Raw genomic sequence first — 115,343 nt, 5'->3', positions numbered from 1 at the left:
CACACTTTCCCGCGACTGCCCGGCGCGGCAGAACTCCGTGAAACGTTCGCCGACAAGCGATGCCACCGGCATTTCGAGGAGCTGGGACGCCGCCTCGCTCGCATAGGTGATCCGGCTGTCGTCGTCGAGCACGAGAATTCCCTCGGCCATGTTCCGCAGGAAGGCCGACAGCCGGGCCTCGGTCCGGGTGAGATCGGCCTCGGTGCGGGTGAGGTCGCGGCGCATCGACGCTTCCTGCTCGATGTCGCGGAACTGCACCATGACCACGGTCCGGTCGTTCAATTCGACCCGCACCGCGATCGCTTCGGTCAGGACTTCTCTCCCACTCTTCGCGCGATACGCCCATTCCGTGACGGCGACTCCCCGGTCGACCGCCTCCTGGAGCCATCGCCGTCCCACCGATCGCCGGTAACGTTTCGCGCGCGAACTCATGTCCGGCGCCTTGAGCGGTTTGAGCTCCTCGACCGTGAACTCGAGCAGTTCCGACGCGGCCCGGTTGGCCCAGAGGATGTCCTTGGTCGCCGCATCGTGGACCAGGACGCAGTAGCGGAGAGACTCGACGAGTCGCTCGTAGTCGGACGGCGCGAGATCGGACACTGCAGCCTCCTTCGGCTCGATCCGAGTCTACTGAGCGATCCGACGCCGGACGCGATAGGGAATTCCTTCAGTCCGGGGCGACATCTCTGCACGGGTGCGGGGGGAAGCACCGATTGAGCGACACGGACGCGCTCAATAGCGTGGAACTCAGACGAAACACGCCTCACCCCTTCTACTTCGCGTCGATCGGAGTATTCGATGACCAACGCACCGACCCTGGACACGGCGGACACCACTGCGGGCACACCGTTGTCGTTCGAGGACGTCCTCGAGCACATCGCTGTGCGGCGCGAGGAGTTCGCCACACAGAAATTCGTGCCCCGCGACATGATCGACGAATTCAAGGCGGTCGGCATCTATCGCGCGGCGACACCCCGCCAGTTCGGTGGCGACGCACTGCCGCCGAGCGAGTTTCTGCGGATGATCGAACGGATCTCCGCGGTGGATGCGTCCTCCGGGTGGGTCGCGAGCTTCGGCTCCGCTCTCGTCTATCTGGCCGCGCTGCCGCTCGCGACGCAGGCGGAGCTGTACAAGGACAGCCCCGACCTCGTCTTCGCCGGCGGATTGTTTCCGGTCCAGCCCGCCGAGCAGGTGCCGGGTGGTCTGAAGATCACCGGTCAGTGGAAATTCGCCAGCGGCTGCAAGGGCGCCGACATCCTCGGCGTCGGAATCCGCGGCGGCGACTCCACCGCGGGAAAACCGCGCACCGCACTGCTGTGGCCGGAGGACGTCGAGATCGTCGAGAACTGGGACGTCGTCGGACTGTCCGGAACCGGAAGCCATGAACTGAAGGTCGACGGGGTCGTCGTCCCCGAGGAATGGACCTTCATCCGGGGAGGAATCCCGACCGTGGACGAACCCCTGTACCGCTATCCGTCCATCGCCTACGCCGCGCAGGTGCTGGCCGTCGTCAATCTCGGAGTGGGCCGTGCCGCCCTGGACCACGCGCTCGAGGTCGGTGCGGGACGGACCGGAATCACCGGAGCGCCCAAGCTCGCCGACCGCGCCTACTACCGCATCGACCTGGCCAAGGCGGAGGCGACGCTGCGATCCGCACGCGCCTTCTTCTACGAGGTCACCGACGAGGCGTATGCCACGGTGGTCGCCGGTGATCCGGTCCCGGACCGGCTTGCAGCGCTGCTCCGGCTGTCCTCGACGCACGTGGCCAAGGCGGGAGCGTCCGCCGTGCACACCGCGTTCCAACTGTCGGGCACCGGCGCGATCTACGACGGCAACGCGATGCAGCGCTACATGCGCGAGGCCCTCGTTCCGCCGCAGCACGCATTCCTCGGGGACGGCATCTACGACAGCGCCGGCGCCGTGCTGATGAACATTCCGCCCTTCCCCGGCTTCATCTGACCACCCCATTTCGACTCGAGGAGACGATCATGAGCGACACCAAGACCGCACCGTTGCGGGTCCTGTTCTGCATCGGCATCAACCAGAACTTCTTCGACCTGCCGACCGGCCAGGGCGGGCTGGTGTGGAAGGCGTTCTCCGGGATGATGGACGCGGTGGCCGACACACCCGGCGTCCGGGTGATCGGGGACATCGACGACGACAGTCACATGGTCGGGCCGTCGGACGGCTGGCCGTGGACGTGCTACATCCTCGCCGACGTCGACACCCAGGAGACTGTCAAGGCCGTCTGCAACCTCTTCCGCACCACCACGGTGGGCGAGTACACGCTGTGGCGGTACGCGAAGATCGAGGCCCGCATCGGCCGTGCACTCACCGTCCGTGACGACGTCGATCTGAACGTGTGAGCGGACTGGACTCCGCGGAAGCGATCGAGCGCATCGAGAAGCGCGCGGCCGTGCACCGCGTGATGTGCCGGTACATGGAGCTGTGCGACGTTCCGTCCGTGAACTTTTCCCTCGGGGAGCTCGCCTCCCTCTTCACTCACGACACGGTCTGGGAGGGACTCGGCGCCGCCTACTCCGGCAAGTTCGGCAAGCGGGAAGGCCGCGACGCGGTGGTCGAGATGCTCGCCGAATATCTCCCCCCGAGCACGCATTTCCGCAACAACGTGCATCTTCTCGGAAGCGAGCAGATCGACGTCGACGACACCACGGCCCGGGGGCGGTGGATCATGCAGCAGCTGTCGCGATATGCCGACGGATCGGCCGAACTACTCGTTGCCCGTGTCACCGCCGACTGTGAAGTCCGGGTCGGCACCGCCCGAATCAAGCACTTCACGACCGAGAAGCTGTTCGTGACACGCCTCGACGAGGCGACGCGACTGCTCGAATCGAATTGAAAGAGAACGTGATGACCACTTCACTCGACCCCACCGCGACCGACACCCGGTTCGCGGATCTCGCCGACGACGACCGGGTCGCCGGATCGCTGTACACCGACCCGGAGATCTTCGAGGCCGAGCTCGAGAAGATTTTCTACCGCACCTGGGTGTGGGTGGCGCACGAAAGCGAGATCCCGGAGGCCGGCAGCTTCAAGCAGGCCACGATCGGCAGGCAGCCGGTGATCGTCAACCGCGACCGCAAGGGGAACTTCAACGTCCTGCTCAACCGGTGCCGGCACCGCGGAGCCAGCGTGTGCGAGGTCCCCAAGGGCAAGGCGAACGGGTTCACCTGCCCGTATCACAGCTGGTCGTACGCCCTCGACGGTCGGCTACGCGGGATCCCCTACCCCGACGGCTACGACGAGGACCTCGACAAGAAGGACCTGCCCCTGCAGAGCCTGCGGGTGGAGTCGTACGCCGGGATGATCTTCGCCAGCTTCAACCCCGACGTCGAACCCCTCGACGAGTTCCTCGGCGACGCGAAGGTGTGGATCGACCTGTTCATGAAGCAGGGCGCCGGCTACCCCATCAAGACCCAGGGCGAACACTGCTTCCGGTTCCGCGGGAACTGGAAGATCCAGCTGGAGAACACCACCGACGGCTACCACTTTCCCATCGTGCACCGGTCGTGGATGTCGTCCGTGGACGCCGAGACGGCGGACATGCTGTCCTTCATGACCGACGACAACGCCGTAACGCATGCGCTCGGCAACGGCCACAGCGTCGCGATCATGGTCCCCGAACACGTCGACCTGGACCACGACGACGGCAGCGAGAAGATTCAGGCGCGGTTCGACCACATCGTCGACGAGCTGTCGAAGACGATGCCCGCCGACCAGGTCCGCCGCATCGTCCGCTCGATGCACGGAGCCGGGTTCAATCTCAACATCTTCCCCAACGTCGCGATGTCGATGTCGTTCTTCCGCGTCCTGCGGCCCATCTCCGTCGACGAGACCGAGATCCGGCACATCGCCCTCGGCATGGACGGCGGACCGGAGATCGTCAACCGGGAACGCCTCCGAATCCACGAACACTTCCAGGGCCCGTTCGGGTTCGGCAGCCCCGACGACTCCGAGGCGTGGGACCGGGTCCAACGCGGATCCCGCGGTGCCCCCGGAATGCCGATCATGGTGAACCGCGGCCTGAACCGCGAAGGGCTCGACAGTAACGGACACCGCACGTCGCACGTCACCGACGAGACCGGAATGCGCGAGGCATACGCAATGTGGAAGAAGATGATGAACGATGAGCACTGACCTCATGACCGCCCAGTTGTCCGACACGCGGGTGCTCCAGGCGATCGAACTCGTCTGGCAGGAAGCGGCACTCCTCGATGCCAAGGACTACCAGAGCTGGGACGCCCTCTGGACCGACAGCGGCCGGTACATCATTCCCATCGATCCGGAGACCGACGACTTCGACGGTTCCCTCAACATGGTCAACGACGACACCCGGATGCGCCGCATGCGCATCGAACGGTTGACGTCCGGCTACTCCATGTCGGCGCTGGCCGCGGCCCGGACCGTCCGCACGCTGTCGCGCTTCACGGTCGAGGAGCGAACCGATGACTCGGTCACGCTGCGGTCCGCGCAGATCCTCGTCGGATTCAAGCGCGACGAACAGCAGACCCTCGCCGCCGACGTCACCCACCGCATTCGCTACACCGAGTCCGGACCACGACTCGACCTGAAGGTGATCCGGCTCGTCAACTCGCAGGGTGCGGTCAACGCGTCCGGCTACCTCCTCTGACCTTCCCACCCAGAATTGGAGTTCGACATGGATCATGTCGCAGTAGTCACGGGCGCTGGGCGCGGGCTCGGCGCCGCCATCGCCCGACAGTTGCACGACCGCGGATATCGAGTGGTGGTCGCGGACCTCGACGAGGCCGCGGCGAAAGAGACTGCCGCAGAGCTCGATGCCTCCGGTACCACTGCCGTCGCCGCACCGCTCGACGTCCGGAAGAAGGCCAACTTCGAATCCGTGCGCGACCTGGTCGTCGACCTCTGGGGTGGGGCGGACGTTCTCGTCAACAACGCGGGCCGGTCGCAGACCGGGTCGCTGATGGCCATCGCGCCCGAGGAATTCTCGGACATCGTCGAGATCAACCTCAACGGGGCGTTCCTCGGCTGTCAGGTGTTCGGCAGCCATTTCGCCGAACGCGGATACGGCCGAATCGTCAACGTCGCGTCGCTCGCCGGCCAGAACGGCGGCACCGCGACCGGCGCCCACTACGCCGCGGCGAAGGGCGGCGTCGGCACGCTGACCAAGGTGTTCGCACGCGAACTCGCGCCGTCCGGTGTGACGGTCAACGCCGTCTCCCCCGGGCCGCTGGACCTCCCGGTGGTGCGGGAGACGGTGCCCTCGGACAAGCTCGCCGCGATTGTCACCACGATTCCGGTGGGCACCCTGGGCTCACCCGACTTCATCGCCGAGACGGTTGCCCTGCTCGCGTCTCCGACGGCCGCCTCGGTCACGGGAGCCTGCTGGGACGTCAACGGCGGCCTGTATATGCGGTAACCCGTCCGCGCGACGAGAAGGATCACCATGAGCATGTTCACTGTCACCGTCGCGGACATCGTCGACGAAGCACCGGATATCAAGTCCTTCCGACTGGTTCGCACGGACGGTTCCCCGTTCGACCCCTATCCGGCGGGCGCCCACATCGACATCCTCGGACCGACGGACGTCCTCACTCAATACTCACTGTGCAGCCCGCCGCACGAACCCGAATCCTATGTTGTCGCAGTCAAACGCGAGACCGGCCCGCGCGGCGGCTCGGCCGCGTTGCACGACCAGGTGTCGCTCGGCAGCGAGTTGCGGATCAGCCGGCCGCGCACGCTGCTCGCCGTCGCCGAGCACGCGGATCGGCACATCCTGGTCGCCGCAGGCATCGGCCTCACACCGATGCTGAGCCTGGCTTTCGCACTGCACCGGGACGGACGCCGGTTCGAACTGCACTACTTCGCCCGGGCGAGGGAGCAGGCGGCCTTCGTCGAACTGCTGGAGGCCTCGGACTTCCGCCGTGACGTGCACCTGCATTTCGGTCTGACGCGCGACGACCAGTTCTCGGCCCTGGAGAAGATCCTGGTGGACGCATCCGCCGCGACGCACGTCTACACGTGCGGCCCCGAAGGTTTCATGGCTCGGGTCCGCCAGTTGGCGGAAGCGGCGGTCGGCGAGGACTCGGTGCACTTCGAGCATTTCGAGGCCGCGGCACCCGTGTCGACCGGGGAAGACACGGCGTTCGAATTGGAACTCGACACGGGCGAGGTGTTCGACGTGCCGGCCGGAAAGTCGATCGCCGAGGTGCTCGAGGAGAACGACATCGAGATCGACACGTCCTGCCGGGAGGGTATCTGCGGCACCTGTGTCCTCGATGTGCTGGAAGGCGAGCCAGACCATCGGGACAACTGCCTCACCAAGAGCGAGCGGAAGGCCGGCGACAGAATCGCGGCGTGTGTGTCGCGCGCTCGATCCGGGCGTCTCGTCGTCGAACTTCCGTGAGGGTCTTCCCCATCGTTCGACGGCGAGAAGCTATCGCGGAACGGCAATTCCGGCCTGCAGGATGTCGCGCACCAGGACGGCGATGCTGTCGGCCCCGGTCTTCTCCTTGATCCGGGTGCGATGCACGTCGACAGTTTTCACGCTGATGCCCAGCTCCTTGGCGATGTTCTTGCTCGGCAATCCGTCGAGTACGAGCGCGAGAATTTCGCGTTCCCGAGCCGTGAGCGCGTCGATCCGGGCCTGCAATTCGGTTCTCGTGCGGGTTTCGCCGAATCGTTGGCGCGCGACCCGGAGCGCGTCCTGGATGACGTCGAGCATGTGCTGCGGATCGTAGGGCTTCTCGATGAACGTGAGCGCGCCCCGTTGGAGCGCCCGCACCGACATCTTGATGTCGCCGTGCGCAGACACGAAGATGATCGGTATCGGCGATTCGTCCGCGAGGAGCACCTCCTGGAGTTGGAATCCCCCGACCTCCGGCATCCGGACGTCCAGGACGAGGCAGGCCGGGACGTCGCGCCGGTAGCCCTCCAGAAACGAGTGCACCGAGAAGTAGGACTCCGCCTTGATGTCGACCGAATCGAGAAGCCACGCAAGCGATGCGCACAACTCCTGATCGTCGTCGACGATGTAGACCCGCGTTTCCTGCTGCTCCATTGCATCCTGCCTCGAGACGACTGCCTGCTTCTTCCGTCCAGTGAACACCGGCGGTGTCGGAAGCGATAGGCAACTGAAGAAATCCCCTACGCGGATAGGCGACTTACTGCGAGAAAGTAGCGTCGCCGCCACTGTTCCAGCGCATGACGTGCGTCATATTCTTCTCGGGGGAAGACGGACGCACTGTTAAGACACACTTCCTGTTCCGACTGATGGAGGCTGAAAATGCCCGAACTCTCTGCCATGCAATTGGCCTTCCGCGCGGCGATGGCGAATCTGCCGGCCGCTGTCAACATCGTGACCACCGACGGTGTGGCCGGTCGCTGTGGGATGACGGTGACCGCCGTCTGCTCGGTGTCCGACTCCCCGCCCACGGCGCTCGTCTGCGTCAATCGGAACAGCGCGATGCACAACGTGTTCCGGGAGAACGGCAGGGTGTGCATCAACGTGCTCTCGGGCGACGACGAGGAACTGGCCATGCACTTCGCGGGGGCGACGAAAGTCGCGATGGCGGACCGCTTCGCCTGGGACATCTGGGAGGACGACACCGGCGGCGGAGTGCCGATTCTGCGGGCTGCCCACGTCGTGCTCGCCGGCCGGATCGCAGACAGCAAGATCGTCGGGTCACATTCGGTGATGTTCGTCGAACTGGATCGCGTGCAGACCCGCGACCAGGGCGACAGTCTCGTCTACTTCCAGCGCAAATTCCATCGGCTGTCGGTCCCCGTCGAGTCACCCGACTGGCTGTTCTACGACGAATGGTCCGACCCGATCACCGTCACGCCCGCCCTCGTTCCCGTTCCAGCCGGAGGAAAATAGACATGGTCACCTCGTCACCGCCCGACCCCCACGTGCCCGTCTCCGAGTTACGAATGCTCGCCGATACCCGTGCCGCCCTCGCCTTCCGACTCAGCGCCCTGGTTCTCGTGCTCTTCCTGCCGCTGCCGGTCCTCGGCGGTTTCACTTCGGTTCTCGACGGTGTCGTGTTCAGCGGAGTGACGGTGGCGTGGCTCTATGCGGTCGCGCAGTTCGTCGTCGCCATCGTCGTGGCCCGGTACTACATGACGCGGGCCGCCGACCTCGACTCGCGCATCGCTGTCCAGGCGGAGGGATAACACATGAACCTCGTCTCAGCGTCCCTCTTCGCCGCACTCGTCGCGGTCACCCTGATGATCACCGCGTGGGCATCGCGGCGAAACAAGTCCGCCGCCGATCACTACGTCGCGGGCGGAAGTCTCACCGGCCGGCAGAACGGCGTCGCGATCGCCGGCGACTTCATCTCCGCCGCCTCGTTTCTCGGTGTCACCGGCGCGATCGCGCTCACCGGTTTCAACGGCTTCTACCTCGCGGTCTTCGTGCCCGTCGCGTTCGTGCTCGCGATGCTGCTGATCGCGGAACCCCTGCGCAACCTCGGCCGGTTCACGCTGGCGGATGTCCTGGCCACCCGGTTCCCCGGCAAGGACGTGCGGTCGATGATGGCCGTCAGCACGGTCGTGATCAGCGTGGTCTATCTCGTGTCGCAACTGGTCGGTGCCGCACTCCTCGTGTCGCTGCTGTTCGACCTCGACTACGCCGTGGCCGTCCTGATCATCGGAACACTCACCACCGCGTACACGCTCGTGGGTGGGATGCTGGCCACCAGCTGGATCCAGATCATCAAGACCGGTCTCCTCATGGTCTGTGCCGTGGTGCTGTTCGTTCTCGTGCTGGTGCGATTCGACTTCAACCCGTTCGGGCCGTTCAGCACCGCCCTGGCGGAGTTCGGCCAGTCCTTCGTCGCACCGCAGCGCACCTCGGGTGCAGCATCTTTCGACCAGCTGTCGCAGACCGTCGGACTCGTCCTCGGCGTGCTCGGTCTTCCGCACGTGATGATCCGGTTCCTCACCGTTCCGGACGCGAAGCAGGCGCGGACGTCGGCGTACACGGCCATCTGGATCTTCTTCGCCTTCTACCTCCTGGTTCCCGTGCTCGGGTACGGTGCCGCGAAGCTCGTCGGCATCGACGTGATCAAATCCGAGAATCGGGGCGGCAATCTCGCGGTCGCGCAGCTCGCCGAAACCGTCGGCGGCGGTGTGCTCCTGGCGTTCGTCGCGGCCGTCGCGTTCGTGACGATCCTGGCCGCACTGTCCGGGCTGGTGATCGCAACGTCGGGTGCGATCGCACACGACCTGTACGGGCAGGTGATCCGGAACGGGTCGGTGTCGGCGAAGGCGCAGCACCGCGCGGCCCGCGTCGCGACCGTGGCGACCTGCGTCATCGGTGTCGCCATCGCGTTCGCGGCGCAGAAGCAGAACGTCGCGTTCCTCGCGTCGCTGGGGATGTCCATCGCGGCGTGCGCGAACCTGCCTGCCCTGCTGCTGACCATGTATTGGAAGCGGATGACGGCGCGTGCGGTCATCTCCGGCATCGTGGTCGGTCTGGTGCTGTCGGTCACCGTCATCCTGCTCAGCCCGGTGGTGCAGGGACCGGACTCCGTTCTCGGGTTCTCGAACCCGGCGCTCGCGGTGGCACCCCTGTCGCTGGCGGTGTCCGTCGTCGTCGCACTGTTGTCGGCGCCGTCCGGGGAGACGAAGGCACGAGCCGATCGACTGTTCACCGTGATGCGCACCCGAGCGCTCACCGGACAGATCGAGACGACCAGCGACGACACGGTGGCGGTGACGCGATGAAGACGGATCTGCGGTCACCGCTTCGGGACCTGGCCGAGCAGCTGTCGGCGGGTTCGACGACGCCGATCGACGTGGCGGAGGCGGCACTCGCGCGGATCGCGGACCTGGATCCGACGATCCAGGCCTGGGCTCACCTCGACGCCGACGCGGTACGGTCTGCGGCCGCCCGGATCCAGGACGGCGGCCCGGGCGGCGCGCTGTGGGGCGTTCCCGTCGGCGTCAAGGACCTCATCGACGTCGCCGGTATGCCGACGCGCTGCGGCAGCGGGCTGCGCAGTGCGGTGCCGGCCACGACGGACGCGGACTGTGTCGCGCGGTCGCGCGCGGTCGGCGCAATCCCGTTCGGCAAGACCGTGACCACCGAATTCGGGTATTTCCGACCCGGCCCGACCCGCAATCCCCGCGCGGTCGAGCACACGCCCGGTGGGTCTTCGAGCGGCTCGGCGGCCGCGGTCGCCGCGGGCATGGTTCCGCTGGCGTTCGGAACCCAGACCGCGGGGTCGCTGACACGACCGGCATCGTTCTGCGGGGTCGCAGGATTCGTGACCGCGCACGGCGAATTCTCGACCCGCGGCATCACCGGGCTGAGCCCCAGTCTCGACTCGCTGGGCCTGCTGGCGCGCACCGTGTCCGACCTCCACTTCGCGTGGACGGCGCTGCGCGACGGCACACGTGCAACCGCTCTCGCAGCCTCCGCACCGCACCGGCTTCGCCTGTGGAGCGGCGTCGAACTCGGCGAGGTGTCCCCGGAGATGACCGCGGCACTCAGGGAGACCGCCGCCTCTGCCGCGGAGGCAGGTGTGCAGTGCCGGGAACTCGACGCCGCCCCGACCATCGTCTCGCTGACGGAACACCATCACACGGTGATGGCGTACGAAGCCGCCCGGGAACGCGAGGCCGAGGCGGCGCGGCCAGAGAAGATCAGTACACCCCTCGCCGAGCTGTTCGCGACGGGGGCACAGACCGCCGGCGCGGATTACGCTGCAGCCGTTGCCGGAATACGCGAGTCCCGGCAATCGCTGCTGTCGGCGCTGGACGAAGACGAAGCAGTCCTCGGACCCGCCGCGCTCGGCGCCGCGCCGCACGGCCACGACGCAACGGGTACGCCCGTGCTGAGCCGCCCGTGGCAGGCCATGGGTCTGCCGGTGGTCACCATCCCCGGAAAGCGCGACAGCGCAGGGCTTCCCCTCGGGTTGCAGCTGATCGGCCGTCCCGGCGCCGAGCAGCGCCTGTTCGAGATCGCGGTGTGGCTGGAATCCGCGCTCTGACACCGACGGAAGGGCGTCAGTCGACAAAGATCGACGGTTGACGATCCTTCCACGGCACCGCCTGCTCCACCTGCGCGGCCACCTGCAGCAGCAGATCTTCTCTGCCGGTGGCCGCGACCAGTTGGACGCCGATGGGGAGGCCTTCGCGGCTCAGCGCCAGCGGCAGGCTGATCGCGGGATGCCCGGACAGATTGAACGGTGACAGTCCGATGGAACGGGTCACCCGATGCTGCGCGTCGAGCGCTGCGGCGACATCGAGCGCGGTGAATGCCTGGGTTTCCTGGAGCACCGTTCGCGAGACCGCTTCGAGCAGAGCGGGATCCTGCCTGCGCGGCGCACGAAGGATCGCGGCGCCGGTGGACACCGCCGTGAGCATCGACGCCTCGACGACATCCTCCCCGTCGAACTGCGGACGATCCTCGGTCACCGTGTGGCCGATCCACTCGAGGATCGCACCGGCCGCGACCGTCGCCGCCGATACCTGCGGATCGACCGACGTCTCGCCCCAGGGCGCGGTCGTCAGGGCCACCCGCAGGCCGCCGGGGTCGACGCGGACCGCGTCGGCGTAAGAGCCGGACTGCGCCGGTGCCGAGTACTTTTCACCGACCGGTGGGGCGGCGACGGCATCCAGTAGATTCGCCGTGTCGCGGACCGTTCTGGTGAGGGCGAACTCGTAGATGTGCCCGAAGCCGGCCTCGCCGACCAGTGGGCCGCACGGGATTCGGCCGCGGCTCGGTTTCAGGCCGACGAGGCCGCAGCACGAGGCCGGCACCCGGAGCGACCCGGCACCGTCGTTGCCGTGCGCCAGCGGAACCGCCCCGGCGGCCACGAGCGCCGCGGAACCCCCGCTCGAACCGCCGACGCCGCGGTCCGGCGCCCGCGGATTACGGGTCGGACCGTAGCGCACCGGTTCCGTCGCGAAGTTCAGGCCGAATTCCGGTGCGGTGGTCTGGCCGAACGCCACCAGGCCCGCGGACCGGAATCGGGACATCAGTTCGTGATCCACCCCGGCCAGCGGACCGTCGGGTGCATGACCGAGTGCGGGATCGAACAGCGGCAGCGTCAGGGCGCCGAGGTCGGCGTCGGCCTGTGCGATCGCGGCGCGAGCGAATTTCCGCCGACCTCACACGTTGATCGAGAGCGGTTCCTGTTCGCGGAAAGCTCGCGGCGAGACCCCGTACGTGTCCTTGAAGAGCCGGGAGAAGTGTGACGAGTTGACGAGACCGTAACGGGCACAGATGGTTCCGATGCTGTCGTCCCGGAATCGGTCGTCTCTCAGATCCCGCCGGCACAGCTCGAGCCTGCGGTGCCGGATCCATCCGGCGACCGTGTGTCCGTCGGCCTCGAACATCTTCTGCAGGTGCCGCGTCGACACATGGTGGTGGGACGCAACGGTGGTGGTGTCGAGCGCTGGGTCGTTCAGGTGTGCGTCGATGAACGACTTCACGCGCAACAGCATCGTCGCGCCGGGCGCCGCGGCGTCGGCGGGCGCCTCCGATTGCACCGCCGCGCTGAGCAGGTCGACCACCGCGTCCTCGACGAGGGGGGTCGTCGGCATCGTGCCGGTCACCACGGCGTGGTGGAGATTTTTCAGGAACGGTGAGACGAGCGCGCCCATGCCGGTGCTGCCGGGGATGCGGCGCGCCGACACGGTGCCGAGTTCGCGTGAGGCGATGCGCAGCAGTTCGCGGGGAAACATCAGCACGAACATGCTGAAGTCGTCGGCGAAGTGCAGATCGTACGGTTTGCTCGTGTCGTATACGGCGAAGTCGCCGGGGCCGAGGACGGCCTCGCGATCGTCCTGGACGATGACGCCGCGACCCGACAATTGCAGGCCCACCTTCACGAGACCGGGGTCGGAGCGCTTGATCGACGTGCGGGTGCGCCGCACGTCCACCGCCCGTCCTCCGACCTCGCTGAGCTGCAACCCGCCGAGCGCGGTGGTGCGGAGGGTCCCGGTGAATCTCGCCGCCCCGTCCTCGGCCGTGGACACCACGGCGAGCGGGACGAAGGCGGTGGAGACGGCCTGCCGCCAGTGTTCGAACTGCCCGTCGCCCGGACGGGCGTGTTCACCACCGAGACGCACCTTCGATCACCTCACAGAGCGGAGCGGTTGTCGATCAGTCGCCGTGCCTTGCCGATCGAACGCTCCAGTGCGCCGGGCGCCACCACATCCACCTTCACGCTCACTCCGATGCGGTTCTTGACCAGCTTCTGGAGTTCGGCGGCGGAACGCGGATGGTCGGTGGCGGACGCGTCGGGACGGGCTTCGACTCGTACGGTCAGTTCGTCCATCCTACCGGGGCGGTCGAGGACGCACTGGAACTGCGGGGCCAGTGCCGACACGGTGAGGATCAGTTCCTCGATCTGGGTGGGGAACAGATTCACCCCGCGCAGGATGATCATGTCGTCGGTGCGCCCGGTGACCTTCTGCATCCGACGCACCGACCGCGCCGTCCCCGGCAGCAACCGGGTCAGGTCCCGGGTGCGGTACCGGATGATCGGCATCGCTTCCTTGGTGAGCGACGTGAAGACGAGTTCACCCTCCGCGCCGTCGGGCAGCACCTCCCCGGTGACCGGGTCGACGATCTCCGGGTAGAAGTGGTCTTCCCAGATGTGCAGGCCGTCCTTCGTCTCGACGCATTCCATCGCCACGCCCGGACCCATCACCTCGGACAGTCCGTAGATGTCGACGGCGTCCATGTTCAACTGCTTCTCGAGTTCGGTGCGCATCTCCTCGGTCCACGGCTCCGCCCCGAACACCCCGGTCCGCAACGACGTCTTCGACGGATCGATGCCCTTCTTGACCATCGCGTCGACGATCGTCAGCATGTACGACGGCGTCACCATGATCGCGTCCGGTTCGAAGTCCTCGATCAGCTGGATCTGGCGGTCGGTCATGCCCCCGGACATCGGGATCACCGTGCAGCCCAGCCGTTCCGCGCCGTAGTGCGCGCCGAGGCCGCCGGTGAACAGGCCGTACCCGTACGCGACGTGCACCTTGTCCGTCGGCTTCACCCCACCCGCCCGCAGACTCCGCGCGATCAGGTCGGCCCAGTTGCTGATGTCGTTCGCCGTGTACCCGACCACCGTCGGGCGGCCCGTGGTGCCGGAGGATGCGTGGATGCGGGAGACCTGCTCCTGCGGCACCGCGAACATCCCGAACGGGTAGTTGGCCCGCAGGTCCGCCTTCGCGGTGAACGGGAACTTCGCCAGATCCGACAGGTCCTTCAGATCGCTCGGGTGCACACCGGCGTCGTCGAACGCCTTCCGGTAATGCGGAACGTTGCTGTACGCGTGGAGAAGTGACCACTGCAGGCGTTCGAGCTGCAGCGTCGAGATCCGGTCGCGCGTGGCGAACTCGATGTCCTGCGAGGGGGTGGCGATACTGGTCATTCTAGTCTCCGGGGTGGGCGGGCTGGGTATGGTCAGGCGTCGAAATCGACGGTCACGGTGTCGCTGACCGGGAAGGTCTGGCACGTCAGCACGAAGCCGGAGTCGACCTCGTAGTCCTCGAGCGCGTAGTTGCGGCGCATGTCCACGTCACCGCAGGTGATTTTGGCGCGGCAGGTGCCGCAGACGCCGCCCTTGCAGGCGAATGGGAGGTCGGAGCGGTACTTCTCGGCGGCGTCGAGGATCGACTCGTCCTGCGGCAGCGTCGCGGTGGTCGAGCGGCCGTCCAGGACCAGGGTGACCTCGCTGCTCGGCCCGGTGACGCCGGGTTCGCGGTGGGTTTCCATCGGCGGGGGGACGTCGTCGACGAAGAACAGTTCGTGATGGACGCGCTTCTTGTCGATCTGCAGTTCACCGAGAACGGTTTCGGCGTCGGTGACCATGCCGAACGGTCCGCACAGCCAGAAATGGTCGATATCAACGAACGGCACGATGGACGTGAAGATGGCCCGCAACCGGTCGGCGTCGAGGCGGCCGGTGAACAGTTCGACCTCACGCGGCTCGCGGGAGAGGACGTGGATGACGTCGAACCGCGACCCGTACATGTCCTTGAGGTCGGCGATCTCCTCGGCGAACATCACCGACCGGATTCGCCGGTTGCCGTACAGCAGAACGACTTCGGCCTCGGGGTTGGCGAGGACCGACGCGGCGATCGACAGCATCGGGGTGATGCCCGACCCGGCGGCGATCAGCACGTGGCGGCCTCCCGCGGCGGGATCGGCGACGAACGTTCCGCTCGGGCCCTGCACGTCGATCCGGTCGCCGGGGCGCACCTGGTTCACGAGCCAGGTGGAGAACAGCCCGTCGGACACCATCCGCACCCCCACCCGCGGCGCGGAACCGGCCGGCGCGCAGATGGAGTAGGAGCGGCGGTGTTCGACACCGTCGACGGTGCGCCGCAAGGTGAGCGACTGTCCGGGGCCGAACGCGAACTCGTCGGCGAGCTCGGCCGGGACGTCGAACGTGACCGCGACCGCGTCGTCACACAGGGATTCGACATCGGCGACGGTGAGAGTGTGGAACGCCCTGTTGCGGTACGCCGCACCGGGTTTCGAGGAGACCGCTGTGGTCATGATCAGATTTCCTTCACGTGATCGAAGGGTTCGAGGCAGTCGAGGCACCGGTACAGCGCCTTGCAGAGAGTGGGCCCGAATTCCGAGTCGAGACGGGTGTTCGCCGAATGGCACACCGGGCACGTGACCGCCCGAGGCCGGACGGTCAGCGTCAACGGAACGGGACCGGACGTGCGCAGCGGGGCGGGCCCGGGGGTCGAGTAGCCGCTCTCCCGGAGTTTGCGCAGACCGTTCTCGCTGATCCAGTCGGTGCTCCACGGCGGCGACAGGACGGTCTTGACCTCGACAGCCATGTATCCGGCGTCCTGCAGGGTGTGCTCGATGTCGTCGCGCATGGTGGCCATCGCGGGGCACCCGGAGTAGGTGGGGGTGATCGTCACGACCACCGACCCGTCGGCGTTCTCCTCGACGTCGCGCAGGACGCCCAGGTCGGCGAGCGTGAGCATCGGCATCTCGGGGTCCAGCACGGCCTCGGCGAGGCGGCGGGCGTCGCTGCGCACTGCGGTGGTCATGTCACCACACTCCTTCCGGATGGGCCCGCGCCACGCTCTGCATCTCGGCGAGCAAGAGTCCGAGGGCCTCGGTGTGCAGCCCCTGGCGTCCGGCCCGGCCGCCGACGGTGCCGACGGTCCGGCCGGTCGGGGCTGTCAGTTCGGCGGCGTGCACCACCTGCTCGAGCACGCTGTCGAACTCGGCGCGCACGTCCCGCGGGTCGACACCCACACCGACCGCGGCGAGCGCGAGTTCCTCGGTGGTCGGGGTGAACAGTTCCTCGACGTACGGCCACACGTGGGCCAGCGCAGCCTCCATCCGGGACTTCGACTCCGCCGTACCGCACCCGAGGGTCACCGCCCACCGGGCGGCGTAGTCGCGGTGGTACGTCAGTTCCTTGACACCCTTCACCGCGACGGCCGCGAGCACCGGGTCACGGGAGGTGCGCAACCGGTCGAACAGGGCGAGCCGCCACGTGGAGAACACCAGCATCCGGGTGATCGACTGCGCGAAGTCTCCGTTGCCGAGTTCGGCCAGCCGGGTGTTGCGGAACTGATTCTCGTCCCGGAAGAACGCGAGTGCGTCCTCGGCGGGAATCGGACTCGTGTCCGAAATGAACGGCACCACGGACTCGTCGGCGGCCGCGGCGCGGGCGAGCAGCAGTCGCGCCTGCCCGAGCAGGTCGAGTCCGACGTTCGCGAGCGCCACCTCCTCCTCGAGTTCCGGTGCGCGGGTGCTCCATTCGGCGAGACGCTGCGAGCTGATCAGCGCGTCGTCGCCGAGCATCAGGCAGTAACCGGCCAGGGCGGCGAGGTCGACGTCACCCGGAACCGTGGTGTCGACGCCGGCCAGGGGGTCGTCGAAGCTGGTGCCGAACGCCCACTGGCCGTGGCTGTCTTCGTCGACGAGGCCTTCGTAGGCATTGTCGTGGTCGGTCATCGGTACATCCTCGGAAGTCTCGTCGGCCTGCGAAAAGGTTGGGGCCGGATCACATGTGGGGAACGTTGTCGGGGATCTCGTAGAACGTGGGGTGCCGGTACACCTTGTCGCCGCTGGGCGCGAAGAAGGGGTCCTTCTCCGACGGGCTCGACGCCACGATCGCGGACGACCGCACCACCCAGATGCTCACACCCTCGTTGCGGCGGGTGTAGACGTCGCGGGCGTGCCGGACGGCCATCTCGTCGTCGGCGGCGTGCAGGGATCCGACGTGAACGTGGTTGAGTCCGCGCTTGCCCCGCAGGAACACCTCGTACAGGGGCCAGTCCGCGCGCACCGCGGTGTCGTCCGTGCTCATCGTGCGTTCTCCTTGTTGCTCTCGCGGCGGGCGAAGGCCGTCGCGGCCTCGCGCACCCACGCCCCGTTCTCGTGTGCCGCGCGCCGGTTGGCGACGCGCTCGACGCTCGACGCGCCATTGCCCTTGATCACCTGCATGAATTCGCTCCAGTCGGGTTCACCGAAATCGTGAGCGCCGCGCTCGGCGTTCCACTTCAGGTCGGGATCCGGGAACGTCACGCCGAGGACCTCGGCCTGCGGAATGGACATGTCGACGAACCGCTGACGGAGTTCGTCGTTGGTGTGCCGCTTGATGCCCCACTTCATCGACTGCTCGGAATTCGGCGACTGGTCGTCCGGCGGTCCGAACATCATCAGCGCCGGCCACCACCAGCGGTTCACCGACTCCTGCACCATCTCGCGCTGGGCGTCGGTGCCGCGCATCATCGTCATCAGCAGCTCGAAACCCTGACGCTGGTGGAACGACTCCTCCTTGCACACCCGGATCATCGCCCGCGCGTAGGGCCCGAAGGAGCTGCGGCACAACGGCACCTGGTTGCAGATCGCGGCACCGTCGACGAGCCAGCCGATGACTCCGACGTCGGCGTAGGTGAGCGTCGGGTAGTTGAAGATCGAGGAGTACTTCTGCCGGCCTTCGATCAGCTTCTCGGTGAGGTCGGCGCGGTCGGCGCCGAGCGTCTCGGCGGCCGAGTACAGGTACAGGCCGTGTCCGGCCTCGTCCTGCACCTTCGCCATGAGGATCGCCTTGCGGCGCAGCGACGGCGCACGGGTGAGCCAGTTTCCTTCCGGCTGCATGCCGATGATCTCCGAGTGCGCGTGCTGCGCGATCTGCCGGATCAGCGTCTTGCGGTAACCGTCGGGCATCCAGTCCCGGGGCTCGACCCTCTGTTCGGCGGCAATGGTGTCATCGAACAATGTTTGGAGGTCATCCGAAGCGTGTGACGTGGTCATATGTCCTACCTCTATTACCGAATGATCGGTTGGTCCAAGTATGCATGGTTGTGGCACGCGGCACAAGTGCGGAAGGTGGATCAGCGCCCTTCGAAGGTGGGCGTGCGCTTGGCCAGGAACGCGTCGACGGCGGCCCGGTGGTCGCGCGACTGCCCCAGCTCCTCCGCCGCCACCCGCTCACGCTCGAGGGCGTCGGACAGCCCGGTGGACGCGGCCGAGACCAGCGCCTTGACCTGCGTGTAGGCGGCGGTGGGCCCGTCCGCGAGCGTCCGCGCCAGGGCGGCGGCCGCCTCCCCGAGTTCGGCGTCGGGCACCACCCGGTGCACCAGACCCCAGTCGAGCGCCTGCGCGGCCGTGAACCGGTCGCCGAGCATCATCAGTCCCGCCGCGCGGCTCGGACCCAGCGCCTCGACGAGCGTGTGGCTCAGCCCGGAATCGCCGGCCAGGGCGATGCCGGTGAACGCGGTCGCGAACTTCGCACCCTCGCCGGCGATCCGGATGTCCCCGGCCAGGGCGATGCCGAGGCCCGCCCCGACGCACGCCCCGTTGATCGCGACGATCACCGGCACGCGGATCCCGGCCAGGGCGCGCAGCAGCGGGTTGTAGTGCTCGGCGACGGTGTCCATGGCGTGCGCGGGGTCGGCCTCGAGCCCGGCCACGTGCTCGGCGAGGTCCTGGCCGACGCAGAAGTTCTTCCCGTCCGCCCGCAGCAGCAGGGCACGCACGGCGTCGTCGGCGGCCACCTTCTCCAGCGCGGCCAGCAGTTGTTCCTTCACCGCCCGGTCCAGGGCGTTGGACGCGCCCGCACGGCTCAGGGTGAGGGTGGCCAGTCCCGCGTCCACGGAAAGTCCGACCACGTCGTCAGTGCTCATGAGAATGTGCCTCCTGCTGGTTGTGGTGTGCGTGGCCGCTCAGGACCAGGTGTAGAAGCCTTGGCCGCTCTTGCGGCCGAGTTCGCCGTTCGCGACCTTCTCCCGCAGCAGCGCGGGCGGCGCGAACCGGTCGCCGAGCGTCTTCGCGAGGTGCTCGGCGATCGCGAGCCGGACGTCGAGTCCCACCAGGTCGGTGGATCGCAGCGGACCCATCGGGTGCCGGTAGCCCAGTTCCATTGCCCGGTCGATCGATTCGGCGTCCGCGACGCCCTCCTCGAGCATCCGGATGGCCTCGAGCCCGAGACACACCCCGAGCCGGCTGGTCGCGAAACCCGGGGAATCGTTGACCAGCACCTCGGTCTTGCCGAGCTGCGTCACCCACTCGCGCACCTTCTCGACCACCGCGGCGTCGGTGGCGGGAGCGCGCACGATCTCCACGAGCGTCGACGCCGGGACCGGGTTGAAGAAATGCATCCCGATCAGCCGGGCCGGGTCGCTGAGCGCGGCACCGAGTTCGGCGATGGAGATCGAGCTCGTGTTGGTAGCGATCACGGTGGCCGGCGACACGGTCTTCTCCACCACCGACAGCACAGCCAGCTTCAGGTCGACCATCTCCGGGACGGCCTCGACGACGAGGTCGAGGCCGGTCGGCAGCGCATCGGGTGCGGCCACCGTCGACACCCGGCCCAGAACGGTCGCGGGGTCGGCGCCGCCGAGCTTGCCGCGCTCGTGCGCACGGTCGAGCCCGTCGGACACCCGCTGCAGGGCCGCCTCCCGGTCGCCGCTCTCCGCGATGGTGACAACGGACCCGAGGGCGGCGAAGACCTGCGCGATGCCCGCGCCCATCCGGCCGCCACCGACCACGCCGACGTTCTTCGGTGCTGTGCTCGTCATTTCTTCTTCGTCTCCAGAAAGGCAGTCATGCGGTCGTGTTTGTCACTGCTCTCGAACAGCACCGCCTGGGCGATGTCGTCGGCGAACGGGTGCGAGCCCGGGGCGTCGACGATGATCTTGGTCAGCTTCAGTGCCAGTGGCGCGGACCGGGTGATGCGGTCGATCACCTTGTGGGCCGCGGCGACGTGCTCGCCGGGGGCGACGACGTCCATCACGAGCCCGCAGCGCAGTGCCGTGGCGGCGTCGAGGTTCCGCCCGCCGAGCAGTACCTGCTTGGCGACGGACGTGCCGATCAGTTCGGGCAGCCGGTAGCTCGCGCCCGCCGCCGCCATGATGCCCAGACCGGGCTCGGGGTTCCCGAACACCGCGGTCTCGGTGGCGATGCGCAGGTCGCAGGCGTAGGACAGTTCGGCGCCGCCGCCGAGCGCGTACCCGCTCACCGCGGCGACCGTGGGCAGCGACAGCTTCGCGATGCGGTCGAACAAGGTGCGGTTGATCCCGGCGAACGCCTCGTCGCGGCCGCGCTCGCGCAGTTCGCCGATGTCGGCGCCGCCCGCGAAATGCTCACCCTCACCGGTCAGCAGCAGCGGCTTGGGCGTGGCCTCGAGCGCAGCACACACCTCGTGCAGTTCGGCGATCATCTCCGCGTTGATCGCGTTGCGCTGCGCGGGCCGGTGCAGCATGACGACCATCCGGTCGTCGCGGTCCTCGATCTTCAGCGTGTTCACGGCGCCTCGATCAGCATCGCGACGCCCTGGCCGACGCCCACGCACAGCGTGGCCAGCCCGCGGCGAGCGCCCTCGCGCTCCATCCGGCCGAGCAACGTCAGCAGGATCCGCGCACCCGAGCAGCCCAGCGGATGGCCGAGGGCGATGGCGCCGCCGTCCGCGTTGACGATCGACTCGTCGAGTTTCAGCTGCCGGATCACCCCGAGCGACTGCGCCGCGAAGGCCTCGTTGAGTTCGGCGGCGCCGAGGTCGGAGACGGACCAGTTGGCCCGGGCCAGCGCCTTCCGGGTGGCCGGGACCGGACCCAGGCCCATCACGTTCGGGGCGATGCCCGCGCTCGCGCTGGTGACGATGCGGCCACGCACGGTGAGTCCGTACTTCTCCACCGCCGCCTCGCTCGCGACGACCAGGGCCGCGGCGCCGTCCGACAGCGACGACGACGATCCGGCGGTCACGATGCCACCGGTGCGGAACACCGGCTTCAGCTTGCCCAGCTTCTCCAGAGTGGTTCCTCGACGCGGAGTTTCGTCGGCGGTCAGCTCGCCGTCCTTCAGCGGCACGGCGACGATCTCACGCTCGAAGCGGCCCGCGTCGACCGCCGCGATCGCCCGCTCCTGGCTGCGCAGCGCGAACGCGTCGCTCTCGGCACGGGTGATGCCCTCGAGCGCCGCGACCTCCTCGGCCGTCTCGCCCATCGACAGCGTCACCTTGCGCACGTCCGGTCCGGCACCGGCCGGAACGTCGCGGTCGGCGGCGGTGAACCGCGGGTTCGTGAAGCGCCAACCCAGCGAGGTGTCGGCCACCTCCCCCGGGCGCGCCCACGGGGTGCCCGGCTTGGCCATCACCCACGGCGCGCGGGTCATCGACTCGACGCCGCCCGCGATCACGATGTCGGCCTCCCCGCCGCGGATGGTGTGCGCGGCGGACGCGACCGCGGTCAGACCGCTCGCGCACAGCCGGTTCACCGTGTAGCCGGGGACGCTGTCGGGCAGACCCGCGAGCAGCACGGCCATGCGGGCGACGTCGCGGTTGTCCTCACCGGCCTGGTTGGCGGCGCCGAGGATCACCTCGTCGACGGCCTCGCCCGGGATACCGGCCCGGCGGGCGGCCTCGGCCACGACGAGACCCGCGAGGTCGTCGGGGCGTACTCCTGCGAGCGCTCCGCCGTACCGACCCTGCGGGGTACGGGCTCCGTCCACCAGAAACACTTCGGCCACAGTCTTCTCCTTCACGGGGGTACCGTCTATTAATAACCGAATCTTCGGTCGGTACGCAAGGGGAGGTAGTGGTCGGGTTTCTACGATCCGACCTTGACAACCAGCGACTACTAAGACGATCCTGTTAACCGACCGAACGTACGGTGAAATGGAGTTGTCGTGAGCAAGTTACTGGAAAGCTACGCTGCCGGACGCTGGTACACCGCGCCCGACGAGGGAACGCCGCTGCTGAGCGCTGTCGACGGCTCCGAGGTGGCGCGGATCTCCGCGACCGGCCTCGACCTCGGCGAGATGGTGACCTACGCCCGCGAGGTGGGCGGACCGGCGCTGGCGAAGCTGACCTTCCACGAGCGCGCCGCCGCACTCAAGGCGCTCGCTCTGACGCTCATGGCCGGAAAGGACGAGTTCTACGCCCTCTCCACGTCGACCGGCGCCACCAAACGCGACTCCGGCGTCGACATCGACGGCGGCTTCGGCACCCTCCTCAGCTACGCGAGCAAGGCCCGGCGCGAACTGCCCAACGACACCGTCTACCTCGACGGTGCGCTCGAGCAGCTGGGCAAGAAGGGCACCTTCCTCGGCCAGCACGTCTACACGTCCCGCCGCGGCGTGGCCGTCCAGATCAACGCGTTCAACTTCCCCGTGTGGGGCTTCCTGGAGAAGCTCGCGCCCGCGTTCATCGCCGGCGTCCCGTCGATCGTCAAGCCCGCGAGCCAGTCGGCGTACCTCACCGAACTCGTGTTCCGTCGCATCATCGAATCCGGGCTGCTGCCCGAGGGGTCGGTCCAGCTGCTGTCCGGGAGTGCCCGCGGGCTGCTCGACCACCTCGGCGGGCAGGACTCCGTGGCGTTCACCGGATCCGCCGACACCGCCGCGACCCTACGGGCGCATCCGAACGTCGTCGGCGAGGGTGTGCACTTCAACGCCGAGGCCGACTCGCTCAACGCGTCCATCCTCGGCTCCGACGTCGAACCCGGCAGCGACGAATTCGATCTCTACGTCAAGCAACTCGTCACCGAGATGACGGTGAAAGCCGGTCAGAAGTGCACCGCCATCCGCCGCGCCTTCGTGCCCACCGCGATGATGGACGACGTCATCGCCGCCGTCGAAACCCGGCTCTCGCGCGTCGTGGTCGGCGCCCCCGACGCGGAGGGTGTCACGATGGGTGCGCTCGCCAGCCTCGAACAGCGCGACGAGGTGCTGAAGTCGCTTCGCGGGCTCACCAAGTCGGCGCAGATCGTCGTCGGCGACCCCGACAACTTCGCGGTCGTCGGCGCCGACAAGGCCACCGGTGCGTTCCTGCCGCCGATCCTGCTGCGCTCCGACGACAAGGACGCCACCGAACCCCACGACATCGAGGCCTTCGGCCCCGTCAGCACCGTCATCGGATACGACGACACCGACGAGGTGATCGAACTCGCCGCCCGCGGCAAGGGCAGCCTCGTCGCCTCCCTCGTCACCCGCGATCCCGCACTCGCCCGCGCCGTCGTCCTCGGACTCGCCCCGTTCCACGGCCGCGTCCTCGTCCTCAACCGCGACGACGCGAAGGAATCCACCGGCCACGGCTCACCGCTGCCCGTCCTCGTGCACGGCGGCCCCGGACGCGCAGGCGGCGGCGAAGAACTCGGCGGCATCCGCGGCATCCTGCACCACATGCAGCGCACCGCGGTCCAGGCCACCCCCGACATCCTGACCGCGGTCGGGAACAAGTGGGTGACCGGGGCACAGCGTCACGACGACGGTGTGCACCCGTTCCGGAAGAACCTCGCCGAGCTGCGGATCGGCGACACCATCGTCGGCGGTCCACGTCAGGTCACCCGGGCGGACATCGACCACTTCGCCGAGTTCACCGGCGACACGTTCTACGCCCACACCGACCCCGAGGCGGCCGCCGCCAACCCGCTGTTCGGTGGCATCGTCGCGCACGGGTACCTGGTGGTCTCGCTCGCGGCCGGCCTGTTCGTCGACCCCGCACCCGGTCCGGTGCTCGCCAACTTCGGCGTCGACAACCTGCGGTTCCTCACCCCGGTGAAGGCCGACGACAGCCTCACCGTCACCCTCACCGCCAAGCTCATCACCCCGCGCAGCAGCGCGGACTACGGTGAGGTGCGCTGGGATGCAGTCGTCGTCAACCAGGACGGCGATCCCGTCGCCACGTACGACGTCCTCACCCTCGTCACCAAAGGAGACAACGCATGAGTTTCAAGGTCGCCGTCTGTTACGGCCAGCCCGATGACACCGAGGCGTTCGACGCCTACTACCGCGACACCCACATGCCGCTGGCACGGAAGATCCCCGGCCTGTCCGACTTCACCTGGGGCAAGTGCAGCGCACTCGACGGCGGAACGCCGCCGTACTACGCCGTCGCGAGCCTGTACTTCCCCGACGCCGACACCATGAAGTCCGGGCTGCAGTCCGAAGAGATGAAGCAGGCGGGAAAGGACGTCCACAACTTCGCCACCGGCGGCGTCACCATGTACGTCCAAGAAGAAGAATCCGTCTACAACCAGTAGGAGAACCATGACTGTCGACGCGTCCGCAGAGTGCCGTATCGCACGGGAGATGTTCGAGGCCGACACCGCATCACAGGCGCTGGGCATCCAGATCCTCGAACTCCGCCCCGGCCACGCGGTCGCGTCGATGGTCGTCGGTGAGACGATGGTCAACGGGCACGGCATCACCCACGGCGGTTTCGTCTTCACCCTCGCCGACACGGCATTCGCCATGGCGTGCAACGGATACGACCTGCCCGCCGTCGCCGCCCGCGCCGACATCCGGTTCCTCGCGTCCACCCGTCTCGGCGACACGCTCGTCGCCGAGGCCGTGGAACGCGCCCGCTACGGGCGCAACGGCCTCTACGACGTCACCGTCCGCCGCGGCGACGACGTCGTCGCCGAATTCCGTGGCGACAGTCGATGCCTTCGGCCCGTGAGTACTCATTGACCGCGGGACGTTGACAAGTACTCACGGGTGCGCAGCACCAATGGGGGCGGCGTGCTTCCCGTGTTCGGGTGTGGCCGCGTCGCGTGCCGCCCGTTCGGCGGCGGCGGCCTCGATGGCCATGGCGTGGTCGACCGCGTGCGGCGCGATTCCCAGGTTGTCCAACGTGTCCCACAGACTCGACAGCGCGGCCTTCGGGTCGAGGTAGTACTCCGATTCGCGGACCCGCCAGAACGTCCAGCCGCAGCGCTTGAGTTCCTGCTCGCGTTCGAGGTCCGCGATCCGCTGCTCCGGGGTGGTCGAGAAGGCGTCGCCGTCGCATTCGACCGCCAGTCGCATGGTGCCGCCGGTGACGACGAGATCGATGCGCCGATTGTTCACCTCGACCTGCGAATTGACGTGATAGCCGCGTTCGGCGATGTCGTTGAACACCCGCTGCTCGAGCAGGTTGTCGAACGGCGGGATCCGCACGTCGCGGTCGACGTCCCGCGGCATCGGGTCGGCCGGGGCCGGCGATGTCGACATCATGTAACCGAGCAGGGAGTTGCGTAGATCGGCCCGCTTCAGTTCGTCGACGGTCACGGAGTGGAACAGCCACAGCTGATCCTGCGCCCGCGACGCCGCGACGTTGAATCGCCGCTTGTACTGGTTCGCCGTCAGCGGTGCGAAGTTCTGCTCGGGCGCCACGACCATCGACAGGAAGACGACGCTCCGTTCGTCGCCCTGGAAGTCCGGTGGCGTCCCGACCCGCAGTCGCCGCTGCTCCCACTGCTCGATGCCGATCCGCTTGACGAGTTCGGTGCGGATGGCGTCGACCTGGGACTGCCCCTGCAGCACGACGATTCCGAACGTCTTGCCGTCGTACCGGGGGTCGACGAGGCATTCGATGAGCTGGTCGACGAGGGCGGCGGCCTCGACGTGGTTGGTGAGAGTCGCGTCCTTACCCGACACGGTGGCGCCGGATACGTACGTATGTTTCAGCGGCGGAAGCCGGTCCGCACCGAACTGCCGGACCGGAACCAGCGGCAGTTCGCCGTAGAACTGGGTGCTCGACCAGTTGATGATCTCGGGCATCGAACGGAAGTGTTCCCGGAGCCGGACCACCTGGCCGAAGCTGGTGCGCAGGATCGAGAACAGGCTCGACCGCGGCGTGAGCGTGGCCTGGACGTATTCGGGCAGGTCCGGCAGGTAGGCGTCCAGCCGGGTGAACACGTCGTCGAGGGTGCCGTTGGTGGGGATGTCGGCGGGTGCGCACTGTTTGTCGTCACCGACGACGATCACGCGCGGCGCCAGCCACAGCAGGAACAGGTTGGTGATGTCGGCCTGGCTGGCCTCGTCGACGATGACGACGTCGAAGCTGCCCGGCACCGGCGGGATGGACGCGAGCACCTGCTGCAGCGGCATCACCCATGCGGGAACGGCGCCCTGCGCCTCTCCCATCGCGGAACGCGCTGCGCTGCGGTACTTCTCGGCGTACTTCCCGGCGCCCGCGCCGATACTCGAGATGTGCTCACGGTACGTCTGCAGCGCCCGGACCTGATCTGCCGTCAACTGCTCGAGGCAGTCGCGCCAGGCGGTGGCCGCGGCGAGCCGTGCCGTCAGATGCGCGAGATCCGCGTCGACGGCGTTGAGTTCGGCTTCGAGTTCCTGCTCGCGGCCGGCGCGGTGCTGCTCGGTGACCCATTGGCGGGCGCGGCGCCACGCCCAGGCCTCCGACATCTGCCAGCTCATCTCGTCCCACTCGGTGAGCGCGGCCGTCCTGCGCACCAACTCGTACAGGGCGGGGGCGACCGGTGAGAGTCGTTCGGACAGTTCGTCGAAGAGCCGCTGATCCTGTTGCTCGACGCGGGCGATCGAGTACCGGGCGAGAGCGTCCGAGAGGGCCGCGTTGTCGGCCTGGTCGAGTGCCGCCACCAGCGCGGTGCCTTCCGGCGACGGTCCCGCGTCGACCTCGGTGGACACGGCGGACACGATGGCGTCGAGTGCGGCCCGCGCATCGTCCACGTCGGCGCGGGTGGTGATGGCCTCCGCCGCCCCGGCCACCGCGGTCGCGTCGGCGAGGGTGCGGATCCGCGGCGCGTTCGGCGACAGCGCGAACAGTTCACGGGCGAGGGCGTCGCGGGCGACGAGGAGGGCGCGCACGCGGGCCACCCGGCCGACGATCATGTTGAGGCTGTCGACCTGCACGGCGCGAGAACCGCTCATGTCCACCGGAATCCGGAGATCGGACAGCAGCGTGGCGGCGGTCTGCGCTGCGTCGTGGGCGCGCAGGTGCTCGGTCACGAGCCGCACCGTCGCGGCGGTCGTCGCGGGTACGCCGTCGACGACGGCGTCGAGGCCGAGTTCCTCGACGGCCTTCTGCTCCTCGCTGCGACGGAACCGCGTCTTCCACTCGACTGCACCGGATTCCATGGCGACGGCGAGGGCACCCACCGCCTGCAGGGCGGGCCGGGTCATGACGGAGCACTGGACGTCGTGCGCGCCGATATAGCGGTCCGCGGCCGCGGCCGCCTCGACGATCGCGGGCAGGGCGTCGAGCCGGCCCCACAGGTGGGTCGCCCGGCCGGAGAGGACCGTGTCGGCGAGGGTCTGGAACTGGCCGTCCAGGTCGAGGACGTCGTGCGCGCGGGCCTGCAGTTCCTTGCAGTGCCGGCGCACGGTGTACGCGGTCTCCGGGTCGACGCCGCCGAGGACCTCCAGCAGATGCGCCGACTGCGGGGTGTCGATGGGGACATTGGTCGACGCCCGCGAGCAGAGCCGCTCGAGTTCGGCGCGGTTGGGCAGCAGGGCGTCGAGCGCGGGAAGCGTCTGGTGCGACCGCTGCGCACGCTCGGGCGACGCCGTCACGCACAGCCGGCGCAGCGTCTCGACCTCCGTGCCGACGAGGGGCGGCTGCTCGCACAGCAGCGGCCCGGGGAGCCATTCGTAGGCGTCCTGCAAACCCATGACCTTGCGGACGATGGTGGCGGCGGTGCCCTCGTAGCCGTCCGCGACCGTGTCGTGGTGATACGTCTCGGACTCGCGCAGCGCCTTCACCTGCTCGAGCACGACGAACCGCTTCTGCACGGCCTCGTCGCGCTGGGCCCGCAGGTCGGCGATCTTCTGGCCCTCGCTGTGCGGATTGAACGACGACTTCCGCTCGGCGATCGTCGCGACACTGCGGGTGAGCTCGTCGGAACCGCCGCGGGACAGGTCGGTGATCGACACGCACAGTTCCTGCATCTCCGGCGGGAGCTTGTCCCTCAGCACCCGGAGCGCCTGCGCCTTCTCGCTCGTCACGAGCACCCGCTGGCCCCGCGCGAGCAGCGCCGACACCAGGTTGACGATCGTGTGGGTCTTCCCCGTCCCGGGCGGGCCTTCGACCACCACTCCGCTGTCGCCGCCGAGCCGCTCGATGATCTGCGACTGCTCGGCGTTGGCCGGGAGCGGGAAGAGCGGATCCTCGGCGAGCGACGACGAGGTGGCGGCGCCGGTGCGCTCGAGCCAGGCCAGCCGGTCGGCCGGTTCGATCGCCTCCACCAGCTGCGCGAGCCCGAGCGGAACGGTAGCGCCGTCGCGTTCGAGGTGGGAGATCATCTGCTCGTAATACTCGACCAGGGCGAACGCACTGCGCTTGCGCAGAACCAGCGCGGGCGACAGCGTGACGGTGCCGTCGACGTCGGCGTCGGGAGGCCGGATGTCGTCCCGAATCGTGACAGGCGTCATCAGCGACTTCGGCGCCCACTCCGCGAGCAGTGCGCGAACGCCGTCGCCGAGCGGCGACGCGACGGTGTCCTGCAATTGCTTCTGCAGCGGCATCGCGTGCGCGCTGTCGTAGACGCCGAGTCCGGTGAACAACTGGGAGTCCTCGAGCCGGGGCCGGGAGCCGGCGATCAGCCGCACCAGCAGGTCACCGGTCCGCGGATCGCGGTGGATACTCGCGGACTGCGTCACCAGATGGGTGTGCACACCGTCGTCGCCGGCATCCGACAGGGTCAGCAGACCGGACGCGAGGACGAGTTCGATCGTCTCGGGGCGCGCGTTCAGCTCCTGCAACATCAACTGCAACGACTGGTACAAATCGGCGTGCGGGCGGCGCTCGCGGTCGGACTTCGCCCACGCCTGCCACCGCTGCACGTAGACGTCGAACGCCTGACGGACGTCGTAGGCGCGGCGCACGTCGTATTCCTCGTCGGAGTCCTCGGCGTAGGCATCGAACGCGTTCAGCTCGAGGTCGGTGCGGGAGCTGTCGGCGCGGGCCGACGCGTCCACCCAGCCGGCGAGAACGGTGGGTAGGTCCGGCGGATCGTCGACGCCGATGAGGGGCACCCGCAGGACGATGTCGCCCTGCTCGGCGTCGGGATCGAGTTGGATCGTACGGCCGTCCTGGTGCAGCCACTCGACCTGTTCGTGCTGGTCGACGCGGAGAACCGGCTTCGTACGAGCCCTGACGATCTCGCGCAGGAACTGCAGCAGGCGCTGGACGCGGCCAGCGAGCTCGGCGTCCGTTTCGGGACTCGACAATGTAAACCTCTGCGAATTCTCGGTGGTGAAGTGCGCTTGCCCCCGCCGTGCACACTATCGGGTCGAGGGGGTGAAGTTCGAGGCGTCGTCCCCTGGCAGGGGGACTGGACGGTCGCCCGAGGGTCCGAATGAGCCGCCGTTCGTACCGGGCGGTCTCTATCATCGATCCATGAGGCAATCGCGCATCACGACGCTGGCAGCGGTGATCGCGACTGTCGCCGTCACCGTGTTGGGGGGTGCCACCGTGTCGACTGCCGCGCCGGCGCCGGGCGCCCGGGTCACCGCTTCGTCCGACGGGTTCGCGCTCGACGGGCAGCCGTGGTGGCCGACCGGGTTCAACGCGTATCAACTGGCCACCAACTGGTCGGTGAACTGGGGATGCGGCGCGATGGTCGACCTCGACTCGTACTTCTCCGCGTTGCCACCGCACTCGCTGACCCGGTTCAACCTCTTTCAGGCGCTGGCGATCAACCGGTTCACCGGGCAATTGGACTTCGGACCGATGGACGCCGTGTTCGCGGCCGCCGAGGCGCACGACCAGATGCTCGTCCCGGTCCTGGCACCGCAGGACGGAGCGTGCGAGGACGGGGTGTTCAAGGGCCGGCAGTGGTACGTGGACGGCTGGACGACGATGACGCCGGGGGCTCCCCGCACGCTGATGAGCTTTCAGGAGTGGATGCGCACCGCCGTCGACCGGTTCCAGGGTTCGCCGTCGCTCGCGGCGTGGGAGCTCGTCGGGGAGCCGGAGACGAGCACGTGCACCGACGCCGAGTGCTCGTGGTGGACACGCACGTGTGAGCCGGACGCGGCGCAGGTGCTGCGCGACTTCTTCGACACGGCGGGCGCCGACGTGCGGGCGCGTGACCCGCGGACGCTGATCACGGCGGGATTCACCGGTGGTGGCCAGTGCGGAACGCAAGGCGACGAGTACCAATTCGTCTCGGCGTCACCGTATGTCGACGTCGTGCAGTATCACGACTACGGCGCCGACGGCGTTCCCTTGCCCGGCGATCAGTGGAACGGTCTCGCACGACGCCTCGAACAGGCTGCGGCGCTTGGCAAGCCGCTCCTGATGGGCGAGATCGGCGAACTCGCCGGATCATGCGCCTCCATCACGGACCGGGCAACGCACATCGACACCAAGATCCAGGGACAGAAGGACGCGGGTGCGGCCGGGGCGCTCCTGTGGGCGTTCGTCCCGGACCCCCGGCCCACCGACTGCACCTACGACATCGGGCCCGACGACCCGCTGTGGGACGTGGTGGAGCAGTTCGGAAGCGGGGGTCCAGGTACCACGCCCGGTGACACGTAGAGCCCGATCGTGACAGCGAGCGCACGGCGAGGATGAAGTACCCGGCCTGCAGGGCGGCGTCGATCTCCTTGTTCCCCTCGCTCATGTGCTCGACGAGGCGGGCCCGCCGGTCTCGGTCGCCTACGAGCTCACGCCCGCCGGCCGGGCACTCCTGCCGTCACTCACCGCCCTGACGGAATGGGCGCGAGAAAACCTTCCGGCGCAGCGGGTTTCAGGGTAATACGTGGACTGTCAGCGTCCGCCGCGTCGCAGCGTCACGCGATAGGTGTAGTGCTCGGGCAGGAAGTAGCTGACCGCCAACTCGACGGTCCGCCCCTCCGCGTCCGAGTAGAGACGATCCACCCGCAGCATCGAATGCCCCTCGGCACACCCGAGTTCGCGGGCCACGTCCGCGGGTGCCGCCGCGACCGTGATCGATTGCGCCGCCTCCACGATGGGGCTCCGCAGGTGCGGCTCCAGCAAACCGATGATCGTATACGAACTGACGGCGCCGGCCGACATCTCGGGCGCGTCGGCGACGAGACGGGCGATCTCGTCGGGAAGGTACACGGTGGTCAACACGAACGGGGTGTCGTCGTGGCGCCGCCGGAACGCGACCGTGTGGACGAGGTCGGTGTCGAGCCGGAGTCTGCTTGCGGCCTCGATGTCGACCCGGCGGCGCAGCGGCGAGACCACCTCCATGGTGGTGTCCGTGGACAGGTTCATCAGATCCTCGATCGACCCCAGCTGACGCAGGTATCGGCCGTCGGACTCGGCGGCGAACGTCCCGCGCCCCGGAACCCGGTAGACGATGCCCTCGGCGACCAGGTCCTGGAACGCGCGGCGGACGGTCTGCCTGCTGACGCCGTGCTGCTCCGCGAGCTCGAATTCGGTGGGCAGCTTGATACCGCCGCGGTACTTGCCCGCCGCAATGTGCTCGCGGAGCTGCCGCGACACCAGCTGGTACGCCGGCTCCGTCTCTCGTTCTCGTTCCCTACCGTTCATCGCGCACCGATCCTACGTGCAGGTCGCTGGACTACAGCCCGCCTCGCGACACCAGCTGCGAGACGATGACGTTCCGCTGGATCTCGTTGGTGCCCTCACCGACGATCATCAGCGGCGCGTCCCGGAAGTACCGCTCCACGTCGTACTCGGTGGAATAGCCGTAACCACCGTGAATCCGGACGGCGTTGAGGGCGATGTCCATCGCCACCTCGGATGCGTACAGCTTCGCCATCCCCGCCTCCATGTCGCACCGGTCGCCGCTGTCGTACTGCTCGGCCGCGTGCCAGGTCAGCTGCCGGGCCGCGGTCAGCTTCGTCGCCATGTCCGCCAGATAGTTCCCGATCGACTGGTGCTTCCAGATCGGCTGACCGAAGCTCTCCCGCTGCTGCGCGTAGGCGAGCGAATCCTCGAGCGCCGCCGTGGCCACACCCAGCGCCCGGCAGGCCACCTGAATCCGGCCGGTCTCCAACCCCTTCATCATCTGACCGAAACCCTTACCCGGCGTCCCGCCGAGGATCGCCGTCGCCGGAATGCGGTACCCGTCGAAGGACAACTCACACGTCTCCACACCCTTGTAGCCCAGCTTGGGCAGATCCCGCGACACCGTCAGCCCGGGACCGTGCTCGACCAGCACGATCGAGATCCCCCCATGCTTCGGGGTCGCCTGCGGGTCGGTCTTGCACAGCAACGCGATCAACCCGGACCGACGCGCATTGGAAATCCACGTCTTCGCCCCGGAAATCACCAGATCGTCGCCGTCCGCCTTCGCGGTGGTCGACATGGCCTGCAGATCCGAACCGCCACCGGGCTCGGTCAACGCCATCGTCGCCCGGATCTCACCCGTCGCCATCTTCGGCAGGTACTGCCGCTTCTGCTCCTCCGTGCCGTACAGCGACAGCAGCTTCGCGACGACGGTGTGCCCGCCCATCGCCCCCGCGAGGCTCATCCACCCACGAGCCAATTCCTGCGTCACCTGCGCGTAGCACGGCATCGACACCGGCGATCCGCCGTACTCCTCCGGGACCGCCAGACCGTAGATCCCGATCTGCTTCATCTGCTCGATCCACTTCTCGGGGTACTCGTTGGCGTGCTCCACCGCCTGCACCGTCGGCTTGACGTCGCGGTCGACGAACGCACGCACCGTCTCGACCAGATACGACTCTTCTTCGTTCAGCCTGCCCATGAAACTCCACCTCACACTTTGCACAGCATTTGTACGGCCAGAATCTGACAATGTGTGCCCAATGTCAAGGATCAGTCTTGACATGACCCCTGATCCGCTGCCAGCATCAGCAGCGCAGCCGCATCCGGCTGGCCGTACATATCCAGCCCGACCCGGGCTCCCGGACCCTAGGAATGAAGCATCGTGCAGAACCTCACCCGCAGGCGCGCCGTTCTGGTGGCCCCCGGATCCGACGAGCGCAAGGCCCTCAAGGCGCTCCGGTCGACCGCCGACGAGGTGGTTCTCGACCTCGAGGACGCGGTCGCGCCCGCGAAGAAGGCCGATGCCCGCGACCTCGTGCGCCGTCTCGTGCTCGAGTCGGACGGCTCCCGCCCCGTCTCGGTTCGCATCAACGCGCTGACCACCCCGTGGGCCGAGGACGACCTCGCGCTGTGCGCCTCGCTCGGTGGCGCGCTCACGTCCGTCGTGCTTCCCAAGACGGAGACGGCACACGATCTCGCTCATGCCGATCAGGTTCTCGCCGGCACCGACATCGGGGTCCAGGCTCTCGTCGAGACCCCGGTCGGGGTGCAGAACATCGGCGACATCACCCGGGCCATCACCCGGCTCGAGTCCGTCGTCATCGGCTACGCGGATCTCGGCGCGGCGCTCGGCCGGTCCCGCACCGCCCTGCCCGAGCACTGGCTCGCGATCCAGGACGCCGTCCTCGTCGCCGCCCGCGCGGCCGGCATCCAGGCAGTCGACGGCCCGTTCCTCGGCATCGCCGACGACGACGCCTTCCGGCACTCGGCGGCCTGGACCAGCGCGCTCGGCTTCGACGGGAAATGGGTCATCCACCCCGCCCAGGTCGAGTCGGCCGCCGCGGCGTTCACTCCCACCGACACGGCCGTCGAGGAAGCGCGACGCGTGATCGACGCACTCGCCGCGGCGGACGCCGCCGGAAACGGCGCCGCTCAACTCGACGGACAGATGCTCGACGAGGCCGTGGCAGTGGCGGCCCGGCGAATCCTGGCTCAGGTAGGTGGCAAGTGACGATCACCCAGACATATGTCGGCGGACCGTACTTCGACGAACTCGAGGTCGGCGACGTCTTCGACACCGCACCCGCCGTCACCCTGACCAGCGGTCTCGCCGCGACCCATCAAGCCATCCTCGGTGACCGCCTGCGCCTGCCCCTCGACGCGCATCTGTCCCGGGCCGTGACCGGATCCGGGGACGCCGTCGCGAATCCGGGTCTCGTCTGCGACGTCGCCATCGGGCAGTCCACGCTGGCCACCCACCATGTGAAGGCCAACCTCTTCTACCGCGGTCTCCGCTTCCATCACTTCCCCCACCTCGGCGACACGCTGTACACGCGCACCGAAGTGGTGGGCCTGCGGGAGAATTCGGCCAAACCCGGACGCAAACCCACCGGCCTGGCGGCACTGCGGATGACGTCCACCGACCAGGACGGCCGCACCGTCCTCGACTTCTACCGCTGCGCCATGCTCCCGTTGAGCGAGAACCCCGACGAGGACCGTGTCCGCAAGTCCGACGACCTGTCCGCCATCGGTCCGCAGACGCAGCAGTCCTTCGCCGCGCCGGAAGGCTGGGACCTCGCCCGCTACCGCGACAAGGTTCCCGGACAACACTTCTCGGCCGACCTCGCCGGCACCGTCCTGCGGAGCAGCGGCGACGTGGTCTCGAACGCCCCCGAACTGGCGCGCCTCACCCTCAACATCGCCGCCACCCACCACGACGAACGCGTCGGCGCGGACGGACGGCTCGTCTACGGCGGGCACACCATCGGCATCGCGCTCGGTCAGGCCACGCGCGCCCTGCCCAACCTCGTGACCGTTCTGGGCTGGAAGTCGTGCGACCACACCGGGCCCGTCCACGAAGGCGACACCCTCACCAGCGAACTCGAGGTCGAGAGCGCCGAGGCGTTGCCGGGCGGCGGCGGAGTACTGCACCTGCGTTCACTCGTGTTCGCGTACAACGCCTCCGCGTCCGACGTTCCCGTCCTCGACTGGCGTTTCACCGCCCTCATGGCCTGACCGCCACAACCAAGGAGCATCTCTCGTGACCGCCCACACCCCCCTTGCCGGACTCCGCATCGTCGAGGTCTCCAGTTTCGTCGCCTCCCCCCTGTGCGGGCTGACGCTCTCCCAGCTGGGGGCCGAGGTGATCCGGGTCGACCCCATCGGCGGGTCCGCCTGCTACAAACGCTGGCCGGTCACGAGTGACGGTGAGAGCATCTACTGGACCGGTCTCAACCGCGGCAAGCGGTCCGTGGCCGTCGACATGCGCAGCCCCGAGGGGCAGCGACTGGTCCAGCAACTGGTCGCGGCCCCCGGTGCGGGCGGCGGAATTCTCGTCACCAACTCCGGTGGTCGGAACTGGCTCGCCCACGACGCGCTCAGGGCCCTGCGCTCGGACGTCATCACCCTCGAAGTCCTCGGTGGCACCGACGGTTCCCCCGCCGTCGACTACACCGTCAACGCGGGGCTCGGTTTCCCGTCCATCACCGGTCCCACCGATCATGCCGGCGTCGTCAACCACGTCCTCCCCGCGTGGGACGTGGTGTGTGGGCTGTATGCCGCACTGGCCGTCGCCGCCGCCGTCCGGCACCGCGACGGCACCGGCGAGGGTACCCACATCCGCCTGCCGCTCGAAGACGTCGCGCTCGCCACCGCCGGTACACTCGGCTACCTCACCGAAGTCCAGATCAACGGCAGCGGACGGCCGGCGACCGGAAACTCCGTCTACGGCACGTACGGAACGGATTTCACCACCAGCGACGGCGAACGATTCATGATCGTGGCCCTCACGCCCCGCCATTTCCGCGACCTGGTCGCCGTCACCGGAACCACCGCCCCCGTCGAGGCACTGGCCGCCGCACTCGACGCCGACTTCGCCCGCGAGACCGATCGCTTCACCCACCGCGACGTCCTCACCGCCCTGTTCGCCCGCTGGTTCCGCGAACACACCGCAACCGAAGTGGCCGAGGCACTCTCGAAGACGTCCGTGCTCGCCGAGCGCTACCGCACCTTCGAGGAAGTCGTGAAGTCCGGCGAACTCGAGAAGAACCCGATGTTCGCCCCCCTCGATCAGCCACGCATCGGCACCTACCTTGCCTCCGGACATCCCGCATCGTTCGACGGCCACCACCCCACAGTCACCCCCGCCGCCGCAGTCGGCGACGACACCCGCAGCGTGCTCCGAGACCTCCTCGGCAGCTCCGACTCCGACATTGCCAAACTCCTGGACACCGGCATCGTCGGGGGGAAGTGACGCGGAGTCGACTCCCGAGACTGTCACTTTCTCAATGTGATTCGGCGGATCGAGGTCTGACCAGTAGAGCAATGGTCGCAGCCAAGACGCCGCCGCAGAGAACACCGGCAAGCGCGGTAGCCCACCGTTGTCCAACCGAAGCGTCCGTGGAGGTCAGTGCGCATACCATCATCGCCGCCGACCCTGCCAATGGCAGGATGACGGACCAGCTGAGAAACCGGCTGGTGCCGTTGCGGAATCGCAGGAGCGACGGGGGAATCAGTATGTTCGAGACAATGAGAAGCACAATGCCGACGTAGAGCAGAGCGTTCATTGCTTTCCTATCACAGGGCAGTGGACGGTCAGGGCGAACACCTAGCTTGCGGGGCGGGTAGGGTATTCCCGCCGGCTTCACTGAGTGTTCCATCGATGCCCGGCTGCAAAGATGGTGAACCCCTACCAAAATCTCCAGCTGGTTGAGCAAGTATCGCCGGTGCCCTAGAGACCCTCCATCTCCACTACCCGCAATGCAAGCGCCACATCCAGGCGAAGAATCGGATCTGTCGTGAACGGGCCGACGATGCTCTCCAACTTACCGATCCGGTAGCGCAGCGTGTTGTAGTGGAAATGCAGAACGCGTGCAGTTTCGGCGACGTTGCAGTTGGTGTTCAGGAGTTCCTGCAGCGTCTGGCGGAGATCGATCATCTCGTCGGTGTCGCCGGCCAGTGAACCGAGGATCTCGGTGGCGAACGCTTGGAGTTCAGCGCTGTCGTCGACCAGCGAGAGCAGTCTGTGGACGCCCAAGCTGTCGAAGTGTGCGACAGAACCGTTCCCGCGCATGCGCCGTACAACCGTCACTGCGATTCGTGCTTGATCGTACGCTTGCGGAATGTCGGCCACGGAGCCGATGACGCGACTTATTCCGGTGCAGAACGAATGCCTGCCGCCTCCACGGTCACCGGTCACGGCCGCGATCAGATCGTCGATGACGATTCGTGCATCGTTGTCGCCCACCGGCATCAACGCCACCACTTCATGACTGAAGCCAACTACTGGGGCACGCCGGTCCCTGCGACGCACCACCTGCTGCCAGGCAGCTGTGAGCCGCTGTTGCGGCAATCTTCCGGCGGCCGGCGGACGTGTCGCACGGTCGGCGGGAGCGGCGTCCGGGTCGAGCTCCGCGACGACGACCACCATGCTGCGGTTCAGGTCCCATTCGAGCTGCGCGCAATGCTCCATGATCTGGGCAGTCGTCCCCGCGGTCCCGTTGAGAACATCGCGCAGGAAGTCGCCATGAAACTTCGATTCGACCGCCGACACCGCGAGCTGCTTGGTAACCGCCAACGCAACAACGGTTGCGGCACGCTCCAGTGCTTGCATCGTGACGGGGCCCAATCCGCCGTCTCCCACGAAGGCGACGATGGCGCCGTGGTCGGTCCCGCCGGCGCAAACGGGTGCGACGGCGATCTGGCCTGCCTCGGTGCCCGGCGCCGACTGCAGGCCGTGGTGCAGTCGCTCGGTACGAAGTCGGCCGGTCGGGTCGAACAGCGGCAACCCCTCCAGCGCCTGCAGTGCGGCCGTCGCACCAGCGGTCGCGTTCACTCGCCCGTCGGGCGTGCAGATGAGCACCGCGGCGTCGAACAGCACGGCGACCTCGTCCGCTATCTGCGGCAGATCGCCGCCTTCGAGGACGATCTTGGTCAAGGCACGGTGCATGCGGTCCGCAACGTCGAGGGCGAATGCCTGACGATCGACGAGGTGTGCGAACACCTCCGACATCACCTCGTCGAATCCGATGTCGTGTGGGATGAGAAACAGCGGAACGTCGAGACGGTCAGATGCCTCGAGCATCGCGGCGGGAAGATCGCCGAGGTACCGGCCCTCCTTCACACCGAGCGCTGCCGCGCCGCGCTGGGCGAGGCCTTCGATGAGTTCGACCAGAGCCCCGGGATCGAACGGCTCACCCGAGTCGGCATGTCGCAGAGGGAACCCGGTGGTGAGCAACAGCTCGTTCGGCTTTACCCACGGCAGTATGTCCGGCACCTCGATGACGTTGACTCGGAGAACGATCTGCTCCAGGCCGCGGGCCCCCGCGATCAGCTGCGAGCCGGCCAGGCTGGGCAGGGTCAGCAGCTCCCGAATCGTCAGCGCGTAGCCAGCGGGTGCCGGCAAGTCACGTTTATGCGAGTGCTCCTTGTTGGCATCATGTTTCAGGAGCAAACCGTACTCCGACGACGATCCGGCAGCTGCGTCCACAGTCCGGCTCAGCTCGAGAGGAGCGCGGGCGGAAGCACACGCTCCACCCACTTCGTTGCCTGCTCGTACGCGTAGGAAAGTTGGAGAACAGCTCGGTCTGCGCCGTGTCGTCCGATGATCTGGATTCCCATGGGGAGCCGGCGGTCATCGAAACCGACCGGCATCGCAGCAACCGGGAGGCTCGTCATCGTCCACGGTGCGACGGTTTCCATCCATCGGTGATATGTATCCATGGGCCGGCCGGCGATCGTTGCAGGCCAGTGTGTGGCCTTGTCGAACGGAAACACCTGGGCACTGGGCGCGAGGATGTAGTCATAGGTTTCGAACATCTTGGTGACGGCCGTCTGCCAGTCGTTCCGGGCCGCAGCAGCTTTGGTGATGTCGAGCGCGGAGAGTGCGCGTCCGTGCTCCATCTCCCACACGAATTCGGGCTTCATCTGCTCGCGTGTCTGCGGGTCGTCGTAGAGGTCGGACAAGCCGAGTTGCGCCCACCAGCGCCATCGCAGAAAAAGCTGCCAGATGTCTTCGGGCTTGTAGTCGGGGAGCGCCGCCTCGACGCCGCAACCGATGTTCCGGAACGCATCGAATGAGGACTCGCACAGCTCGAGGACCCCGGGTTCGGTCGCCAGGTACCCGCCCCAGTCACCCACCCACGCGATCCGAGTCCCGCGGAAGTCCCGCTCGAGGCTCCGGGTGAATACCTCGGGGTCCTCGTCGATGCCGAGCGGGGCGTTGGCGTCGGGGCCTGCCATCGTGGACAGAAGGTGCGCCACATCTGCCACCGACCGTCCCATCGGACCGACAACCGCGCCCTGAGCGATGAAGCCGGACTCTGGAATGCGACCCCACGAAGGGCGAAATCCCACAACATTATTGAAGGCTGGCGGATTTCGCAGTGAGCCCATGTAATCACTGCCATCGGCGACCGGGACCATCCGCAACGCCAGGGCCGCAGCAGCACCGCCGCTACTTCCACCGGCGGTCCGTGAGGTGTCGTACGGTGTCGCCGTCGTGCCCCATACGGGGTTGTACGTCTGGGACCCGAGCCCGAACTCGGGGGTATTGGTCTTGCCGATAATGATGGCACCGGCCGCCTTGATCCGGGTGACGAACAGGTCGTCCGCGTCGGCGATCCGGTCGGCGAAGATGGGCGATCCGGAGGTGAACGGCAGTCCCTCGACCGCGGAGAGGTCCTTGACTGCGTGCGGGAACCCGTGCATCCAGCCACGGTATTGCCCGTCGGCCAGCTGGCGGTCCCGCTCGCGCGCTTCGGTCAGCAACTCGTCCCGGTCACGCAGGGCAACGATGGCGTTGACACTGCGATTGTGCAATTCGATGTGGTCGAGATAGGCAGTCATGACGTCGACGCACGACACCTCGCGTCTCTTGATCAAACCGCTGAGCGTCAATGCATCACACATGACGAGCTCTTCGTATTCGTGCGGCCGGCACGAAGGTCCCAGGCGAGTGTTGCCGGACTCGCCTGCGTTGACGGGGTCGATGACGTGTGTCACTGGTGAACCTCTCCACGGTTTCCGAACGAATACCGGCGAACGCCGATGTGCACGAACTCTGACCGTTGCATCGGTCAAGTCGGCGGTTGGTGCGGTCGAGGATGCGCCGCGGTCCGGCTTCCGGCCGCGGCGCTGCCTCATTCACGTTGTGACCGAGAACTATTGGCCGAGGTCGACGATGGCGGCAACGGGGCCGCCGCCCTCCGGCCCCTGGTGTGCAGCCGACACAGACACGAATACCGCCGGGTCACCCGTAACCGACGACGCGACACCGCCCACGCAGGACTTGATCTGGCGGTGCCAGTGCACATCCGAGTCGTCGAGCATCGCGTTGCGGCGGTTACGTACCGTCCCGTCCTGACTCGCTTCGCACTTGAGGAAGACGTTGACGAGCTGGCCGTCCAGGTCGCTCGTGTGGGGCCGCTCGGGCAGCTCGAGTCCCGCATCCCGGATCGCGGCCCAGATGCCGTCCTGATCGAGCGGATCCTTCATCACGCTGTGCCCGATCCGGTAGCGGCCGCCGACACCGCGCGCGTTTCCCACGACAACGATCTGAGCCCTGTCCAACTCGACACCCGACGAACAGGATGCAACCGACGAGAAGAGGTCGCGGCGGTGCATGACATCAGCGTCGCTCGGCATTTCGATCTCGCCGAGCGCGACGGCAATCCCCAGTGCCGTACAGCCGTTCGACAGGTCCATCGACTCGTGCGTTTGCTCGGTCCACACCGTCTCGCCGCGGCTCTTGGCGTCTCGGATGGTGTGGATCGTCAGCAACGGCGTCTTCGTCTGCACGTAGTGCACGTCGGCGGGGTCGGTGATGCCGGCATTGTCCATTGCCATCTTCACCGCCGCCGCCACCTTCGTGATCATCGGCGTGCGACCGATGTCTTCGGGCAGGAGCTGCTCACTCATCGAGACACCGACGGTCAGTCGCGGCTCATCGGTCTTCGTCGCCTTTCCCGCCGGCACGGTTGCGAAGATCGTGGCGTGCGGGCTGATCACACCGTCGGTACCGCCGGACCAGACAATGGGCACCTGGGCCACCTCGTCCAGGCTGCGGCTGCCCCTGGCGGAGAGGACCTCACGGAAGGCCCGGTCCGCGATGATGCGTGTGTAATCGTTGACGCCGCCGTTGCCCTCGGTCTTGCCGATGACTGCGACGACACGGTCCGCTTCGAGCGCGCCGTCGTCGATGAGCTTTGCCAGTTCGCTGGCGTCGGAAACGCTGTGCAGCGGAACCTTGCGGACCTCGATTGCTTCGGGCATTGACATCTCCTCTGGGTGGGGCTAGCAGGGTGGAAAGATCAGGCGGTGACGACCACCCGTCCGCCCGATCTCGACGAATCGGCATGCGGGTCTTCGACTTCGGCGTCGATGATCACCGCCTCGCCGGAAGTCACCACCTATCGTGCGGATCGCCGGGAACCCGATCACAACTCTCACGCCGCCCACGCTATGAGGACGAGCATCTTCGAGCACTGGCAATGTTTGCCCAAACCCACGATCCCATTGGGCACATTTGACCAGCGCAGCTGGTGACAGCGCCGTGCGCCCCGGAGAGTCGTCGACGCTCCGCCTCGGTCGGCAGGCCGAAGCAACGGGTCATGCGGCGTAGGTTGCAGGCGCCGTTGTCGCACGGACGAGGTCGTCGTCTCAATCCCGATAGGTTGCGGGGGGTGGGCCCGCGATCGGCCCGAGTGATCCGGCCAGCCACCGGTCGTAGAAGCGCATCCAGGTGCCGTCCGCGCGCATGCGGTCGAGGGTGCCGTTGACGAACCGAATCAGGTCGTCCTTGTACTTGTTGACACCGATTCCCCAGTGCTCTTCTCCCTCCATCGGTGGACCCACGATCTGAAAATTCGGGTCCTGAGACACGAGCCCGGCAAGGAGTGAGTCGGACGTGCTGGTCGCGTCGGCCTGCCGTTTCTGCATGGTGACGAGGCAGTCGTCCCAATCGGGGACCGCGACGATCGTGGCGTCCGGCGCCACTCGTTGGAGGGTGGGCAGCGAGGTGGTGTCGATAAAGGTGCAGACCCGTTTTCCGGCCAGGTCCGCCGGTCCGGTGATGTCGGAGCCCAGCGGGACGAGAATGCGCTGGAAGGCGCGGAAGTACTCGGTGGAGAAGCCGACGCGTTGGGCGCGTTCGCAGGTGATCGCGGTGGCATGAACGACGAGGTCGACGTCGTTGTGCTCGAGCGCGGTGAACCGGCCGGCGGAGGTGAGCAGGCGGAACTCGACCCGGTTCGGATCGCCGAAGATGTCCCCGGCGATCTCCTTCGCCGTGTCGATGTCGAAGCCTTGCAGGGTCCCCGTGGTCGGGTCGCGGAAGCTGAACGGGTTCGTGTTCTGGTCGACGCCGACGATCAACCGGCCGCGCGCCGCGATCTCGGCCAACGACCCACCGGGCGGCATCTGCCCCGGCGGGGGTTGCGGGCCGGGCCGCAGGCTCGCGAGCGCCCCGCACGACTCGGGCGGTGGTGACTCGGGGGGCGGAGTGCCGGGTGGGATGATCTGTGCCCCGTTCGTCATCGGCCGGGTGGTGTACGTGCCCGTGACGGTCGGGGTGAGCGGGTCGGGTGCGGCGCAGCCGGCGAGGACGGCGACGGCGAGCACGCCGACGAGATGCCGGGCACCTGGTCTCGCCCCCGGTCGCGAATGCCTCGTCTGCGTCATCAGTGGTACTCGTTCAGTCTCGGCCAGATACCTCCGCCGACAGCGAATCCGCAGGATACGCCGATAACCATGCTACCGATGGCCAGTGCCGACATTGATCGATAGACATTCGACACGGCGTCGGCCTCGTCGGCGCGGAGTTGGTCGATCGCGTTGCGGAGGGCCTCGTCGAGAGCGGCAAATTGCGCCGCCGATGTGCCGGTGCCCGATCCGGCGGCGATCGACTCGGCGGTCGGGTAGTCACCGCGCTCGAGTGCGATCTCGATATCCCGATGCGCGGCCCGCCAGCCGTCGAAAGCCGTCCCGGCGTCGCCGATGTGAGCGGCGGCATCGCGACCGTGCGCACTGTCCCGCTGCCGGGTGAGTTCGTCGGACAGCGCCTGGGAGTGTTGCACGTAGTCGATCTCCGACTGGGTGTCGGATCCGCGTTGCACGATGGCGAGGGTTTCGTCGGCGCGGGCCTGCTGCGCCAGGATCCGGGCGCGGGCGATCATGTCGATGGGTTGCGTTCCTTCCGTCCTCGCGTGCTCGCTCGCCGACGTCGACACCAGACTGGCCACGATCAGCCACAGCAGGAGGCCGGCCATGAGCAGGGAGGCGACAGCGAGTCCGGGATTGAACCGGCGCTTGCTCTTCCGTACGAGATACAGCTGGGAGAGAACGAGGACGACGAGGGCGGCCGCGGTGACCGTGAAGGCGGTCGCGGGCAGTTGAGCCGTGTGCGTCTGGGTCTCGGCGACCGCCTCGGCCTGATGGACGTAGAGCCGCTCCGCCAACGGGAGGATGGTGTTCTGCATGAGCGCGGACGCGTCGGACAGATACGCCACACCCACCGGGTTACCGGACCGGTCGTTCGCCTGAGCCGTGGCGACGAGGTTGAAGTACTCGGCGAGGTTCCGCACCACGTCCGACAACAGGGCCAGCGAATCGGCGTCCTGCGACGACACCCCGTTCGTCGCTGTGACCAGCGCGTTCGACGCGTCTCCGACCGCCTGGGTGAACTGCTCCGCGCCGGCAGCCGAGTTGGCACCGTTGCCGGAGACGAAGGACGTGGTGGCTGCGGCATCGGCGATCGACAGCGAGCTGTACAGGGCCTGCGCGGCGTTCGCCAGAGGCTCGGTGTGGGTGCGCAGTGTCTCGACGCGCTGTTGCCGCGCGCCGACCGCCGCCGACGTGATCGCGCCCGCAGCGATGACGACGGCAATGAGCACGATCCCCAACACCGTCAGCCGGCCGGGCGTGGATGCGAGAAATTCGACCCACGGACGGTGGCGGGCTTCGGACTCGACGAGCAGGTCCTCGTCGAGTGTCGCGGTTTCGGTGACGACGTGGTCGCCGCGGTGGAACATCCGGTCCTCCTGCATCGCCTCCGAGGTTCCGGTGAGCACCGATCCGGACCGCGTGGCTTGCCTCAAGTGTGCACCGGCGGAGCCGTTCGACGGACCCACTCCGAAGGACAGGGCACCGGCTGGGGTGCGGCGATACAGAGCCGGCGTATCCCAAACTGGTCCACTACAACAAGCGCGACAAGGGCGGCCACTTCGCGGCCTGGGAACAGGCCCAACTCCTCGAGGAAGAACTGCGCACCGGCCTCGGGCTGCTTCGGTAGGGGCAGTGACGTCGAGCGTGGGTTCCCCGCCCGCGCTCGGCGGGGCAACCCGTAGCTCACCGTCGTGCGGCCCGAGGATGATGAGGTGGTGATCATCGAACGCAACTCGGTCGTCGGGGCGCCGATCGGACAGGTGTGGGCCAGGGTCGTGGATCCCGAGGGCATCAACGACGAGATGCGCCCGTGGATGACGATGAGCATTCCGCGCGGTCGGGAGTCGATCACCATCGATACCGTTGCGGTAGGGCAGCCGCTCGGGCGGGCGTGGCTGCGGTTGTTCGGGCTCGTCCCGTTCGACTACGACGACCTCACCATCGCCGAGCTGGAACCGGGTCTGCGGTTCCACGAGAAGTCGACGATGCTCAGCATGCGCCGGTGGGAGCACGAACGCACGCTGCGACCCTTCGACGACGGGACCACGGGCGTCCACGACCGGATCACGTTCGAGCCGAGACTTCCGCTGGTGCCGCTGACGCCGGTGCTCACGCGCGTCCTCGGTGCGTTCTTCGGGCACCGGCATCGCCGTCTGGCGCGGCACTTCGGCTGATGGCCCTCGCCCGATGTCACACCGGCGCAGTCGAACTGAACCAGTGTGACATCGGGCGCGGCGCCGAGCGTGGACAACGTCAGCGTGCCGTGTAACCACCGTCGACGACGAGTTCGGACGCCTTGACGTTGCCGTCGAAGATCTGGTCGAACTCGGCGACCGACGCCTCGTGGGACGGCGCGGGCCTGCCGATGATGCCCGCGCAGTCGACCAGGATGTCGGGAATCCCCACGGTCTCCACGACTGCCGCGACGATGTCGGCAACGCTGGCCTCGAGTCCAGGAAGATCAGCGGAACGGAACCGGCCCGAGATCGCCCAGAGGGCGCCGGCGATCCAGACGGGGCGTCGTCCGATGCGATCCGACAGCTGAGCGTGAGGGTGCTGGCGCCTGCCGCCTCACCGCCCGCCGAGAACCCCTGCGCGAGGCGGCACAGGACGAGGAGGATCGGGCCGCGATTCCGATCTGTTCGTACGTGGGCAGGAAACCGATCGAGCGCGCTGCCGCGCACCCCTCGGACGAACGGGACGCCCGTTGCGTCAGATCGAACGAGCGTCCCGTTCGTCCGGCAAAAGTCCGGCAGGAGTCCGGCAGGAGGCGACTGCTACGGCTGCGCAGGCGACAGCTCCCAGCCGGTGCTCATGTCCCGGGCGAGGTCGGGGACCCGCCGCAGCACCCGCTGGCTCTCGACGAAGTCGCGGAACGGGACGGCGAGCAGCGCCCGCAGTTCTCCCGGGCGATCCTCGGCGAGCCGCTGGTAGGACGTCGCGATGTCGCTGACGATGTATTGCCAGCGCGGGTCGCGGTCGGCCCAGTTGAACGCGGGCAGCGGCGCGCGGAGACGGTAGTTCGCGCCGTCGGAGTCGCCGGTCACCACCATCGGCGCCGCTTTCCCCGGCGCGCGAGAGCCGGGAACCGAGGGCTGCGCCGCAAGAGTGGTGGCATAGGTGAGCGCCCGGCCGACACCGTTCCGGGCGGCGGCGGTGACGTCCCACTGATCGGCGATGATCTGATTCTGTTCGCGCGACGCCATCCGGAACAGGGCGTCGACGTATCCCGACGATGTTCCCGAAAATATTCCGTTCCAGGCGATCTCGGCGTTCTCGTCCAGCAGGCCGGCGGCGGCCATCTCCTCGACGGCGGCCCGGCCCCCGGTCAGGTACGCCTCGTGCATGGGCACCATGTCGAAGTAGATGTGCTTCTGCATCATCAGCAGACGCTTCTGGTACCAGTCCAGGTCTTCGGGGGTCATCGCCGGACCGACGGTGGCCAGCGTTCTGGGGTCCGCGGGCAGGAGTGTCATCGCCTCGCCGGGCAAGCCACCGAACGTGGACGCGACGGCGTTGCCGAGCGCATGGACAGCGTCCACACCGAGCACGGTCCGGCCGAGGTCGAGGTCCCAGAACCCCGCGGCGAACGACCCGCCCGCCAGCCCGGCCATACCGGACCAGTAGAGCTCGGCGCGTTGGAGTTGGTATCGGCCGTAGTTCTCGTACACGTGGTCGACCACCGCGGCGTTGGCGACGAGGCCGGCGTTCGGATCCCATGCGGCCAGGTCGATTCCCGACACCTCACTCCCCCGCGAAAGCCAATACTGTTGCAGCAAGGCCGCATACCGCGCCGGAGCAACGCCGTCGGCGCGGGCGGCGGCCAGGGCGGCACCGAGCACCCGGGAGTCGGTGGGCAGCCGAGGGTCGAGCCCGCCGATCGATTCCGCGGCCGCATTCGCGGGCGTGATGTCGAGGAGGGCGTCGTAACCGGCCGCGTGCGTGAGAGGCGGCGTCGGCACCGCTAGCACGACGACGCCCAGCAACGCGACGAGCACCGTGCGGATCGTCGCGGTCCGGACCCACGGTGGCGGGCAGTGCACAGCACCGGGCATGCCAGATATTTAACAACATATATGTGATGCTGTCCGGCGTTTACCCGAATTCCTCCCACGTCAGTGCACGTGAGTGACAAAGCGTGACCCGGCACGCAACGGCACTCACGTGGGGTGCGGACCGAGCCTGCCCAGGACGGCCGAGAGAATGGTGTGCGCGCTGGCGATGACGGATTCGATCGGCTGCGGGTTCTCCGCCAGCACCCACTGCTGGGCGATCAACAGGACGGCACCCACCAGGCCGGTCGCGAGCGTCCGCAGGTGGGAGTCGGGGAATGCTGTCCGGTCGACGGCCGGACCGATGACAACGAGAACCGCGTCGACGAACGAGCGGGTGACGCGGCGGTAGGCGATGTCGACCTCCGGTCCGACGCCCAGGACCTCCTGGAACGCGATCCGCGGGATGCGTGGGTCGTCGGCGACGGACTCGAAGAACGCGGTCAGCGCTCCGCGGACCCGGGCGTCCAGATCGGCTCCTTCGGCCGCACCGCGCAGAACGCTGTCGCGCAGGCGGTCGGTGACGCTGGCGTACGCGGCCAGCAGCAGGGCCTCGCTGCCGTCGAAGGACTCGTAGAAGTAGCGCTTGGTCAGCCCCGCCGTGGAGCAGATCTTCTCGACCGTCGCGGTGCGGTATCCGCTGGTCCCGAACACTTCGACGGCAGCGTCGACGAGCCGCACGCGGCGGTCTTCCTGGCGCTGCCGGGGGCCCGCACCGCGGTAGGTGCGGCCCGACTCGTCGAGTCTGGGCGAACTCACTACCCAATATTGACACCGCACAGTTCCAGATACAAACTGACACTGAACGGTGCCAGATCACTCGTCAGGAGATCCCATGCCCACGCTCAGGAACAAAGTCGCACTCGTCACCGGCGCCGCGCGTGGCATCGGAGCCGAGACGTCGCGCGCCCTCGCACGCAGGGGCGTCAAGCTGATCCTGCTCGATCTGGACGCCGAACCGCTGAAGGCCCTTGCCGCCGAACTCGGTGACGACGTCGCGCTCGCCGTGGCCGCGGACGTCTGCGACCTGGCCGCCGTGCAGAAGGCCGTCGACGCCGGTGTCGCGAAGTTCGGCGGCATCGACCTCGTTCTCGCGAACGCCGGCATCGCCAGTTACGGCTCGGTCATGCAGGTCGATCCGGCCACATTCAAACGGGTCGTCGACATCAACATTCTCGGCGTCTTCCACACGGTCCGCGCCGCACTGCCGTCCGTGATCGAGCGCAAGGGTTACATCCTCGTCGTCTCGTCATTCGCCGCATTCGCGCCCGCACCGGGACTCGCCGCGTACAACGCCAGTAAGGCCGGGGTCGAACACTTCGCCAACACCCTCCGCCTCGAGGTCGCCCACCGCGGGGTCACCGTCGGCTCGGCCCACATGTCATGGATCGACACACCGCTCGTCCAGGATGCGAAAGCCGACCTCACCGCGTTCAACCAACTTCTCGCCGCCCTGCCGGGACCACTGGGCAAGACCACCTCGGTCGACTCGTGCGTCGACGCGTTCGTCGACGGCCTGGCCAAGCGGAAACGCCGGGTCTATGTGCCCCGTTGGGTCGGAATCTTCGCCTGGCTGAAGGCCGTCGTGACGTCGCGCGTCGGCGACCGCAGCCTGCTGCCCCACGTCCCGGAGATCCTGCCGCGGATGGACGAGGAGGTCGCGAAGCTCGGCCGGTCCACCAGCGCACGTAATGTCGCTCTCGACGACGTCGCCGTAGACCCCAAGTAGCCACCCTTCCCACCGAGCGAGAGAGTGTTCATGTCACACACCGATACCGCCGCCGACACCCCCGGCGCGCAGGCTCGCGTCGAGCATCTCGACGTGCTGATCGTCGGCGCCGGACTGTCCGGGATCGGTGCCGCCTACCACCTGCAGGACAACTTTCCGCGCCGGACCTACGCGATCCTGGAGAGCCGCGAATCGATCGGCGGCACGTGGGACCTGTTCCGTTACCCCGGCATTCGGTCCGACTCCGACATGTACACGCTCGGCTACCGGTTCAAGCCGTGGGAGAACGACAAGTCCATCGCCGACGGCCCGTCGATCCTCGAGTACGTCAAGGGCACGGCAGCCGAGCACGGAATCGACCGGAACATCCGGTTCCGGCATCGGGTGACCCGGGCGGAGTGGTCCACCGCGGACTCGCAGTGGACGGTCGACGCCGAGCGCACCGATACCGGTGCGACCGTGCGGTTCACCGCGAACTTCCTGATGTCCTGCAGCGGCTACTACCGCTACGATGAGGGCTACACCCCCGAGTTTCCGGGGATCGACCGGTTCGCCGGGCAGGTCGTGCACCCGCAGAAGTGGCCCGAGGACCTCGACTACGCGGGCAAGCGCGTCGTCATCATCGGCAGCGGCGCCACCGCGGTCACCCTGGCGCCGTCGATGGCCGCCGAGGCCGCGCACGTCACGATGCTGCAGCGGTCGCCCACCTACATCATCTCGATGCCGGCCAAGGACAAGCTGGCCAACAAGCTGCGGCGCCACCTGCCCGCGCGCCTCGCGTACGCTCTCACGCGGCTGAAGAACGCATCCGTCGCAACGGCGATCTATCAACTGTGCCAGCGGTACCCGGAGTTCATGAAGGGGCGCATCCGGCAACTCCAGGAGAAGTGGCTGCCGAAGGGCTACGACATCGACACCCACTTCACGCCCCGCTACAACCCGTGGGACCAGCGACTGTGCCTCGTGCCCAACGGGGATCTGTTCCGATCCATCCGGAACGACGAGGTGTCGATCGTGACCGATCACATCGACACGTTCACCGAAACCGGCATCACGCTGAAGTCCGGCGACGAGCTCCGGGCCGACATCGTCGTCACGGCAACAGGTTTGAATCTGCTCGCGTTCGGCGGGATGGCCCTCGCTGTCGACGGCCGCGACATCGACCTCACCGAGACCATGGCGTACAAGGGGATGATGCTCAGCGGCGTGCCGAACTTCGCGTTCGTCATCGGCTACACCAACGCGTCCTGGACGCTGAAGGCCGACCTGGTGTGCGAGTACGTCTGCCGCCTGCTGGCGCACATGGATGCCAACGGATTCACACAGTGCGCCCCGGAGCGGGACAGTTCGGTCGACGAGGAACCGTTCCTCGACTTCGCCGCCGGGTACGTGCTGCGGTCGGTGGAGTCGTTCCCGAAGCAGGGGTCGAAAGCGCCGTGGCGCCTGCGGATGAACTACTTCCGCGACCTGGTGATGCTGCGGCACGGCAAGCTCGTCGACGACGCCATGCGCTTCGCGCCCGTGAGTACTTCGTGACCGCCGGCGGTTGACAAGCACTCAGGGGCGGTCACGCAATGCCCTGCCCTCGCGCACGTAGTTCTCGTACTTCTCGGCGTTCTTGTCCGATACCCGGGTGTCGCGAGGCGGCAATTGCAGTTCCTCCTCGGCGGGCATCCCGGCCTGTAACTCTCGTCCGCGCTCGAGTTCGGCATCGAGTTCCGCGCCGAAGAGGAGTGCCAGATTGGTGATCCAGAGCCAGAGCAGGAACACGATCACCCCGGCCAGCGATCCGTAGGTCTTGTTGTAGCTGCCGAAGTTGGCGACGTAGAGACCGAACAGGACCGACGCGACGATCCACGTCACGATGGCGAGGAACGCACCGGCGCTGATCCAGCGGAATTTCGGCTGCTTCACATTGGGTGTGACGTAGTAGAGGATGGCGACGGCAACCACGACGATGCCGAGGACGAACGGCCAGCGGGCGATGTTCCACACGGTCAGGGCGGTGTCGCCGAATCCGATCGCGTCACCGACCGAGCGGGCGACAGGACCGCTCAGGGCGAGCATCGCCGCGCCGACGGCCACCAGGATCAGACCGGCGACGGTGACCCCCAGCATCAGCGGCCGGAGCTTCCACACCGGACGCCCCTCCTCCACTTCGTACATGCGGTTCATGGCACGTCCGAACGCCCCGATGTACCCGGACGCCGACCACACCGCGCCGAGCAGGCCGAGGGCCAGGGCCATCCCCGCGGTCGGCGTCTCGACCAGTTGCGTGATGGGCGCGCGCAGCGTGTCCACGGCGGAGGACGGCCCGAGATCGTCGACCATCTGCAGGACCGCATCGGTCGTGCGCTGTCCCTGCCCGAACACTCCCAGCAACGAGACCAGCGCAAGCAGCGCGGGGAACAGCGAGAGGACCGCGTAGTACGTCAGTGCGGCCGCGAGGTCGGTGCACTGATCGCGTGTGAACTCGTGCGCCGTCTTCCGGACGACGTACCACCAGGACGGTTTCGTCAGGTCCACAGGCGAATCCGGCTTGCGCGGATCGTCGGGTTCCGGTTCTGCGTGCCGATCGTCTGTCATCGATGACGCCTACCCGAAACCCGGCGCGCGGAAACTGCGACGGGCCGTGCCCGACATTCCGGCATTCGGAAACGGAGTTGGAAACGAGTGACCCGTCCGCCACGGTAAGTGGGTCGTGAGCCACCTCACAGCCCGCCTCCAGGAAGAGCAGGTCCCGCACATGCAATTCGACCTCCGCGAACGCATCGACCACAGCCCGATGACGCGCTACCAATGGGGCGCCATCGCCATCTGCGGTCTACTCAACGTGCTCGACGGCTTCGACGTCCTCGTCATGGCATTCACCGCGCAGTCGGTGTCGCAGGAATGGGATCTGTCCGGTTCGGTCGTCGGACTCCTGCTCAGCGCCGGGCTGTTCGGCATGGCCGCGGGGTCGCTGTTCCTGGCGCCGTGGGCCGACACCATCGGTCGCCGCGCCATGATCCTGCTGTGCCTGGCGCTCGCGTCGACGGGCATGCTGCTGTCGGCGGTCAGTCAGAACGCGATGCAACTCGGCCTGCTCCGTGCCCTCACCGGCGTCGGTATCGGCGGAATCCTGGCCAGCAGCAACGTCATCGCCAGTGAATACGCGTCGAACCGCTGGCGTGGGCTGGCCGTGAGTCTCAACTCCACCGGATACGCCGTCGGCGCGACGGCCGGCGGAATCATCGCCGTCGTGCTGCAGAATTCGCTGGGCTGGCGCACGGTGTTCCTGTTCGGCGGGGTGTGCACGGCCGCGATCCTTCCGATCGTCTTCGTCCGGCTTCCCGAATCGATCGACTTCCTGCTCGTCCGGCGACCGGCCAACGCCCTCGACCGCATCAACGCCTTCGCCGTGCGGGTCGGTCAACCGCGGCTGGACAACCTGCCCGCACCACGCGCCACCGCCACCGCGGACGCCGGATTCGCGGTGCGTGTCCTCCTGTCGCCCGAGCGGCGCCGCCGCACCCTCCTGGTGTGGTTCGCGTTCTTCATGGCGATGTTCGGCTTCTACTTCGTCACCAGCTGGACCCCGAAGCTGCTGGTCGAGGCGGGCATGTCCGCGAATCAGGGCGTCACCGGCGGAGTTCTGCTCAACCTCGGTGGCATCTTCGGTGCGACGCTCCTCGGCGCGCTGTCCGCGCGGTTCGCCCTGAAACGCGTGCTCATCGCCTACATGGCGATCGCCGGCCTGCTCCTGGCGGTCTTCGTCCCCGCCACCGCGTCGATCGTCGTCGCGTTCGGGCTCGGCGCCCTCATCGGCGTCTTCGCCAACGGTTGCATCGCCGGGCTGTACGCGATCACACCGTCGGTCTACTCGCCGTCCGTCCGCGCCACCGGCGTCGGCTGGGGTATCGGCATCGGCCGGGTCGGCGCCATCGCGTCACCGATCGTCGCGGGCGCCCTCCTCGACCGCGACTGGTCACCCACCCAGCTGTACCTCCTCGTCGCCGTGTCCTTCCTCCTCGCCGGACTCGCCGTGTCGCGGCTGCGACTCGAGAAGTCCAGCGTGGACGCCGCCGCGGACGCTCCGCTGACCGCCCACTGAGGCGGCTAGCGGGGCGCAGCGAATCAACGACCGTGGTTGTGCATGACGTGCTTGGTGCGCGAGTAGTCGTCGAGGGCGTAGATCGACAGGTCGCGTCCGTAACCGGATCCCTTGAAACCACCCCACGGAACTTCGTTGGCCAGCACGAGATGGGAGTTGACCCACACCGTTCCGGCGTCGATCCGGGCGGCGACCTCATGGCTACGCCGAGCGTTCTCGGTCCAGACGGACGCCGAGAGACCGAACGGAACGTCGTTCGCGCGGCGGATTGCCTCGTCCTCGTCGGTGAAGGTCTCGATGGTGACCACGGGACCGAAGATCTCCTCACGAGCGCATTCGGCGCCGTCGGATACCCCGACAAGCACGGTCGGTGCAATGAAGTAGCCGGGTCCGTCCAGCGGGGTTCCACCGATCGCGGCGGTGATTCCCTGCCGGGCAGCACGTTCCAGATAGGCGGTGACCCGCTCGAAGTGTGCCTTGGACACCAGGGGCCCGATTTCGACGTCGTCGCCTGCTCCCGGCTCACCGACCACGAACGTGCTCACCTGGTCGACCAGCTTTCGAGTGAACGAATCGGCGACCGACTCGTGGACGAGGATGCGGCATGCCGCACCGCATTCCTGGCCCGAGTTCCAGTAGCCGGCCGCACGCAGCGACACCGCGGCGTCGTCGAGATCGGCGTCGTCGAAGATCACCACGGGTGCCTTGCCGCCCAGTTCGAGATGGACGCGCTTGAGCGTGTCCGCGGCTCCGCGTGCGACGGCCTTCCCGCTGCCCACGGATCCGGTCAGGGCGATCATGTCGATGTCGGGATGCTCGCTCAGCCGCGCCCCCACGGTCGGTCCGAGGCCGGTCACCACATTGAACACGCCCGCCGGAAGCAGGTCGGCGACGAGTTCGGCAAATTTCAATGTCGTCAGCGGGGTCTGCTCGGACGGCTTGATGACCAACGTGTTTCCGGCGGCGAGGATCGGAGCGATCTTCCACGCCGCCATCAGCAGTGGATAGTTCCACGGAGTCACGACGCCGACCACGCCGAGCGGTTCCCGCAGGATCACCGACAGGTGGTTCTCGGCATAGTCCCCGGCAGCCATCGACGTGGTCGCACGCAGCGCGCCCGCCATGAACCGGAAGGTGTCGACGGTGCCCGCCACGTCGTCGTTCGAGACCTCGAAAGGCTTTCCGGTGTTGGCAGATTCGAGCCGAGCCAGCACCTCGGAGTTCTGTTCGATGCGGTCCGCGATGCGGTGCAGCAGAGTCGAACGTTCCTTGGGAACAAGTCCGGCCCAGTCGTTCTCGGCGGCGACCGCGGCTGCAACCGCTCGGTCGACGTCGGCGACGGTCCCCTGGGGTACCGCGGCGATGACCTGTTCGGTACTCGGATCGACGACTTCGGTGCGGGGGCCGGAGGTGTCGACCGCGTCGAAAGCTCCGGCGATGTAGTGCTGGGTCGGCGGCAGATCGTCCCGGACGTTCAATGAACCACCAGCTGCTCGGCTGACGGCGACGTGTCCGGTGAGGGTGGTATTGGACATCGGGGTGAACCTCCAAAATCGACTGGCAAGTGGCGGAATTGCCTTGGGCGGTCAGCTGCGCCGCGGCGGTTAGTTGCGGAAACGCCTCAACGCGAGACGCTGTGTTCGGAGACGGTGTTCGACGCCCAGAACTCGGCTCCTTCGATGCCGAGTGCGGTCGGATCGAAGGTGGGGTCGAGTCCGCGCTTCTTCTGTTGCTCGTAGTCGCGGTACACCCGTCTGACGAGCGGGAAGAGCAACACCAGACAGATGAGGTTGATCCAGGCGATGAGCCCGAGCCCGATATCGCCGATGGCCCACACGAGTCCGGCGTTCACGATCGAACCCAGGAACACGATCACGAGCGTGCCGACCTTGAGGACCATCTTCGATACCGGCCCGTTCCGGCCGTTCAACAGGAACAACAGGTTCGAGTTCGCCACGTAGAAGTACACGATGAGGCAGGTGAAGCCGAACAGGAACACCGCTACCGCGATGAACGCCGCGCCCCACCCGGGCACCAGGGTGTCGATGGCCTTCTGGACCCAGTTCGGTCCGGCCTCCATACCCGGAAGGTTCTCGACGAGGTGCCCGCCCGCACCGTCTGAGACGTTGTACTGGCCGGACACCACCATCATCAACCCTGTTGCCATGCAGATCAGCAGAACATCGATGTAGATGCTGAACGTTTGGACGAGACCCTGCTTGCCTGGGTGGGACGTCCGCGCCGCCGCGGCGGCGAACGTCGCCTCACCGATTCCGTTCGCTGAAGCGAAGACCGCCCGGCGCACGCCCCACGCGACCGCAGCGCCTGCGATGCCGCCCAGCACGGGGTCGATGCCGAAGGCCGAATTCACGATCAGTTTGACTGCGTCCGGCACATTTTCGATGTTCGCGGCGATCACCGCCAGCGCCAACGTCAGGTATCCGATAGCGAGAATCGGCACGAGAGTCTGCGTGACCTTGACGATTCGAGTGGTGCCGCCGAAAATCACCAGAGCAATCATGACGGTCATCAACACGGCCGGCACCCAGGTCGGTGCTCCGAATGCCAGCCGGGCACTCGAGGCAATCGTGCTGACCTGAAATCCGGGGAACAGAAAGCCGTAGCCGACCAGACCGAGAAACGCGACGAGTCCCGCGACCTTGGGAAGTTTCAGTCCGTACTTGATGTAGTACGGCATGCCGCCGATGTCTTCGTTGGCTTTCCTCCGGTCTTCGTCCTCTACCTGACGTTTGAACACCTGCGCGAGGGTTGCCTCGGCGTAGCCGACGGTACAGCCGACCAGTCCGGTCACGGCCATCCACAGCAGAGCTCCCGGTCCACCACCGCCGACCGCCGTCGCGACACCTGCGATGCTTCCGACACCCACTCGGCTGGCGAGTGCGAGTACGAGCGCTTGGAAGGACGACAGTCCTCCTTCGCCTTCGCTGGTCTCCCTCAGCTGTCGGATCATGTCCGGGATGCGTCGGAACTGAATTCCTTTGGTGGCTACGGTGTATGCGACCCCGAGGCCGAGGACCACGTAGGCCATCGGTCCCCAGATGCCGTCCGCCAGGGTTGTGAGTGTCTCGGCCCAGTCGAGGCCCATGACTTAGCCTGTTCCCTTAGCGAGCGTCTTCAACGCCTGTCCTATGTTCCCGACCTGCTCTGCGGAGAGTTCGGCGGTCGGCCGGCGGGGCGCGCCTACGGGTTCGCCCAGCAGAGCGAGACCTGCCTTGACGGCGGGAATGAAGGGAACGGAGATCAGCGCGTCGATCACCGGGTACAGGTCGCGCCATTTGGCGAGGGCGCCGCGCAGGTCGCCGTCGACGATGAGCCGGTTGACGGCGACGATCTCGTCCGGAACCACGTTGGCGGTACCGGCCATGACACCGGCAGCTCCCTCGACGAGGGCACCGTACAGGTACGGATCCCAGCCGATGAACGTGCCGATCACGTCGCTGTGGTGGTGAATCAGCTGCAGCGCCTGTTCCCAGTTCGCGCTCGAGTCCTTGATGTACCGAATGTTGTCGACCTCTTCGGCGAGGGAGCGGACCGTGCCGGGGTCGAGGTTCACACCGGTGACTGCGGGGATGTTGTACAGCATGATCGGCAGCTCCACCGACGAAGCGACATCCTTGATGTACGCCACCGTCTCGTCGACCGAGAGCGGCTCGTAGAACGGGGTGATCAGCATGAGCACGTCCGCGCCCGACTTTTCGGCGGCGCGCGAGAGGCGGATGGCCTCTGCGGTCGACGTGGCACCGGTCTGGGCGATGACGGGAACCCGGCCGTCGGTGTGCTCGATGACCGTGTCGACGAGACGCTCGCGCTCGTCCGATGACAGTGCCCCGACCTCACCGGTCGATCCTGCCGCGACGACGCCGTTGACGCCGGCCTTGATCGAGCGGTCCACCACGCGCTCGAGCTTGTCCGTGTCGATGAGCTCGTCGGCGTCGAACGGGGTGGTCAAGGCGGTGAGGACACCACTGAGTTGTTTGGACATCGAAAGGACTCCTAGATCGTTGAGACGTATTCGGGTGTGAGGACGGTCAGGCGCTGACGGAATGGACGGGAAGCTCGTCTGCGTGACGGGTCTGACGATGGGTGGCGAGCACGCTGACGACCTCCTGGGCCGCGGAGAACCCTGAGGTGATCGAGGTTTCGGTGTAGAGCGTTCCGAGGTAGTCGCCGGCCAGGAAGACTCGACCGGCTCCGCGCGTCAGCGTGGGCTGAAGCTTCGCGCGACCGGGGAAGCTGTAGGGCGATGCGTTCTTCCACCGTGCGGCCTTTGCTTCCACGACGGTGTCGGAGAACCCGGGCCCGAGGATCTGTTCCAGGTCGGCGAGGTGAGTCTTCACAACCTCGTCGTCGCTCTTGTCGAGCAGTGCGCTGCCCAGCGCCGCGGGTGAGAACGTCATGAAGCTGCCGCCGGGCTGGCGGACGGTCTCGGTGCCGCGGACGATGCTCGCCTGGTTGAGCGCGATGGCGAAGGAACGCTTGGGGGCGGCGATGGCGTAGATGTCGTCCCACGGACGCTTCGTCGTTTCGTCGGTGAGGAACGCCGAGCTGACGTGGGGGCCGTACTTGATCTGCGAGAGCGCGTCGCGCAGGTTCTCCGGCAGGTCGACGCCGACGCGGTGGGACACGTCCGCGGTCGTGGCCAGCACGACCGTTCGCGCCTCCACCTCGTGGTCGCGTCCGTCCTGGCGGTAGCGAACGATCACCGAGTCCTTCTTGTGCACGACCTCGTGTACCGCGGCACCCAGCTGAACGCGGTCGCCCAGCGACGCGGCGAGGGCTTCGGTGAGGGTGGACGGGCCGCCGACGATGCCGCGGCTGAGGCCCTGTCCGAAGCCGAGTACCAGGCTGAAGTATCCGATGCCGGCACCCGCCGAGATCTGGTCCATGTTTCCAGCCGACCGGGTGACGGTGGTCTTGAACAGCGCAGCCGCGTCCTCGGGCAGGTCGCCGACGAAGTCGAGGAAGGATTGGTTGTTCGCGAAGTCGTAGATTCGCTGCTGGCGCATCGCGCCGGACTCGCCGGTGCGCTTGCGCACCACGCCGGTGTACTTTCCGACACCGGCAACGACCTTCATGCCGGCCCGCATGGTCGCCACCCGCGCCGACAGCGACATCGGGATCCGGAACGGATACGTGGCGATATGGCCCTTGCGAAGGAACTTCCCGTTCATGGCCAGCGCCTGCAGCGACCCGGGAATGTCGACCGACATGACGCCGGCCTCGTTGAGCAGAGCGTCGGTGGAAGATCCGGGCCCGGCGAAAACGTGGCCACCCCAGTTCAGCCAGTACGATCCGCGTCGTTCGGAACGGATACGTCCACCGACGCGCTCATCGGATTCCAGGACGAGGGTGTCCCAGTGACGCAACCGCCAGCCCGCCGAGAGACCGGCCAGGCCGGCGCCGACTACAACTACATCTCGCACTTCGATACTCCTTCACTGGGGGCCGTGTCTCTCGCCGGAAGTGGTGGCGAGTTCGTGGCAAGTTCGTGCTTCGGGGCGCGCACTCCCGACCTGCAATGGCTCCGTGAGAACACGCAGTCCGGGGCGTCGCCTGATGGGATAAACAGTGATGCCGGTCATACCCGTGCCCTTAGACTAATATGTGATCACAGATCACACAACCCTTGACGTGCAGCCAGGGAGGAGCGTCCTCTCGACCGCTCCGCTTCACCTCGGGACCAGCCTCACCGAGCTGGCGGCCAGGGGTACGCGGCCTCGACATCGTCGGGTACGGGGTAAGGAGCCCTTCGGTCTCCACGGCCGCGATCTGCGGCGGCCGACGGGGACACGGAGGCATGGCGCTCCCCTGCGCCGTTCGGGGGCGCGCCATTGTTTCGGACCGCGTTTCCGAAAGGACAGACGAACGCGACGCTTTCTTTCGGCGCCTGTGGGGTGAAATCTGCGCGGGGTCAATCGGTCTGAGCCTCATTCACCTCAAATAGTGGTACGTCTCACTCGGCTGAGAGCTTGAGCCATATGTGATCACAGATTACGTTCGTGTTACCGAAATGTAAGCGACAGAGTCACTCATGGTCGCGATGCACACCAGATCTTCGGTCCCAGTAGTGGTTCGTTTCCCGGCGGCTGGCGACAGCGCCCGGAACCCGGTGCAGTCCGGGCGAATCGGTACAGGTGACGGGATTCACCCAGAATCCACGAGTACGGCAGTGGAGGAGTTGTTGTTGTGGGAGCGACCAAGGCGAGCCGAAGTGCCACCGCGGCGGGGCTGTTGGCGATTGTGTTGTGGAGTTCGATGGTCGGAATGATCCGTCTGGTCACCGATAGCCTGGGAGCGATCGGCGGTGCCGCGATGATCTACTCCTGCTGCGCGATTCTGTTGTCGGTGACTGTGGGATGGCCCAAGTTCAAGGACTTCAGCCGGACGTATCTCGTCACAGGTGCCGTGATGTTTGCCGCGTACGAGGTGTGCTTCGCCCTCGCAATCGGACTGGCCGATACCCCGAGGCAGGCAATCGAAGTCGGGATCGTCAACTATCTGTGGCCCAGCCTGACGGTGGTGTTCGCGATCGTGTTCGCCGGCCAGAAGGCTTCGCGCCTGATTCTGCCCGGCATCGCGCTGTCCGTGGCCGGCATTGCAGTGGTTCTCGGCGGTGACACCGGGCTGGACATCACCGGCACCATCGACAACGTGCGCTCGAACCCCCTGAGTTATGCTCTCGCGTTCGCCGGCGCACTGATCTGGGCGGGCTACTGCACCGTCACCAAGATGTTCGCGAACGGGAACAACGGCATCACGCCGTTCTTTACGCTGACGGCCGTGTCGTTCTGGTGCATGTACCTCCTGTCAGGCCGCGAGCCCATGCACCTGAGCTTCACCGCAATCGCGGCGACCGTGGTGGCGGCCTGCGCGATCGGCTTCGGCTATGCCCTGTGGAATGTCGGAATCCTTCGCGGAAACATGACGTTGCTCGCCGCGGCCTCGTACTTCACGCCCGTACTGTCCGCCGCCTTCTCGTCATTGATGTTGGCCACGGCACTCGGGCTCACCTTCTGGGTGGGAACCGCCGTGGTGTGCATCGGGGCAATCCTGTGCTGGCTGGCTACCCGCGAACCGAAGGCAGCCGTCGAACTTCCCGAAGAGACCAGCGCACTCGACGAGCAGATTTTCGACGAGCAGCCGGTCGAGGAGACGAGTGTCGAAGAGCCCCTTGTGGTTCGTTCGCTGCTCGATACGCGCGTGGAATGCGCGGTCACCATCGTCAGCGATCACCATTCGGCACCTCGGGTGCCGGTCGACGCCCGGTCAGGAAGCTAACGCCCCAGCAGGACCCCCATGTGAGCGGCAAAGCGTGCGTCAGCACACTTTGCCGCTCACCTGCGTTTCAGGCGTGGACGTGCAGAGGCTTGCCGGCCACGGCGAGTAGGGCCTCACCGAGTGCCTCGCCCTGGGTGGGATGGGCGTGCACGAATTTCGCCGCCTGGGCGGCCTCGACCTGGAAGTTGTAAAGCAGCTGCGCCTCACCGATCAGCTCGCCGACGCGGTCGCCGACCATGTGCACGCCGACGACGACACCATCCGGCGCCACCACGAGTGTGACCGCTCCCGACGTCTTCAGGATCTGACTCTTGCCGTTGCCGGCGAGGTCATAAGTGACGGTCTCGACGTCCCCACCGAATTTCTCGCGTGCCGCGCTCACCGTCAGCCCGACCGACGCCACCTCGGGGTGGGAGTAGGTGACCCGCGGGATCCCGGTCTCGTCGATGACGTCCGGACGGAGTCCGGCGATCTCCTCTGCCACGAAGATGCCCTGCTGGAAACCGCGGTGCGCAAGCTGCAGCCCGGCGACGATGTCGCCGACCGCGTAGACGTTCGGCACCGTGGTGCGCAGTCGGTCGCTGGTCACCACGAATCCCCGATCGAGGACCACTCCGGTCTGTTCGTATCCCATCGAGTCGGTGTTCGGACCGCGCCCGACCGCGACCAGCACGACGTCGGCGTCGAGCACGTCCCCGGAGTCGAGAGTGACGGACACCGAATCGTCGTCCTGCGTCACGTCCGTTACCCGCACACCTGTCTTCGCGGCGATCTTGCGACGACGGAAGGCGCGCTCGAGGTACTTGGAGACGGTCTCGTCCTCGTTCGGCACCAGTCTGGGCATCGCCTCGACGATCGTGACCGACGCACCGAACGACGCCCACACACTCGCGAATTCGACGCCGATGACACCGCCGCCGAGGATGATCGCCTTCTTCGGGACCGACGGCAGCACGAGCGCCTCGTCGCTGGTGACGACCCTGCCGCCGATGGCGATGCCCGGCACCGTCTTCGGCGACGATCCCGTTGCCAGAACCACGGCGGCACCGGTGATCAGCTCGCCGTCGACCTCGACACCGTTGGGCCCGACCAACCGTCCGCGACCGTTGACGACGGTGATGCCGTGCGAGTCGACGAGGCCCTGGAGTCCCTTGTGCAGCCGGGTGACGATCGTGTTCTTGTAGCTCAGCACCTTCTCGAGGTCGACTCCGCCGAACGTGACCTCGACACCGAACTGTGACGCCGTGCGGGCACTGTCGGCGACTTCGGCGGCGTGCAGCAGGGCCTTGGTCGGGATGCACCCCTGATGCAGGCAGGTGCCTCCGAGCTCGTTCTCTTCGATCAGGATCACCGAGCGGCCGAGTTCGGCCGAGCGGATCGCGGCCGCGTAACCGCCGGAACCACCACCGAGGATGACGACGTCTGCAGATCTGGACATGAGTAACTCCTAGCTGGACAGGATGAGGGGTGTGAGGTCAGTGGGTCGAGGTGGCGGCGACGGCCTCCGCGTGCAGACGGCCGGCCCGGTACGACGACCGGACGAGCGGACCGGACAGCACACCGAGGAATCCGATCTCGCGGGCGGTTTGGTCGAGCATCACGAACTCCTCGGGTTTCGCCCACCGCTCCACCGGATGGTGCCGGGCCGACGGCCGCAGATATTGGGTGATCGTGATCAACTGGCAGCCGGCCGCGTGCAGGTCCCGCAGAGCCTGGATCACTTCGTCCGTGGTCTCCCCCAACCCGAGGATCAGATTCGACTTGGTGATCAGGCCGGCCTCCCTCGCCCGGGTGATCACGTCGAGGGAACGCTCGTAGGTGAACCCGGGCCGGATACGACGGAACACCCGGGGAACGGTCTCCACGTTGTGCGCCAGCACTTCCGGGCGGGTGTCGAACACTTCGCGGAGCTGCTCCGGGTTCGCGTTGAAGTCGGGAACGAGCAGTTCGACGCCGGTTCCCGGGCACAGCGCGTGGATCTGCCGCACTGTCTCGGCGTACAGCCACGCGCCGCCGTCGGGTTGATCGTCGCGGGCGACGCCGGTGACGGTGGCGTACCGGAGCCCCATCGTCTGGACCGATTCCGCGACACGCCTCGGCTCGCCCCGATCCAGTTCTGCCGGCTTGCCGGTGTCGATCTGGCAGAAGTCGCACCGCCGGGTGCACTGGCTCCCACCGATGAGGAAGGTCGCCTCCCGGTCCTCCCAGCATTCGAAGATGTTGGGACATCCCGCTTCCTGACACACTGTGTGCAGATCCTCGCGCTCGACGAGCGCGGCGAGCTTCCGGTATTCGGGTCCGGTGCGCATCTGCACCTTCATCCACGGCGGTTTGCGTTCGACCGGTGTCTGAGCATTGCGGACTTCGAGTCGGAGCAGGCGGCGGGTGGCCGGGGATGTTTCCGATGTGGTCATTGGGGGGCTCCTTCGATCAGCCGAGACCGATCGGTATGGAATGTCGGGCGGCGCGGGCAGCACCGCTCGACCGGGAGTGTGAGGGAAGGCGAGCACGCGGCGACAACCGTTGCAATTGCGGTGATCTGGGCTCTCATCGATCGGCGTGTGCGGTCACGTCCGAGCGAAGATCAGTCGAGGATGCCAAACGACGAGGCGTTTTGGCAAGATCGTCGCCGCCCGGCGACCGCGGAGCAGCCCGGGGAGACAAACCCGCCACGCGTGTGTACTGTTTGGCCAACCACAACTGAAGACGCCGTTGACGCGCAGCGGGAGAACCTCCGTTTTCGGAGGCGCCGTAGGAGCAAGTTCCTCCCCGGGAATCTCTCAGGCCCCAGTACCGCAGCGTAGAGGCAACTCTGGAGAACAGAATCGGCCCAGGCCGGTACTTACCGAAGGTGAAGAGCACGCCGTAGCTGCGGTGGGCCCAAACTCTCAGGTTTCAGGACAGAGCGGGGAGGTGCCCCCAGTCGACGTCCGGTGCGGTCCGGACTCAACGAAACCGGAGTCACCTCGTGCCAGTCGAAAGCCGTCACGCGCGCCACGACGCGCCGCTCACCAGCGATTTTCCGTCTCGCCACATCGGTCCCGACGCGTCCGCCACCGAGCGCATGCTCGGCGCCCTCGGGTACGACACGCTCGATCAGCTCATCGATGCCGCCGTACCCGACCAGATCCGCAGCCCGGAGACCCTCGACCTGCCCGCGGCGCGGTCCGAGCAGCAGGTTCTCGCCGACCTTCGCACGCTGTCGGAGCGCAACGAGACCCGCGTGCAGATGATCGGCCTCGGATACTCCGACACCATCACCCCCGCGGTGTTGCGCCGGAACATGCTCGAGTCGCCCGCCTGGTACACCGCGTACACCCCGTACCAACCGGAGATCTCCCAGGGCAGGCTCGAGGCGCTGCTGACGTTCCAGACGGTTATCGAAGACCTGACGGCCCTCCCCCTCGCGGGCGCATCCCTGCTGGACGAGGCCACCGCGGTGATGGAAGCGGTGCTGCTGATGCGCCGCGCGAACAAGTCGAAGTCGTCGACTCCCCGCGTCGTCGTGGACGCCGACTGCCTGCCGCAGACCCTCGCAGTGGTGTGCGGCCGGGCCGGGTCGGTGGGCATCGAGGTCGAGGTGGCCGACCTCTCCGGAGGACTCCCGGACGGAGACCTGTTCGGCGTCGTGTTCCAGGCACCCGGCGCGAGCGGGCACGTGCGCGACCTGGCCCCGCTCATCGCCGCCGCCAAGGAGCGCGGGGCGCTCACCACGGTTGCCGCCGATCTGCTGTCGCTGACGCTCCTCACCCCGCCCGGTGAGCAGGGCGCCGACATCGCAGTCGGCTCCGCCCAGCGCTTCGGTGTGCCCCTGTTCTTCGGTGGTCCGCACGCCGGCTACATGGCGGTCCGCGGCGGTCTCGAGCGGATGCTCCCCGGCCGGCTGGTCGGGGTGTCCGTCGACGTCGACGGCAAGCCCGCATACCGGCTGGCGTTGCAGACCCGCGAACAGCACATCCGCCGCGACAAGGCGACCAGCAACATCTGTACCGCGCAGGCCCTGCTCGCCAACGTCGCCGCGATGTACGCCGCGTACCACGGCCCGGAAGGGTTGCGCGCCATCGCGACTCGGGTACACGCTCACGCGACCGCCGTCGCGGGCGGTCTGCGCACGGCCGGACATTCGGTGGTCCACGACAGCTTCTTCGACACCGTGCTGGTGCGCGTTCCGGCCCGGGCGCGCGAGGTCGTCGATCACGCCGACCGGGACGGCATCAACCTGCGACTGGTCGACGCGGACCACGTCGCGATCGCGTGCGACGAGTGCACCACCGACGAGATCGTGGACCGGGTCCTGTCCGCGTTCGGCGCGGGAGCCCAGGCGGGCACGGCGTCCGGGCTGCCACAGTCGCTGCTGCGGACGTCGAACTACCTGCGGCACCCCGTGTTCCACGAGCACCGGTCCGAAACGGCGATGCTGCGCTTCCTCCGTGCGCTGTCCGACAAGGATCTCGCTCTCGACCGCACCATGATCCCGCTCGGCTCGTGCACGATGAAGCTCAACTCCGCCGTGGAAATGGAACCGATCAGCTGGCCCGGTTTCGCGTCCATCCACCCGTACGCTCCGGTCGAGCAGACCAGCGGCTACCTGCAGCTGATCCGCGGGCTCGAGCGGTGGCTGGGCGAGATCACCGGGTACGACCGGGTCTCGTTGCAGCCCAATGCCGGATCGCAGGGCGAGCTCGCCGGGCTGCTCGCCATCAACGGCTACCACGAGAGCCGCGGCGACCTCAGCCGGGACATCTGCCTCATCCCGCAGTCCGCGCACGGCACCAATGCCGCCTCCGCGGTGCTCGCCGGCATGCGGGTGGTGGTGGTCGCGACGGCGTCGAACGGCAACATCGACCTGGACGATCTGCGCGCGAAGATCGCCGCGCACGAGGGCACGATCGCCGCGATCATGCTCACCTACCCGTCCACGCACGGCGTGTACGAGAACGACGTGCGGACGGTGTGCGATCTCGTGCACGAGGCCGGCGGTCAGGTGTACGTCGACGGTGCGAACCTCAACGCACTCGTCGGCCTGGCCCAGCCCGGCCAGTTCGGCGGCGACGTGTCGCACCTGAACCTGCACAAGACGTTCTGCATCCCGCACGGCGGCGGTGGGCCCGGCGTCGGCCCGGTCGCGGTGCGCAAGCACCTGGCCCCGTTCCTGCCCGGCAACCCGCTCGGCGGCGACCAGCTCGGCACCCCGGTGTCGGCGGCGAACTACGGGTCTGCCGGAATCCTGCCGATCACCTGGGCGTACATCGCGCTGATGGGCCCGGACGGGCTGACGGAGGCCACCAAGACCGCGGTGCTGTCCGCCAACTACGTCGCGAAGTCACTCGACGCGCACTTCCCCGTCCTGTACACCGGGCCGTCCGGTCTGGTGGCGCACGAGTGCATCCTGGACCTGCGCCCGGTCACGAAGGCGACCGGCGTGACCGCCGAGGACGTCGCAAAGCGGTTGATCGACTACGGTTTTCACGCCCCCACCCTGTCTTTCCCGGTCAACGGCACCCTGATGGTCGAGCCGACCGAATCCGAGGATCTGGCCGAACTCGACCGCTTCATCGAGGCGATGATCGCGATCCGCCGGGAAATCGATCTGGTCGGCGAGGGCGTGTGGCCGCTCGAGCGCAGCCCGCTGCGTCAGGCCCCGCACACCGCGGAGCAGGTCACCGCCGACACCTGGGATCTGCCCTACCCGCGCCACCTCGCCGCCTTCCCGGTCGCGTCGCTGCGCGGCAACAAGTACTGGCCTCCGGTTCGCCGCATCGACGGCGTGCACGGCGACCGCAACCTCGTGTGCTCGTGCCCCGCGCCCGAGGCCTTCGAGAACACCACCGACATCGATTCTCCGGCCATCGCCGAGACCCCCGAGGAGGCCTTCGCATGACCCTCACCACCACGTCCGCGTCCCCGCTGCTGAGCGAGCACGGTTCGCTCGGCGCCCACTTCACCGACTTCGCGGGCTGGCAGATGCCGCTGAAGTACGACAGCGAACTCGCCGAACACCATGCGGTTCGCAAGACTGCCGGACTGTTCGATCTCTCTCACATGGGTGAGATCGCCGTCGCCGGACCCGAATCCGGTGCGCTGCTGGACTACGCGCTCGCCGGCGAGCTGTCGAAGATCGGCGTCGGCCGCGCCAAGTACTCGCTGCTCTGCAACGCGGACGGTGGTGTGATCGACGACCTCGTCGTCTACCGTCTCGCCAACGAACAGTTCCTCGTGGTCGCCAACGCCGCGAACGCCCCGGCCGTGTACCGCGAGCTGGCCGCACGCGCCGAGGGTTTCTCGGCGACGGTCGACGACCAGTCCGCCGAGACCGCGCTGATCGCGGTGCAGGGACCGGCCGCGCAGGACATCGTGCAGTCCCTCGTCCCCGACCGGCAGGTTGCCGACGTCGCGGCGCTGAAGTACTACGCGGTCACCCGGGCGGTCGTCGCGGACATCGACGTCCTCCTGGCCCGCACCGGCTACACCGGCGAGGACGGATTCGAGCTGTACGTGCCGAACGAGCAGGCCGTGCAGTTGTGGCGCGCGCTCCTGGATGCCACGACGGCCCGCGACGGCGTCCCCGCCGGTCTCGCCTGCCGCGACACCCTGCGGCTCGAGGCGGGCATGGCGCTCTACGGGCACGAGCTGACCCTCGGCACGAACCCGTACGAGGCCGGTCTCGGCAAGGTGGTCCGGCTGAACAAGGAGTTCGTCGGTCGGGAGGCGCTGCAGACGCTGTCCGAGCAGGCTCCTCAGCGAGTACTCGTCGGCCTCGCGGGCACCGGTCGCCGCGCCGCCCGCGCCGACTACACCGTCCATGACGCGTCCGGTGGCAGCGCGGTCGGCACGATCACGTCCGGCGCCCTGTCGCCGACGCTCGGGCATCCGATCGCGCTGGCGTTCGTCGACGTCGCGCTCCGCGAACCCGGCACCGAACTGACCGTCGACATTCGTGGCAAGAAGGAACCGTTCGTGGTCACCCCGTCGCCGTTCTATCGCCGTTCCTGAACCGTCCCACTCCCTTCGGCCCCGAAAAAGGTGCACCCATGTCTTCAGCAGCTTTCCCCGACGACCGTAGCTACACCGACGACCACGAGTGGGTCCTGATCGCGCCGGGCGCCGCCCTCCCCGACGAACCCGTCCGCGTCGGCATCACCTCCGTCGCCGTCAACTCGCTCGGCGAACTCGTCTTCGTCGATCTGCCGGAGGTCGGCGCCACCATCGTCGCCGGCGAAGCGTGCGGCGAGGTCGAATCGACCAAGACCGTCTCCGAGCTGTATCCGCCGGTCAGCGGTCGGGTGACCCTGATCAACTCCGCCGCCGTCGACGATCCCGGCCTGGTCACCTCCGACCCGTACGGGGAAGGCTGGCTGTTCGCCGTCCAGCCGTCCGATGCCGGAGAGCTTCTCACCGCCGCCGAGTATGCCGAGAAGAACGGGGCGAACGCATGAGCGTCCTGAACCGCGACCTCGCGGATTTCGATCCCGATGTGGCCGCACTCATCGGCAAGGAACTCGAGCGGCAGCGCACCGGCCTCGAGATGATCGCGTCGGAGAACCACGCGCCGCTCGCGGTCATGCAGGCGCAGGGTTCCGTGCTGACCAACAAGTACGCCGAGGGGTACCCCGGACGCCGCTACTACGGCGGATGCGAGCACGTCGACTCGATCGAGCAGCTCGCCATCGACCGCGTCAAGGCGCTCTTCGCCGCCGAATACGCCAACGTGCAGCCGCATTCCGGGGCCACCGCGAACGCGTCGGTGATGCACGCGCTGATCAAACCCGGTGACACGATCCTCGGTCTCTCCCTCGCCGACGGCGGTCACCTCACCCACGGCATGCGCCTGAACTTCTCCGGCAAGCTCTACAACGTGGCCGCGTACGGGGTGTCCGAGAAGGACTACCTGATCGACATGGACGAGGTCGCGAAGGCAGCCCGCGAACACCGACCGCAGCTGATCATCGCCGGCTGGTCGGCCTACCCGCGGCAGTTGGACTTCGCCCGGTTCCGGGAAATCGCGGACGAGGTCGGCGCCTACCTGATGGTCGACATGGCCCACTTCGCCGGACTGGTCGCCACCGGATTTCACCCGTCCCCGGTACCGCACGCGCACGTCGTCACGTCGACGACGCACAAGACCCTCGGCGGCCCCCGCGGCGGGATCATCCTGACCAACGACGCGGCCATCGCGAAGAAGATCAACTCCGCAGTCTTCCCCGGCCAGCAGGGCGGACCGCTCGAGCACGTGATCGCCGGTAAGGCAACGGCATTCAAGATGGCCGCCGAACCCGATTTCGCGGAACGCCAGGAACGCTGCCTCGACGGGGCCAAGGTACTCGCCGAGCGCCTCAGCCGCCCCGACGTCAAGGAAGCCGGAATCAGTGTCCTCACCGGTGGCACGGACGTTCACCTCGTTCTCGTCGATCTGCGGGATGCCGACATCGACGGACAGCAGGCCGAGGACCGGCTCGACGCGATCGGAATCACCGTCAACCGCAACGCCGTTCCGTTCGATCCTCGGCCGCCGATGGTGACGTCCGGACTGCGGATCGGCACACCGGCACTGGCCGCGCGCGGCTTCGGCCGGGACGATTTCGTGACGGTCGCCGACCTGATCGCCCAGGCCCTCGTCGCCCCCGCCGACGCGGACACGACCGGACTGGCAGCTCAGGTCCGCGTCCTCGCGGACAAATATCCGCTCTACCCGGGACTGTAATGAACAGGTTTCCCGGCGCGATCCGTCCCTCCGCTCCTCACTGCGTTCCTCGCTGCGCTGCGGTACTCGCTGCGATGCTCAGGAAGGATCTCACCTCGTGACCATCAGTGTGTTCGACCTGTTCTCGGTCGGTATCGGCCCGTCCAGTTCGCACACGGTCGGGCCGATGCGGGCGGCGGGCACGTTCGTCGCCGACCTCGGCGCGCTCGGCGTTCTCAACGACGTCGCCGGTGTCCGCGTCGATCTGTACGGATCGCTCGCGGCCACCGGCGCGGGCCACGGCACCATGTCCGCCATTCTCCTCGGTCTCGAGGGGTACCGACCGGAGACCATCGCCACCGAGGAGATGGAGGCGCGGCTGGAGGCGGTGCGGGCGAGTCGGCGTATCCGTCTCGGCGGCGTGGTGGACATTGCGCTCGCGGAGGACGAGATGGTGCTGCATCCGTTGACCGTCCTCGACTTCCACCCGAACGCCATGACCCTCACCGCAATCGGTGCGGGCGGCCGCGAACTCCGTGCGCAGACGTACTATTCGATCGGCGGCGGGTTCGTCGTCACCGGCGACGAACCGGAGGTGTCCGTCAGCGCCGTCGCGAACACCCTCTCGTTCGGGTCGGCGCGCGAGTTGCTGGACCTCACCGAGCACTACGGTCTCACGATCAGCGAGGTCATGCTCGAACACGAACGGGCTCTCCGCCCCGAGTCGGAGGTCCGGGCGCGGCTACTGCACATTCGCGACGTGATGGTCGAGTGCCAGCGACGCGGCATCAGCCGGGACGGGTACCTGCCCGGAAGCCTTCGGGTGCGGCGGCGCGCCCGCGGTTGGTACGAGCGGCTGAATGTGGAAGACCCCGAACGTGATCCCGCGTTCGCGGAGGACTGGGTGAACCTGGTGGCTCTCGCCGTCAACGAGGAGAACGCGTCCGGCGGCAGGATCGTCACCGCCCCCACCAACGGCGCCGCCGGCATCATCCCGGCGGTGTTGCACTACGCGGTGCACTACACCCCCGCCGGAAGGTCCGATCCGGACGACACGGCGGTGCGCTTCCTGCTGGCGGCGGGTGCGGTCGGATCCTTGTACAAGGAGCGGGCGTCGATCTCCGGGGCCGAGGTGGGCTGCCAGGGTGAGGTGGGGTCCGCCGCGTCGATGGCTGCCGCCGGTCTCGCCGAGATCCTCGGCGGAACCCCGGAACAGGTGGAGAACTCGGCGGAGATCGCGATGGAACACAGTCTGGGTCTGACGTGTGATCCCATCGGGGGTCTGGTGCAGATCCCGTGCATCGAACGCAACGCCATCTCGGCGGGTAAGGCGATCAACGCCGCCCGGATGGCCCTGCGCGGCGACGGAACCCACCGGGTGAGCCTGGATCAGGTGATCGAGACGATGCGGGCCACCGGCGCCGACATGAGTTCGAAGTACAAGGAGACCTCCACCGGGGGTCTCGCCGTGAACGTGTCGGTGAATCTCGTCGAATGCTGACTCATATCTATTGAGGCAGAACGCTATTCACGGTATGGTATGAGGCAGATCACATAACGGAAGAAGCCACTGAGCCGCGGCGGGAGAGTTCCGCCCTCCACCATCTGGATCAGCGGGCGCCGAAGGAGCAAATCCTCCCCGGGAAACTCTCAGGCACCTGTACCGCCGCGGCACGGCACCTCTGGAAAGCGGTCGACTGCAATTCCGGGTCGGCTCACCGATGGGGCAAGCGGGTCGTCACTCGCGGAAACTCTCAGGTCGATGACAGAGCGGGGAGGCAGCCCACCCACCGTGGCGTGCCTTGCGCGTCAACGACCACACGGAGTTCCTTTGTCCGAACGAACGAATCCGACCCGTGCCTCCGTCGCCTCGCCTCCCGACCCGAGCCCGTCTCCACAGGACAGTGATTCGGGAGGCGCGCATCTGTCGCGCCAGCTGTCCGATCGCCACATCCAGCTGATCGCCATCGGCGGCGCCATCGGCACCGGGCTCTTCATGGGCTCGGGTAAGACGATTTCACTCGCCGGCCCGTCCGTCATCTTCGTCTACATGATCATCGGCTTCATGCTGTTCTTCGTGATGCGGGCGATGGGCGAGATTCTGCTCTCGAATCTGAGCTACAAATCCTTCTCCGATTTCGCCGGGGACCTGCTCGGGCCGTGGGCGGGATTCTTCACTGGATGGACGTACTGGTTCTGCTGGATCGTCACCGGCATCGCCGACATCATCGCCATCGCCGGCTATGTCACGTACTGGTGGCACGATCTCCCGCTGTGGATTCCCGCCCTCGGCGCGGTCGTACTGTTGATCGCGCTGAACCTGCCCACGGTCAAGGCTTTCGGTGAAACCGAGTTCTGGTTCGCCCTGATCAAGATCCTCGCTATCGGCGGCCTGATCGTCGTCGGACTCGTGATGATCTTCACCCACTTCACCTCGCCCGACGGTGCCGTCGCCGGTTTCTCGAACCTGTGGAACGACGGCGGTCTCTTCCCCACCGGCCCCATGGGTTTCGTTGCCGGGTTCCAGATCGCGACGTTCGCCTTCGTCGGTATCGAACTCGTCGGCACGACAGCGGCGGAGGCCAAGGATCCGGAGAAGAATCTTCCCCGCGCGATCAACTCCATCCCCGTGCGCGTCATGTTGTTCTACGTGGTGGCACTCGTCGTCATCGTCTCCGTCACGCCGTGGCGTGACATCCTCCCGGACAAGAGTCCGTTCGTCACCATGTTCACCCTGGCGGGTCTGGGCATCGCCGCCTCCGTCATCAACTTCGTGGTGCTGACGTCCGCCGCATCGTCCGCGAATTCCGGTATCTACTCCACCTCGCGGATGGTCTACGGCCTGGCGCAGGAGGGTGACGCCCCGACGCGGTTCGGCACACTGACCCGGCGTCACGTCCCGGCGAATGCCCTGATGCTGTCGGGTGTCTTCCTTCTGGCCGGCGTCGCGATGGTCGCGGCCGGAAACTCGATCATCGCCGCGTTCACCCTGGTCACGACGATCTCCGCGCTGCTCTTCATGTTCGTCTGGTCGATCATTTTGATCAGCTACGTGGTGTACCGCAAGCGTCGTCCGCATCTGCACGCGGCATCGACGTTCAAGATGCCCGGCGGCGTCGTGATGTGTTATGTCGTGCTCGCCTTCTTCGGATTCCTGATCTGGGCGCTCACCCAGAAGGACGACACCCTGCATGCGCTGCTGGTGACTCCGGTGTGGTTCGCGATCCTCGGCGTGGCATGGTCGATCCTCCGGCGCCGCCCCGGGCACCAGGCCCGAGAAGCGGCATTCCGGGCGGAGATCGCCGCAACGCACCACGAGTAAGCGCACGGTGCCGGGAATCCGATCGGGATCCCGGCACCGTGGTCATGCAGGTGCAGGTTGCAATAGACCGATCCGGTCGAATCGCTCCGCACGTTCGGAGAGTCGCTGGGTGGTGTCCGCCGCGTCGAGCAGCGACAACTCGCGGTGGAGTACCGCCCCGACGCGCGTGCAGAATGCCGCGGATTCTTCTGCCGCGTCGGGGTATTCGGGAATAACCTCGTCGACGATGCCGCTCGCGAGGAGGTCGGACGACCGGATCCCCTGCCGGGCAGCCATGTCCGGAGCATGCGCGATGTCGTGGTGCAGAATTGCGCTCGCCCCTTCGGGCGGCAGCGGCGACAACCAGCCGTGCCGGGCCGCGAGCACCCGGTCGGCCGGGATCAACGCGAGCGCGCCGCCGCCGGTGCCCTGCCCGAGCAGCAGGGAGATCGTGGGAACGTCTAGGGAGACCATGTCCGCGATGCAGCGTGCGATCTCCCCGGCCAGCCCGCCTTCCTCGGCTTCCTTCGACAACGCCGCCCCCGCGGTGTCGATGACCGTCACCAGAGGCAGGTTCAATTCGGCCGCCAGCCGCATTCCCCGCCGCGCTTCGCGCAGTGCACCGGGGCCGAGCGGCGACCGGGTGGTCTGTCCGCGACGGTCCTGGCCGAGCAGAACGCACGGCATGTCACCGAACCGGACGAGGGCGAGGATGAGGCCGGGGTCGTTCTCACCCTGACCGGTTCCGTTGAGCGGCAGCACATCCGAGGCGGAGTGGAACATCACGTCGCGCACCCCGGGGCGGTCCTCGCGGCGCGAGGCGACCACCGACTCCCACGCAGGGACGTCCGGCAGGGTCTCGCGCACGGGCGCGTCGGCGAGCGACGGCCGGCCATTACGGCCGGAGGTGATGATGCGCAGCGCGCGGTCGACGATCTCGGCGAGCTGGTCCGGCGGCCGCACCGCGTCGATGAGTCCGTGGGCGTGGAGATTCTCGGCGGTCTGGACATCGGCCGGGAACGGCGAGTCGTACAGCGCCTCGAACACCCGCGGTCCGAGGAATCCGACGAGCGCTCCGGGCTCGGCGATCGTGACGTGGCCGAGGGAGCCCCAGGACGCGAATACGCCGCCGGTCGTGGGATTCCGGAGATAGACGAGGTAGGGCAGGTGCGCTTCCTTGTGCCGGATCACCGCCGCCGTGATCTTGACCATCTGCAGGAATGCGGTGGTCCCTTCCTGCATCCTCGTCCCGCCCGACGTGGGGAGGGCTAGGAGCGGAAGCCCATCGCGGGTGGCGCGGCGTATCGCGGCGACCAAGCGCTCGCCCGCGGCCACCCCGATGGAGCCGCCGAGAAAGCCGAACTCACAGATCAGGATTGCGGTGCGGCGGCCGCGGATGGTGGCAGCCCCGGTCAGAACCGCCTCGTCCAGTCCGGTCTTCTGCTGTGCGCGCAGCAGTTCGTCGGCGTACTCGGAATCCGCAGCGACGGGGATAGGGGCGGTGTCCCACGACTCCCAGGTTCCGGTGTCGGCGACGAGGTCGAGCAGTTCGGGCGCTGTCAGGCGTGCCATCAGCTGCATTCCTTCAGCCACGACATCACGGTGTCGGTGTCCGCGCCGAGGACCGGGGGTGCGGTGTGCCGGGTCTCGGTGACTTCGGTGCCGTCCGAGTCGAAGAACCGGAGCGGCGGCCCGGGCAGGGTGATGGTGCCGAGCGTGCGGTGGTCGACGTCGATCAGCAGCCTCTGCGACTTCGTCTGCTCCCATTCGTAGACCTCGGAGATGGTCCGGACCCGCCCGGCGGGCACCCCGATCCGGTCGAGTTCGATGAGAAGTTCGTCGCTGGTGTATGCGCCGAACGCGTCCTCGACCATTTCCAGGACCTGCTTGTGGTTTTCGACGCGTTCGGGGTTGGTGGCCATTCCGGGGGCGTCGGGGTCGAGGTCGAAGCCGGCGCAGAACCGCTTCCACAGTCCCTCGCTGCCGACCGAGATCTGCACGGCGCCGTCGGCGGTGCGGAACAGGCCGTACGGGGAGATGGACGGATGGTGGTTGCCCTGGGCCTCGCCGACCTCGCCGGCAACGGTCCACTTGGTGCCCTGGAAGGCGTGCACGCCGACGACGCTGGCCAGCAACGACGTGCGCACCACGCGGCCCCGGCCGGTGCGTTCGCGTTCCTGCAGGGCCGCGACGACGCCGAAGGCCCCGTACATGCCGGCGAGCAGATCCGCGATGGGGACGCCGACGCGCTGGACGTCGTCGGGATTCGGTCCGGTCAGCGACATCAGCCCGGCCTCGCCCTGGGCGATCTGGTCGTAGCCCGCGCGTCCCCCCTCGGGTCCGTCGTGTCCGAATCCACTGATGGACAGGATCACCAGGCGGGGATTCAGCTCCGCGAGACGCTCGGTGGTGAAGCCGAGGCGGTCGAGCACGCCGGTGCGGAAGTTCTCCATCAGGACGTCGGCGCGCCGGACGAGGGACTCGAGGGTGCCGCGTCCGTCGTCCGCCTTGAGGTCGAGGGTGATCGACTTCTTGTTCCGGTTCGCGGACAGGAAGTACGTCGATTCCCGCTCGCCGTAGGCCGGGTCCACGAACGGCGGTCCCCAGCCGCGGGTGTCGTCGCCGCCGTGCGGGGTTTCCACCTTGATGACCTCCGCGCCGAGGTCGCCGAGCATCATCGCCGCGTGCGGGCCCGCGAGTGCGCGGGTCAGATCGATGACGACCACGCCTTGCAGCGGACCGGTTCGCTCCATCGTTTTCGTGGACATGTGCAACCACCGTTACTTCCTGGCGAGAGCCGCGATATCTGGATTGTTGGTTCAGTGACCTAGTGGACCAGCCAATTAAATGAAGCATCTGACCCGGCCGATGTCAAGAGCCGGAGAATGTGCCGGTCGCCTACCCGGCGACGGTCAGAGCCAGCCGGGCACCACGAGGATCGCCCAGGCCGCGAGTGGTCCGATGGCGACGACGAGCGCGCTGTATTTCAGGATCTGCTTGTAGAACCGGTCGCGATCGACGTTCTGGGCGTTGGCAAGCACCAGGGCGCCGTTGGTCGAGAACGGGCTGACGTCCACGATGGTCGAGGAGATGGCGAGCGCGACGATGACTCCCACCGCGCCGACCTCGCCCGCGAGCAGGAACGGAACCGCGAGCGGAATGGTCGCTCCCAGAATCGCGGTGGACGAGGCGAAGGCGGAGACGATGGCCCCGATGTAGCAGAGGAGGAGGGCGACGAGGAGCGGCAGACCGAGGCTCGCCACCGCATTGCCGACGTACTCGACGGTGCCCGCTTCCTGCAGCACTCCCACGAAGGTGAGCACGCCGCCGATGAGCAGAACCGTCGACCAGCTGATCTGAGCGATGGCGCCCTTCTGCGCCTTCGGCGAGGCGAGCGCCAGGACGACGGCCACCGTCATCGAGATGAAGCCCACGTCCAGATCGAGGATCAGCGAGAACACGGCGAGCGCGACGAGGCCGACGAGGGTGAGGGCCTGATCGAACGTGACACGGGAACGGGCCGGCGAATCCGCGACCGTCGGCGTGGGGCGCACCTTGGTCGCGGTGGCGCCGCCCGAGCCCAAGCCACCGCCGGTGGCGGTGGCGGGAACTCCGCCGCCCGACACCCCGTCGACGGTTTCGGCCGCATCCTCGGGGCCGTCGTCGTGCACGCTGCGCCCGATCAGGCTCCGACCGCCGAGGAAGACGAACAGGAGTACACCGATCGCGGCGTTGAACACGAGACTGCCGAGGAACAGGGTGAGCGGACTGCTGGTCAATCCCGCCGTGGACGCGATGTCGTTGACCGTGACGCCGTAAATGCTGATCGGCGAGAATCCGCCGGCCTGCGCTCCGTGCACGACCATCATGCCCATCAGGAGGGCGTTGATCTTGTAGCGGGCGGCGAAGCCAAGCGCGATCGGGGCGACGATCGCCACCGCGGCGGGGCCGAGGGCGCCGATCGCGGTGAGCACCGCCGTGATCCCGAACATCACCCACGGGATCAGGGCGACGCGACCGCGGACCAGCCGGACCGCCCCGCGGACCATCAGGTCGACGGTCCCGTTGTTCTGGGCGATCGCGAAGAGGTAGGTGATGCCGACCAGCGTCAGGAACAGGCTGGCGGGGAAGCCGGCGATGATGTCGTCACTGCTCATGTGCAGCGACAGGGTTCCGACGAAGAAGGCGGCAACGAAGCCGAGGGCGCCCATGTTCACGGGCAGCACGGTCGCCGCCAGAAACATGACGGCGAGCGCAAGGATGGGAATCAACTCGGTCGACACGAGAGTCTCCGGTTCTGTGGCAGTGACATGGTCTCGGCCGCCGCCGGCGAGCAAATTGACTCAGTGGCAGATTGGCCTAGCCACTTCATCGAAGCAGTGTTGTGGATCACTGTCAACAGGAACTGTGCGTGCGGTTACATGACTTTGCGAGATACCGTGGAGTAGTTTCAGTGGAATGGAGAGTGGGTGGCCCAGTGGCTGAGCAACTGCGTCCGGTGGCGCGTCCGCGGCTGTACGAGGTGATCGTCGAGCAGCTCTGTGCGCACATCGCCGACCACGAGATGACGCCGGGCGACCGCCTCCCCGCGGAACGCGAACTCGCAGCTCAGTTGGGTGTGAGCCGCGCGTCCCTGAGTCAGGCGCTCGTCGCCCTCGAGGTGCAAGGCGTGGTGTCGGTGCGGCACGGAGACGGTGCCGTGCTCGTCCGCCGTCCCATCGAGGAGCGCGCCGTCAAGGCGCTGCGGGAACACGCCGACCGCCTTCCCGAGGTGATCGAGGCCCGCGAGGCGCTGGAGGTCAAACTCGCCGGACTCGCCGCCGAGCGCCGGTCCGACGCGGAGATGGCGGCAATCGATTCCGCACTCGCGACGATGGAATCCGAGATCGCCGCGGGCGATCGCGGCGTCGTCGGCGACGAGCAGTTCCACGAGGCCATCACCGTTGCGGCGCACTCGTCACTGCTGGCCAAGCTGATGCACGAGATTTCCGGGCTGATCCGGGAGACCCGGATCGAGTCGCTGTCCCAGGCCGAACGCCCGCGGGCCTCCCTCGAAGGGCACCGGCGCATTGCGACAGCGATTCGAGATCAGGACTCCGCGGGCGCTTCCCGGGCGATGGCCGATCACATCCGGATGGTGTCCGACGTCGCGCTGCTGCGCGAGGGCGGGTAACCGCGCCTATCCGCCGGCCACCGACTGCGGCCGGTGGGCGCCGAGGATCGTGTCGGTGTCCGCGCCCAGTACCGGCGGCGCGGACGTCAGGTGCGGGCGTTCGCCGGCGAAGCTGACCGGGAACGCGATCTGCCGCAGGCTGCCCAGCGTCGGGTGGTCGACCGTGCCGATCATCCCGAGCGCCGCGGTGTGCGGATCGGCGTAGATCTCGTCGAGGTGCCGGATCGGCGACACCGGAACGGCGTGCGCGGTGAGCGTGTCGCACCATTGCTCGACGGTGCCCGTCGCGAAGGCCGCGGACAGTTCCCGCTCGAGCTCGCCGCGATGCGCCACCCGGTCGCGGTTGCGTCCGAAGCGCGGATCCGACGTCAGATCCTCCCGGCCGATCGCCGAGCACAGGCTCGCCCATTGCGCGTCGTTGCCCACCGCGACGACGAAGTACCCGTCGCTCGCGGGAAAGGCCTGATAGGGCGCGAGATTCGGGTGGCCGGATCCGAGTGGGCCGGGGCGCTCCCCGGTGGCGAAGTAATTCGTCGCCCAGTTCACGTGCAGGGCGAGTTGGCACTCGAACAGCGACGTCGTGACGTACTGCCCGCGTCCGGTCCGCGACCGTTCCACGAGAGCCGCGAGCACGCCGACCAGTCCGAACAGCGCCGCCCCCAGATCACCCATCGCGAATCCGGCCTTCATCGGCGCCCCACCCGGTTCACCGGTCAGCGACATGAGGCCACCTGCGGCCTGCGCGATCATGTCGTAGCCGGGTTCGTCGCGCAGCGGACCCTCCTCCCCGAACGCGGAGATGTGCAGCACGACCAGGTGCGGGTACCGCTCGGACAGCGTCCGGTAGTCGAAGATGCGCTGCAACCCGCTGCCGGGCTTGAAGTTCTCGACGACGACGTCGGTCTCCTCCAGGATCCGATGGATCGCGTCCTGCCCCTCCTCCGATTTGAGGTCGACGGTGACCGACTTCTTGCCCCGGTTGATCGCGAGGTAATAGGTGGCGTCGGCGCCGACGAACGGCGGCCCCCACGACCGGGTCGGGTCGCCGCCGTCGGGATGTTCGACCTTGGTGACGTCGGCGCCGAGATCTGCGAGCGACATGGTGGCGTACGGACCGGCGAGGATCTTGGAGAGGTCCAGCACCCGGACACCCGCGAGGGGCGCCGGTCCGGCGTTTGTCGTGTTCACAGGAGAACTCCTGTCGCCGAAACGGTTCGGGGTGCGGTGTCGTGCGCGGCGCGGGCTTCGACGTCGGTGCCGTCGACGACGGCGGCCAGTTCGTGCAGGGCCGCGGCCGGGACGTGCCCGGTGCCGCCGGCGAGGTAGGCGTTCGCGACGAGCAGCGACCGGTACCCGCGGTCCGAGGTGATCGCGAAGTCGGCGAGGTCGAAGAGCAAGGTCGCCATCACCGTGCGAGCCAACTCGTTCGCGTAGCGCGCGCATCCGGCCTGCGCGGTGTCGTCGTCGCCGGCGAGCAGCAGGTCGCCTTCCTCGATCAGGTCGTCCCAGCGGCGACGGAGAACGTCGGCACCGGCGGCGCAGTCGGGTCCGAGCCCGGCGAGGATGCCGCGCATCGCATCCGCCAGCTGACGGTGCGCACCGGACTTCCGCATGCACCGCAACACGTCCAGGGCGATGACGTTGCTCGAGCCCTCCCAGATCGAGCCGAGGTGGGCGTCGCGCACCAGGCGGGCATGGGCCCACTCCTCGATGTATCCGTTGCCGCCGCGGACCTCCATGGCCTCGCCGGTGACCACCCGGGCCCGTTTGCACACGTAGTGCTTCGCGAGCGGGGTGAGAACCCGGATCAGCCCCCGCGCGGCGTCGTCGCCGGTGTCTGCCGCCTGCAGGCACTGCGCGCTGTACGCCACCAGCGCGAGCGCCGCCTCGGCGTCGAGCGCAAGAGGCAGCAGGGTGGCGCGCATGAGCGGCTGATCGAACAGCTTCTTGCCGAACACCACTCGCTGCCGGGTGTGGTCGACGGCGTCCCGCACGGCCCGTCGCATGAGTGCACTCGACCGCATCGCGTTCGACAGCCGGGAGGTGTTCACCATCTCGGCCATCTGCCGGAACCCGCGGTCGAGTTCGCCCACCTGCAGGGCGTGCGCGCCGGTCAGCGACACCTCGCCGCTGGGCATCGACCGGGTACCGAGCTTGTCCTTCAACCGGTCGATCGTGTAACTGTTGCGCTGTCCGCTCGCCAGAACCTTGGGCACCATGAACATTCCGACGCCCCGGGTCGAGTGGTCGTCGCCACCGGGGAACCGGGCCAGGGTGATGATGACGTCGGCGTCGGGATTGGACGCGAACCATTTCTTCCCGGTCAGCCGCCACCCGTCGCCGTCCCGCTCCGCGACCGTCTCCGTTCGGGCGATGTCCGTGCCGGCCTGCGGTTCGGTCATGAACATCGCGCCCGTCATCGCCTGCCGCGGGTCGGTGGACGTCAATCCGTCTATCCAGGAACCGAACACGCCGGGGTCGCCGAACATGCGCAGGATGCGGGCGGCGGCGTCCGTCATCGACACCGGGCACGCCAGCCCGAACTCGGCCTGCACGAAGACGTACGACGCGAGGTACTTCACCAGGTGCGGCGGCACGGCCTCCCAGCCGTGCAGGCCCCCGCGGTGCGACAGCGCCGACAACCCGTATTCGCTGTAGGCGGCGCGGCACAGTTCCCGGTAGGCCGGGTGATACGCGATCCGGTCGATGCGTTCACCGTCGCGATCGAACTGCTGCAGCACGGGCGGATTCTTGTCGGCGGTGGCGGCGAGAGCGTCGAGCCGTCCGGCGGCGTCTGCGCCCAGCCGGTCGAGCAGGGCGTTCAGCCTGTTCCGGTCCGCGGCGTCGGTCCAGCGGTCGACGACGATGCGCAGGGCGGGGTCGGTGCGAACGAAATTCATGAGTGGGCAGCATCTTTCCGGATGAAGGAGCGGGTTGGAGGGGTCGCGGCGTCCCGGTTCCGACGGGCGTCTCCCCTGCGGAGCAGTAGGGTCATGCAGACGAGCGAGAGCACGACGTAACCGAGCCCGAGGGCGACCACCGGCCAGATCGAGTCGGTGTGGGTGAGCAGGAACTGGCAGAGCATCGGGGCGGTTCCGGCGAAGATCGCCGTCGACAGCTGATACGACAGCGAAATCCCGGTGTATCGCACGGTGGTCGGGAAGACCTGGGCGAGGATGCCGGCGAGCGCCGCGTAGTACATCGCGTGCGGCGCGGTGGCCAGCACCATGCCGAGCATGGCCAGCGGCACCGACCCGGTCTGGACGAGGAGGAACATCAACGGCAACAGCACGAGTTCGGGCAGCAGCATCCACCGGACCGCCCGCGACGGATCGATCTTCGTGGCGAGCACCGCCCCGAACGGCTGCACGAGAACCTGCGCGACCAGCGCGACCGTGATCACCAGCAGGAAGTCGCTTCGGTCGAACCCGAGATCGGCGGTGGCCCAGGCGAGCGCAAACGTGGTCTTGACATACGTGATGGCGACACCCGCGACCACTGCGCCCACACCGAGAACCAGTTCGACGGGGTGCGAGCGCAGCACCTCGACGAGCGGCATTCGGGTGCGCTCCTGCGCAACGACGGCCTTCTTCATCTCCGGGGTCTCCGAGATGCGCAGCCGGATGTACAGCGCGACGACGACGAGCGCGGCGGACGCGAGGAACGGCAGACGCCAGCCCCAGCTCTCGAACACACTGTCCGACAACAGCGTCAGCGCGAGAAACGCCAGGGTTGCGAGCAGGTTGCCGACGGGCGATCCCTGTTGCGCGAATGCGCCGTACAGCACCTTCTTGTTCGGGGGCGCGAACTCGGTGGCGATGAGCACCGCGCCACCCCATTCGCCGCCCATCGCGATGCCCTGGACCACGCGGAGCGCGACGAGCAACACGGGCGCCCAGATCCCGATCTGCGAGTAGGTGGGAAGGCAACCGACTCCGACCGTCCCGATCCCCATCAGGGCCAGCGTGATGATCACGGCGTTCTTGCGGCCGAACTTGTCACCGAAATGCCCGAACACGATTCCGCCGAGCGGCCGTGCCACGAACCCGATCGCGAACGTCGCGAAGGCGGCGAGGGTGCCCACCGCGGGCGAGGCATCGGGGAAGAACAACCGGCCCAGCACGAGCGCGGACGCGGTGCCGTAGATGTAGAAGTCGAACCATTCGATGGTCGTGCCCACGAACGCGGTGACTCCCGCTCGACGGGCCTGCCGGGTGCTGTATTCGGGTGGTGCCGCGTCGCGGCCGGGATTCGGATTCACGGTTCTCCCTGACTGTCGTGCTCGTCCCACCGGGGTAGCGGTGGTGTGCATCACTATGGTCGGGATTCCGTGTAGAGTCCAAGACTTAATTCAGCTTGTTTAGGTGCTCAGCCCACATAATTGCGAGGAGCGGTCGTGGAACTCCGTCACCTGCACGCCTTTCTCGCGGTCGCGGAAGAACTGCACTTCGGGCGGGCCGCCGAGCGTCTCCACGTCGCGCAGTCGCCGCTCAGCCAGACCGTGCGAGCGCTCGAGCGCGAACTCGGCACGGACCTGTTCGTCCGCACCACCCGCTCGGTGCGGCTCACGGCCGCGGGTGAGGCGCTGGTGGCCCCGGCGCGGGTGATCGAGGCGCAGATCGGGATCGTGCGCGGCATCGCGCGGGCGGCGTCCGCCGGTGAGACCGGGCGCGTCACCGTCGGCTTCGGCGGCGCCGGCGGCTACACGGTGCTCTCCGTCCTCGCCCGATCCCTCGCCGACACCTATCCCGGAATCGAACTGGAACTCCGCCCGCAGATGTACTCCGGCGAGGTGCTCGACGCAATCGCGCGCGGAACCCTGGACATGGGCATCGTGGGGCTGCCGGTCCCGCGGGGTTTCGCCACCCACACCGTCCGCGAGGAGGCACTGATGGTGGCCGTCCCGGCCGGGCACCGTCTAGTGGACGCCGGTGCGGTCGTGCCGCAGGAACTGGCGAGCGAACGGTTCGTCATCTACCCCGCCGAACACGGTTCCGTGGTCCGCGACGCCACGCTCGCGCTCTGTGCAGCAGCCGGTTTCGCGCCCGTCGTCGCGCACGAGGCACCCGACCCCTACAGCCTCCTCGCGATGGTCGGGGCGGGGGTCGGCGTGGCCGTGGTGGTCGATTCGACGGCACACCTCACGATGGACGGTGTCGTATACCTGCCCATCGCCGGCGACGTCCCGACTCTCCCCATCGCGATGGCGTGGGAGAACTCGAATCCGTCGCCGGCGGTGCGAACCGTCACCCGCGTACTGCGCACCGTGGCCGGTGACCCGTAGCCGGGGCGGGCTTTCGCGACCGAATGTCACAGCGGGCCGATCCGAGTGGACGAATGTCCCATCGGGTCACGCCCGACGGTGTGGGCGGGACGTACACCGACTTTCCGATGCCGGCGCAGTTGGCTCCAGGCGCGCGTGGGCATTTCGTTCATCCGACAGGACCCGTCGATGGGACCCGCGACCTCCTGGGACAGCATCGGCGCCTACCGGCTGACGGCCGTGGCGTCCGCCGACGCCATCGCCGAGGAGGCAATCACCCCCGCCGTCAGATCTCTCCTCGAACACCGAAACACCGACCTCCGTTCGACGGCGGAAATCTACCTGGCTCATGCGGGAGACGCCGCCGCGACCGCGGAGTTGAACATCCATCGCCAGACCCTGTACTTCAGCCGTATCGAGGACCTCACGGGACTCGACCTGGCAGTGGGCGCCCATCGACTGGAACTGCACCTCGGCCTCTATCTGGGCAAATTCCTCGGACAGTTTCCGTGCCAGTGACCTGCGTTGGCGGACGGGAAGGTGGGGCTTGACCCAATTTACTAATGCCTATAGTTTATTTCTCTGTGAGACAAACCACGCTCGATGTAGCGTTGTCTCACGCCACGGACACGCGCTTTCGTCAGCCCGAGGGAGGCTTGGAATGCCTGCACCGCCGATCGCCCGCCCACCGATCGACTCGAACCCGAGTCGACGCGCGGTCAGCCTCTACCTTCGACGTCGACACCGATCAGGAACGCCCTGAGCATCTCGACGAACAGCGCCCGGTCCGCATCCGCCACCGATGTTCTTTGGCCGGGTGCCTCCGAATCGATCGGGGGCAACTCCACGAGCGCGGGCCTGCCGGTCGCCGTGCACATCGCGGATCCCACCGTCATCCGGTGCGTGGCCTCGAGCAGAAACAACTGACGGGACCGCGGAACCCCTTGGTCGCCCAGCAACCTCGAATACTGCGCGTACAGCTTGTGCAGGAGGTTCTCGGGAAACCAGGTGAACACCACCGGAACGATGTTCGGGTGGCGCAGTAGCGAATTCCGGAACTCGAGCGACTCGGCGATCAGCCATTCCCGCCACTGCCCCGGTGCCGGGTCGGGAATCCGCGGAGTCTCCAGCACGACCGCGCGTGCCACCTCCGACAGGATCTCGGTCTTGTCGGCGAAGTGGTTGTACAGGGACGGTGCACGCACATTGAGCGCCGTCGCGATCCGTTCGAGGCTGAATCCGTCCATGCCGTCGCGATCGATGATCTCGATGGCGGCAGACACCACGGCGCTCCGCGTGATCGCCGGCTTGCGTCCCACTGATCCTCCTCAGGTCCGCGCGAATCGTACCCCCATCCCTTCATCCCGAGACCTACGACAAGGAGCACGTCGATGCGTGACACCACCATTCTCCGCGCCATCCAGGCCTGGACGGTTCGCCAACCGGACGCACCGGCGCTGATCTGTCACGACACCTCGCTGACGTGGCGCGAGTTGACAGTCGCGATGGATCGCGCTGCGGCACAACTCGTGTCCTCGGGTGTGCTGCCGGGTGATCGTGTCGGGGTGCTCGGCGGCCTGTCCGTGGAGTGGGCGATTGCCGCTCTGGGCGCGATCCGCGCCGGCGGCATCCTGTGCCCTCTGAACGAGCGGCACAAGTCCGTCGAACTGGGCGAGGTCTACCGGAAACTGACCCCGCGGGTGGTGGTCGCGGCGGCCGCCAACCTGGAGATTGCGGAGGCCGCCTGCACCGGCATCACCGAACCCCCGCAGATCCTGGATCCCCGGACCCTGCGCACCACCGACCTCGACGTACCCCTGCCGCCTCCGGGCCGAGATCCTGCCGACGCGGTGTGCATCATCCCGACGTCCGGGTCGACCGGACTGCCGAAGGGTGTCGTCTACACCCACGAGTCCCTGCTCGGCGCGTTCTTCGAATGGTCTCTGCAGGCACCGGCACACATGGGCGCACGCACCCTGAACCTCAGCTCGATGTCGTTCGCCGCAGGCCTGCTCAATGGATTCCTCGCACCCCTTGTTCTAGGCGGCAGCATCGTGATGCTGCCCAAGTGGGATCCACAGGTCGCGATGTCGCTGATCGCGTCCGAACGTGTGGCGACGATGGCAGGCACCACGATCTTCTTCGAGCAGATGGCCACGCTCCCGTCCTTCGAATCCACCGACATCTCGTCGCTGAAGGTGGTGTTCATCGGCGGAAACCCCGTCACTCTGCAGCTGATCGAGGCATGGTCGAGGAAGGGGGTGGGCCTGCGCCAGGCGTACGGACTGACCGAGTCGTTGTCGATGGTCACTTTCCCGACCGTCGAACTGTCCATGCGCAAACCGGAGTCGGTCGGCTTCGGCGGCATCCTCACCACGGTCGAGATCATGGATCTCGACGGGACGCCCTGCCCCGCCGGAACACCGGGCGAAATCTGGATCTCCGGCCCCGGCGTCGCCCGCGGGTACTGGCAGGACGACGCGCTCACCGAGCAGACGTTCGCCGGGGGATGGCTACGGACAGGCGACGTCGGCGTCAGGGACGAAGAGGGCGCGATCCGGGTGGTCGGCCGCACCAAGGACGTGATCATCTCGGGCGGGATGAACATCTATGCCGCCGAACTCGAACGCGCCGTCCTCGAGTTGCCCGCAGTACTCGAGGCGGCGGTGATCGGCGTGTCCGACGACGAGTTCGGCGAAACCCCAGCAGTCCTGCTGCGCACCTCCGCCGAGGTGCCCTCGCACGACATCATCGATCATTGCCGGAACCGGCTGTCGAACTACAAGGTGCCCCGATACGTCGTCTTCCGCGACAACCCGTTGCCGCGCACCTCCAGCATGAAGATCGACAAACGAATCCTCCGAGCCGAGTACGTCGACCTGCCGGAGCATCACGACCGCATCGGCCGCACCGCATCCTGACCGCAACCCCGTTGCACCACAGCGTAGGTGTGACTCTCGAACGAGTGGAGTTCTCTCATCATGACCATCGACATCGACATGCAGACCGTGCGGGACCGCGCACTGCGTAAACTGCTGACGCACCTCAGTGACTCCGTCACCGACCAATGGGACGAGATCGCGCCGTTCCAGTCGACCGACTACCACGATCCGGCGGTAGCCGAACTCGAGCGGGACCGCATCTTCGGCGAAGTGCCGTTCATCGTCGCCCACAGCACGGAACTCGCCGGCAAGAACGACTTCATCTCCGTCGAACTGCCTCGGAACAAGGCCATCGTCATCCGGCAGAAGGACGGCAGCGTCAAAGCTTTCGTCAACGCGTGCCGTCATCGTGGCGCCCAGCTGGTGACCGAGGAATCAGGCAAGTGCCGGCTCTTCTCGTGCCCGTACCACCGGTGGTCGTACGATCCGAACGGCCGGTTGCGCACCGTCACCCTCGACAACACGTTCGGTGAATTCGATCGGTCCCGATTCGGCCTCGTCGAGCTTCCCGTCGAGGAGCGTCACGGCTTCGTCTGGATCATCGACAACGCCCGGCGAGAAATCGATGTCGCCGAGTGGCTCGGGCCCGAGATGGACGAGATTCTCGGCGGGTTCGGCATCGACCGCCTCGTGAGCGTCGACCCGCACACGTATCGCCGGCCCACCAACTGGAAGATCATGCAGGACGGGTTCCTCGACAATTACCACGTGAAATTCGCTCATCCGAACACCGCGGGAAGGATGCTGCACACCAATGCCGTTGCCCTCGAGGACTATGGACGCCACTTCTGGTTCCTGACCAGCCGGAAGAGCATCGATCAGTTCATCGGCCAGGACCTGACGTGGGAGCCGTCGATGGTGAATCACACCATCGAGAGCTGCTTTCTCGCGCCGAACACCATGCTGCTCAAGCACGCGACCCACATCGAGCTCCTCACGTTCCGTCCGGTGGGCGCGGACCCGAACGAGTCGATCATGCAGATGCGGGTCATGGCTCCGACGGTGGAGGACAGCGGGCTCGCCGAGGAGCACTGGACGAAACGGTGGAAGAAGAACTGGGACATCTTGATCTCGATCCTCCACGACGAGGACTTTCCCATCCTCGACGGTTCGCAACGCGTGCTGTCGAGCATGGATGCGGGGACGATGCTGCTCGGCCGGAACGAATTGGCCAGCCACCTCTTCCGTCGGGAAGTGCGCCGCCTCGTCGAGACGGCCCCGGAGGAATGAGCATGTCCACCGCGGACACCGACCCGGAACTGATCTCGCTCCGGTGCTACGGCGGTCCCCCGTCCCACGACACCGCCCCGCTGTTCCAGGCGGCTCGCGCAGCCGACGCGGAGATGGGATTCTCCGAACCGGCCCAGTCTTTTTCGCGGCCCTCGGCACACTCCCTGACCGCCGAGGTTCGCACCCTCCTGCATCGGTGGACCACCGCCGCGCCGAGTGCACCCGTGCTCGCCGCGGTCGTCACCGCCAGACAACTGCGACCGTCCCTGTGGGCAGTGGACATCGTGGTCGATCCGCAGTACCGGTCGATGGGCGTCGCCACCGCTGTCTTCGAGACCGTGGGTGCCGACCTGTCGGGGATGCCTGCACCGTTCGGAGCCATCGCCGGCGCCGCCGTCGTCGGATGTTCCTACGGCTCGCATCCGGCGTCCGGCCGGCTTGCACGGCGATTCGGTGCACGATTCGGGGGCCGACGGGACCAGCTCCTCCTGCCGTCCCGTTCCGACTACGCCGCGTCCCGCATGGCTCGCTCACCGCGGCCGCGGTCCGTGGCCTGTGCGGACGAAGGTCGTGAGGTCGGCGCGTTGTCCGTGTGGGAGCACTTCGATGATGCCGGTGCCGGTGCCCGGCGGTTGCGCATCTCCGTCGCCGACAGTCCGGTCGACACCCGCCGCGACCGATTGGTCGGTGTCGTCCGGACCGCGATCGAGCACCTCTGGGCGAGCGGCGCCGACTCGATCGAGACCAGCGTCGACGCATCCGACGCGGCGGCCCTCGACGTCCTCCGGTCCGCGGCGTTCCAGCACGACCGGAGCGACGCACTGTTCACCCTCGGGTAGCGCTCACGCCCCGAGCAGCAGGATCCCGGTCACCAGCAGCGCAGCCAACCCAGAGGCGCAGCAGTGACATGACCCTGCACCGGGAGCTTGCGGCCCCGGCCGTCACAGCCGGCGGCCAGGACATCGAAGGTGGCCGGTTGCCACAGCTGGCCGCCGGCGACTATGACCGTGCCTGTGCCCGCATGGAGGCGGTGGTGCGGACACTCGAAGCCGCCCGGCGACCGCGGGCCCTCCTCGAGGCCAGGGTGCTGTACGCGCGGAGCCTGGGCCACCGCGGGCAGGATCACCGCCGCGAGACAGGTCCTCATTCCCGTCGCGGCGACCTGCGCCGAGTGCGGTCTGCCCCGCCTGCCGGCCGACGGCGCCGAGCTATCCGACGGTTGCAGCGGCAGCGCTCTCGGCCGGCGCGCTCGTCCGGATGAGCCGGTCGAACGCACTCAGGGCTGCCGTCGCACCGGCGCCGGCGGCGATCACGATCTGCTTGTACGGGACGGTGGTGCAGTCACCGGCAGCGAACACGCCGGGTACCGACGTCTGACCGCGGTCGTCGATGACGATCTCGCCGCGAGCGGACAACTCGACCGTCCCGTCCAGCCACTCCGTGTTGGGGAGCAGACCGATCTGGACGAAGACACCCGCGAGGTCGAGCGTGTGCGCGGTGTCGGTCGAGCGGTCCTGGTAGGCCAGGCCGGTGACCTTGTTGCCGTCTCCGAGGACCTCGGTCGTGAGCGTATTCAGCAGGATGTCCGCGTTTGGGAGGCTGCGCAGCTTGCGCTGCAGCACCTCGTCGGCCCGGAGCACCGAGTCGAACTCGATGAGCGTGACATGGTCGACGATTCCCGCGAGATCGATGGCCGCCTCGACGCCGGAGTTGCCGCCGCCGATCACGGCGACGCGCTTGCCCTTGAACAGCGGACCGTCACAGTGCGGGCAGTAGGTCACACCCTTGTTCCGGTACGCGTCCTCGCCGGGCACGTTCATCGAGCGCCACCGTGCACCCGTGGACAGGACCACGGTGCGCGCGAGAAGGGAAGCGCCGCTGTTCAGTTCGATCTCGACGAGACCGTTCTCGGTGGCAGCCGGCACGAGCTTCGCGGCCCGCTGGGTGTTCATGATGTCGACGCCGTACTGGCGGACGTGATTCTCGAGCGCGGACCCGAACTGGGGGCCCTCGGTGTACGGAACGGAAATGAAGTTCTCGATCGCCATGGTGTCGAGCACCTGGCCCCCGAAGCGTTCCGCGGCGATGCCGGTGCGAATTCCCTTGCGCGCGGCGTATACCGCGGCCGCTGCACCCGACGGGCCGCCGCCGACCACGAGGACGTCGAAGGGCTCCTTCTCCGCGATCGCGGCGGCCGCGCGGTCGGCGGAGCCGACGTCGAGCTTGCCGATGATCTCCTCGAGGCTCATCCGGCCGGAACCGAAGAGCTCGCCGTTCAGGAAGACCGTCGGCACGGCCATGATCTGACGGCCGTCGACCTCGTCCTGGAACAGGGCGCCATCGATCGCGACGTGGCTGATACGCGGATTGAGCACGCACATCAGATTCAGAGCCTGCACCACGTCCGGGCAGTTCTGGCACGACAGCGAGAAGTAGGTCTCGAAGTGGAAGTCGCCGTCGAGGTCGCGGACCTGCTCGAGCAGTTCGGCGGACTCCTTCGACGGGTGACCGCCGACCTGGAGCAAAGCCAGTGCGAGCGAGGTGAATTCGTGACCGAGCGGGATGCCGGCGAAGCGGACCGCGATGTCGGTGCCGCTGCGGCGGACCGCGAACGACGGGCGTCGCTCGTCGTCGTCGCGGCGTTCGTAGGTGACCTTGTCCGACATCGCCGCGATCTCGGTGAGCAGTTCGGCGAGTTCCGCCGACTTGGGCCCGTCATCGAGCGAGGACACGAGCTCGATCGGCAAGGTCAGCTTTTCGAGCAGGGATTTCAATTGGCCGGCGAGCGAGGCTTCGAGCATGCGGATCTACTCCATCGATCGGGAGGACAGGGGATCGGGAACCGGAGCACCTGGACAGGTCCGGAAAGTGTTGGTGCGACACCGATTGCCCCCACGGGAGCGGAGCACCGGGAACCGCGCGCACGGGCTCAGAAGATCTGAGCCCGTGCCGACGGTGCGTGTGGGCTGCGTCAGATCTTGCCGACGAGATCCAGCGACGGGGCGAGGGTCTCTTCGCCCTCTTCCCACTTGGCCGGGCAGACCTCGCCCGGGTGCGACCGGACGTACTGGGCGGCCTTGACCTTGCGGACCAGCTCGGCGGCGTTGCGGCCGATTCCTTCCGCGGTGACCTCGGTGAACTGGATGACACCGTCGGGGTCGACGAGGAAGGTGCCGCGGTCGGCCAAGCCCTCGTTCTCGCGGAGGATCTCGAAGTTCCGGCTGATCTCCTGGGTCGGGTCACCGATCATGGCGTACTTGATCTTGCCGATGGTGTCGGATGATCCGTGCCACGCCTTGTGCGTGAAGTGCGTGTCGGTCGACACCGAGAAGACCTCGACGCCGAGACGCTGCAGCTCCTCGTAGTGGTCGGCGAGGTCGCCGAGTTCCGTCGGGCAGACGAAGGTGAAGTCGGCCGGGTAGAAGAAGAAGATCGCCCACTTGCCCGCAACGTCGTCGGCGGACACGGTGGTGAACGCGCCATCCTTGAACGCATTCGCGGCGAAGGGCTTGATCTGCTGGTTGACCAGGGCCATTGAAACCTCTATTCGGTGGAAGACGGGAAGCCGATACCGAGAACGCTATCCAGCAGTTTGGAATAGGTCCAATCTATGAGACCTATTCCATAGATTGGATGGAGCTATCAATTCTTCCCTGAATCCGCCGAGCCGCAGGTCAGTGCGGTACTCCCCCGATGCCGCCCGCGGCAGTCGCCGGACGTGCGGTGTGACCACCGTGACACTCCCCAACCCGAAACTTCACACTGCCGTCGGACCGCGGCGTCACCCCGGCCGCCGCGAGGCTTTCCGGAACCGGAATTTTACGGTCCTATCGTGGTGTGGTGAGCGATGACACTTGGGCCGGTTTGGCCGACCTCTTCGCGGATGAGGCGTATGCCTCGGTGAAGGGTCGCGTACGCACGTACGTGTTGCACCGGCAATTGCTCGAGCACTTACCGGCACCACCCGCCACGGTCCTGGATATCGGTGGCGGTGCGGGCCATCAATCGTTTCCGCTGGCCCATGCCGGCTACGACGTGACCCTGCTTGATTCGTCGCCGGCAATGCTGGACAAGGCGCAACAGCGACTCCAGCGGCTGCCCGAGGAGGCCCGGCGCCGGGTGACGCTGATGCAGGCCGACGGCGGGAGCGCCGTCACGGCAGTCGACGGCCGGCGCTTCGACGCCGTGCTGTGTCACGGGGTGCTCGGGTACCTCGAGCAGCCGGAACCGCTGGTCGACCAGATGTGCCGATGCGCCGCCCGCGGTGGCGTGGTCTCGATCATGACGGGCAACGCCAGGACGCTGGCGGTGCGCCCGGCGCTGGAACGGCGGTGGGAAGACGCCCTCGCGGCGTTCGACGCCACCGGCGAGATCGGAGTGCTGGGCGTACCGACTCGCGCCGACACCGTCGAGCACCTCAGCGCTCTCATGCAGGACCGAGGTGTGACGCCACTGGACTGGTACGGGGTGTGGCTGTTCACCGACTGGCTCGACTTCAGCGGAACCGAACTCGACCCGGCCGATGAACAGCAGGTCGCGGCGATAGCCGCCGTCGAACTCGAGGCCGGTAGGCGAGATCCCTACCGCCAGCTCAGCCGTCCCTTCCATCTCTTGGGACGCAAAAAGACGGCCCCACAACACATCTAGTCGAGGTGGGCGGACAGCAACCATGCGGGCAGCATCGTCCTGCCCTTGTCGTCCTGCTGCCAGTTCGCGGCCTGCTCCGGGCCGAGCAGGGCATGGATGAAGGCTGGGCGGATGTCGTCGACGGCCCAGAATTCGGCCACGGCATCGCGTAGCTCGTCGTCGGTCACCGGATTCGGCCCCTCTCCCTCGGGGAAGGCGCCCTTCGCGAACACCAGGATGTAATAGGACGCGCCGGGAGCGGCCGCCCGGGCGACGGCGCGCAGGTAGTCGCGCCGCCGATCCACGGGAAGCGAATGGAACAGGGTGCTGTCGACGATGGTGGCGAATCGGCCGTCGAAACCCGTGAACGAACAGATGTCCGCCACCTGATACGTGGCCGTCGTCAACCCGCGATCGGCCGCGGCCGCCTCGGCCACCGCGATGGCCGTCGGCGACAAGTCCAAACCGACCACCGTGTACCCCTGAGCGGCCAGGTGCAGCGACGTCTCGGCGTGCCCGCAACCCGCATCCAACACGTCGCTGCGGAACTTGCCCTCCGCTATCAGCTCGGCAATCTCGGGCTGCGGCTCACCGATGTTCCACGGCACCTGTCCCGAAAAATCCTCCGCCTTGCCTCGGTAAATGTCATCCCACGGCGCAACCTGATCGTCATCGGTCATGACATCGACGGTACGCGCGCGCCGCCGCGCATATTCGGACAGTCGAATCAGGATTCCGTCACCTCACGAGCGGCGGCCGGTGAGTATGGAAGCTGGTGGCATTCTGGAAGGCGATGGCCGCGTTCAACAAGACGGTGTCCATCCAGTATCCCGCTGTCATCTGCAGTCCGATCGGCATACCGTCCGAGCGGAATCCACACGGAATCGAAATCCCCGGAATCCCGGCGAACGGCTGGACGAAATTGGTGCGTGACACGTCCATCATTTCCGAGTGCTCGAGCTTGCCTAGGCGAGGCGTTGCGATCGGCACGGTCGGGCTCACGAATACGTCGACTTCGTCGAAGAATTCCTCGAGGTTGCGAACGAACAGCTGCCGGTACATCGCAGCCTCCGCGAACTGGGTCGCGGTGACCGAACGGCCGTGTTCCAGTGACATCACCACTTCGGGGTCGAGACCGTCGACGGGTCGGTCGAGATAGTCGCCGTAGAGCGCGAAGAAGTTCGCCGTCACCATCGGATAGAAGTGAGTTCGGCATTGTTCGGCACCCGGCACGTGCACCTCTCGGATGTGTGCACCGAGGTCGCTGAGGGTACCGATGGCCGTGTTGACTGCCGCCAGGATCTCACTGTCCACGTCGTCCATGAAGTAGTTCTTCGGGACGCCGATCCGGAGACCCTTGATTCCTTCACGACCGAGACCGAGGGTGTGGTCACGACGTCGCCGGACCGACGTCACATCGGCCGGGTCGTACGCGTCCATGGCGTGGAACAACCGGGCAGCGTCGACAGCCGTCCGCGCGAGCGGCCCCCCGACGGTGAAGGTCGCCACGCGGGTCGATGCGGTACGTCGGTTGGAGAGGCGGCCCGCCGACGGTCGCAGGCCGACGAGCCCGTTCAGGCTCGCCGGGATCCGGATCGATCCGCCGGAATCGCTCCCGATCGAAGCCGTTGCCATCCCCGCAGCAACGCCGGCGGCAGAACCCCCGCTCGATCCGCCCGCGATGCGGTCCAGACCCCACGGGTTCCGGCACGACCCGTGGTGAATGTTCTGGTTCGTCACCGACTGGCAGTACTCCGACTGATTCGCCTTCGCCACGACGACCGCGCCCGCCTCCTTCACTCGGTCGATGACGAAACAGTCTTCGGATGCGCTGTGGGCGTACGCAAACGACGTTCCGTTGGTCGTCGGCGTACCCGCCACATCGAAGTTGTCCTTGACCGTGAGAGTCATTCCGTACAGCGGACCGGGCCAGAAGCCGTTCTCGACCTGCTCGTCGAGTCGACGTGCCTCGGCAATCGACTCTTCCTGACGAATTGTGATCAGCGAGGTGATCTCCGGCTCGTACTTCTCTATGTGGTCGAGGTTGGACCGGACCGCGGTTTCTGCGGATGTGTTTGCTGTGGTGATCATTCCAGCTCCATCGTCGTGGGTCGTGGCCGCCCGGATCGGCGGCAGTATCTGCGGCCGGAAACGGTGGCGTGCTCGTACTCTGGCGGGAGTCGAAACTCGGTGGCGAATATGTCAGGAAAGCGTGCGGGAAGGCGCCGCCATGTCCGGAAACCGGCCGTAGCGGGCACTGATCCAGTCATCAGCATGCGCGCGAGAGTGGCTCGTCAGGCCCTGGTCGGCGGCACCATGGGCACCACAGGGCCTGTCGCACGGCCGTGATCGTCGAGGATGTGACCAACGTGCTTGCTGATCTGCATGACCACGGACCGGTCCGCCACTCGCGCCCCCGGCAAGAGCTTCTCGAAGAGCACCTCGAACCGGTGGACGTCATTCAACGTGCGCAACCAGACGGACAGGATCAGGTTGTATTCGCTGGCTACGAGTACAGCTAACCGCACTTCCTCGATACGTCCCAGAGACGTCCTGAGCCGCTCCACGAGAGTGGCGGGAACCTGCATGAAGTACCAGGCGTAGACAGGCCACTCCGAGTAGGTGCGGGCGATATCGGTACGCAGCCCGAGGGAACCGTCACGCCGCATCGTTGCGATTGCATCGACCACCCGCTGGTTGCTGACCCCCGCCAACTCCGCGATCGCGGTGGTCGATGCACGGCCGTCGATGCTCAGTTCGTGGTGGATCACGCGTTTGAGCTCCGGAGCGACGGTTCTTGCAGCGCGTGGACGCGGAGGGCGCGACCTCGGCACCTGGTCGACCTGTGCGGGTGCCAAGGTCCGGAGCCTCCAGTTCCCCGCTTCGAAGAGAACTTCGGTGATGAGGTGCGTCCGGGCTCGTCGAATATCCGGGTACTCACCGAGCCGGTGGAGCAGGAATCGGGAGGCTTCGCCCGAGTTCTGCGCGATCACGGTCAGCAGCAGGTCGCGACCTCCCGCAGTGAGATCGATGCTGGACACCAACGGGTCTTCGGCGAGTATCTGTGCGGTGCGCGCTGCTCTTCCCGGTCTGCATTCCACTTCGACCAGCGCGATGTGACCCGAAAGTGCTGCCGCATAACCGGTGATCCAGATGAGCCCTGCCTCATGGAGCCGACGGAACCGTCGCGACAAGGCCACTGGATCGACTCCCAGAATTCCGGCGAGGGACTTCCACGTTGCCCGGGGCTCGATCTGCAGTGCGTGCATCAGGGCAAAATCGACGTCATCCGGCTCGTAATCCTGCATAGTGTGTCCTTCGATTCCGCAGACATGAACCCTACATGCCCGAAATGAAGGGCTCGGGCGACTGCGATGTCACAATCCGACGGTGTCGCGCACATCCGTTTCGGAGGTGTCGACATCGCGACGGTGATCTGCATTCAGGAACAACGCCAGTACCGCGATGGCGACACAGATTGCCGCACACGTCGCCCAGACGGCGTGGTAGGAACCCAGCGACGAGACGGTCTTGTCGACGCCACCGACATCGACCGTGGTCAGCATCGACGACATCACCAAGGCGAAGATCGCCCCGGCGATCGAACCGGCTCCGGTGCGAGAGGTGTTGTAAATCCCTGATGCAATTCCGACGGAATCCGATGGAGCACGATCGACGATGACGGCCGGCACGAGTCCGACGAGGATTCCGATGCCGAAACCCTGAAGGAACAGGTACACGGAGAAGACTGGAGCGCTCGCGGGGACGACGATCATCAGTGTGTAGGCGCAGGCGGTCAAGACCGCGCCCAGCGCGATGGCATGATGCCGGGCGCTCGCACGTGCAATCCGGTCACTGAGCGTGGAACCGAGAAATGCGCCTGCGGCGTTGACGGCCAGCAGTGTGCCGGCAAAGGAAGCGCTGACACCGAGACCGAACCCGTAGACGTCCGGGTCGGATCGCATGAACAGCGCAGTCGGCGCCTGGGATCCGAAAATCTGTGCTCCGATCAGAGCGGCGATCACCACGGGCAGCACGAGGCGTCCACGAGCCATGACCGCGAAGTCGACGAGCGGATCGGTGACGCGACACTCGACCAGAACCCAGACGACGAGTACAACCGTTCCTCCCACGATCAGCATCACGATCAGGGGATCAGACCAGCCGAGACTGTTACCGTTCGACACGCCACTGAGGAGTGCCAGCAAACCGGACGCCAACAGAATCGCGCCCTTCCAGTCGACCGTCGCTCGGCTCCGCGCAACGGTCTCGCGGACGAGGAAACGTGCGGTCGGAACGCACACGAGCATCATGACGGCCGGAACGAGAAGAACGAGAGTGAGGTTCTCGAAGGTCGTCATCATCGCTCCGGATACCAGACCTCCGACAAGAACTCCCGCAGTGAGGGAGCCGACCAGGTAGGCAATGTTCCGGCCGGCTGTCTCTTGATCGCGATCACGCACGATGGCGAATTCGAGCGGAAGGAACGCGATCAACGGCGCCTGGAGCACGCGGCCGGCCAGGAGCAATCCGAACGTCGGAGCCAACGCGACAAGCAGCGAGCCGACAGCGACCAAGGCTGCTGCGACTACCAGCATCCGACGGTGCCCGTAGATGTCGCCGAGTTTGGCAATGATCGGGACAAAAGCTACCGACGTCAACAGGAATACCACATTGACCCAGTTCAGAGCGGCCGCCGAAACATCGTGCGCCTCTCCGATACTAGCGAGAAGAGGCGGATACCAGCCCTGGAGCAGCCCACTGCCGAACTCCATGACGATGAGAAAGCCGACGACGGCGAAGGCTCCAGAATCAGCCTTCTCCGGGTCGCGCGAAAGACCTGCGCGCATCTGGTACTCCTTCACAGAATGGACAACGGGGACCGAACGATGGTCACCGCCACTGCTGTCACTTGGGCGAGGCGTCCGGAAACGCGGCCAAATGACAGCGTTCGCGCGGTAACAGCTGCGCAAGCGTTCGAGTTCGCCGACTATCCGCGCTGCAGCTGCCACCACAGGCTCCGGGACGGATCGCGGCCGAGCAACCGACCTTGCACCTACAGCTATTTTTGATTCATACTTTCTCATAACATGGTGGAATGACGTCAGGAGTACAGATCGTGACCATGAAGTTGCTCAGTCCACTGCGCGTCGGCAAGGTCGATGCAGCCAACCGAGTTTTCATGGCACCGTGCACCCGGCTCCGCGCCGACCTCGACCAAGTCCCGACGCCGATAATGGCGGAGTACTACGCACAACGCGCGAGCGCGGGAGTCATCATCACCGAAGGCATCAATCCGTCCCCGCTCGGACGGGGCGAACTCAACCAGCCGGCGATGTACTCGGACGCGCACGGACGTGGATGGGAACCCATAGCCGATGCCGTGCACCGGGCCGGCGGCCGAATCTTTGCCCAGCTCATGCACGTCGGGCGCATTTCGTTTCCGGAGCTGCTCCCGGGAGCGGTCAATCCGGTGGCGCCTTCCGCCGTGCAGCCCGATCCCGAATTCCGGGGATACTCGATCAGGTGCCCCCGCCACGACCGGCCCTTCCCGACTCCAGATGCGCTGGACGGCGCCGGAGTAGCGCGAGAAATCGGATGCTTCGTGGACGCCACGACGCGAGCGATTCGAGCAGGATTCGACGGAGTCGAGATCCACGCCGCCGGCGGATACCTGCCCATGCAGTTCCTCTCGTCGGGTACCAATCTGCGCACGGACTCATATGGGGGTTCAATCGAAAATCGGTCGCGGTTCCTGCTGGAGTGCATCGAAGGAGCCGCCGAACGAGTGGGCGCCGAACGCATCGCGGTGAAACTTTCACCCGGCTTCTACTTCAACGACGTCCACGACGAGGACAGCACAGCCCTCTACACCTATGTCTCCCAACGACTGAGTGCCATGGGGTTGGCCTTCATCGAGGTATCGGACTACCGGGGCAGGCACTCCGAGGACGGCATCGATCCGATCAACCTGATTCGCCGCAACTACGACGGCGTCGTCGTGGCCAACGGCGGCTTCGACCAGCACTCCGCCGAGGAACTACTCCAGTCGGGGGCCGCAGACGCGGTGAGCTTCGGAGGAACGTTCATCGCGAACCCCGACCTTCCGAAGCGATTCGAGACCGGTGCGCCCCTGAACGCACCGGTGCGTTCCACCTACTACACCAGCCCGACAGGACATTTCGAGGTGGGATACACCGACTATCCGGTCATGTCCGCCCAGTCGACCTCGACCGTACTTGTCACTACCGACCGGTAAACCGCGGAGCACGCCGCTCGACGAACGACCGCGGTCCCTCGAGCGCGTCCTCGGTACCGAAGACGCGCCCGGCGAGCTCGGCCTCGATGCCGAACGGCGATTCCATCGCGGCCCCCTTTACAACGATTTCCTTTGTCGCTCTGGTCGCCAGCGGTCCGGCCGCGCAAATGCTCTCAGCGAGCCGCAACGCTTCGTCCACGAGGCCGGCAGCCGGAACGACGCGATTCACCAGCCCCACCTCGCGCGCCCGGTGGGCGTCGATAGGAGCCCCGGTGAGGAGCATCTCCATGGCGACGGCCCACGGCACCTGGCGCGCGAGTCGCGACACGGTGCCGCCCGCTCCGACCAGCGCGAGCCGCGTCTCGGGAGTCGCGAACGTCGCGTGCTCGGCGGCAAGGCGAATGTCCGTCCCCAGCAACAGTTCCATGCCGCCCGCGATACAGGTACCGTTGACCGCGGCGATGATCGGCGTGTAGACGTCGGAGAAGATTCGTTTGCTCGGATCGGGTATCACCGCGCCCAGATTGCCGCCGGTCAGGGTGGGAATGAACTCCTCGAGGTCGGCGCCCGCACAGAATGCGCGATCCCCGGTACCGGTCAGGACGGCGACGCGGACGCGGTCATCGGCGTCGATCTCCGCGAACACCTCACCGAGCCGGGTGAACATCTCGGCGCTGATGGCGTTACCCACCCGTGGCCGGTTGAGGCGCACGACGCAGATCCCGTTGGACTGCTCGACGACGATCGAGTCGGAGACACCGTCCGTCACGCTCACACTCATCTCACTCGGACCTTCCGGCGTCGTCCGGCACTTCGGGGAACGTCGGCCGCTGCCGGATCATCGCGGCCCCTTCCATGGACAGCACACGTGTGTCGCCTCGGTCGAGCAGACCCTGCCACGTGACGACGGCGCGTCCGTCGGCGCGCATGCGCACCGTGCGGATCACCATGCTGCCGGTCAACGTGTCCCCCGCGTACGCGGGAGCGTGCAGCCTCATCTCGTCGAAGCCGAGGCCGGCGACCATCGCCGTGCGATGGAGCACGGCCTCGAATTCGAGGACCTGAAGGATGGCCAGCACGTGCAACCCGCTGCCCACCAGACCACCGAACTCGGACTTCGCCGCCGCATCGCGGTCCAGATGGAACGGGAACGGATCCCATTTGCGTGCGAACTCGACGATCTCCTCTTCGCTGACGAATCGGCATCCCAGCGGGATCCGCTGCCCGGCTTCGAAGTCGTCCGCATAGACCGTGGCGTGCTCCGCGACAGTTGGTCGCGCAATCTGTCGTCCTGAACTCTGCATCGACTCAGCGTTTCGCCGTCTCGTACATCTCGTCGATGATCTCGGCGTACTTGCGCACGATCGACGCCCTCTTGAGCTTCATGGTCGGTGTGAGCTCGTCCCGACCCGGCACCCAGTCGGCCTCGAGGACGCGGTAACTCTTGATCTGCTCGGGGCGGGACAATCCCGAATTCGCGCGTGCCACCGCGTCGTCCAGCTCGGCCTTGACGATCGGGTGGTCCAGGAGTTCGGACCCATCGTCCGCCTCGACACCGTGTGCCCGGGCGAACCGAAGCACCTCGTTCGCGTCGAGCACCACGAGCGCGACGTTGTAGGGGCGACGATCACCTATCACCACGACGTGGTTGACGAGACCGGTGGCGCGCGCGAGCGCACTCTGGATCAGCGTCGGCGACATGTTCTTGCCGGCGGCGTTGATGATGATGTCCTTCTTGCGGTCGACGATGCGCAGGTAGCCGTCGCCGTCGACCCGTGCGACATCTCCCGTGTGCAGCCAACCGTCCCGGTCGATCGCCTCCGCGGTGCGTTCGGGCATGCCGCGGTAACCACGCATCACGTTGGGACCCTTGAGAAGAAGTTCGCCGTCCTGCGCGAGGCGGACCGTCACCCCGTCCAGCGCCGGGCCGACCGTGCCGAACCGGACCCGCGACGGCGGGTTCGCGGCACAGACCGCCGACGACTCGGTCATGCCGAAGGCCTCCCCCATCGGGACACCGAGGGCGTGGAAGTATTCGACCATCTCGGAGTCGACCGGCGCGCCGCCGACGATCGACGCCGAGATCCGATCGAGCCCCACCTGTCGTCGGAGATTCCGTAGCAGTTCCGCTTCGTCCGGCGTGAAGTCGAATTCGGGGCGTTCGAGGCCGGCCTCGAACGCTTTCTGCTCCGCGCGGACCCGTTCGATACCCAACTCGACGACGCGCGTGATCTCGGCCCGGCGCTCGCCGTCCGCTACACCCGCCACCGCATTGTCGATGTCGGCGCGCAGCTTCTCCCAGACTCGCGGCGTGGATGCGAAGAAACTCGGACGCACGTCCTTCAGATCGGCGAGAATGCGGGCGGGGTCGGCGCAGATACTGACGCTGAATCCCAGCATCATCGCGACGTAGTGGTCCATCATTCTCGCCATCGCGTGCGCCATCGGCAGGAACGACAGCTGGTTGGCTCCCTGCGGAATCTCCATCCGTTCGACGAAGGTCCGCATGGCGAACGTGATGTTTGCGTGGGTCAGCTCAACCCCCTTGGGGTCGCCCGTCGTGCCGGCCGTGTACACCAGGGTGGCGACGTCGTCGGGTGAGACGGCTACTGCGGCTGCTTCCAGATCGAAGTCGGCGTCGGCCTCGCCCGCGAGGGTGTCCCAGTCGGTCAGGTCGTGCGGCTCCGAGGACATGACGACGACCTCGTCGACGATGGCGCCCAGTTCGGCTGCCCGCTCGGCGAACGCGGCCTCCGTGAACACCGCCCGGGTACCGGAATTGTTCAGAACGAAGCGCATGGCGTCGAGCGAGGCACTGTTGTAGAGCGAGAAACTGGTGATGCCCAGGTGGAGGGCGGCCGAGTCGAGGAAGTGGAATTCCCGCCTCGAGGTGAAGAGCAGCGCGATGGTGTCGCCGCGGCGCAACCCCAGACCCGCCAGCACCGCCGCAGCCGTTCGCACCTGTTCCGCATACTGCGCCCAGGTCATCGCGGGGATCTCGTCGGTCGCGTGGAACGCGACCTCGTCAGGGCGCTCCCGCAGCGTGAGCTGAAACGCCTCGGGCAGTGTGCCCGCGTAGAGGGCCTTCGGCCTCTCCGCCTGCATGGTCATGGCTGGTCCTTTCAGCAATCCCGAAATCGGTTGGCTCGAAATGAGATAGGCGCGGATCGTCAGACCGCGGTGGCGCGCTCATCCGGGTGCTGCTCGAGTGCCTCGGCCACGTCCTCGGCTGTCCACGTATCGCGACCCACACCGCGCTCGGGAAAGCTGGGCAGGTTCATCACCTTGAGGTCACGCTTCTCGAGGCGCAGCACTCGACCGGTGAACGCGACGCGCTCGCTCATCAGGTAGACCGCAAGCGGTGCGATCTCGTCGGGCGACGGAAGTGTCGAGTAGTCGATACCCGCAATGGGATTGGCCTCCAGCATCGGGGTTCGTGCGCTCGGCGCGATCGCATTGACCTTGATCCCGTGGCCCTGCAGATCCACGGCCCATCCGTAGGTGAGGGACGACACCGCGCCCTTCGTCGCCGCATACGCGCTCGTGCCGGATCGGCCGAGATGCGCGGTCGAGGTGACGTTGACGATCCTGCCGCCGCCCGACCCGACCATGGCTCGCGCGGCATGGAGCCCGACGAAAGCCGAGCCCAGTAGATTCGTCTCGACCAGCGCGCGGTAATCGGCTTCGGTGTCCTCGAGCACGTCGCCCATGTGCATGATGGCGGCGTTGTTGACCAGCGCGTCGATGGCGCCGAAGCACTCGACGCACTGCCCGACGATCGCCGCTGCCTCGTCCCAGTTCGCGATCGATCCGACGTACGGCTCGGCTCTGCCGCCCGACGCGCGGATCTCGGCGACCACGCCGTGCGCCCCGTCCGGGTCGATGTCGTTGACCACCACGGACGCGCCCGCGGAAGCCGCCGCGAGGGCATAGCTTCGACCGAGTCCCCCTCCCGCACCGGTGATCACGACTGCCTGATTATTCAGCATTCCCACGTGTGAGAGCTCCTTCTGGTCAGATGGTGGCAGGCTGCGCCGCGTGCTGGTCCGTGCTGCCGATCGGGGCACCCCACGATGCGGTCAGCTCTCGCCAGTCGCCGTACTCGGCCGGACTCGACGGTGTGCCGGACGGAGTCTTGCTGAACCGCGGCGCCGGCGCCGGTTGCGCCACACCGGCAACCGAGAGGATCGTCGACCGGGCCTTGATGTGCTCGTGTTCCGCTGCCTCCGTGAGGCCCAGCACCGGGGTGCAGCAGGCGTTCGTGTCTCGGAACAGTTCCGTCCACTCCTGACGCGTCCGGGTCAGGAAGAGGGCCGACAGTCCGCCGGCGAGGGCGTTCCAATTCGCCGGCTCGAGGCGCTCCGCCTCGCTCATGCTCTCGATACCGGCCACTGCGGCGAACTCGTCGTAGAAGGGCTGTTCGAGTGCCCCGAGTGCCATGTACTTGCCGTCGGCCGTCTGATGCGTGCGGTAGAACGGTGCCCCGCCGTCGAGGATGTTGCTTCCACGTTCGGCGCGCCACCGCCCGGCATTGCTCAGGCTGAAGTAGAGCGTGGACAGGACGGTCGCCCCGTCCACCATCGCCGCGTCGACGACCTGCCCCACGCCCGATCGGGATGCCTCCCACACGGCCGCGAGCAGTCCCATGGCCAGGAGCATGCCGCCGCCGCCGTAGTCGCCCACGTAATTCAGCGGCGGGAGCGGGGCCGAACCCGACTCCCCGATCAGGTCGAGGGCTCCGGTCAGCCCGATGTAGTTGATGTCGTGCCCCGCGGTCTGGGCGAGCGGTCCGTCCTGCCCCCATCCCGTCATCCGTCCGTACACCAGCTTAGGATTGCGCGCACGCATCTCTTCCGGACCGAGGCCGAGACGCTCCGTGGTTCCCGGGCGGAAGCCCTCGATCACGACGTCGGCCTGCTCGATGACCGCGATCAGGTCGGTGCGCGCCGACGGGTCCTTGAAGTCGAGTTCCCACAGCGTCCTGTTCCGCTCGATCAAGTCGAGCGGCGGCGGGTCGACGGGCCCCGCCTTCGCCTTCCGCGGGCGCCGCACCCGGAGGACCTCCGCGCCCAGGTCGGCCAGGAGCATCGCGCAGAAGGGCGCCGGGCCGATCCCTGCGAGCTCGACCACCCGCAGGCCGGCCAGTGGGCCCCGTGGGCGTACTCCGCTGTTGTCCATCTTCAAGTCACTCCAGTCTTCGACAGATAGGAATAGGGGGCGGCCTTGCGCACCGAAAGCAGGTGGAAGCACGAATTCTCCGCGTCTGCCGTTTCCGAGGATCTCGCGAAATGTCTTTCGGCAGAATGGCCGAACCCTCTCGACGAAGCGTGCCGGGAGTCCGGGATTAATTTTGAGAGTACGTTGCTCATATCCCTTGGTCAAGCAGTTTCTGTGATCTGCTTCACCGGAACCGCCTCGGGCACGGGCGTCGCATTCGCCCGGAAACACCGTTGTCAGTACGACTTCGGGAGTCCCAGCGAATGCTCGGCGACGAAGTTCAGGACCATCTCCCGCGACACGGGAGCAACCTGGATCAGACGCGCCAGCCACCACATGTCGGTCAATCCGTACTCCAGCGCGAAGCCGTTTCCGCCGTGCACCTGAATGGCACTGTCGAGGCAGTGGACTCCAGCCTCCCCGGCGAGGTACTTCGCCATGTTCGCGGTCTCCCCCGCCGACAATCCGGCGTCGTAGAGCCTGGCAGCCTTCTCCATCATCAAGCGGGCCGACTCCAACTCGACCTTCGCCGCCGCCAGCGGGTGCGCGACGCCCTGATGTTTGCCGATCGGCACACCCCACACCTCACGCTCGTTGACGTAACGGGCTGCCTTGTCCAGCGCGTAGCGGCCGATCCCCACACAGAACGCTGCACCGAGCACGCGCTCGGGATTGAGACCGTCGAACACCGCCCGGAATCCCCGGTGCAGCTCGCCGACCAGCCGGTCGGCATCGAGCGTCACGTCGTCGAAGAACAACGTCCATTGCTTGTCCGGCGCCTCCAGTGCAGTCGGAACCAGCTGCCGAGTGAGCCCGGGCGCATCGCTGTCGACGATGAAGAGCGACAGTTGCCCCTTGCCGGTCTTCTCGTCCAGTCCGGTTCGCGCCACGACCAGAATCGCATCGGCACCCTCGACGCCGGAGATGAACGTCTTCGTGCCCGACAGCACGTATTTGCCGTCGACGACGCGGGCCGAGGTGGACACCCCCTGCGAGTTCGATCCCGCCTCCGACTCGGTGAGCGCAAACGAGAACTTGAGTTTTCCGGTGGCCAGGCCCCGCAGCCACCGCTCCTTCTGCTCGTCCGTGCCGTGCTTGGCGAGGATGCTGCCACCGATCGACTGCGAATAGACGAGCAATTGGAGCGGGCATCCTGCCGCGGCCAACTCCTCGGCGACGATCGCCAGTTGCCAGAGTCCTCCGCCGCCGCCCCCGTACTCCTCCGGCAGACTGACCCCCAGGAATCCGAGTGCGGCGAGCTCGTCCCAGAGTTCGTCGATCGGCAGCCCCTGTCGTGTCTTCTCCATGAAGTAGTCATGGTCGAACTTCTTCGCCAGATCGGCGACGACCTGACGGAGCGCCGTCTCATCCTCCGATGGGACGAGGCTCATTACGGGCATATCGTTCGCCACTTGTCTCCCCTTCTTCGCACCAGCGCGAAACGGTCGCCGAATTCCGGCCCGGCCGGACCGAACACATTCCTGCGACCAAGAACGTTCGTTCACCAGCCGACGGTAGCACCGGTTCCGAACCGGCACCAGATCCACGTAAATCTGGCCCAGGAGTGGAAGTCAACGACGAAAAGTCGCTGCTGAACTCGGATTGTCACGCAGCGTCGCGAGACGGTCACAGGTTCCGAAAGATTCCGAGAACGTTCGTTTACCGGGCATTGCCGGGCGTGCTACTTTGGTGGTCGACCACGGGACATCGTGGTGCAACCTTTCACCACCGGGAGACGAGAGATATGGGCTACCCACTTCACAAGGGCAATTCGTTGCGGGGGCCGTTTCAGCCGATGCGTTTCGAGGCGACGGTCGAGGAGTGCATTGTGACGTCGGGGGAGATTCCGCGGGAGTTGTCGGGTGGTTTTTATCGGTCGGGTCCGACGTGGCGTCGTCCGTCGAAGCAGGGTACGACCCCGTTGATCAGTATGGACGGGATGGTGCAGGGTCTGGTTTTGGACAATGGTCGGGCGGATTTCCGGAATCGGTGGATTCGGACGCCGAAGTTCGTGGCGGAGGAGCGGGCGGGGCGGGGGTTGTTCGAGTGGACCGATGGGGGGTTCGGGGATTGGCGTGATCACGCGTACGGCGATGTCAAGCGTGATGAGTTCACGGTGGGGGTTCCGCAGGGTACGAACAACATCAATATTTTCCCGTTCGCGGGGGAGGTGCTGGCGTCGGGTGAGCAGGGTGGGCCGCCGATCGCGTTGGATCCGATCACCCTGCAGACGCGGGGGATCGTGAATTGGTCGAGTAAGTTGTCGGCGGGTCTGCACGCGAAGTCGTCGTTCGGGGATGCCTCGTTCACGGCGCATCCGAAGTGGGATCACGACACCGGGACGTTGTATGGGTGGAATTGGCGGGACGAGGCGCCGTTCGTGACGATCCATATCGTGCACCCGGACGGTGCGGTGGAGTCGCGGGATCTCGAGGATGCCCCGTATAACACGGTGGCGCATGATATTTGGTTGACGCCGGAGTGGATCGTGATGCCGTTTCAGCCGTTCACGGCGGATCGGAAGCAGATCACCGAGCGCAAGTTGGGGATCTGGGGGTGGGATGCGTCGTTGCCGATCGTGATCGCGTTGATTCCGCGGCACGATCTGCAGGGGCCGGTGCGGTGGATCAACACGGATCTGCCGGCGGAGTATGTGATGCACACCTTGTCGGCGAATGTCGAGGGTGATCTGTTGATGTTGGATGCGCCGATCTTCAACCGGCCGCCGTTCCCGTTCGCGGAGGATTTCGCGGAGGGCGAGGATGTGGCGTTGTTCTTCTCGGTGTCGCGGAGTTTTCTGGGGCGGTGGACGATCGATCTGAAGACGGGGGCGGCGAAGACGGAGCAGCTGTCGGATCGGCCGTCGGAGTTGCCGAAGGTCGACGAGCGGTTCTACGGCAAGGGGTACACGTTCGGGTTCCAGGTCGGTGGGGTGGTCAAGCGTAACGGGATGTCGATGAACAGCCTGGTCGTGACGAATGTGAAGACGATGGCCGAGCAGGTGTATCAGATCCGGTCGACGGAGGCGGCGGCGGTGTTGGAGGCGACGTTCGCGCCGCGGACCCCGACCTCGCCGGAGGGGGATGGGTTCATCATCGTGCCGGTGTCGTGGTGGGCGGAGCGGCGGGGTGAGTATCTGATTTTCGATACCTACGACATCACCGCGGGCCCGGTCGCGCGGATCGAGATTCCGTTCCTGATGGGCTGGACCCCGCACGGACACTGGATGGACTTCCGCTGACCGAAGCGGTTGACCCGTCCGTCCCGGCCGCCGGTGATGCACTCGTTGCATCCGGCGGCCGGACCTCTGCCTGCCAGCACCGAGTTCCTCAAGCACCCTTCACAGCGTCGACAGCGCGATCGCCGGCCAACGCCGTCAGTGATGCTCTGGCCATGTGATGAAGCATGCCGGCGATATCTGACGGACGCTTGGCCCCTTCCCTGCGGGAGGTATCCGACGAGATCAGGCCGTGCACCGCACGCACCGCCGCCGCGAGTTCTTCCCTCGCATGGCCCGGATAGTTCGCGTCGAGAGCTCGAATCCAGCGGTCGATGTACATCTTCTGGCGCCTCATGATGTTCGCTCGGTAGACCTGCGACAGCGTCGCCTGCTCACGGTTCCAGATCGTGGTGAGCTCCGGATTTCCGATCGAGAACTCGACATGCGCGGCGATCAGGCGTTCCAGTTCGTCTTCCGGAGAGTCGATCGGTTCCCCGATCCGGATCAGCAGCGCGTCGAGGAGACGGTCGAAGAGCGCGGCAAGCACCTCGTCCTTACTGGAGAAGTGGCGGTAGACGGCCGAGCCGGTGATGCCGGCAGCCGCGGCGATGGCATCGACGCCCACTCCGTCGAAACTCCGCTCGGAGAACAGTCGGGTCGCCGCACTGAGGATCTGATCTTCTCTGGACATACCTGGATTCTAGGCGCCTGAGTGGTGGAAACGAATTCCCACCTGTAGACGACACGCAACCCATCTTCCTGCAAGATTGCTGCCGAGACGCGGCCGAATGATAAAAACGATCGTTTCCATTCAGCAGGTTACCGGTGACGACCCCCGACAGATATCCTGAGTGAACGCCGTCGAGAGGTGTGTGCACCGTGTATCGCCAGTGGTCGTGCCGTCGGAGCCCCGCACGCGAGAACTACCGCGTGACGAACCGAGTGTGACGTCCGATGGGCCAAAACGATCCGCTCGATACCCAGCGATACCGGGCCGGCTCCGTCACCGAAGAGCTGACCGCCACCGGTTTTACCGGCGCAGAGGAAATCGGGCGCGGCGGCTTCGGCGTCGTCTACCGCTGCACCCAGGCGAACCTCGATCGCACGGTGGCGGTGAAGGTGCTCACCACCGAGATCGACGAGGAGAACAGAGCCCGATTCTTCCGGGAACAACGGGCGATGGGCAGGCTGACCGGGCACCCGAACATCGTCAACATTCTGCAGGTAGGGGCCACCGACAGCGGTCTCCCCTACATCGTGATGCCGTATCACCCGCAGGATTCCCTCGACGCACAGATCCGCCGCCGCGGGCCGTTGCCGTTGACCGAGGCACTGCACCTGGGGGTCAAGATCGCCGGCGCCGCGGAGACGGCGCACCGGCTCGGAATCCTGCACCGGGACATCAAACCCGCGAACATCCTGCTCACCGATTACGGCGAACCCGCGCTGACCGACTTCGGCATCGCGCACATCACCGGCGGCTTCCACACCGCCACCGGGACAGTGGCCGGGTCGCCGGCCTACACCGCACCGGAGGCGCTCCGAGGCGATCCACCGAGCCCGGCCGCCGACGTTTACGGCCTCGGCGCCACCCTGTTCAGCGCCCTCACCGGTCACGCCGCGTTCGAACGTCGCACCGGGGAACAGGTGGTTGCGCAGTTCCTGCGGATCACCACGCAGCCGGTCCCCGACCTGCGCGAGCACGGGATCCCCGAGGACGTGTCCGCGGCGATCGGACGCGCGATGTCGGGCGCGCCGGACGAGCGTCCGGCCACCGCCGAAGACTTCGGAGAGGAACTGCGGCAGATTCAGCGTCGCCACGACTTCGCTGTCGACGAGATGGCGCTGCACGCGAACCCGGCGGCGAACGAAACCGGTCGGCAGGCGGCGCAGGGCAGTCGACACCGTGCCACGGCGCCCAGCCCACGAGGCGTGACCGGGAACCTACCCCTGGACCTGACGAGTTTCGTGGGCCGCCGGCACGAACTCACCGAGGCGAAAAACCTGCTCGCCGGGTCCCGGCTCGTGACATTGACCGGGATCGGCGGGGTCGGAAAGACGCGGCTGGCGATGCGGGTCGCGGCGACCGTGCAACGCGAATACGCCGACGGTGCGCGCCTGATCGAATTGGCCGAGCTGCGCGAAGAGTCGCTGCTGGTCGACGCGGTGGCCGCCGCCGTGGGCATGCGGGACCATTCGGCGCGGCCGCTGCGCGAGGTCCTCGTGGAACATCTGGCGGCGCGGGAACTGCTGCTGGTGCTCGACAACTGCGAGCACCTGGTCGACGCCGTAGCGGAGCTGACCGACACCCTGTTGCGAGTGTGCCCGGCACTGCGGATTCTGGCCACCAGCCGCGAACCCCTCGGCATCGGCGGGGAGACGGTGCAGCGGGTCCCACCGCTGGCCGTGCCGGATCCCGGCCGGCAGCCCTCGGTGCGGGGTCTACCCAAATACGATGCGGTGACCCTGTTCGCCGACCGCGCCGCCGCCGCCGTCCCCGGGTTCGCGCTCACCGAGGACAACGCGGCGGCGGTGGCGGGGATCTGCCACCGCCTCGACGGGCTGCCGCTGCCCATCGAACTGGCCGCCGCCCGGCTGCGAGCGATGTCGCCCGAGCAGATTTTGCAGCGACTGACCGAGCGCTACACACTCCTGACCCACGGCAGCCGCAATGCCCCGACGCGGCAACAGACCCTGCGGTTGTCCGTGGACTGGAGTTTCGAACTGTGCACCACCCGTGAGCAACTGGTGTGGGGACGGTTGGCGGTCTTCGCCGGCAGCTTCGAACTCGATGCCGCAGAGCAGGTCTGTGGCGCCGGCCTCGGCCCGGACGAACTGCTCGACACGCTGACGTCCCTGGCCGACAAGTCGATCCTGATCCGGGAGGAACACGAATCGGTGGTGCGGTTCCGGATGCTCGAGACCCTCCGCGAATACGGCTACGAGAAACTGGAGCAGACCGGCGAGGACCTCGCTCTGCGTCGCCGTCACCGGGATTGGTACGAGGCGCTGGCGCTCGACGCCGAGGCCGAATGGATCAGCGCCCGACAGCTGGACTGGATCAGCCGCCTGAAGCGGGAACAACCGAATCTCCGGGAGGCCCTCGAATTCAGCGTGTCCGACAGCCCCGACGCGGGACTTCGCATTTCCGCTGCGCTCCTGTTGTTCTGGGCGTCGCAGGGTCTCTACAACGAGGGACGGCGCTGGCTCGATCGCCTGCTGACCCAGCAGGACGGTCACCCGACCCTCGAACGGATCAAGGCCCTGTATGCCGGCATCGTCCTCGCCGAAGTGCAGGGCGACCTCGAGTCCGCAGTCGCGTCGATGGAGGAGGGACGCGCGGTTGCCGCGCAGACCAGCGACCGCTTGATTCTCGCTCTCATCGCCTACTCCGACGGCACCCTCGCCCTGTATCGCGGTGATCTCGCCCGCGCGTGCCCCTTCCTCGAGGACGCCCTCGCGGAGTTCGACAGGCAGGCGAACCGCACCCTGCGGACGAGTGCGCTGTACACGCTGGCACTCGCATACGGGCTGCGCGGTGAGACGGAGCGCGCGACCGAGTGCCATGAGCGGCTGCTCGCGACCACCGAGGCGTGTGGCGAGTCGATGTTTCGATCGTATTCGCAGTGGTCCATGGCAGTCGTCAAGTGGCGCAAGGGTGATGCCGACGGTGCCGTGCGGCTGCTCGAGCACGCGCTGCAGATCACCCGGCGGGTGCACAGCCCCCGCATCACCGCGTCCTGCCTCGAAGCTCTGGCCTGGATCGCCGGCGAACGCCGCGACTGGGCACGTGCGGCGGTTCTGATGGGCGCAGCCGAGGAATTGGGGCGGTCGGTGGACAGCGTCGCCGTCATGTATTCGAACATGCTCGTCTACCACGACACGTGCGAGCAGCAAACGCGGCGGGCGCTCGGCGAAAGAGCATTCACCGCAGCGCGCCGGAGCGGGCAGCACCTGGATTTCGATGCGGCGGTCGCGTACGCCCTCGACGAGCAACCGCCGGCCTCCCCCGCTCCCGCCGGTGCGCCGGTGAGACTCACCAAACGGGAACGACAGGTCGCCGGCCTCGTCGCCGAGGGCCTCACCAACCAGGCGATCGCCAACCGTCTGGTGATCTCGCCCCGCACCGCCCAGGGCCACGTCGAGCACATCCTGTCGAAACTGGGCTTCACTTCCCGCACGCAGATCGCCGCGTGGGTGGTGGAATCGCACGCCCAGGACGACCGACCCGTCCCCCCACCGTGACGCCTTTCGCGGCAGTCGTGGATCAGGACAGGTCGGTGATGACCAGGCGAGCGGAGGACGAATCCGCGAGCGCCTCGTAGCCCTCGTTGATTTCGTGCAGTGAGATCTCCTTGGACACCAGGTCGTCGAGATTCATCCGTCCCTGCAGGTACAGCGAGGCGTACAGCGGAATGTCTCGCTTGAGGTTCGACGACCCCATCCAGACACCGTGAACGTGGATCTGTCTGGTCAACATCGTCACGCTGTCGATTTCCAGGCGGGCGTCGTTGGCACCCAGGCCGACGAGGTACAAACCGCCGCCCTTGGCCAGCATCTCCAACGCCTGCCGGGTGACGGAACTGATACCGACGAAGTCGAAGACATGGTCGGCGCCGTGCCCGGTGATCCTGAGGACTTCGGCCACCGGATCGGTCGTGGACGAGTTGACGGTGTGGGTGGCACCGAACGCGCGTGCGCGTTCCAGCTTGGCGTCCTGCACGTCGACGACGATGATCGTGGCGGCCCCGGCGATCCTCGCGCCGCTCACCCCGTTCATGCCGACGCCACCGGCGCCGATGATGACAACCGTCTCACCGATCTGCACGTCGGCGGTGTTGAGTACGGCGCCGGCTCCGGTCAAGACACCGCATCCCAGGAGGGCGGCTGGGGCGAACGGCATCTCCTCGGGCACGACCGCGAGCTGGTTTTCGTGGACCAGCGCCTGCTGCGCGAATCCGCCGAGCCCGTTCATCTGACCGATCGGCTTCGCCTCGGTGCCGAGGCGCGGCGGTTCGCCTGCTTCCCGCAGCGTCGCGTCGGTACGCAGACAGCGATAGGTCTTGCCGGACAGGCAGTTGACGCACGTGGCACAGAACTGCAGAAGGCTGGCGACTACGTGGTCGCCGACCCGGATGTCGGTGACGTCGGGGCCGACGGCGCTGACCACGCCGGCCAGTTCGTGTCCGAGCACGATGGGGAAATCGTAGCCGAGACCCATGGTCGCAATGCTGTGATCCGAATGGCACAGTCCCGACGCCTTGACCTCGACCAGTACTTCGCGGCCGAGCGGCGCAGCGATCTCGATGTCGCGCACCGTGAACCCGCGGCCGAGTTCCTCGACGATGGATGCTTTCATGTCCTCTTCCTCAGTTCATTGGGTCGTGCAGATCTCGATCAAGGTCCGTGACGACAGGGCTGCTTCGAGCAAGAACGATCGTGATCGGCTCGAACAGTTCGCCGGGTGGGTTACGGGTGGCGTCGACCATCGTGCACCGCTGCGGTGTTTCTCGTTCCGCGGCCGGGAACTTCAGATGGATGTTCTCGACTCCCCACGCCAGACCGAGGTGCTCGTGGGGTTCCTTGCCGGGCAGCCGTTCGAACTTCGGGATGCGGCGCCGAAGTTCGGTGAACGCGATCTTCAGTTCCAGCCGGGCCAGGTTCAGGCCGAGGCAGCGGTGCGGACCGATCCCGAAGGCAAGGTGAGGCCGTGCGTCACGGTCGAATCGCACCTCGTCCGGGTCGGGATAGTACTTCGGGTCGCGGTTCGCCGCAGCCACGGGAAAATGCACCCGCTCGCCCCTGGGGATCGTGACCCCGCCGACCTCGACCGAGTCGTCGACGATGGTCCGGGTCGGCACGGGAGGCGCCGTCCAGCGCAGCAACTCCTCGATGGCGGCGTTTCACGCTCCCCGAGAACGAGTTTCAGGATTGCGCGCGGACGAGCTCGCTCTCGCTTCCGCCCTCTTCCTCCGCACCGGGCGGTGTCGGTGATTGCTGAATCTGGCGCCACGGCACGAACACGGCGAGAGCAGCACCGAAGAAAGCGGCCACGGTGGGCAGGAGGAACGCGAGTGTCACGCCAGTACTCGTCGAGAAGACTTCACCGTCCGCAACCAACGCGACGTTCGAGTTCAGAACGGCGTACGCGACGGCGGGCAGTGCGGCGGCACCGGTCAGGGTGAAGACGTTCACGAGGCCGGCGATCGACGCTTGCTGCTCGGCGGGTACCGCGGCAACGATCAGATTCGGCACCGAGGCCAGAATGATGCCCTGGCCGTAGCCCGCGATGAAGCTGAACAGGAGAAGCAGGGCGAATTGCTGGTGGGACAGCGTGATCAGAAGGGCACCGAGACCGGCGATCATCAGACCTGCTCCCATCAAACGGCGGGCAGGAATGCCGCTCACCAGCTTCGCGACGGTGATGCCACCGACCATGTTGGCGAAGCCGTAGACGGCGAGCACCGGGGCGAACCCGAACCCGTCGAGTCCCAGGCCGTACCCCAGGCCCAGCACCGCCGGGGTCATGCACACCATCGGCAGAAGCACGAAGAGGGCTTGTGCGCAGGCATACCCGCAGCTCGCGGTCACGGCGGTCAAGGTCACTGCGCGCTTGCGGAACAGTCGCAGATCGACGAGCGGATCCGCGAATCTGTTCGCCGACACCACCCAGGCGGTGAGCGCGACGATCCCGATGACGAACCCCGCGAGCGTTCCCTTCGCAGTCCAGCCCCACGTCGGCCCGAACGTCACCCCGATGAGGATGCCGGCCAGCCCGATTCCGAGCAGTGCTGCTCCGACGAAGTCCAGTCGCGATCGCACCCGCACCCGCGTCTCGGCGGTACTCGCCGTGATGAAGCCGGCCAGGACTACGAGGGCGCACGCGGTCATCCAGTAGATCGCGCGCAGGCCCCAGAGCTCGAGGATCCACGCGGTCAGATAGGGCGACGCGGTGGTGAAGATGCTCAGCCCGGCCATCGACAAGCTCATCGCGACAGCAACCTTGTTGCGCGGAAACACGTCCCGGATCAGGGAATAGACGAGGAAGAGGGTGGTCCCTATCAACCCTTGCAGGACGCGTCCCAGCACGAACAGAAAGTAGGACGGCGCAAGCGCGGAGACCACGGAACCCACGGTCGCCACGAGCATGACCAGCAGAAGCAGCTTGCGCTTGCCGTACATGTCCGCCAGCTTGCCGACGAGCGGCGACAGGACAGCACCACTGAGCAGCGTCGCTGCCACGGCCCAGGCGCCCTGCGCAGTGTGGAAGTGCTGCGAGATGGCGGGGATGGCGAACGCGGTCATGGCGCTGGACGACGCGGTGACTTCGAGGAGCAGGCACAGCGAGATCAGCGAAATGATCAGACGCGGAGTCCAACTCGCAGGGGGTACCCCGTCAGCGGCGTGCGGCGCCGGTACCCTCTCGTCGGCAGGGGTGTTCATGATTGTTCCGGTTCCCTTCTCAGCAAGAAACAGTGCCCTGTGGATGGCCGGCTCAGGAGTCCTGCGACTCGAACGTCACTTTCAGCTGTGTGTACTCGTGAAGACCCTCGAGGCCGTTCTCCATCCCCAGACCGCTCCATTTGGCGCCCCCGACGGGGATGTTCGGCGCTGCGATCGAATGCGCATTGACGAAGACCGTGCCGGATTCGAGGCGGCGGCCGATTGCGCGTGCGCGGTCGACATCGCGGCCCCAGACCGATGCGCCGAGGCCGAACTTCGACGAGTTCACGTCATCGATGACAGCATCCAGATCGGTGTAGCGGACGAGTGGAAGCACGGGTCCGAACTGTTCCTCCTGCACGATCCGGCTGTCCGGGGCAACGTCGACCAGAACCGTGGGCGGCAGGAAGTAGCCCGGTCCGGCGGGCGGCTCGCCACCGGCGATCGCTTTCGCTCCGTGGGAAATCGCGTCGTCGAGCAGTTCCAGCACACGCTCGTATTGGGGGCGATTGTTGATCGGCCCGAGATCCGTACCTTCGACCATGCCGGGCCCGACCCGCACGCCACGAGCGAGTCCGGACAGCAGTTCTGCCATGCGGTCGAAATGCGCTGCAGGCACATAGATTCGCTTGATGCAGCCGCAGAGCTGACCGTTGTTGGCGAAGCTCAACGTGAACAGCTTCTCGGCGATGGCTTCGGGGTCGACATCGTCGAGCAGGATCGCCGGATCGTTGCCGCCGAGTTCGAGCGTGATGCGCTTCAGATCGTCCGCGGCCGATCGGGCCACCGCCTTGCCCGTCGCCACCGAACCGGTGAAGCTCACCTTCGCAGGTATCGAATGCGTGGTCATTCGGGCGCCGAGCGAATCACCGCCCGAGACCACGTTGACGACGCCAGGCGGGAGCACGTCGGCAATCAAGGCACCGAATCTCAACGTGGAGACAGGCGTGTACGGCGACGGCTTCAGCACCACCGTGTTGCCGGTCCTGAGCGCCGGGCCCAGCTTCCAGCATGCAAGTGTCACAGGGAAGTTCCACGGAGTGATCGCCGCAACCACGCCCAGGGGCCGGCGCTCGGCGCTGACCGCGAAGCCCGCGCAGTCGTCCGGCACCGAACTCTCGGGCACCGGCATCTCGGCGAACTGTTCCAGCCACATCGCCGACAGCTGGATCTCCATCCGTGAATCTGCGCGGGACTTACCCTGTTCCCGGGTGAGGAGTTCGGACAGTTCGTCCTCGTTGCGGCGCAGGGCATCCGCGGCCGAACGCAGTCCCTTCCTTCTCGCCTCCTCGTCCCGCCCCCAGGCGGGCTGAGCTTCCGCGGCAGCGGCGAAGGCCTCGTCGAGCTGAGCATCGGAGCACTCGGGTACGACGGCCCACACCTCCTCGGTCGCGGGATCGAGCACACCCACGGTGGAGTCACTCGTCACGCGCCTACCGTTGATGACCATTTCAGCGGCGAAATGCTCAGCCATTACCCGGCTCCTCCTTCTGCAGGTGATCTCACATTCCTGCGATTGCTGCGTCTTACCGGCGAAGACAGGACTTACGCATCGTCGTCCGCTTCACCCGTAAGTCCCTGAGGCTGCCGAGACCAGCCGCCGCATCGTGATGTCCCTCACTCTAATCCGGACTACCAGATTATTACAAGACGCCTTGTCGCAAATTAATTTCAGCGGAAGGCGACCGGAAGCGTCGTCCGGCCACGCAGCTCGAAGCTGGTGTTCCACTCGGCCTCGCCCGCTCGCCGAAGGTTCGGAAAACGTGAAAGCAGCTTGGTGAACGCGATCTCGGTTTCCAGTCGCGCGAGTGCTGCACCAATGCATACATGGATACCGATCCCGACTCCCAGGTGCCGGTTGGGCTTGCGATCGATCCGGAACTCCTCCGGATCCGCGAACTGCAACGGATCTCGGTTCGCCGCCGGCATCAGCGGGATGACGGCCTCGCCGGCCTTGATGAGCTGGCCACCGAGCACCGTGTCCTTGATCGCCGTGCGCCCGGTGAACTGCACCGGGCCGACATAGCGCAGGCACTCTTGCACGGCCGAAGTCGCGAGGTCGGGGTCGTTGCGGAGCCACTCCATGTCCTCGGGACGGTCAAGCAGTACATCGAGGCCGTTACCGATGAGGTTCACGGTCGTGATGTGACCCGCCTCCATCATGAGGTGGATGGTGTCGATCATCTCGGCATGCGTCAGGTTGTCCTCCTGCTGTGACACCAACAGGGAGCTGATGAGGTCCTCGCC

Annotated in this window: 97 protein-coding genes and 2 riboswitches (2 of these 99 running past the window's edge); of the genes, 40 read left to right on the top strand and 57 right to left on the bottom strand. The window is 66.9% G+C overall.

All coding sequences use genetic code 11. The annotated features are described in order from the left end of the window. Positions 1-597, bottom strand: partial view of a PAS domain-containing sensor histidine kinase gene (locus H0B43_RS21865; RefSeq protein ID WP_185726034.1) — the 5' portion only. The gene continues 909 nt to the left of window position 1, outside the view; only the first 597 of its 1,506 coding nucleotides appear in the window; its start codon is at positions 595-597; its stop codon lies beyond the left edge, outside the window. A gap of 198 nt (positions 598-795) precedes the next feature. On the opposite strand from H0B43_RS21865, the gene H0B43_RS21860 reads away from it, so the two are divergent. The 7 genes from H0B43_RS21860 to H0B43_RS21830 are packed head-to-tail and all read left to right on the top strand — an operon-like array spanning position 796 to position 6,403. Further along, on the top strand, positions 796-1,956 hold the full coding sequence (locus H0B43_RS21860; protein WP_185726035.1) for an acyl-CoA dehydrogenase family protein: 1,161 nt from the start codon (positions 796-798) through the stop codon (positions 1,954-1,956). 29 nt (positions 1,957-1,985) lie between these two features. Beyond that, positions 1,986-2,363 (top strand): hypothetical protein, encoded by a 378-nt coding sequence (locus tag H0B43_RS21855; RefSeq protein WP_185726036.1) that lies wholly within the window; start codon positions 1,986-1,988, stop codon positions 2,361-2,363. Next, complete coding sequence (locus tag H0B43_RS21850) at positions 2,360-2,857, top strand: nuclear transport factor 2 family protein (RefSeq protein WP_312033677.1); 498 nt, start codon at positions 2,360-2,362, stop codon at positions 2,855-2,857. Before H0B43_RS21855 ends, H0B43_RS21850 begins: the two co-directional genes overlap by 4 nt. A gap of 11 nt (positions 2,858-2,868) precedes the next feature. Continuing rightward, the gene (locus tag H0B43_RS21845) at positions 2,869-4,155 is read left to right on the top strand and encodes a Rieske 2Fe-2S domain-containing protein (RefSeq protein WP_185726037.1); all 1,287 of its coding nucleotides are present in this window, start codon (positions 2,869-2,871) and stop codon (positions 4,153-4,155) included. Further along, positions 4,145-4,648, top strand: a complete 504-nt coding sequence (locus H0B43_RS21840; RefSeq protein WP_185726038.1) for an aromatic-ring-hydroxylating dioxygenase subunit beta — start codon at positions 4,145-4,147, stop codon at positions 4,646-4,648. The genes H0B43_RS21845 and H0B43_RS21840 overlap by 11 nt, the downstream gene beginning before the upstream one ends. Positions 4,649-4,675: 27 nt before the next feature. Further along, the gene (locus H0B43_RS21835) at positions 4,676-5,416 is read left to right on the top strand and encodes an SDR family NAD(P)-dependent oxidoreductase (protein WP_185726039.1); all 741 of its coding nucleotides are present in this window, start codon (positions 4,676-4,678) and stop codon (positions 5,414-5,416) included. Between the two features lie 27 nt (positions 5,417-5,443). Continuing rightward, a complete protein-coding gene (locus tag H0B43_RS21830; RefSeq protein ID WP_185726040.1) occupies positions 5,444-6,403 on the top strand; it encodes a PDR/VanB family oxidoreductase in 960 nt (319 codons plus the stop codon). A 30-nt stretch (positions 6,404-6,433) separates the two neighbouring features. Here H0B43_RS21830 and H0B43_RS21825 read toward each other — a convergent pair whose 3' ends face one another. Continuing rightward, the gene (locus H0B43_RS21825) at positions 6,434-7,057 is read right to left on the bottom strand and encodes a response regulator transcription factor (RefSeq protein WP_185726041.1); all 624 of its coding nucleotides are present in this window, start codon (positions 7,055-7,057) and stop codon (positions 6,434-6,436) included. A gap of 225 nt (positions 7,058-7,282) precedes the next feature. Between H0B43_RS21825 and hpaC the strand changes: the two genes are divergently transcribed. From hpaC to H0B43_RS21805, 4 genes are read left to right on the top strand one after another with little or no spacing between them, the layout of a single operon-like run. Beyond that, positions 7,283-7,876, top strand: coding sequence for a 4-hydroxyphenylacetate 3-monooxygenase, reductase component (hpaC, locus tag H0B43_RS21820; RefSeq protein ID WP_185726042.1), 594 nt, complete (start codon positions 7,283-7,285; stop codon positions 7,874-7,876). 2 nt (positions 7,877-7,878) lie between these two features. After that, positions 7,879-8,172 (top strand): DUF485 domain-containing protein, encoded by a 294-nt coding sequence (locus tag H0B43_RS21815; RefSeq protein ID WP_185726043.1) that lies wholly within the window; start codon positions 7,879-7,881, stop codon positions 8,170-8,172. A gap of 3 nt (positions 8,173-8,175) precedes the next feature. After that, positions 8,176-9,726: a cation acetate symporter gene (locus tag H0B43_RS21810; protein WP_185726044.1), complete on the top strand. Its 1,551-nt coding sequence runs from the start codon at positions 8,176-8,178 to the stop codon at positions 9,724-9,726. Beyond that, positions 9,723-10,994: an amidase gene (locus tag H0B43_RS21805; RefSeq protein ID WP_185726045.1), complete on the top strand. Its 1,272-nt coding sequence runs from the start codon at positions 9,723-9,725 to the stop codon at positions 10,992-10,994. Before H0B43_RS21810 ends, H0B43_RS21805 begins: the two co-directional genes overlap by 4 nt. A 16-nt stretch (positions 10,995-11,010) precedes the next feature. Here the strand turns inward: H0B43_RS21805 and H0B43_RS21800 are convergent, their stop codons facing one another. The 12 genes from H0B43_RS21800 to H0B43_RS21745 all read right to left on the bottom strand — a co-directional run bounded on the left by H0B43_RS21800 (position 11,011) and on the right by H0B43_RS21745 (position 21,967). Then, complete coding sequence (locus H0B43_RS21800; RefSeq protein WP_312033678.1) at positions 11,011-12,000, bottom strand: amidase; 990 nt, start codon at positions 11,998-12,000, stop codon at positions 11,011-11,013. Between the two features lie 117 nt (positions 12,001-12,117). Further along, the gene (locus tag H0B43_RS21795) at positions 12,118-13,080 is read right to left on the bottom strand and encodes a helix-turn-helix domain-containing protein (protein ID WP_185726046.1); all 963 of its coding nucleotides are present in this window, start codon (positions 13,078-13,080) and stop codon (positions 12,118-12,120) included. Positions 13,081-13,091: 11 nt separating this feature from the next. Then, on the bottom strand, positions 13,092-14,390 hold the full coding sequence (gene paaK, locus H0B43_RS21790; protein ID WP_185726047.1) for a phenylacetate--CoA ligase PaaK: 1,299 nt from the start codon (positions 14,388-14,390) through the stop codon (positions 13,092-13,094). A gap of 32 nt (positions 14,391-14,422) precedes the next feature. Next, the gene (paaE, locus tag H0B43_RS21785; RefSeq protein ID WP_185726048.1) at positions 14,423-15,520 is read right to left on the bottom strand and encodes a 1,2-phenylacetyl-CoA epoxidase subunit PaaE; all 1,098 of its coding nucleotides are present in this window, start codon (positions 15,518-15,520) and stop codon (positions 14,423-14,425) included. A 2-nt stretch (positions 15,521-15,522) separates the two neighbouring features. Continuing rightward, positions 15,523-16,032: a 1,2-phenylacetyl-CoA epoxidase subunit PaaD gene (gene paaD / locus H0B43_RS21780; RefSeq protein ID WP_185726049.1), complete on the bottom strand. Its 510-nt coding sequence runs from the start codon at positions 16,030-16,032 to the stop codon at positions 15,523-15,525. Position 16,033: 1 nt separating this feature from the next. Then, the gene (gene paaC, locus H0B43_RS21775; RefSeq protein ID WP_185726050.1) at positions 16,034-16,951 is read right to left on the bottom strand and encodes a 1,2-phenylacetyl-CoA epoxidase subunit PaaC; all 918 of its coding nucleotides are present in this window, start codon (positions 16,949-16,951) and stop codon (positions 16,034-16,036) included. Between the two features lie 49 nt (positions 16,952-17,000). After that, positions 17,001-17,306, bottom strand: a complete 306-nt coding sequence (paaB, locus tag H0B43_RS21770; protein WP_073362060.1) for a 1,2-phenylacetyl-CoA epoxidase subunit PaaB — start codon at positions 17,304-17,306, stop codon at positions 17,001-17,003. Beyond that, the gene (gene paaA / locus H0B43_RS21765) at positions 17,303-18,256 is read right to left on the bottom strand and encodes a 1,2-phenylacetyl-CoA epoxidase subunit PaaA (RefSeq protein WP_073362062.1); all 954 of its coding nucleotides are present in this window, start codon (positions 18,254-18,256) and stop codon (positions 17,303-17,305) included. The genes paaB and paaA overlap by 4 nt, the downstream gene beginning before the upstream one ends. An 80-nt stretch (positions 18,257-18,336) precedes the next feature. Then, positions 18,337-19,128: an enoyl-CoA hydratase-related protein gene (locus H0B43_RS21760; protein ID WP_185726051.1), complete on the bottom strand. Its 792-nt coding sequence runs from the start codon at positions 19,126-19,128 to the stop codon at positions 18,337-18,339. A gap of 39 nt (positions 19,129-19,167) precedes the next feature. Next, a complete protein-coding gene (locus H0B43_RS21755; protein ID WP_185726052.1) occupies positions 19,168-20,022 on the bottom strand; it encodes a 3-hydroxyacyl-CoA dehydrogenase family protein in 855 nt (284 codons plus the stop codon). Next, a complete protein-coding gene (locus H0B43_RS21750) occupies positions 20,019-20,750 on the bottom strand; it encodes an enoyl-CoA hydratase/isomerase family protein (RefSeq protein WP_185726053.1) in 732 nt (243 codons plus the stop codon). The genes H0B43_RS21755 and H0B43_RS21750 overlap by 4 nt, the downstream gene beginning before the upstream one ends. Then, positions 20,747-21,967 (bottom strand): acetyl-CoA C-acyltransferase, encoded by a 1,221-nt coding sequence (locus H0B43_RS21745; protein WP_185726054.1) that lies wholly within the window; start codon positions 21,965-21,967, stop codon positions 20,747-20,749. Before H0B43_RS21745 ends, H0B43_RS21750 begins: the two co-directional genes overlap by 4 nt. A 159-nt stretch (positions 21,968-22,126) precedes the next feature. Here H0B43_RS21745 and paaZ point away from each other — a divergent pair, with 159 nt between their 5' ends. Genes paaZ through paaI form a run of 3 tightly spaced genes read left to right on the top strand, consistent with a single transcriptional unit; the run spans position 22,127 to position 24,910 of the window. Beyond that, positions 22,127-24,166 carry a phenylacetic acid degradation bifunctional protein PaaZ gene (paaZ, locus tag H0B43_RS21740; RefSeq protein WP_185726055.1) on the top strand — a complete coding sequence of 680 codons (2,040 nt, stop codon included), beginning with the start codon at positions 22,127-22,129 and terminating at the stop codon, positions 24,164-24,166. Then, complete coding sequence (locus H0B43_RS21735; protein ID WP_185726056.1) at positions 24,163-24,480, top strand: EthD family reductase; 318 nt, start codon at positions 24,163-24,165, stop codon at positions 24,478-24,480. The genes paaZ and H0B43_RS21735 overlap by 4 nt, the downstream gene beginning before the upstream one ends. A gap of 7 nt (positions 24,481-24,487) precedes the next feature. Further along, positions 24,488-24,910, top strand: a complete 423-nt coding sequence (paaI, locus tag H0B43_RS21730) for a hydroxyphenylacetyl-CoA thioesterase PaaI (RefSeq protein WP_185726057.1) — start codon at positions 24,488-24,490, stop codon at positions 24,908-24,910. 21 nt (positions 24,911-24,931) lie between these two features. Here paaI and H0B43_RS21725 read toward each other — a convergent pair whose 3' ends face one another. Next, entirely contained in the window at positions 24,932-29,410 is a 4,479-nt protein-coding gene (locus tag H0B43_RS21725; protein WP_185726058.1) for an AAA domain-containing protein, read from the bottom strand. 169 nt (positions 29,411-29,579) lie between these two features. Here H0B43_RS21725 and H0B43_RS21720 point away from each other — a divergent pair, with 169 nt between their 5' ends. Then, positions 29,580-30,722, top strand: coding sequence for a beta-mannosidase (locus H0B43_RS21720; RefSeq protein WP_185726059.1), 1,143 nt, complete (start codon positions 29,580-29,582; stop codon positions 30,720-30,722). 85 nt (positions 30,723-30,807) lie between these two features. After that, on the top strand, positions 30,808-30,942 hold the full coding sequence (locus H0B43_RS21715; RefSeq protein WP_397517453.1) for a winged helix-turn-helix transcriptional regulator: 135 nt from the start codon (positions 30,808-30,810) through the stop codon (positions 30,940-30,942). Positions 30,943-30,953: 11 nt separating this feature from the next. On the opposite strand, the gene H0B43_RS21710 is transcribed toward H0B43_RS21715, so the two are convergent. Continuing rightward, the gene (locus H0B43_RS21710) at positions 30,954-31,706 is read right to left on the bottom strand and encodes a GntR family transcriptional regulator (RefSeq protein WP_185726060.1); all 753 of its coding nucleotides are present in this window, start codon (positions 31,704-31,706) and stop codon (positions 30,954-30,956) included. Between the two features lie 31 nt (positions 31,707-31,737). Continuing rightward, on the bottom strand, positions 31,738-32,889 hold the full coding sequence (locus H0B43_RS21705) for an acyl-CoA dehydrogenase family protein (protein WP_185726061.1): 1,152 nt from the start codon (positions 32,887-32,889) through the stop codon (positions 31,738-31,740). 183 nt (positions 32,890-33,072) lie between these two features. On the opposite strand from H0B43_RS21705, the gene H0B43_RS21700 reads away from it, so the two are divergent. From H0B43_RS21700 to H0B43_RS21690, 3 genes are read left to right on the top strand one after another with little or no spacing between them, the layout of a single operon-like run. Further along, a complete protein-coding gene (locus H0B43_RS21700) occupies positions 33,073-33,921 on the top strand; it encodes a CoA ester lyase (RefSeq protein ID WP_185726062.1) in 849 nt (282 codons plus the stop codon). Continuing rightward, the gene (locus tag H0B43_RS21695; RefSeq protein WP_185726063.1) at positions 33,918-34,925 is read left to right on the top strand and encodes a MaoC family dehydratase; all 1,008 of its coding nucleotides are present in this window, start codon (positions 33,918-33,920) and stop codon (positions 34,923-34,925) included. The genes H0B43_RS21700 and H0B43_RS21695 overlap by 4 nt, the downstream gene beginning before the upstream one ends. 25 nt (positions 34,926-34,950) lie before the next feature. Beyond that, positions 34,951-36,162, top strand: a complete 1,212-nt coding sequence (locus H0B43_RS21690) for a CoA transferase (protein ID WP_185726064.1) — start codon at positions 34,951-34,953, stop codon at positions 36,160-36,162. 477 nt (positions 36,163-36,639) lie between these two features. Here the strand turns inward: H0B43_RS21690 and H0B43_RS21685 are convergent, their stop codons facing one another. The 5 genes from H0B43_RS21685 to H0B43_RS21665 form a co-directional block, all read right to left on the bottom strand. Continuing rightward, entirely contained in the window at positions 36,640-38,313 is a 1,674-nt protein-coding gene (locus tag H0B43_RS21685) for a PucR family transcriptional regulator ligand-binding domain-containing protein (RefSeq protein WP_252189738.1), read from the bottom strand. A gap of 92 nt (positions 38,314-38,405) precedes the next feature. After that, on the bottom strand, positions 38,406-39,911 hold the full coding sequence (locus H0B43_RS21680; RefSeq protein ID WP_397517454.1) for an amidase: 1,506 nt from the start codon (positions 39,909-39,911) through the stop codon (positions 38,406-38,408). 159 nt (positions 39,912-40,070) lie between these two features. After that, positions 40,071-41,180 carry a ring-opening amidohydrolase gene (locus tag H0B43_RS21675; protein WP_185726065.1) on the bottom strand — a complete coding sequence of 370 codons (1,110 nt, stop codon included), beginning with the start codon at positions 41,178-41,180 and terminating at the stop codon, positions 40,071-40,073. Positions 41,181-41,567: 387 nt separating this feature from the next. Then, positions 41,568-42,587, bottom strand: coding sequence for a glutamate ABC transporter substrate-binding protein (locus tag H0B43_RS21670; RefSeq protein ID WP_185726066.1), 1,020 nt, complete (start codon positions 42,585-42,587; stop codon positions 41,568-41,570). After that, positions 42,587-43,936: a hypothetical protein gene (locus tag H0B43_RS21665; RefSeq protein ID WP_185729855.1), complete on the bottom strand. Its 1,350-nt coding sequence runs from the start codon at positions 43,934-43,936 to the stop codon at positions 42,587-42,589. The genes H0B43_RS21670 and H0B43_RS21665 overlap by 1 nt, the downstream gene beginning before the upstream one ends. A 348-nt stretch (positions 43,937-44,284) precedes the next feature. Here H0B43_RS21665 and H0B43_RS21660 point away from each other — a divergent pair, with 348 nt between their 5' ends. Next, entirely contained in the window at positions 44,285-44,743 is a 459-nt protein-coding gene (locus tag H0B43_RS21660; RefSeq protein ID WP_185729856.1) for a hypothetical protein, read from the top strand. 79 nt (positions 44,744-44,822) lie between these two features. On the opposite strand, the gene H0B43_RS21655 is transcribed toward H0B43_RS21660, so the two are convergent. The 3 genes from H0B43_RS21655 to H0B43_RS21645 all read right to left on the bottom strand — a co-directional run bounded on the left by H0B43_RS21655 (position 44,823) and on the right by H0B43_RS21645 (position 47,380). Continuing rightward, entirely contained in the window at positions 44,823-44,984 is a 162-nt protein-coding gene (locus H0B43_RS21655) for a hypothetical protein (protein ID WP_252189740.1), read from the bottom strand. Positions 44,985-45,346: 362 nt separating this feature from the next. After that, positions 45,347-46,624 (bottom strand): hypothetical protein, encoded by a 1,278-nt coding sequence (locus tag H0B43_RS21650; protein WP_185726067.1) that lies wholly within the window; start codon positions 46,622-46,624, stop codon positions 45,347-45,349. Positions 46,625-46,729: 105 nt separating this feature from the next. Continuing rightward, positions 46,730-47,380 (bottom strand): TetR/AcrR family transcriptional regulator, encoded by a 651-nt coding sequence (locus H0B43_RS21645; protein WP_185726068.1) that lies wholly within the window; start codon positions 47,378-47,380, stop codon positions 46,730-46,732. A 76-nt stretch (positions 47,381-47,456) separates the two neighbouring features. On the opposite strand from H0B43_RS21645, the gene H0B43_RS21640 reads away from it, so the two are divergent. Further along, positions 47,457-48,350, top strand: a complete 894-nt coding sequence (locus H0B43_RS21640) for an SDR family oxidoreductase (protein ID WP_185726069.1) — start codon at positions 47,457-47,459, stop codon at positions 48,348-48,350. A gap of 30 nt (positions 48,351-48,380) precedes the next feature. Further along, on the top strand, positions 48,381-49,886 hold the full coding sequence (locus H0B43_RS21635) for an NAD(P)/FAD-dependent oxidoreductase (RefSeq protein WP_185726070.1): 1,506 nt from the start codon (positions 48,381-48,383) through the stop codon (positions 49,884-49,886). A gap of 21 nt (positions 49,887-49,907) precedes the next feature. On the opposite strand, the gene H0B43_RS21630 is transcribed toward H0B43_RS21635, so the two are convergent. Continuing rightward, complete coding sequence (locus tag H0B43_RS21630) at positions 49,908-50,936, bottom strand: YihY/virulence factor BrkB family protein (RefSeq protein WP_185726071.1); 1,029 nt, start codon at positions 50,934-50,936, stop codon at positions 49,908-49,910. Between the two features lie 160 nt (positions 50,937-51,096). On the opposite strand from H0B43_RS21630, the gene H0B43_RS21625 reads away from it, so the two are divergent. Beyond that, positions 51,097-52,443, top strand: coding sequence for an MFS transporter (locus H0B43_RS21625; RefSeq protein WP_185729857.1), 1,347 nt, complete (start codon positions 51,097-51,099; stop codon positions 52,441-52,443). Between the two features lie 23 nt (positions 52,444-52,466). Here H0B43_RS21625 and H0B43_RS21620 read toward each other — a convergent pair whose 3' ends face one another. From H0B43_RS21620 to H0B43_RS21605, 4 genes are all read right to left on the bottom strand, one after another. Next, complete coding sequence (locus tag H0B43_RS21620; protein WP_185726072.1) at positions 52,467-53,978, bottom strand: aminobutyraldehyde dehydrogenase; 1,512 nt, start codon at positions 53,976-53,978, stop codon at positions 52,467-52,469. 86 nt (positions 53,979-54,064) lie between these two features. Further along, positions 54,065-55,549: a sodium:alanine symporter family protein gene (locus H0B43_RS21615; protein ID WP_185726073.1), complete on the bottom strand. Its 1,485-nt coding sequence runs from the start codon at positions 55,547-55,549 to the stop codon at positions 54,065-54,067. A 3-nt stretch (positions 55,550-55,552) separates the two neighbouring features. Further along, the gene (gene dapA, locus H0B43_RS21610; RefSeq protein ID WP_185726074.1) at positions 55,553-56,446 is read right to left on the bottom strand and encodes a 4-hydroxy-tetrahydrodipicolinate synthase; all 894 of its coding nucleotides are present in this window, start codon (positions 56,444-56,446) and stop codon (positions 55,553-55,555) included. A gap of 46 nt (positions 56,447-56,492) precedes the next feature. Further along, a complete protein-coding gene (locus H0B43_RS21605) occupies positions 56,493-57,887 on the bottom strand; it encodes an NAD(P)/FAD-dependent oxidoreductase (protein ID WP_185726075.1) in 1,395 nt (464 codons plus the stop codon). Positions 57,888-58,650: 763 nt separating this feature from the next. Here H0B43_RS21605 and yddG point away from each other — a divergent pair. Beyond that, on the top strand, positions 58,651-59,742 hold the full coding sequence (gene yddG / locus H0B43_RS21600) for an aromatic amino acid DMT transporter YddG (protein WP_185726076.1): 1,092 nt from the start codon (positions 58,651-58,653) through the stop codon (positions 59,740-59,742). 67 nt (positions 59,743-59,809) lie between these two features. Here yddG and lpdA read toward each other — a convergent pair whose 3' ends face one another. Together lpdA and lipA are read right to left on the bottom strand one after the other, a co-directional pair. Beyond that, the gene (gene lpdA, locus H0B43_RS21595) at positions 59,810-61,180 is read right to left on the bottom strand and encodes a dihydrolipoyl dehydrogenase (RefSeq protein WP_185726077.1); all 1,371 of its coding nucleotides are present in this window, start codon (positions 61,178-61,180) and stop codon (positions 59,810-59,812) included. A 37-nt stretch (positions 61,181-61,217) separates the two neighbouring features. Then, on the bottom strand, positions 61,218-62,156 hold the full coding sequence (lipA, locus tag H0B43_RS21590; RefSeq protein WP_185726078.1) for a lipoyl synthase: 939 nt from the start codon (positions 62,154-62,156) through the stop codon (positions 61,218-61,220). Between the two features lie 299 nt (positions 62,157-62,455). Next, a riboswitch (glycine riboswitch) is annotated at positions 62,456-62,548 on the top strand. Positions 62,549-62,806: 258 nt separating this feature from the next. Between lipA and gcvP the strand changes: the two genes are divergently transcribed. From gcvP to cycA, 6 genes are all read left to right on the top strand, one after another. Next, a complete protein-coding gene (gene gcvP, locus H0B43_RS21585) occupies positions 62,807-65,623 on the top strand; it encodes an aminomethyl-transferring glycine dehydrogenase (RefSeq protein ID WP_252190071.1) in 2,817 nt (938 codons plus the stop codon). Next, positions 65,620-66,735: a glycine cleavage system aminomethyltransferase GcvT gene (gcvT, locus tag H0B43_RS21580; protein ID WP_185726080.1), complete on the top strand. Its 1,116-nt coding sequence runs from the start codon at positions 65,620-65,622 to the stop codon at positions 66,733-66,735. The genes gcvP and gcvT overlap by 4 nt, the downstream gene beginning before the upstream one ends. A gap of 38 nt (positions 66,736-66,773) precedes the next feature. Next, entirely contained in the window at positions 66,774-67,178 is a 405-nt protein-coding gene (gene gcvH / locus H0B43_RS21575) for a glycine cleavage system protein GcvH (protein WP_185726081.1), read from the top strand. Then, positions 67,175-68,443, top strand: a complete 1,269-nt coding sequence (glyA, locus tag H0B43_RS21570; protein ID WP_185726082.1) for a serine hydroxymethyltransferase — start codon at positions 67,175-67,177, stop codon at positions 68,441-68,443. The genes gcvH and glyA overlap by 4 nt, the downstream gene beginning before the upstream one ends. 97 nt (positions 68,444-68,540) lie before the next feature. Beyond that, complete coding sequence (locus H0B43_RS21565) at positions 68,541-69,923, top strand: L-serine ammonia-lyase (protein ID WP_185726083.1); 1,383 nt, start codon at positions 68,541-68,543, stop codon at positions 69,921-69,923. 70 nt (positions 69,924-69,993) lie between these two features. Beyond that, positions 69,994-70,098, top strand: a riboswitch (glycine riboswitch). A gap of 155 nt (positions 70,099-70,253) precedes the next feature. Then, a complete protein-coding gene (gene cycA / locus H0B43_RS21560; RefSeq protein ID WP_213015214.1) occupies positions 70,254-71,744 on the top strand; it encodes a D-serine/D-alanine/glycine transporter in 1,491 nt (496 codons plus the stop codon). 42 nt (positions 71,745-71,786) lie between these two features. Here cycA and H0B43_RS21555 read toward each other — a convergent pair whose 3' ends face one another. The 3 genes from H0B43_RS21555 to H0B43_RS21545 all read right to left on the bottom strand — a co-directional run bounded on the left by H0B43_RS21555 (position 71,787) and on the right by H0B43_RS21545 (position 76,006). Then, positions 71,787-73,295 (bottom strand): carboxyl transferase domain-containing protein, encoded by a 1,509-nt coding sequence (locus tag H0B43_RS21555; RefSeq protein WP_185726085.1) that lies wholly within the window; start codon positions 73,293-73,295, stop codon positions 71,787-71,789. Continuing rightward, the gene (locus H0B43_RS21550) at positions 73,295-74,491 is read right to left on the bottom strand and encodes a CaiB/BaiF CoA-transferase family protein (protein ID WP_185726086.1); all 1,197 of its coding nucleotides are present in this window, start codon (positions 74,489-74,491) and stop codon (positions 73,295-73,297) included. The genes H0B43_RS21555 and H0B43_RS21550 overlap by 1 nt, the downstream gene beginning before the upstream one ends. Positions 74,492-74,635: 144 nt before the next feature. Then, positions 74,636-76,006, bottom strand: a complete 1,371-nt coding sequence (locus tag H0B43_RS21545) for an SLC13 family permease (RefSeq protein WP_185726087.1) — start codon at positions 76,004-76,006, stop codon at positions 74,636-74,638. A 194-nt stretch (positions 76,007-76,200) separates the two neighbouring features. On the opposite strand from H0B43_RS21545, the gene H0B43_RS21540 reads away from it, so the two are divergent. Continuing rightward, positions 76,201-76,896, top strand: coding sequence for a FadR/GntR family transcriptional regulator (locus H0B43_RS21540; RefSeq protein ID WP_185726088.1), 696 nt, complete (start codon positions 76,201-76,203; stop codon positions 76,894-76,896). Between the two features lie 6 nt (positions 76,897-76,902). On the opposite strand, the gene H0B43_RS21535 is transcribed toward H0B43_RS21540, so the two are convergent. Genes H0B43_RS21535 through H0B43_RS21525 form a run of 3 tightly spaced genes read right to left on the bottom strand, consistent with a single transcriptional unit; the run spans position 76,903 to position 81,157 of the window. Next, positions 76,903-78,084 carry a CaiB/BaiF CoA-transferase family protein gene (locus H0B43_RS21535; RefSeq protein WP_185726089.1) on the bottom strand — a complete coding sequence of 394 codons (1,182 nt, stop codon included), beginning with the start codon at positions 78,082-78,084 and terminating at the stop codon, positions 76,903-76,905. After that, complete coding sequence (locus H0B43_RS21530) at positions 78,081-79,796, bottom strand: acyl-CoA dehydrogenase family protein (protein WP_185726090.1); 1,716 nt, start codon at positions 79,794-79,796, stop codon at positions 78,081-78,083. The genes H0B43_RS21535 and H0B43_RS21530 overlap by 4 nt, the downstream gene beginning before the upstream one ends. Beyond that, entirely contained in the window at positions 79,793-81,157 is a 1,365-nt protein-coding gene (locus tag H0B43_RS21525; protein ID WP_185726091.1) for an MFS transporter, read from the bottom strand. The genes H0B43_RS21530 and H0B43_RS21525 overlap by 4 nt, the downstream gene beginning before the upstream one ends. Positions 81,158-81,292: 135 nt before the next feature. On the opposite strand from H0B43_RS21525, the gene H0B43_RS21520 reads away from it, so the two are divergent. Next, on the top strand, positions 81,293-82,180 hold the full coding sequence (locus tag H0B43_RS21520; protein ID WP_185726092.1) for a LysR substrate-binding domain-containing protein: 888 nt from the start codon (positions 81,293-81,295) through the stop codon (positions 82,178-82,180). Positions 82,181-82,348: 168 nt separating this feature from the next. Next, complete coding sequence (locus tag H0B43_RS21515; protein ID WP_185726093.1) at positions 82,349-82,678, top strand: helix-turn-helix domain-containing protein; 330 nt, start codon at positions 82,349-82,351, stop codon at positions 82,676-82,678. Positions 82,679-82,878: 200 nt separating this feature from the next. Here H0B43_RS21515 and H0B43_RS21510 read toward each other — a convergent pair whose 3' ends face one another. Beyond that, positions 82,879-83,478: a TetR family transcriptional regulator gene (locus H0B43_RS21510; RefSeq protein WP_185726094.1), complete on the bottom strand. Its 600-nt coding sequence runs from the start codon at positions 83,476-83,478 to the stop codon at positions 82,879-82,881. Positions 83,479-83,550: 72 nt separating this feature from the next. Here H0B43_RS21510 and H0B43_RS21505 point away from each other — a divergent pair, with 72 nt between their 5' ends. Genes H0B43_RS21505 through H0B43_RS21495 form a run of 3 tightly spaced genes read left to right on the top strand, consistent with a single transcriptional unit; the run spans position 83,551 to position 87,170 of the window. Further along, complete coding sequence (locus H0B43_RS21505; RefSeq protein ID WP_185726095.1) at positions 83,551-85,080, top strand: class I adenylate-forming enzyme family protein; 1,530 nt, start codon at positions 83,551-83,553, stop codon at positions 85,078-85,080. Between the two features lie 60 nt (positions 85,081-85,140). Next, entirely contained in the window at positions 85,141-86,331 is a 1,191-nt protein-coding gene (locus tag H0B43_RS21500; RefSeq protein ID WP_185726096.1) for an aromatic ring-hydroxylating dioxygenase subunit alpha, read from the top strand. A gap of 2 nt (positions 86,332-86,333) precedes the next feature. Next, positions 86,334-87,170 carry a hypothetical protein gene (locus H0B43_RS21495; protein WP_185726097.1) on the top strand — a complete coding sequence of 279 codons (837 nt, stop codon included), beginning with the start codon at positions 86,334-86,336 and terminating at the stop codon, positions 87,168-87,170. Positions 87,171-87,539: 369 nt separating this feature from the next. Here the strand turns inward: H0B43_RS21495 and ahpF are convergent, their stop codons facing one another. Together ahpF and ahpC are read right to left on the bottom strand one after the other, a co-directional pair. Next, the gene (ahpF, locus tag H0B43_RS21490) at positions 87,540-89,132 is read right to left on the bottom strand and encodes an alkyl hydroperoxide reductase subunit F (protein WP_185726098.1); all 1,593 of its coding nucleotides are present in this window, start codon (positions 89,130-89,132) and stop codon (positions 87,540-87,542) included. Between the two features lie 170 nt (positions 89,133-89,302). After that, a complete protein-coding gene (gene ahpC, locus H0B43_RS21485) occupies positions 89,303-89,866 on the bottom strand; it encodes an alkyl hydroperoxide reductase subunit C (protein WP_185726099.1) in 564 nt (187 codons plus the stop codon). Between the two features lie 305 nt (positions 89,867-90,171). Between ahpC and H0B43_RS21480 the strand changes: the two genes are divergently transcribed. Further along, positions 90,172-90,978: a methyltransferase gene (locus tag H0B43_RS21480; RefSeq protein WP_185726100.1), complete on the top strand. Its 807-nt coding sequence runs from the start codon at positions 90,172-90,174 to the stop codon at positions 90,976-90,978. Here the strand turns inward: H0B43_RS21480 and H0B43_RS21475 are convergent. The 4 genes from H0B43_RS21475 to H0B43_RS21460 all read right to left on the bottom strand — a co-directional run bounded on the left by H0B43_RS21475 (position 90,975) and on the right by H0B43_RS21460 (position 95,807). Continuing rightward, positions 90,975-91,637, bottom strand: a complete 663-nt coding sequence (locus H0B43_RS21475) for a class I SAM-dependent methyltransferase (RefSeq protein ID WP_185726101.1) — start codon at positions 91,635-91,637, stop codon at positions 90,975-90,977. The two genes, H0B43_RS21480 and H0B43_RS21475, sit on opposite strands and share 4 nt — an antisense overlap. Before the next feature lie 58 nt (positions 91,638-91,695). Beyond that, complete coding sequence (locus tag H0B43_RS21470; protein WP_185726102.1) at positions 91,696-93,048, bottom strand: amidase; 1,353 nt, start codon at positions 93,046-93,048, stop codon at positions 91,696-91,698. A gap of 203 nt (positions 93,049-93,251) precedes the next feature. Further along, complete coding sequence (locus H0B43_RS21465; protein WP_185726103.1) at positions 93,252-94,265, bottom strand: Lrp/AsnC family transcriptional regulator; 1,014 nt, start codon at positions 94,263-94,265, stop codon at positions 93,252-93,254. Positions 94,266-94,334: 69 nt separating this feature from the next. Further along, positions 94,335-95,807 carry an MFS transporter gene (locus H0B43_RS21460; RefSeq protein ID WP_185726104.1) on the bottom strand — a complete coding sequence of 491 codons (1,473 nt, stop codon included), beginning with the start codon at positions 95,805-95,807 and terminating at the stop codon, positions 94,335-94,337. Between the two features lie 248 nt (positions 95,808-96,055). Between H0B43_RS21460 and H0B43_RS21455 the strand changes: the two genes are divergently transcribed. Continuing rightward, positions 96,056-97,216, top strand: coding sequence for an alkene reductase (locus H0B43_RS21455; protein WP_185726105.1), 1,161 nt, complete (start codon positions 96,056-96,058; stop codon positions 97,214-97,216). Here the strand turns inward: H0B43_RS21455 and H0B43_RS21450 are convergent. The 6 genes from H0B43_RS21450 to H0B43_RS21425 all read right to left on the bottom strand — a co-directional run bounded on the left by H0B43_RS21450 (position 97,203) and on the right by H0B43_RS21425 (position 103,824). Beyond that, positions 97,203-97,997, bottom strand: a complete 795-nt coding sequence (locus H0B43_RS21450) for an enoyl-CoA hydratase/isomerase family protein (RefSeq protein ID WP_185726106.1) — start codon at positions 97,995-97,997, stop codon at positions 97,203-97,205. The genes H0B43_RS21455 and H0B43_RS21450 overlap by 14 nt on opposite strands. 1 nt (position 97,998) lies before the next feature. Further along, complete coding sequence (locus tag H0B43_RS21445) at positions 97,999-98,520, bottom strand: MaoC/PaaZ C-terminal domain-containing protein (RefSeq protein ID WP_185726107.1); 522 nt, start codon at positions 98,518-98,520, stop codon at positions 97,999-98,001. Between the two features lie 4 nt (positions 98,521-98,524). Then, entirely contained in the window at positions 98,525-100,327 is a 1,803-nt protein-coding gene (locus tag H0B43_RS21440; protein ID WP_185726108.1) for a long-chain fatty acid--CoA ligase, read from the bottom strand. A gap of 59 nt (positions 100,328-100,386) precedes the next feature. Beyond that, a complete protein-coding gene (locus H0B43_RS21435; protein ID WP_252190075.1) occupies positions 100,387-101,205 on the bottom strand; it encodes an SDR family NAD(P)-dependent oxidoreductase in 819 nt (272 codons plus the stop codon). Positions 101,206-101,230: 25 nt separating this feature from the next. After that, positions 101,231-102,394, bottom strand: a complete 1,164-nt coding sequence (locus H0B43_RS21430) for a CaiB/BaiF CoA-transferase family protein (RefSeq protein WP_185726110.1) — start codon at positions 102,392-102,394, stop codon at positions 101,231-101,233. Between the two features lie 275 nt (positions 102,395-102,669). Further along, positions 102,670-103,824, bottom strand: a complete 1,155-nt coding sequence (locus tag H0B43_RS21425) for an acyl-CoA dehydrogenase family protein (protein WP_185726111.1) — start codon at positions 103,822-103,824, stop codon at positions 102,670-102,672. Between the two features lie 353 nt (positions 103,825-104,177). Between H0B43_RS21425 and H0B43_RS21420 the strand changes: the two genes are divergently transcribed. Further along, positions 104,178-105,674: a carotenoid oxygenase family protein gene (locus H0B43_RS21420; protein ID WP_213015211.1), complete on the top strand. Its 1,497-nt coding sequence runs from the start codon at positions 104,178-104,180 to the stop codon at positions 105,672-105,674. Positions 105,675-105,762: 88 nt separating this feature from the next. Here H0B43_RS21420 and H0B43_RS21415 read toward each other — a convergent pair whose 3' ends face one another. After that, entirely contained in the window at positions 105,763-106,344 is a 582-nt protein-coding gene (locus H0B43_RS21415; RefSeq protein ID WP_185726112.1) for a TetR/AcrR family transcriptional regulator, read from the bottom strand. A gap of 263 nt (positions 106,345-106,607) precedes the next feature. Here H0B43_RS21415 and H0B43_RS21410 point away from each other — a divergent pair, with 263 nt between their 5' ends. Then, positions 106,608-109,898, top strand: a complete 3,291-nt coding sequence (locus H0B43_RS21410) for a protein kinase domain-containing protein (protein WP_185726113.1) — start codon at positions 106,608-106,610, stop codon at positions 109,896-109,898. 22 nt (positions 109,899-109,920) lie between these two features. On the opposite strand, the gene H0B43_RS21405 is transcribed toward H0B43_RS21410, so the two are convergent. The 5 genes from H0B43_RS21405 to H0B43_RS21385 all read right to left on the bottom strand — a co-directional run. Beyond that, positions 109,921-111,012: a zinc-binding dehydrogenase gene (locus tag H0B43_RS21405; RefSeq protein WP_185726114.1), complete on the bottom strand. Its 1,092-nt coding sequence runs from the start codon at positions 111,010-111,012 to the stop codon at positions 109,921-109,923. 10 nt (positions 111,013-111,022) lie between these two features. After that, positions 111,023-111,547, bottom strand: a complete 525-nt coding sequence (locus tag H0B43_RS21400) for a cytochrome P450 (RefSeq protein ID WP_312034005.1) — start codon at positions 111,545-111,547, stop codon at positions 111,023-111,025. 31 nt (positions 111,548-111,578) lie between these two features. Further along, entirely contained in the window at positions 111,579-113,096 is a 1,518-nt protein-coding gene (locus H0B43_RS21395; RefSeq protein WP_213015210.1) for an MFS transporter, read from the bottom strand. A 52-nt stretch (positions 113,097-113,148) separates the two neighbouring features. Further along, positions 113,149-114,570: an aldehyde dehydrogenase family protein gene (locus H0B43_RS21390; RefSeq protein ID WP_185726116.1), complete on the bottom strand. Its 1,422-nt coding sequence runs from the start codon at positions 114,568-114,570 to the stop codon at positions 113,149-113,151. Positions 114,571-114,767: 197 nt separating this feature from the next. After that, on the bottom strand, positions 114,768-115,343 hold the end of the coding sequence (locus H0B43_RS21385; protein WP_185726117.1) for a cytochrome P450. Its footprint extends 663 nt past the window's final position; only the last 576 of its 1,239 coding nucleotides appear in the window; its start codon lies off the right edge, out of view; it ends in the stop codon at positions 114,768-114,770.

Source organism: Rhodococcus sp. 4CII, assembly GCF_014256275.1.
GTDB classification, from domain to species: Bacteria; Actinomycetota; Actinomycetes; order Mycobacteriales; family Mycobacteriaceae; genus Rhodococcus_F; species Rhodococcus_F wratislaviensis_A.
The sequence above is the reverse complement of the archived record's forward strand: the minus strand, read 5'-3'. Positions and strand labels throughout refer to the sequence as shown.

What these genes read in the sequence shown, in the direction of transcription:
- H0B43_RS21470 (WP_185726102.1), bottom strand. Translation starts at nt 93,048, where the DNA reads ATGATCACCACAGCAAACACATCCGCAGAAACCGCGGTCCGGTCCAAC.
- H0B43_RS21830 (WP_185726040.1), top strand. Translation starts at nt 5,444, where the DNA reads ATGAGCATGTTCACTGTCACCGTCGCGGACATCGTCGACGAAGCACCG.
- H0B43_RS21440 (WP_185726108.1), bottom strand. Translation starts at nt 100,327, where the DNA reads ATGACCATGCAGGCGGAGAGGCCGAAGGCCCTCTACGCGGGCACACTG.
- H0B43_RS21640 (WP_185726069.1), top strand. Translation starts at nt 47,457, where the DNA reads ATGCCCACGCTCAGGAACAAAGTCGCACTCGTCACCGGCGCCGCGCGT.
- H0B43_RS21840 (WP_185726038.1), top strand. Translation starts at nt 4,145, where the DNA reads ATGAGCACTGACCTCATGACCGCCCAGTTGTCCGACACGCGGGTGCTC.
- H0B43_RS21670 (WP_185726066.1), bottom strand. Translation starts at nt 42,587, where the DNA reads ATGACGCAGACGAGGCATTCGCGACCGGGGGCGAGACCAGGTGCCCGG.
- H0B43_RS21805 (WP_185726045.1), top strand. Translation starts at nt 9,723, where the DNA reads ATGAAGACGGATCTGCGGTCACCGCTTCGGGACCTGGCCGAGCAGCTG.
- paaC (WP_185726050.1), bottom strand. Translation starts at nt 16,951, where the DNA reads ATGACCGACCACGACAATGCCTACGAAGGCCTCGTCGACGAAGACAGC.
- H0B43_RS21555 (WP_185726085.1), bottom strand. Translation starts at nt 73,295, where the DNA reads ATGGCACGCCTGACAGCGCCCGAACTGCTCGACCTCGTCGCCGACACC.
- H0B43_RS21515 (WP_185726093.1), top strand. Translation starts at nt 82,349, where the DNA reads ATGGGACCCGCGACCTCCTGGGACAGCATCGGCGCCTACCGGCTGACG.
- hpaC (WP_185726042.1), top strand. Translation starts at nt 7,283, where the DNA reads ATGCCCGAACTCTCTGCCATGCAATTGGCCTTCCGCGCGGCGATGGCG.
- H0B43_RS21435 (WP_252190075.1), bottom strand. Translation starts at nt 101,205, where the DNA reads ATGCTGAATAATCAGGCAGTCGTGATCACCGGTGCGGGAGGGGGACTC.
- H0B43_RS21530 (WP_185726090.1), bottom strand. Translation starts at nt 79,796, where the DNA reads ATGAATTTCGTTCGCACCGACCCCGCCCTGCGCATCGTCGTCGACCGC.
- paaD (WP_185726049.1), bottom strand. Translation starts at nt 16,032, where the DNA reads ATGACCACCGCAGTGCGCAGCGACGCCCGCCGCCTCGCCGAGGCCGTG.
- ahpF (WP_185726098.1), bottom strand. Translation starts at nt 89,132, where the DNA reads ATGCTCGAAGCCTCGCTCGCCGGCCAATTGAAATCCCTGCTCGAAAAG.
- H0B43_RS21550 (WP_185726086.1), bottom strand. Translation starts at nt 74,491, where the DNA reads ATGTCCACGAAAACGATGGAGCGAACCGGTCCGCTGCAAGGCGTGGTC.
- ahpC (WP_185726099.1), bottom strand. Translation starts at nt 89,866, where the DNA reads ATGGCCCTGGTCAACCAGCAGATCAAGCCCTTCGCCGCGAATGCGTTC.
- H0B43_RS21425 (WP_185726111.1), bottom strand. Translation starts at nt 103,824, where the DNA reads ATGAGCCTCGTCCCATCGGAGGATGAGACGGCGCTCCGTCAGGTCGTC.
- H0B43_RS21710 (WP_185726060.1), bottom strand. Translation starts at nt 31,706, where the DNA reads ATGAACGGTAGGGAACGAGAACGAGAGACGGAGCCGGCGTACCAGCTG.
- H0B43_RS21620 (WP_185726072.1), bottom strand. Translation starts at nt 53,978, where the DNA reads ATGTCCAATACCACCCTCACCGGACACGTCGCCGTCAGCCGAGCAGCT.
- gcvP (WP_252190071.1), top strand. Translation starts at nt 62,807, where the DNA reads ATGCTCGGCGCCCTCGGGTACGACACGCTCGATCAGCTCATCGATGCC.
- H0B43_RS21455 (WP_185726105.1), top strand. Translation starts at nt 96,056, where the DNA reads ATGACGTCAGGAGTACAGATCGTGACCATGAAGTTGCTCAGTCCACTG.
- gcvT (WP_185726080.1), top strand. Translation starts at nt 65,620, where the DNA reads ATGACCCTCACCACCACGTCCGCGTCCCCGCTGCTGAGCGAGCACGGT.
- paaB (WP_073362060.1), bottom strand. Translation starts at nt 17,306, where the DNA reads ATGAGCACGGACGACACCGCGGTGCGCGCGGACTGGCCCCTGTACGAG.
- paaI (WP_185726057.1), top strand. Translation starts at nt 24,488, where the DNA reads ATGACTGTCGACGCGTCCGCAGAGTGCCGTATCGCACGGGAGATGTTC.
- H0B43_RS21500 (WP_185726096.1), top strand. Translation starts at nt 85,141, where the DNA reads ATGACCATCGACATCGACATGCAGACCGTGCGGGACCGCGCACTGCGT.
- H0B43_RS21395 (WP_213015210.1), bottom strand. Translation starts at nt 113,096, where the DNA reads ATGAACACCCCTGCCGACGAGAGGGTACCGGCGCCGCACGCCGCTGAC.
- H0B43_RS21860 (WP_185726035.1), top strand. Translation starts at nt 796, where the DNA reads ATGACCAACGCACCGACCCTGGACACGGCGGACACCACTGCGGGCACA.
- paaK (WP_185726047.1), bottom strand. Translation starts at nt 14,390, where the DNA reads ATGACCAGTATCGCCACCCCCTCGCAGGACATCGAGTTCGCCACGCGC.
- H0B43_RS21625 (WP_185729857.1), top strand. Translation starts at nt 51,097, where the DNA reads ATGCAATTCGACCTCCGCGAACGCATCGACCACAGCCCGATGACGCGC.
- H0B43_RS21845 (WP_185726037.1), top strand. Translation starts at nt 2,869, where the DNA reads ATGACCACTTCACTCGACCCCACCGCGACCGACACCCGGTTCGCGGAT.
- paaE (WP_185726048.1), bottom strand. Translation starts at nt 15,520, where the DNA reads ATGACCACAGCGGTCTCCTCGAAACCCGGTGCGGCGTACCGCAACAGG.
- H0B43_RS21615 (WP_185726073.1), bottom strand. Translation starts at nt 55,549, where the DNA reads ATGGGCCTCGACTGGGCCGAGACACTCACAACCCTGGCGGACGGCATC.
- H0B43_RS21835 (WP_185726039.1), top strand. Translation starts at nt 4,676, where the DNA reads ATGGATCATGTCGCAGTAGTCACGGGCGCTGGGCGCGGGCTCGGCGCC.
- H0B43_RS21650 (WP_185726067.1), bottom strand. Translation starts at nt 46,624, where the DNA reads ATGCCCGGTGCTGTGCACTGCCCGCCACCGTGGGTCCGGACCGCGACG.
- H0B43_RS21495 (WP_185726097.1), top strand. Translation starts at nt 86,334, where the DNA reads ATGTCCACCGCGGACACCGACCCGGAACTGATCTCGCTCCGGTGCTAC.
- lipA (WP_185726078.1), bottom strand. Translation starts at nt 62,156, where the DNA reads ATGACCACATCGGAAACATCCCCGGCCACCCGCCGCCTGCTCCGACTC.
- H0B43_RS21825 (WP_185726041.1), bottom strand. Translation starts at nt 7,057, where the DNA reads ATGGAGCAGCAGGAAACGCGGGTCTACATCGTCGACGACGATCAGGAG.
- H0B43_RS21855 (WP_185726036.1), top strand. Translation starts at nt 1,986, where the DNA reads ATGAGCGACACCAAGACCGCACCGTTGCGGGTCCTGTTCTGCATCGGC.
- H0B43_RS21810 (WP_185726044.1), top strand. Translation starts at nt 8,176, where the DNA reads ATGAACCTCGTCTCAGCGTCCCTCTTCGCCGCACTCGTCGCGGTCACC.
- H0B43_RS21630 (WP_185726071.1), bottom strand. Translation starts at nt 50,936, where the DNA reads ATGACAGACGATCGGCACGCAGAACCGGAACCCGACGATCCGCGCAAG.
- H0B43_RS21815 (WP_185726043.1), top strand. Translation starts at nt 7,879, where the DNA reads ATGGTCACCTCGTCACCGCCCGACCCCCACGTGCCCGTCTCCGAGTTA.
- H0B43_RS21420 (WP_213015211.1), top strand. Translation starts at nt 104,178, where the DNA reads ATGGGCTACCCACTTCACAAGGGCAATTCGTTGCGGGGGCCGTTTCAG.
- H0B43_RS21720 (WP_185726059.1), top strand. Translation starts at nt 29,580, where the DNA reads ATGAGGCAATCGCGCATCACGACGCTGGCAGCGGTGATCGCGACTGTC.
- H0B43_RS21755 (WP_185726052.1), bottom strand. Translation starts at nt 20,022, where the DNA reads ATGACGAGCACAGCACCGAAGAACGTCGGCGTGGTCGGTGGCGGCCGG.
- H0B43_RS21390 (WP_185726116.1), bottom strand. Translation starts at nt 114,570, where the DNA reads ATGGCTGAGCATTTCGCCGCTGAAATGGTCATCAACGGTAGGCGCGTG.
- H0B43_RS21665 (WP_185729855.1), bottom strand. Translation starts at nt 43,936, where the DNA reads ATGTTCCACCGCGGCGACCACGTCGTCACCGAAACCGCGACACTCGAC.
- dapA (WP_185726074.1), bottom strand. Translation starts at nt 56,446, where the DNA reads ATGTCCAAACAACTCAGTGGTGTCCTCACCGCCTTGACCACCCCGTTC.
- paaA (WP_073362062.1), bottom strand. Translation starts at nt 18,256, where the DNA reads ATGACCACGTCACACGCTTCGGATGACCTCCAAACATTGTTCGATGAC.
- H0B43_RS21675 (WP_185726065.1), bottom strand. Translation starts at nt 41,180, where the DNA reads ATGCCCGAAGCAATCGAGGTCCGCAAGGTTCCGCTGCACAGCGTTTCC.
- H0B43_RS21450 (WP_185726106.1), bottom strand. Translation starts at nt 97,997, where the DNA reads ATGAGTGTGAGCGTGACGGACGGTGTCTCCGACTCGATCGTCGTCGAG.
- lpdA (WP_185726077.1), bottom strand. Translation starts at nt 61,180, where the DNA reads ATGTCCAGATCTGCAGACGTCGTCATCCTCGGTGGTGGTTCCGGCGGT.
- gcvH (WP_185726081.1), top strand. Translation starts at nt 66,774, where the DNA reads ATGTCTTCAGCAGCTTTCCCCGACGACCGTAGCTACACCGACGACCAC.
- H0B43_RS21635 (WP_185726070.1), top strand. Translation starts at nt 48,381, where the DNA reads ATGTCACACACCGATACCGCCGCCGACACCCCCGGCGCGCAGGCTCGC.
- H0B43_RS21405 (WP_185726114.1), bottom strand. Translation starts at nt 111,012, where the DNA reads ATGAAAGCATCCATCGTCGAGGAACTCGGCCGCGGGTTCACGGTGCGC.
- H0B43_RS21735 (WP_185726056.1), top strand. Translation starts at nt 24,163, where the DNA reads ATGAGTTTCAAGGTCGCCGTCTGTTACGGCCAGCCCGATGACACCGAG.
- H0B43_RS21430 (WP_185726110.1), bottom strand. Translation starts at nt 102,394, where the DNA reads ATGGACAACAGCGGAGTACGCCCACGGGGCCCACTGGCCGGCCTGCGG.
- H0B43_RS21460 (WP_185726104.1), bottom strand. Translation starts at nt 95,807, where the DNA reads ATGCGCGCAGGTCTTTCGCGCGACCCGGAGAAGGCTGATTCTGGAGCC.
- H0B43_RS21705 (WP_185726061.1), bottom strand. Translation starts at nt 32,889, where the DNA reads ATGGGCAGGCTGAACGAAGAAGAGTCGTATCTGGTCGAGACGGTGCGT.
- H0B43_RS21410 (WP_185726113.1), top strand. Translation starts at nt 106,608, where the DNA reads ATGGGCCAAAACGATCCGCTCGATACCCAGCGATACCGGGCCGGCTCC.
- H0B43_RS21465 (WP_185726103.1), bottom strand. Translation starts at nt 94,265, where the DNA reads ATGCAGGATTACGAGCCGGATGACGTCGATTTTGCCCTGATGCACGCA.
- H0B43_RS21475 (WP_185726101.1), bottom strand. Translation starts at nt 91,637, where the DNA reads ATGACCGATGACGATCAGGTTGCGCCGTGGGATGACATTTACCGAGGC.
- glyA (WP_185726082.1), top strand. Translation starts at nt 67,175, where the DNA reads ATGAGCGTCCTGAACCGCGACCTCGCGGATTTCGATCCCGATGTGGCC.
- H0B43_RS21445 (WP_185726107.1), bottom strand. Translation starts at nt 98,520, where the DNA reads ATGCAGAGTTCAGGACGACAGATTGCGCGACCAACTGTCGCGGAGCAC.
- H0B43_RS21415 (WP_185726112.1), bottom strand. Translation starts at nt 106,344, where the DNA reads ATGTCCAGAGAAGATCAGATCCTCAGTGCGGCGACCCGACTGTTCTCC.
- H0B43_RS21505 (WP_185726095.1), top strand. Translation starts at nt 83,551, where the DNA reads ATGCGTGACACCACCATTCTCCGCGCCATCCAGGCCTGGACGGTTCGC.
- H0B43_RS21760 (WP_185726051.1), bottom strand. Translation starts at nt 19,128, where the DNA reads ATGAGCACTGACGACGTGGTCGGACTTTCCGTGGACGCGGGACTGGCC.